Here is a 115,343-nt window from a genome sequence, read left to right as displayed (position 1 = left end):
CGGGGCGAGTTCCTGAAGGTCGGGCGGACCGTCAACAACCTGGTGGACCAGCTGTCGACCTTCACCGACGAGGTCACGCGCGTGGCCAGTGAGGTCGGCACCGAGGGCAAGCTGGGCGGTCAGGCGCGGGTGCGCGGGATGTCCGGTTCGTGGAAGGACCTCACGGACTCCGTCAACACGATGGCGGAGCGGCTCACGGCCCAGGTGCGGGACATCGCGCTGGTGACGACCGCGGTCGCCAGCGGTGATCTGTCGCGCAAGGTGACCGTGCATGTCGAAGGCGAGATGCTGGAGCTGAAGAACACCGTCAACACGATGGTGGACCAGCTCTCCGCGTTCTCGTCCGAGGTGACCCGCGTCGCTCGCGAGGTGGGCACCGAGGGGGCGCTGGGCGGGCAGGCGCAGGTGCCCGGTGTGGCCGGGGTGTGGAAGGAACTCACCGACTCGGTGAACACCATGGCCGGGAACCTCACGGCCCAGGTGCGCGGGATCGCCGAGGTGACCACGGCGGTGGCCAACGGTGATCTGTCGCGGAAGGTGACGGTGCCGGCGCGCGGTGAGGTCGCGCAGCTCGCCGAGACGATCAACCAGATGACCGAGACGCTGCGGATCTTCGCGGACGAGGTCACGCGTGTGGCGAACGAGGTCGGTGCCGAGGGGCGGCTCGGCGGGCAGGCGAACGTGCCGGGCGCCGCGGGCACCTGGAAGGACCTGACGGACTCCGTCAACACGGTGTTCCGGAACCTCACCACGCAGGTGCGGGACATCGCCGCGGTGACGACGGCGGTGGCCAACGGTGACCTGTCGCAGAAGGTCACCGTGGACGTGGCCGGCGAGATGCTGGAGCTGAAGAACACCGTCAACACGATGGTGGACCAGCTGTCCGCCTTCGGTGCCGAGGTCACGCGCGTGGCGCGCGAGATCGGCGTCGAGGGTGAGCTGGGCGGCCAGGCGCAGGTGCCGGGCGCGGCCGGTACGTGGAAGGACCTCACCGACTCCGTCAACACGGCGTTCCGGAACCTCACCGGTCAGGTGCGGAACATCGCCCAGGTGACGACGGCGGTGGCCAACGGTGACCTGTCGCAGAAGGTCACCGTGGACGTCTCCGGTGAGATGCTCCAGCTGAAGAACACCGTGAACACGATGGTGGATCAGCTGTCGAGCTTCGCCGACCAGGTGACCCGTATGGCCCGGGACGTGGGCACCGAGGGGCGGCTGGGTGGTCAGGCGCGCGTGGACGGCGTGTCCGGCACCTGGAAGGAGCTCACCGACTCCGTCAACTCGATGGCGGGCAACCTGACCTCTCAGGTGCGCAACATCGCGCAGGTCACCACCGCGGTCGCCCGGGGTGACCTGTCGCAGAAGATCGACGTCGACGCGCGCGGGGAGATCCTGGAGCTGAAGAACACCATCAACACGATGGTCGATCAGCTGTCGTCCTTCGCCGACCAGGTGACGCGGGTGGCCCGTGAGGTGGGCACCGAGGGGCGGCTGGGCGGTCAGGCGCAGGTGCCCGGTGTGGCCGGTGTGTGGCGGGATCTGACCGACTCGGTGAACGGCATGGCCGGGAACCTGACCGCGCAGGTGCGCAACATCGCCCAGGTGGCGACCGCGGTGGCCCGGGGTGATCTGTCGCAGAAGATCACCGTGGACGCGCGCGGGGAGATCCTGGAGCTGAAGAACACGCTGAACACGATGGTGGACCAGCTGTCGTCGTTCGCCCAGGAGGTCACGCGGGTGGCCCGTGAGGTGGGTACGGAGGGCATCCTCGGCGGTCAGGCCGAGGTGCAGGGGGTCTCCGGCACCTGGAAGGACCTCACGCAGTCCGTGAACGGCATGGCGAACAACCTGACCCTCCAGGTGCGCAACATCGCCGAGGTCACCACGGCGGTCGCCAAGGGCGACCTGTCGAAGAAGATCACCGTCGACGCCAAGGGCGAGATCCTCGAGCTGGTCACCACCGTCAACACGATGGTGGACCAGCTGTCGTCGTTCGCCGAGCAGGTCACGCGGGTGGCCCGTGAGGTGGGCACCGAGGGCATCCTGGGCGGTCAGGCGCATGTGCCGGGTGTGACGGGCATCTGGAAGGACCTGAGCGACAACGTCAACCTGATGGCGAAGAACCTGACCACTCAGGTGCGCAACATCTCCCAGGTCTCCGCCGCCGTCGCCAACGGCGACCTGACGCGGCAGGTCAGCATCGAGGCGCGCGGTGAGGTCGCGCAGCTCGCCGACACCATCAACACCATGGTGAAGACGCTGAGCGCGTTCGCCGAGCAGGTCACCAAGGTGGCCCGCGAGGTGGGCACGGACGGCATCCTCGGCGGTCAGGCGCACGTGCCCGGTGTCGCGGGCACGTGGAAGGACCTCACCGAGTCCGTGAACCAGATGGCGTCCAACCTGACCGGTCAGGTGCGCAACATCGCCATGGTGACGACGGCCATCGCCAAGGGTGATCTGACGAAGAAGATCGACATCGACGCGCGCGGGGAGATCCTCGAGCTGAAGACCACCATCAACACGATGGTGGACCAGCTGTCGTCCTTCGCCGAGGAGGTCACGCGCGTGGCCCGCGAGGTGGGCACGGAGGGCCAGCTGGGCGGCCAGGCACGCGTGCGTGACGTGGACGGCACCTGGCGGGACCTGACCGAGTCCGTGAACGAGATGGCCGGGAACCTGACCCGGCAGGTGCGGGCCATCGCGCGCGTGGCGACCGCGGTGACCCGTGGTGACCTGAACCTGAAGATCGACGTGGACGCGTCCGGGGAGATCCAGGAACTCCAGGACTACATCAACAAGATGATCGCGAACCTGCGCGACACCACGATCGCCAACAAGGAACAGGACTGGCTCAAGGGCAACCTGGCCCGTATCTCCGCGCTGATGCAGGGCCGCCGCGATCTGGAGGACGTGGCCTCCCTGATCATGAGCGAGCTGACGCCGGTGGTGTCCGCGCAGCACGGCGCGTTCTTCCTGGCGATGCCGCTGGTCGACGGCGAGGACCTGAGCGCCGCCGACGACGACCAGTTCGAGCTGCGGATGCTCGGTTCGTACGGCTACTCCATGGGCTCCATGCCGACGTCGTTCCGGCCCGGCGAGGGGCTGATCGGGACGGCCGCCGCGGAGAAGCGGACGATCCTGGTGGAGAAGGCGCCGAGCGGTTATCTGAAGATCTCCTCGGGGCTGGGGGAGGCGCCGCCCGCGCAGGTGATCGTGCTGCCAGTGCTGTTCGAGGGCAAGGTGCTCGGCGTCATCGAACTGGCCTCGTTCACGCCGTTCACGCACATCCAGAAGGACTTCCTCAACCAGATCGCCGAGATGATCGCGACCAGCGTCAACACCATCTCGGTCAACACCAAGACGGAGCGGCTGCTGGCGCAGTCCCAGGAGCTGACCGAGCAACTGCGTGAGCGCTCCGCCGAGTTGGAGCAGCGGCAGAAGGCGCTCCAGGCGTCCAACGCCGAACTGGAGGAGAAGGCCGAGCTGCTGGCCCGGCAGAACCGCGACATCGAGGTGAAGAACACCGAGATCGAGGAGGCGCGCCAGGTCCTGGAGGAGCGCGCCGAGCAGCTCGCGGTGTCGATGCGCTACAAGAGCGAGTTCCTGGCCAACATGTCGCACGAGCTGCGGACGCCGCTCAACTCGCTGCTGATTCTGGCCAAGTTGCTCGCCGACAACGCCGAGGGAAACCTCTCCCCGAAGCAGGTGGAGTTCGCCGAGACCATCCACGGCGCCGGCTCCGACCTGCTCCAGCTCATCAACGACATCCTCGACCTGTCGAAGGTCGAGGCGGGCAAGATGGACGTCTCCCCGACGCGCATCGCGCTGGTGCAGCTCGTCGACTACGTGGAGGCCACCTTCCGGCCGCTGACCGCGGAGAAGGGCTTGGATCTTTCGGTGCGGGTCTCGCCGGAGCTGCCCGCCACGCTGCACACCGACGAGCAGCGGCTGCTGCAGGTGCTGCGCAATCTGCTGTCCAACGCGGTGAAGTTCACCGACTCCGGATCGGTCGAGCTGGTCATCCGGCCCGCCCGGGACGACGTGCCGCAGCAGATCCGCGAGCAGCTGCTGGAGGCCGGTTCGCTGACGGATCCGGACGCCGACCTGATCGCGTTCTCGGTGACCGACACGGGCATCGGCATCGCGGCCAGCAAGATGCGGGTGATCTTCGAGGCGTTCAAGCAGGCCGACGGCACCACCAGCCGCAAGTACGGCGGTACGGGGCTCGGGCTGTCCATCTCGCGGGAGATCGCCCAGCTGCTCGGCGGTGAGATCCACGCGCAGAGCGAGCCGGGCCGCGGCTCCACGTTCACGCTGTACCTGCCGCTGCACCCGAGCGAGCTGCCGCCGCACGGCTACCAGCAGCCCATGCCGGCGCTGGAGGCCGGTGACCTGGTGGCGTCGGCCGAGCAGGGTGCCGAGCTGTCCGAGACGCAGATCGAGACGCCGGCCGAGGTGAAGTCGTACCGCGAGACGCAGAACGGCCCGGCCGCGCTGTTCAGGCGCCGGCGCAGGCCCACGGCCGGGTCGCAGCCGCGGCCGGAGCTGGAGCAGCGGTCCGCGCCGCAGCCGGAGCAGTGGCAGGGCGTGGAGCAGGAACCGGCGCCCCGGTCGCAGCGCGGCATCCGCTTCGGCGGGCAGAAGGTGCTCATCGTCGACGACGACATCCGCAACGTCTTCGCGCTCACCAGCGTCCTGGAGCAGCACGGGCTGTCCGTGCTGTACGCGGAGAACGGCCGGGAGGGCATCGAGGTCCTGGAGCAGCACGACGACGTGGCGGTGGTGCTGATGGACATCATGATGCCGGAGATGGACGGTTACGCCACGACGACGGCGATCCGCCGGATGCCGCAGTTCGCGGGGCTGCCGATCATCGCGCTCACCGCGAAGGCGATGAAGGGCGACCGGGAGAAGGCGATCGAGTCGGGCGCCTCCGACTACGTGACCAAGCCCGTCGACCCCGATCATCTGCTGGCGGTCATGCAGCAGTGGATGCGGGGGGAGTGAGGGCGATACCGCAGGGGCGCGTGAACATGCGGGGAAGCTTCGGTGAGCGCGCCGAGTTGCCGACGCGGTGCTGGTGAAGTCGTGTAGAAGTACGGGATTCGGGGAACCTTCTGGTCTCCCGCCGCGTTTCTGCTATGTGCACAGTGACATCGCGGTGACAGGGTGTGGCGACGGGCGGGGTGCAGCTACGATGACCGGCACAAGGACGGGCGGCGCAAGGGAGTCGTCCCCCGGGTGGGCACCCGCCGGTGCCTCCCCGGGTACTGCGGACAGGGGAGGCCCCAAGCCGGGGCGAGGAGGGCGGGCCATGGTGCAGAAGGCCAAGATCCTCCTGGTCGATGACCGGCCGGAGAATCTGCTGGCGCTGGAGGCGATCCTCTCGGCGCTCGATCAGACGCTGGTGCGGGCATCGTCCGGGGAAGAAGCGCTCAAGGCACTGCTCACGGACGATTTCGCGGTCATCCTGCTGGACGTCCAGATGCCGGGCATGGACGGATTCGAGACCGCCGCGCACATCAAGCGGCGCGAGCGGACCCGGGACATCCCGATCATCTTCCTGACCGCGATCAACCACGGCCCGCACCACACCTTCCGGGGCTACGCGGCGGGTGCGGTCGACTACATCTCGAAGCCGTTCGACCCGTGGGTGCTGCGCGCCAAGGTCTCGGTGTTCGTCGAGCTGTACATGAAGAACTGCCAGCTCCGCGAGCAGGCGGCGCTGCTGCGCCTCCAGTTGGAGGGCGGCGAGAAGAACGAGGGCGAGCCGAAGGAGTCCGCGGGGCTGCTCGCCGAGCTGTCGGCGCGGCTCGCGGCCGTGGAGGAGCAGGCCGAGGCGCTGACCAAGCAGCTCAACGACGAGTCGACCGACGCGGCCGCGGTGGCCACGGCGGCTCATCTCGAGCGCAAGCTCACGGGGTTGCGGCGGGCGCTGGACGCGCTCGAGCCCGGAGCGGGCAACGCGTCGTCGGTGCCCTCGCAGAACTGACGCCCGGCACAAGGGCGTTGCCCGGTCTCCCGAGGCGTACCGCGCGGGAGGCCGCCTTCATGCGGCGTCAACTTCGCGCCCATGCAAGAGCGACACGAACGGGTGAAGCATCGGGCACGCGTGTCCCCTGCCGTCTCCCCCGGTAACCTCACACCTATGGCCTCACGTCCCTCCGCAGCCAAGAAGCCGCCCGCGAAGAAGGCGGCCGCTTCCGCGAAGGCTCCGGCGAAGAAGGCCGCCGCCAAGAAGGCACCCGCGAAGAAGGCTCCCGCCAGGAAGGCCGCGGCCAAGAAGCCCGCGCCCAAACCCGCACCGAACCCCACCGGGGGCGTCTACCGGCTCGTACGCGCCGTGTGGCTCGGTCTCGCGCACGCCGTCGGCGCGGTCTTCCGCGGCATAGGGCAGGGAGCCAAGAACCTCGACCCCGCGCACCGCAAGGACGGACTCGCGCTGCTGCTGCTCGCCATCGCCCTGATCGTCGCCGCGGGCACATGGGCCGACCTCAAGGGCCCGGTCGGCGACCTCGTCGAGATCCTGGTCACCGGCGCCTTCGGCCGGCTCGACCTGCTGGTGCCGATCCTGGTGGCCGTCATCGCGGTGCGCTTCATCCGGCACCCGGAGAAACCCGAGGCCAACGGCCGGATCGTCATCGGTCTGTCCGCGCTCGTCATCGGCGTGCTCGGCCAGGTCCACCTCGCGTGCGGCTCGCCCGCCCGCAGCGAGGGCATGCAGGCCATAAGGGACGCCGGCGGCCTCATCGGCTGGGCCGCGGCCACCCCGCTGTCGTACACCATGACCGACGTGCTCGCCGTGCCGCTGCTGGTGCTGCTCACGGTCTTCGGACTGCTGGTGGTCACGGCGACCCCCGTCAACGCCGTCCCGCAGCGCCTGCGGCTGCTCGCGGTGAAGCTCGGACTCGTCCACGACGGCACCGACGCCGAGGAGTTCGGCGAGGACGACGAGCGCTACGACGAGCAGTGGCGCGAGGCCCTGCCCGCGAGCCGCCGCAAGCGCGGCCGCCCGGCGCCCCAGGAGTACGACCCGGACGCCGCGGAGGAGGAGGCACTGTCCCGGCGCACCGGCCGCCCCCGCAGGTCCGCCGTGCCGCAGCCCGACATGAACCGGCCCATGGACGCCGTGGACGTGGCCGCCGCGGCTGCCGCCGCCCTCGACGGCGCCGTCCTGCACGGCATGCCGCCCTCCCCGGTCGTCGCCGACCTCACCCAGGGCGTCCGCACGGGCGACCGCGAGCCCACGACCCCGACCCCGGTCCCGGCCGCCCGCCCCCAGCAGGACCAGCCCGCCGCGAGCAAGCCGAAGCAGCACAAGCTCGACACCGGCGTCCCCGACCTCACCAAGACCCCGCCCGCCGAACCCCGCGACCTGCCCCCGCGCGCCGAGCAGCTCCAGCTGTCCGGCGACATCACCTACGCCCTGCCCTCCCTGGACCTGCTCACCCGCGGCGGCCCCGGCAAGGCGCGCAGCGCGGCCAACGACGCCATCGTCGAGTCGCTCACCACCGTCTTCACCGAGTTCAAGGTCGACGCCCGCGTCACCGGCTTCACCCGCGGGCCGACGGTCACGCGCTACGAGGTGGAACTCGGCCCGGCCGTGAAGGTCGAGCGGATCACCGCGCTCACCAAGAACATCGCGTACGCCGTCGCCAGCCCGGACGTGCGGATCATCAGCCCGATCCCCGGCAAGTCCGCGGTCGGCATCGAGATCCCCAACACCGACCGGGAGATGGTCAACCTCGGCGACGTGCTGCGGCTCGCCGAGTCCGCCGAGGACGACGACCCGATGCTGGTCGCCTTCGGCAAGGACGTCGAGGGCGGCTACGTCATGCACTCGCTGGCGAAGATGCCGCACATGCTGGTCGCCGGCGCCACCGGCTCCGGCAAGTCGTCCTGCATCAACTGCCTGATCACCTCGATCATGATGCGGGCGACCCCGGAGGACGTCCGGATGATCCTGGTCGACCCCAAGCGCGTCGAGCTCACCGCCTACGAGGGCATCCCGCACCTGATCACGCCGATCATCACCAACCCCAAGCGGGCCGCCGAGGCGCTCCAGTGGGTCGTCCGCGAGATGGACCTGCGCTACGACGACCTCGCCGCCTACGGCTACCGGCACATCGACGACTTCAACCGCGCCGTGCGCGAGGGCAAGGTCAAGCCGCCCGAGGGCAGCGAGCGTGAACTCCAGCCGTACCCCTATCTGCTGGTCATCGTCGACGAGTTGGCCGATCTGATGATGGTCGCCCCGCGCGACGTCGAGGACGCGATCGTGCGCATCACGCAGCTCGCGCGGGCGGCCGGCATCCACCTGGTGCTCGCCACCCAGCGGCCGTCGGTGGACGTCGTCACCGGTCTGATCAAGGCGAACGTGCCCTCCCGGCTCGCCTTCGCCACGTCCTCGCTCGCCGACTCCCGGGTCATCCTCGACCAGCCCGGCGCCGAGAAGCTGATCGGCAAGGGCGACGGGCTGTTCCTGCCGATGGGCGCGAACAAGCCGACCCGAATGCAGGGCGCGTTCGTGACCGAGGAGGAGGTCGCGCTCGTCGTCCAGCACTGCAAGGACCAGATGGCGCCCGTCTTCCGGGACGATGTGGTCGTCGGGACCAAGCAGAAGAAGGAGATCGACGAGGACATCGGCGACGACCTCGACCTGCTGTGCCAGGCGGCCGAGCTGGTCGTCTCCACCCAGTTCGGGTCGACCTCGATGCTCCAGCGCAAGCTGCGCGTCGGCTTCGCCAAGGCGGGCCGGCTGATGGACCTCATGGAGTCCCGCAACATCGTCGGACCGAGCGAGGGTTCGAAGGCTCGTGACGTTCTTGTGAAGCCTGACGAGCTGGATGGCGTGCTCGCCGTGATCCGCGGGGAGTCTGAAGGGTAGGCAGTCGGGACACGGTCGTCGCCTCGGGGCACCCAGGTGGACGATCGTGACTCACCCGTAAGGGATCATTGAGCAACCGTTTCCCTGTGACGTACGTCAAGTTGAGGGAAGCGACAAACAGCAGGTCCATCATCGGGATGTCGGGCCATTCCGATGGCGTACAAAGTCCGACCGCCCGGTTGCCCCACCCTTTTGTACCCCCCCTAGACTGAACCTCCAGCACAGGTGGCTACACGCTCGAAAGGCGCCCCCGTGTCCATCGGCAACTCCCCTGAAGACGAGCGTCCGTTCGAAGACGCGTCCGAGGAAGCCCGCCCCTCCGTCGGCCGTGCGCTGCAGCAGGCGCGCATTGCCGCCGGGCTCACCGTCGACGACGTCAGTACCGCCACCCGGGTCCGTATCGCCATCGTGCACGCCATCGAGGCGGACGACTTCGCCCCCTGCGGCGGCGACGTCTACGCCCGCGGGCACATCCGGACCCTGGCCAAAGCCGTCCACCTCGATCCGGCCCCGCTGATCGCCCAGTACGACGCCGACCACGGCGGCCGTCCCGCGCCCACCCCGGCCGCGCCCCTGTTCGAAGCGGAACGCATCCGCCCCGAGCGCCGCGGACCGAACTGGACCGCGGCCATGGTCGCCGCGATCGTCGTCGTGATCGGCTTCGTCGGCTTCACCATGTTCAAGGGCGACGACGGCAGCGGCAACAACGTCGCCGACGGCGCCGCGACCGACACGTCCGCCACTCCCACCCCGAAGTCCAAGAAGCCCGCCGACCCCAAGCCCGAGCCGTCGGACAGCGCCATCGCCGCCGCGCCGCAGGACAAGGTGACCGTCAAGGTCAGCGCCGCCGACGGACGCAGCTGGATCTCCGCCAAGGACCACAACGGCCGGCAGCTCTTCGACGGACTGCTCAAGCAGGGCGAGTCCAAGACCTTTCAGGACAGCTCCAAGATCAACCTGATCCTCGGTGACGCCGGCGCGATCGACCTGTTCGTGAACGGCAAGAAGATCGAGGACGACTGGCAGCCCGGCGCCGTCGAGCGCCTGACCTACACGAAGGGCGACCCGCAGGCCGGATGAGCGGTACCGGACAGCCGGCGCGAGGGGCGCTTTCACGACGGGGTTGGCCGAGTTCGGTCAACCCCGTCGACGTGGGGTGTCAGCGGGACGAAGTAGTCTTGAGCCCATGCCTGAACGCCGTACCGTCGCACTCGTCACCCTTGGCTGCGCCCGTAACGAGGTGGACTCGGAGGAGCTCGCAGGCCGTTTGGAGGCGGACGGCTGGCAGCTCGTGGAGGACGCCGCCGACGCGGACGTCGCCGTCGTCAACACCTGTGGATTCGTCGAGGCGGCCAAGAAGGACTCCGTCGACGCCCTCCTGGAGGCCAACGACCTCAAGGAGCACGGAAGAACGCAGGCCGTGGTGGCGGTGGGCTGCATGGCCGAGCGCTACGGCAAGGAGCTCGCCGAGGCGCTCCCCGAGGCCGACGGCGTGCTCGGCTTCGACGACTACACCGACATCTCCGACCGCCTCCAGACCATCCTGAGCGGTGGCATCCACGCGGCGCACACCCCGCGCGACCGGCGCAAGCTGCTGCCGATCAGCCCCGCCGAGCGACAGGATTCGGCCGCTTCCGTCGCGCTCCCCGGACACGCGCCGGTGGAGGTGCCCGAGCAGGGCCCCGGCGACCTGCCGGAGGGCGTCGCGCCCGCCTCCGGCCCCCGCGCGCCCCTGCGCCGCCGGCTGGACGGCTCCCCGGTCGCCTCCGTGAAGCTCGCCTCCGGCTGCGACCGGCGCTGCACGTTCTGCGCCATCCCCTCCTTCCGCGGCTCCTTCATCTCACGCCGCCCCAGCGACGTGCTGAACGAGACGCGCTGGCTCGCCGAACAGGGCGTGAAGGAGATCATGCTGGTCTCCGAGAACAACACCTCCTACGGCAAGGACCTCGGCGACATCCGCCTGCTGGAGTCCCTGCTGCCCGAGCTCGCCGAGGTCGACGGCATCGAGCGGGTGCGGGTCAGTTACCTCCAGCCCGCCGAGATGCGGCCCGGCCTGATCGACGTGCTGACCTCGACGCCGAAGGTCGCCCCCTACTTCGACCTGTCCTTCCAGCACTCCGCTCCCGACGTGCTGCGCGCCATGCGCCGCTTCGGCGACACCGACCGCTTCCTGGAGCTCCTCGACACCATCCGGAGCAAGGCGCCCCAGGCCGGTGTCCGCTCCAACTTCATCGTCGGCTTCCCCGGCGAGTCCGAGGCCGACCTCGCCGAGCTGGAGCGGTTCCTGAACCACGCCCGGCTGGACGCCATCGGCGTCTTCGGCTACTCCGACGAGGAGGGCACGGAGGCGGCGACCTACGAGCACAAGCTGCCGGAGGACCTGGTCGCCGAGCGGCTGGCCCGTGTCTCCCGGCTCGCCGAGGAACTGGTCTCGCAGCGCGCCGAGGAGCGGGTCGGTGAGACGGTGCACGTGCTGGTGGAATCCGTCGACGAGGAGGAGGGCGTGTACGGCCGTGCCGCCCACCAGGCCCCGGAGACGGACGGCCAGGTGCTGCTGACGAGCGGCGAGGGGCTGAGCGTCGGCCGTATGGTCGAGGCGAAGGTGGTGGGCACCGAAGGTGTCGACCTGGTGGCGGAGCCGCTGTTCGAGGGTTCGCTCGCGTGTAGTGAGGAGGCGGGCAGATGACGGGGATCCCGGCATCCGCGGCAGGAGGCCCCTCCGGCGCGCGCAGGGCGGCGGCGAGCACGGCACCCGGAGGCGGTCCAGGGGCCGGTGGCCGGGTTCCGGGGGCGAGCGCAGGGCGCGCCTCCGCGTCGGGCGGCGGTCGCGTTCCCGGGGCGGGCACCGGTGGTCATGCGTCCGCGTCGGGCGCCGGTGGTCATGCGTCCGCGTCGGGCGCCGGTCAGGTGTCCGGTTCCGCGGGTGGTGGTGCGGCCCGTGAGGGCGATGCAGCGGGTGAGGCCACTGGTGAGGCACCCGGGACGGCCCGGGGTGGCTCGGGTGGCGGTGGGCTCTTCGGCGCCGGGGCCCGTGCCTCGGCCGGTTCCGGGGGTGTTCAGGGGAGCGTGTCCGACGGGGTGGCCGGTGCCGAGGGCAACGGGAAGCCGGCGCGGGGCGGGAAGATCGCCGCTGCGGCCGTGAACCAGGCCAGCGTCTGGAACATCGCCAACCTGCTGACCATGCTCCGGCTGCTCCTCGTGCCGGCCTTCGTCATGCTGATGCTCGCCGACGGCGGCTACGACCCGGCCTGGCGCTCGCTCGCCTGGGCCGCGTTCGCCATCGCCATGATCACCGACCTGTTCGACGGTCATCTGGCGCGCACCTACAACCTCGTCACCGACTTCGGGAAGATCGCCGACCCGATCGCCGACAAGGCGATCATGGGAGCGGCGCTGATCTGTCTCTCCGCGCTGGGAGACCTTCCCTGGTGGGTCACCGGAGTGATCCTCGGCCGGGAACTCGGCATCACGCTCCTGCGTTTTCTGGTCATTCGCTACGGCGTGATCCCGGCCAGCCGCGGCGGGAAACTCAAGACGCTCACCCAGGGCGTCGCCGTCGGCATGTACGTGCTGGCGCTGACGGGGTGGCTGGCCACCCTCCGCTTCTGGGTGATGGCCGCGGCGGTCGTGCTGACCGTCGTGACCGGACTCGACTATGTGAGACAGGCCATTGTGCTGCGCCGGCAGGGAATCGCCGAGCGCAAGGCGGCGTTGGAGGAGACGGAAGAGTGAGTTCCACGGCCACCGAGGTGGTGCGACTACTCACCGTGCACGGCGGGACGCTGGCCGTGGCCGAGTCGCTGACCGGTGGCCTGGTCGCCGCGGAGATCACCTCGGTCCCCGGGGCGTCGAAGGTCTTCCGGGGTTCGGTGACCGCCTACGCCACCGACCTGAAGCGGGAGCTGCTCGGCGTGGACGCCGGACTGCTGGCGCGGAGCGGAGCGGTGGATCCCCAGGTCGCGGCGCAGATGGCCACGGGTGTACGCAAGGTTCTGGGCGCCGACTGGGGCATCGCGACCACCGGAGTCGCCGGTCCTGACCCCCAGGACGGGCAGGCCGTGGGGACGGTTTTCGTGGCCGTGGACGGGCCCTTCGCGGAAGGTTCCGGTTCCGCCCGCGGCGGAAAAGTGAGGCACCTGCGGTTGAACGGCGACCGCGCGGAAATTCGTATGGAGAGTGTACGGAGCGTACTCGCACTGCTCCTCGAGGAGCTTGCGGGCGAACAGACCGGGAATGAGCGGGCACAGGATACGGAACGGAACGGGGGGTTTTGATGTTTGCAGCCCTGAGTGAACACGACATCGCTCCCCGCACGGCCGCGGCGCGAGGCGGTACGGTGGGGCGAGAAGGATGCGGCTATGCGGTCCGAGGAGGGAGCCACCGATGATTCTGCTCCGTCGCCTGCTGGGTGACGTGCTGCGTCGGCAGCGCCAGCGCCAGGGCCGTACTCTGCGCGAAGTCTCCTCGTCCGCCCGAGTCTCACTCGGCTATCTCTCCGAGGTGGAGCGGGGGCAGAAGGAGGCTTCCTCCGAGCTGCTCTCCGCCATCTGCGACGCGCTGGACGTACGGATGTCCGAGCTCATGCGGGAAGTGAGTGACGAACTCGCTCTCGCCGAGCTGGCCCAGTCTGCTGCAGCGACCCCCAGCGAGCCCGTGCCCACGCCGGTTCGCCCGATGCTGGGTTCCGTATCGGTGACCGGAGTGCCACCGGAACGGGTCACCATCAAGGCGCCTGCCGAAGCGGTGGACGTGGTCGCCGCCTGAGCGGCGGCGTGAAGGTGTGACAGGCCCCGGAGGGGCCCTTCCGGGAGGACCGGGAGGGTACCGCCGGGGTTTTCGCATGTCCGGGGCCGGCTGGGCGGGTGGGGCGGCGGGTGTGTCGTGTGCCGGTGGGGGCATGGGTGCGTTTGCCGGTGAGGCGCGGGGCGCGTTCGGGCGTTGACCGGTGGGGCGGTCCGTGCGTTTGCCGGTGCGGCGCCGGGCGGTCATCGTTGAGGGACCACGGGGGTGAGCCACGGAGGTGCGGATGTACGTCGTGAAGAGCCCGTTGTCCGATGCGAATCTCAAGACCGTGTCCGAGGCGTTGCAGGGTGCCCTGGTCGACCTGGTCGATCTCGCTCTGGTGGCGAAACAGATCCACTGGAACGTGGTCGGCCAGCGCTTCCGCTCGGTCCATCTCCAGCTCGACGAGGTGGTGACCCTCGCGCGGAAGCACTCGGACACCGTGGCCGAGCGCGCCGCGGCGCTGGGTGTCTCCCCCGACGGGCGTGCGGCGACGGTGGCCGTGGGCAGCGGTATCGGGGTGACACCGGAGGGCTGGGTCGACGACACCACGGCCGTGGGGACGCTCGTGGAAGCTCTGGGCGCGGTGATCGCCCGGATGCGGGAACGGGTCGCGGCGACCGCGGACCCGGATCCGGTCAGCCAGGACATCCTCATCGGGATCACGGCCGATCTCGAGAAGCAGCACTGGATGTTCCAGGCCGAGAACGGGTGACGTGGCGGGGCGCATAGCGCGCTGGGGTGCCGTTCTGGGGCTCGGGGCACTGTGGTGGTGGGCGGTGGCGCGACTGGTGCTGGCGTCCGGCGCCGGGGTTCTGGAAGGGACGGTCGCGGCAGGAGGGTGGGGGCTGAGCCTGCTGCCGGTGCACTGTGTGCCCAAGGCGCGGGCGGAGGGGACCCTGGCGGCGGGGCGTTGGCGGCAGGCGTGGCGGGTGTGGCTTCGGGGCTGAGCTGACGTGAGATGTGACCTGGGGTGCGCGGTCAGCCGGCGGTGCGGGGGCGGTCGCGGTGTGGCGCGGTGGGTGCGGGGGCCGGTCCGCGCTGGCAGGTGGGGCACCAGTAGGTGGGGCGTTCTCGGGAACCGTCACCCTGGTCGGCGATGCGGATGGGAGTGCCGCAGCGCAGGCAGGGGCGGGGTGCGCGGCCGTAGACGAAAAGGTCGGGGACGCGGCGGTTGGTCGTGCGTGGGGTGCTCGGCGTGCGTGAGGCGCCGGTGGTGCTGGAGGTGCTGGTGGTGCCTGTCGTTCTGCGGATCGGGCGGTCGCGGTTGTACTCGAGGAGCCGTTTGGCGAGCTCGGGCAGCTTCGCCGCGCGGTCGGCGGGCAGATGGCCCACCGGGAGCCAAGGAGTGACGCCGAGCAGGTAGCAGAGCTCGCTCTTGAACACATTGCCGATGCCGGCGAGGTTCCGCTGGTCCAGCAGGGCCTCACCGAGCGGGCGGTCCGGGTCCTTGAGGAGGTTGGCCAGCGCCAGGTCGGGATCCCAGTCCGGGCCCAGGAGATCGGGTCCGAGGTGGCCGACGGCGCGGTCCTCGTCGGTGGTGCGCAGCAGTTCCAGCACGGGCAGGCGGTAGCCGACCGCCGTGCGCTCGGCGTTGCCGAGGATCGCGCGGATCTGGTGGGCGGGCCCGCCGGTCCAGCGCTGCCCGTTCGCGAACACCTTCCACGACCCGTCCATCCGCAGGTGCGAGTGCAGGGTCAGACCGCCCTCGACGCGGGTCAGGAGGTGCTTCCCGCGCGGGATCACCTCCAGGACGGCACGGCCGGTGAGGTCGGTCGTCGCGAGCCTGGGGACCCGGAGGTCGCTGCGGAGCAGCACCTTGCCCGCGAGGGCGCTGTGCAGCCGACGCGCGGCCTGCCAGACGGTGTCTCCTTCGGGCATGGGTCAAGGGTGGCACGCCGGCCGCGGAGCGACCGGTTGCGGGTGCGGTCGGTCAGGCGCGCAGGCGCAGCCCGCGGGGTGTGGCGACGAACCCCGCGGCCTCCAGGAGCGCCCCGAGAGGGGAGGTCAGGGCGGAGGCGCCGTTGACGCGCTCCACCGTGACCGTACCGAGGGAGCCGGCGCGGGCGGCTGCGGCGAGGGCCTCCGCGGCGGCGGGCAGCCGGGTGTCGTCGGCGGGCTCGGTGTCCTGGTCGGCGGGCCAGGCCAGCAAGGTCTTGCCGCCGCGCTCCATGTAGAGCGTCAACTCGCCGTCCACGAGCACCACCAGGGAGCCCGCCTTGCGGCCCGGCTTGTGCCCCGCGCCGGTCGGGGGCTCCGGCCAGCCCAGTGCGGCGCCGTACGCGTTCGCCGGATCGGCGGCGGCCAGGACGACGGCGCGCAAGGAGCGGTCCGGGCCTGTGCGACGGCCCGAGAACGGGTCGTACGACGTCCGCCCGCCGTTCTGCCAGGGAGGCGGGCCCTGGGAGGCGTGGTCGCGGGGCGACACCCACTCGCTCGGCGTCAGGCGGGGATGCGAGGGGCTCGTGGGAGCGTCGCCGCCGAGGTCGGGGAAGCCCGGGTCGGGGAAGCCGGGGCCGCCCGGGAAGCCGTCGTGGCCCGGGGCGGGCTCAGGGGCATCGTCGGCCGGTGCGGCGAAGCCGTGCGCGGAGAAGGGGTCGAAGTCGGCGTAGGGATTCTCGGCGGAGGAGCCTGCCGTGGCCGGCCCCGGGCCCGGGAGGCTGTCGCCGCGCTCGCGGGCGTTGGCCACGGCCCGGAGCCGGTCGACCGCACCGTCCATCGCGAACTGGGCGGCGCCCAGACCCTCCACCACATAGCCACGGCGGGCCTGTCCCGTCTCCTCGAAGGCGGACAGGACGCGGTATGTCGCCGAGAAGCCGCCCTCGACGCCTTCCGCCGAGACGGCGCCCCGAGTCACCACGCCGTGCCGGTCGAGGAGCGTGCGGGCCAGCGCGTGGGCGCGGACCGTGGTGTCGGACTCCCGGTCCGGGAGCAGCGACCAGCGGCCGGCGACGGTCGGCGGACCGGTGCGGGAGGCGCTGCGGGCGGCCGCGGTGAGCGAGCCGTAGCGCCCGCGCGGCACCGGTCGCTTCGCTCGGTGGGCCGTGGAGCCCGCGGTTCGGCCGGAGCCGAGCAGCGAGCGCATCGGGCTGAGCGTGTCGTTGGTCAGCCGCCCCGACCAGGCCAGGTCCCACACGGCGTCGGCCAGCTGCGGATCGGTGACCTCCGGGTGGGTCGTGGCGCGGACCCGGTCGGCGATCTGGCGGAAGAACAGGCCGTAACCGCCGGAGAGGGCGTCCAGGACGGACTGGTGGAGGGCGGTCAGCTCCAGGGGGTGCGGCGGGGGCAGGAGCAGCGGGGCCGCGTCCGCCAGATACAGCGAGACCCAGCCGTCCTTCCCGGGCAGGGAACCGGCGCCCGCCCACACCACCTCACCGGACGCGGTGAGCTCGTCCAGCATCGCGGGGGTGTAGTTCACCACCCGGGACGGCAGGACCAGCTTCTCCAGGGCGGAGGCGGGCACGGACGCGCCCTGCAACTGCTCGATGGCGCGCACCAGGCCGTCCGTACCGCGCAGCGCGTGGCCCTTGCCGATGTGCTGCCACTGCGGGAGGAACTGTGCGAGCGCGGCCGGCGGCACCGGTTCCAGCTCGTGCCGAAGGGCGGCAAGCGAGCGGCGGCGCAGCCTGCGCAGCACGGCGGCGTCGCACCACTCCTGGCCGATCCCGGCCGGGTGGAACTCGCCCTGGACGATCCGGCCCGCCGCCGAGAGCCGCTGGAGAGCACCCTCGGTCACGGCCACGCCCAGCCCGAAACGGGCCGCGGCCGTGGCCGACGTGAAGGGGCCGTGAGTGCGCGCGTACCGCGCGAGGAGGTCGCCGAGAGGGTCCTTCACCGGCTCGGTGAACGCCTCCGGCACACCGACCGGCAGGGCCGTGCCCAGCGCGTCCCGCAGCCGTCCCGCGTCCTCGACGGCCGCCCAGTGGTCGGCGCCCGCGATGCGGACCCGGATGGCGCGCCGCGCCGAGGCGAGCTCCCCGGCCCACTGCGGCTCCGCGCCCCGCTCGTTGAGCTCGGCCTCGGTGAGCGGGCCGAGCATCCGCAGCAGGTCGGCGACACCCTCGGCGTCCTTGACCCGCCGGTCCTCGGTCAGCCACTGCAGCTCGCGCTCCAGCTCGGTCAGCACCTCCGCGTCGAGCAGTTCGCGCAGCTCGGCCTGCCCGAGCAGCTCGGCGAGCAGCCGCGAGTCCAGGGACAGCGCGGCGGCCCGGCGCTCGGCGAGCGGGGAGTCGCCCTCGTACAGGAACTGGGCGACGTAGCCGAAGAGGAGGGAGCGGGCGAAGGGTGACGGCTCCGGAGTGGTGACCTCGACCAGCCGCACCTTGCGGGACTCCAGGTCGCCCATCAGCTCGACGAGGCCGGGCACGTCGAACACGTCCTGGAGGCATTCGCGCACCGCTTCCAGCACGATCGGGAACGACCCGAACTCGCCCGCGACCTGAAGGAGCTGGGACGCGCGCTGACGCTGCTGCCACAGCGGGGTGCGCTTGCCCGGATTGCGGCGCGGCAGCAGCAGCGCACGGGCGGCGCACTCGCGGAACCGGGAGGCGAACAGGGCAGAGCCGCCCACCTGGTCGGTGACGACCTGATCGACCTCGCCCTTGTCGAAGACGACGTCCGCCGCGCCCACCGGCGCCTGATCGGCGTCGTACTCCGTGCCGGTCTTCACCGGCTCCTGGTCGAGCAGGTCCAGGCCCATCAGATCGGCGTCCGGCAGGCGCAGCACGATGCCGTCGTCGGCGTGCATCACCTGGGCGTCCATGCCGTACCGCTCGGAGAGGCGGGCGCCGAGCGCCAGCGCCCACGGGGCGTGAACCTGAGCGCCGAACGGGGAGTGCACGACGACCCGCCAGTCGCCGAGCTCGTCGCGGAAGCGCTCCACGACGATCGTGCGATCGTCCGGGACGTGGCCGCACGCCTCCCGCTGCTCGTCGAGGTACGACAGGACGTTGTCCGCGGCCCAGGCGTCCAGCCCGGCCGCGAGCAGCCGCAGCCGGGCGTCCTCCTTGGACAGCGAGCCGACCTCACGCAGGAACGCGCCCACCGCGCGGCCCAGCTCCAGCGGGCGGCCCAGCTGGTCGCCCTTCCAGAACGGCAGCCTCCCGGGCACCCCGGGCGCCGGGGAGACCAGGACCCGGTCGCGCGTGATGTCCTCGATGCGCCAGGAACTCGTGCCGAGGGTGAAGACATCGCCCACGCGGGACTCGTAGACCATCTCCTCGTCGAGCTCGCCGACCCGCCCGCCGCCCTTCTTGGGGTCGGCGCCCGCCAGGAACACCCCGAACAGCCCCCGGTCGGGGATCGTGCCGCCGGAGGTGACGGCGAGGCGCTGCGCGCCCGGGCGGCCGGTGATCTCGCCCGTGATCCGGTCCCACACCACACGCGGGCGCAGCTCCGCGAAGGCGTCGGACGGATAGCGGCCCGCCAGCATGTCGAGGACGCCCGTGAACGCGGACTCGGGGAGCGAGGCGAACGGCGCCGCCCGGCGCACCATGGCGAGCAGATCGTCGTACTGCCAGGTGTCCATGGCCGTCATGGCGACGAGCTGCTGGGCGAGCACGTCCAGCGGATTGGCGGGCACCCTCAGGGACTCGATGGCGCCCGTGCGCATCCGCTCGGTGACGACCGCCGCCTGCACCAGATCGCCGCGGTACTTGGGGAACACCACGCCGGTGGAGACCGCGCCCACCTGGTGCCCCGCACGGCCCACGCGCTGGAGCCCGGAGGCGACGGACGGCGGCGACTCCACCTGGACCACCAGGTCGACGGCGCCCATGTCGATGCCCAGCTCGAGGCTGGAGGTCGCGACCACCGCGGGCAGCCGGCCCGCCTTGAGGTCCTCCTCGACCAGCGCCCGCTGCTCCTTGGACACCGAGCCGTGATGGGCCCGGGCGATCACGGCCGGCGCGCCGTGGGCGGCTCCGGAGCCTCCCATGAGCTCCGCCGGGGAGTGGTGCTCGTCCAGGGACTCCCCGGTGGCCCGCTCGTAGGCGATCTCGTTGAGCCGGTTGCACAGGCGCTCCGCGAGCCGGCGGGAATTGGCGAACACGATCGTCGAGCGATGGGACTGGACGAGATCGGTGATCCGCTCCTCGACGTGCGGCCAGATCGACGGGCGCTCGTTGCCCTCCGAGCCGTCGGCCACCGGGGAGCCGCCCAGCTCGCCCAGGTCCTCCACCGGGACCACCACGGACAGGTCGAACTCCTTGCCGGACTCCGGCTGGACGATCTCCACCTTGCGGCGCGGGGACAGGAAGCGTGCGACCTCGTCGACCGGGCGGACCGTCGCCGACAGGCCGATACGGCGGGCGGGCTTCGGCAGGAGTTCGTCCAGCCGCTCCAGGGAGAGCGCGAGGTGGGCGCCGCGCTTGGTGCCCGCGACCGCGTGCACCTCGTCCAGGATCACCGTCTCCACGCCGGTGAGCGCATCGCGCGTGGCCGACGTCAGCATCAGGAACAGGGACTCCGGGGTGGTGATCAGGATGTCCGGAGGACGGGTGGACAGGGCTCGGCGCTCGGCCGCCGGAGTGTCCCCGGAGCGGATCCCGACCTTGACCTCGGGCTCGGGCAGGCCGAGGCGCACGGACTCCTGGCGGATGCCGGTCAGCGGGCTGCGGAGATTGCGCTCGACGTCGACGGCGAGCGCCTTGAGCGGTGAGACGTACAGGACGCGGCAGCGCTTCTTCGGGTCGGCGGGCGGGGGAGTGGAGGCCAGCTGGTCCAGCGCCGCGAGGAAGGCGGCCAGGGTCTTGCCGGAGCCGGTGGGCGCGACCACCAGCACGTCCGAGCCCTCGCCGATGGCCTGCCACGCGCCGGCCTGAGCGGCGGTGGGCGCGGAGAACGCCCCCGTGAACCAGCCGCGGGTCGCGGGGGAGAAGCCGTCCAGGGCTCGGCGCGGATTGCTGACCATGCGTCCATCCTGCACCCGGCCACTGACAATGGGCCTGAGCTGGGCGGATGGTGGCGCGGGACGGAGTGCGGGTGGCCGCTCCGTTGCTGGAGGGGCGGGGCGCCGGGAGGGGCAGGCTGCTGGGTGCTGGGTGCTGGTTGCTGGGTGACCGGTGAGATGCGGACGGTCCGGTTCCGGCAGGGGCGCTGCCCGCGGCCGAGATCGCGGACAATGGCCGTATGGCGGGATCGGGCCGCGGGGCGGAGTCGGGCAGGGAGCGTGCGCGGCACTGGCAGTACGCCGAGCTGCCCGGTGTCGACCTGCTGCGCGCCCGGTACATCCGCAAGACGTTCGTGCGGCACACGCACGAGCACTTCGTGATCGCCGCGATCGCGGACGGCGTCGAGGTCTTCCACCACGGCGGTGGCGATCAGTACGCGGGCGCCGGTGCGCTCGCGCTGGTCAATCCGGACACACCGCACACCGGGCGGGCCGGGGTCCCCGAAGGGTGGCGCTACGGCGCGGTCTATCCGTCGCCCGAGGTGGTGGCCGCCATCGCCGCCGAGACCACGACCCTGCGCGGCACGCCCGGGTTCGTGACACCGGTGCTCGACGACCCCTACACCGTCCATCTGGTGCACCAGGTGCTGCGGGCCACCGACGAGGGCAACGCGCTCGCCGCCGACACCCTGCTGCGGGTCGCCGTGACCCGGCTGCTGCGGCTCAACGGCGGCACACTGCCGCGGCGGGAGGTCAGGACGGCGGGCACGCGGATCGCGGCACGCGCGCGTGCCGTACTGGAGGAGCGGATGGCCGGGCCGCCGACGCTGGAGCAGCTGGCCGCCGAGCTGGGCACCAGCCCGTTCGCCCTGCTGCGCGCGTTCCGCGACGCCTATGGGATGCCGCCGCACACCTGGCTCACCGACGCGCGCGTACGGCAGGCCAGGAAGCTGCTGGACGCGGGAACGGCTCCGTCCGAGGCCGCCGTCGCGGTCGGCTTCACCGACCAGCCGCATCTGAACCGGCACTTCAGCCGGATCGTCGGCGTCCCTCCGGGCGCCTACCAGCGCGAGCGCAAGAACGTACAAGACACACGGCGCGCCCTGCTCGTACCGTCCGGTGCGTGGCAACAGAACAGACAGCAGCACGCGCCGGCATACGGGACGCCGGAGCCGGAGGAGAAAAGCCCGACCGTGCCGTCGTACGGGACGCCCTCGGAGTCGGAGTCGCGGTCGGACTCTCCGGGTTCGCCTTCGGTGTGACCTCGGCCGGCAGCGGGCTCACACTGCTCCAGACCTGCGCGCTGAGCCTGTTGGTGTTCACCGGCGCGTCCCAGTTCGCACTGGTGGGGGCGCTGGCGGCCGGTGGCGGTCCGTTCACGGCGGCCGCGGGGGCGTTCTTCCTCGGGGTGCGCAACGCGTTCTACGGGCTGCGCCTGTCGCAGTTGCTGGCCCTCCCGCGCGCGGTGCGGCCGTTCGCCGCCCAGTGGGTCATCGACGAGACGGCCGCCGTCTCCCTCGCCCAGCCCACGCGCCGCAGCGCTCGGGTCGGCTTCGTGGTGACCGGGCTCAGCCTGTACGTCCTGTGGAATCTCACCACGCTGCTCGGGGCAGCCGGCGCCGAGGCCATCGGGGACACCGACGCGTGGGGGCTCGACGCGGCCGGACCTGCGGTCTTCCTGGCGCTGCTCGCGCCGATGCTGAGGACCATCACCGAGCGGGCCGTCGCGGGGCTGGCCGTACTGCTCGGTCTCGGCCTGCTGCCCGTCCTGCCCGCGGGCGTGCCCGTTCTGGTGGCCGCACTCGCGGCCCCGGCGGTGCTGTGGGCACAGGGCCGCCGGGACGGCTTCGAGCGCGGAGACGCATCCGGCGCTTCCGATGTTTCCGAGGCGTCCCAGGCACTCGGGGCATCCAAGGCAGCCGAGGCGTCCGAGGCATCCAAGTCACCGGAGGAGGACCGTTGAACATCTGGATCGCGATCGGTGTGACGGCCGTCGGCTGCTACGCCGTCAAGCTGGCCGGCCTCCTGGTGCCCGCGGGTGTCCTCGAGCGGCCCGTCGTCCGGCGGCTCGCCGCGCTGCTGCCGGTCGCCCTGCTCGCCGCCCTCACCGCCCAGCAGACCTTCGCCGACGGACAGGCGCTCGTGCTGGACGCGCGTGCGGCGGGCCTCGCGGCCGCCGCGGTGGCCCTGGTCCTGCGTGCGCCGTTCCTGGTCGTCGTCGGGGCGGCCGTGGTGGTGACGGCGGGCGTGCGGGCGCTGGGCGGTTGAGGCGGCCCGTCCGCCCGGCCGGCCACCCCGGGGGCCCCCGCCGGCCACCCGGGGGGCGGGAGCGCGGGTCAGCCGACGGAACGGCCGTACGCCTGGAGTGTGCGCAGGGCCGCGATCGTCACCATGGGGCGGGCCTCCAGCGCGGGAGCAGGCGCCCACTGGCGCCACCGGATCGGCCAGCCGCCGTCCTCCCGCTGCTCGGCGGCGAGGTGGTCCAGGGAGCGCTCCATCTCCTCGTCCGTGAACCACGCGCGCGCGAGGGAGTGCGGGGTTCTGGCGTAGTCGTGCGGGAAGTGGTGCTCACCCGGCGCGTAGCCGGGTGCGACCGGGTACGCGTCGAGGTCGGCGGGGTCGAGGGCCGCGAGGCGCTGCCCGCGCACCACGCGGCCCAGCCGCTCCGCGGCGGCCTGCGCACGGGGGCGGTCCGGGGCGGAGTCCAGGAAGGCGACGGCGGCCTCGATCTCGTACGGGTGGGACTTCTCCAGCGACTCCACGGCCTGCCAGCAGAACTCCGTGGCCCGGAACAGCCAGGCGTGCCACACCTCGTTGCGGTGCAGCAGGCCCACGACCGGACCGGTGGCCAGGAGCTCGCTCGGCGGGTCGTCCACGACCGGCACGAAGGGTGCCGTGGGGTAGCCGCGCTGACTCGGATGGATCGCCGGAAGGGCACCGTCCGCGGTCGAGACGGACGTCAGATAGCGGCACACCTGCTCCGCCCGCCGACCGGTGCAGCGGCCCAGGGAGTCCAGCACGTGCAGGGCGTGGGCGGTGTGCAGAGGCTGGCTGACCGGGCCCCGCAGATCGGGCTCCAGTCCGTGACCGTAGCCGCCGTCCTCGTTGCGGTAGGCGTCCAGTGCCGTCTCCACCGGGTCGGCGTCACCTCCCCGGAAGTGGTGGGCGAACAGGCGCTGCTCGAGCACCCGCGCGGTGAGCCAGACGAACCGCTCCGCGCGCGCGAGGGGTGAGTGGGCCTGGGGGGTCGGGTCGAGGGGGGAAGCTCCGGTTTCGGCCATGGGGCAGACCGTAGGGCGGAAAGCGGTGTCGGCAGGCGGTCCCGGCGGGGCCCACCCCCGCAGGCGGGATACTGGAGGCATGCGGTTGACGGTCTTCTGGCAGCGGATGGCGGAGCACTTCGGTCCTGGATATGCCGACACCTTCGCGCGTGACCATGTCATGTCGGAGCTCGGCGGGCGCACCGTCCACCAGGCGCTGGAGGCCGGATGGGACGCCAAGGACGTCTGGCAGGTGGTCTGCGCGGTGATGGACGTTCCTCGGGAGAAGCGCTGATCCCCCGGAAGAAGCGCTGATCGTCACAAAGATCGCCCGAGCGCAGACGGCTGTCAGAGCCGTGGGCGAGACTTGGGTCCGTGGCATCCACTGACGAGACCGGGCAGGCAGCGCCGCCCCCCTCCACCCCCGGCCCGCCCCCGCCTGCCGGGCCTCCGGTGGACCCCGCGGCCGGACAGGGGGCCCGCATGCCCCGCTGGCTGCCGCGCGCCATGGTGCTCGCGCTCACCCTGTACGGCCTGTTCCAGCTGGGCAGCTGGGCCTTCCACCAGCTCACCGGCCTGCTGATCAACATCGTGATCGCGTTCTTCCTGGCGCTCGCGGTGGAGCCCGCGGTGAGCTGGATGGCCGCGCGCGGGGTGCGCAGGGGGCTGGGTACCTTCGTGGTCTTCCTGGGCGTGCTCGTCGTGGCGGCGGGTTTCGTCACGTTGCTCGGGTCCATGCTGGCGGGACAGATCATCAAGATCGTCGAGGATTTCCCGGACTACCTCGACTCGGTCATCAACTGGATCAACACCCACTTCGACACCGACCTGCGCCGCGTCGACATCCAGGAGGGCCTGCTGCGCTCCGACTGGCTGCGCAACTACGTCCAGAACAGCGCCACCGGCGTGCTGGACGTCTCCGCGCAGGTCCTCGGAGGGCTGTTCCAGCTGCTGACCGTCGCCCTGTTCTCGTTCTACTTCGCCGCCGACGGCCCCCGGCTGCGGCGCACCATCTGCTCCGTCCTGCCCCCGGCGCGGCAGGCCGAGGTGCTGCGCGCGTGGGAGATCGCCGTGAACAAGACCGGCGGCTACCTGTACTCGCGTGGACTGATGGCCCTGATCTCCGGCCTGGCGCACTACGTGCTCCTGGAGTTCCTCGACGTGCCCTACGCGCCCGTGCTGGCCGTGTGGGTGGGTCTGGTGTCGCAGTTCATCCCCACCATCGGCACGTATCTCGCGGGTGCCCTGCCCATGCTGATCGCCTTCACGGTCAACCCCTGGTACGCGCTGTGGGTGCTGATCTTCGTGGTCATCTACCAGCAGTTCGAGAACTACGTGCTGCAGCCCAAGCTGACCTCGAAGACCGTCGACATCCACCCGGCGGTCGCCTTCGGCTCGGTCGTCGCGGGCACCGCCCTGCTCGGCGCGGTCGGTGCGCTGATCGCCATTCCGGCCGTCGCCACGCTCCAGGCGTTCCTGGGCGCCTATGTGAAGCGTTACGACGTCACCGACGACCCCCGCGTGCACGGCCACCGCGGCAACGACAACGGCCCTGGCCTCCTCACCCGCGCCCGCCGGCTGTGGGGCCGCGGACCGGGCGCGACGCGTCCACGGGGCGGGGACAGCGGGACCTCCTGACATCCGTCGAGGTCGGGACTTGGCGACCTTGTCTCAAGGCTGGGAAGTGGCGACCTTGATCCCGAAACCGATCAGGACGACGCCCGTGACGCGGTCCATGGCGCGTCGCACGGCAGGCTGCTCGAAGAAGGCACGGGCCCTGGCGAGGACCAGTACGTAGCTGCCGAGCCAGACGAGGGTGAGCGCCGCGTGGACGAGAACCAGCAGCGTCATCCCCAGGTGCGGTGACAGGCCGGAGGGAGCGAGCGTGGGCAGCAGGCCCGTGTAGAAGACGGCGATCTTCGGATTGAGGACATTGCTGAGCAGCCCGGTGCGCCACGGGTTGCCGGACGGGGCGGACGCGCCGGTCGCGCCGGCCGCCGGGGTCGCGGAACCACGGCGCCGGCTCTGCATCAGCGCCTGGATGCCCAGAACGGCGAGGTAGACGGCACCGGCGAGCTTGACGACCGTGTAGGCCGTGGCGGACGCCGCCAGGACGGCCGCCAGCCCCACGACGGTGAGCGTGCCCCAGACGAGCAGGCCCGCCGTGATGCCCCCGACCGTGCGCAAGCCGTCCTTCCAGCCGGACGTGATGGCCCGCTTCGTCACGACCGCCATGTCCGGGCCGGGAACCATGGTCAGGACTGCGAGCACACCCGTGGCCGCGAGGAACTGGACAAGCATGGGCTCAGTCTCGCACCGCCCCACGGGTCTCCTGTGTGCCGCGTGGTGCGCTTGACACGAAAATCGAACATCCATTCTTATGGAGGCGCCGGTGAGGCTCAACGACGGGTGTTCTGACCCAGTTCGGGTAAGGAAGTCCCTGAGTTATCCACAGGCCGGACGGGCGTCGGGGCGCATTGTCAGTGGCAGGCGTTAGCGTCTTTGACGTGAAGCGATCGACTCAAGCAAATCGGGTGGAACCCATGGCAGGAACCGACCGCGAGAAGGCGCTCGACGCCGCGCTCGCACAGATTGAACGGCAATTCGGCAAGGGCGCGGTCATGCGCATGGGTGAGCGGTCGAAGGAGCCCATCGAGGTCATCCCGACCGGGTCGACCGCGCTCGACGTCGCCCTCGGCGTCGGCGGCCTGCCGCGCGGCCGTGTGGTGGAGATCTACGGCCCGGAGTCCTCCGGTAAGACGACCCTGACGCTGCACGCCGTCGCGAACGCCCAGAAGGCCGGCGGCCAGGTCGCCTTCGTGGACGCGGAGCACGCCCTCGACCCCGAGTACGCCAAGAAGCTCGGCGTCGACATCGACAACCTGATCCTGTCCCAGCCGGACAACGGCGAGCAGGCCCTGGAGATCGTGGACATGCTGGTCCGCTCCGGCGCCCTCGACCTCATCGTCATCGACTCCGTCGCAGCGCTCGTCCCGCGTGCGGAGATCGAGGGCGAGATGGGCGACAGCCACGTGGGTCTGCAGGCCCGCCTGATGAGCCAGGCCCTGCGGAAGATCACCAGCGCGCTCAACCAGTCCAAGACCACCGCCATCTTCATCAACCAGCTCCGCGAGAAGATCGGCGTCATGTTCGGCTCCCCGGAGACCACGACCGGTGGCCGCGCGCTGAAGTTCTACGCCTCCGTGCGCATCGACATCCGCCGCATCGAGACCCTCAAGGACGGCACGGAGGCGGTCGGCAACCGCACCCGCTGCAAGGTCGTCAAGAACAAGGTCGCTCCGCCCTTCAAGCAGGCCGAGTTCGACATCCTCTACGGCCAGGGCATCAGCCGCGAGGGCGGCCTGATCGACATGGGCGTGGAGCACGGCTTCGTCCGCAAGGCCGGCGCCTGGTACACGTACGAGGGCGACCAGCTCGGCCAGGGCAAGGAGAACGCCCGCAACTTCCTGAAGGACAACCCCGACCTCGCCAACGAGATCGAGAAGAAGATCAAGGAGAAGCTGGGCGTCGGCGTGCGGCCCGAGGAGCCCGCGACGGAGCCCGGCACGGACGCCGCGGCCTCCACCACCCCGGCCGAGGCCCCCGCGGTGCCGGCCCCGGCGGCCAAGGCCGCCAAGTCCAAGGCCGCGGCGGCCAAGAGCTGACCCGTGACCCGACGAACCGACTGGGCCGAGTACGAGTTCGCCGGCCCCGGTGCCCCACGGGGGAGGGGCACCGGAGCCGGCGAGGGCTCAGCCACGGGCACGGACGAGACGTACGGGGACACCGGCCAGGCAGCCGCAGGAGTGGACGGCTTCTCGAGCGAGGAGCCGGGCGGCGTCCCGCGCCGGGGCACCCGGGGCTCGCGCCGCGCGGGCGGAACACGGGGAGGCGGCTCGCGTGACGGCGGGCCGCGCAGTGGACGCGGGCGCGGACGCCGGACCTTCGGCGACGCGACCGCCGAGGACGGGGGCACCTCGACCTCGTCGAGGGCCGAGCGGGAGGAGCCCCCGGGGGACCCGGTCGAGCGGGCGCGGGCGATCTGTCTGCGCCTGCTCACCGGGACCCCGCGCACGCGGAAACAGCTCGCCGACGCCCTGCGCAAGCGGGAGATCCCGGACGAGGCCGCCGAAGAGGTGCTGTCCAGGTTCGAAGAGGTCGGGCTGATCAACGACAGTGCCTTCGCGGACGCCTGGGTGGAGTCCCGGCACCACGGCCGCGGACTGGCCCGGCGCGCGCTCGCCCAGGAGCTGCGGACCAAGGGGGTGGACGCCTCGCTGATCGACGCGGCCGTCTCCCAGCTCGACTCCGAGCAGGAGGAGACGACCGCCCGTGAGCTCGTCGCCCGCAAACTGCGGGCCACTCGCGGCCTCGACCGCGACAAGCGCATACGCCGCCTCGCCGGCATGCTCGCCCGCAAGGGCTACTCCGAGGGCCTCGCCCTGCGCGTGGTCCGCCAGGCGCTGGAGGAGGAGGGCGAGGACACGGAGTTCCTGGAGGGCGACGGGTTCTGAGACGTCCGGCGCGGGCCGTGGATCGGCTACGGCGACACCGGCAGCCGGGCCGCCCGCCAGGCCTGGAAGCCGCCGATCAGGTCGGTGGCCCGATGCAGCCCCAGCCGGTGCAGGGACTCCGCCGCCAGGCTGGAGGCGTATCCCTCGTTGCAGATCACGACGACACGCAGGTCGTGGCTCGTGGCCTCCGGGAGACGATGGCTGCCGAACGGGTCGAGACGCCACTCGAGCTCGTTGCGCTCGACGACCAGAGCGCCGGGGATGAGTCCGTCCCGCTCGCGCAGGGCGGCGTAACGGATGTCGACCAGCAGTGCCTCGCCGGTGCGGGCGGCCTCGTAGGCGTCCCGGGGCTCGATGCGCTCGTAGCCGGACCGCACCTCCTCCAGGAGCGCGTCGATGCCCACAGCAGGGGCGGCCTGTTCGTGAATCTCGCTCACTGCCAGTCCTCCGGGCGCTCGACCTGCTCCAGACGGAGAACCGGGCCGCTGCGGCTGTAGCGGCGGATCTGCGGCAGGGGCGGATAGTAGGCATGCACGGAGACCGCGTGCAGATCAGCGGACTCGTTGAGCACCTCGTGCACGTGATGCCGGCCGAAGGAGCGGCCCTGCCCGGCGGGCAGTCGGCGTACGCGGTCCACACCGTCGGTGAGCTCCAGAGTCTTCCAGCCGTCGGTGGGCAGCCGCGCGGCGAGCGAGTTCTCCTTCAGCTCGCCCGAGGCGATCACGAAGGCGCCGACGGACTCGGCGTGGTCGTGCCAGCCGGTGCCAGTGCCGGGCGGCCAGCCGATCAGCCACGCCTCGCTGCCACCGGGCCCGTCGAGCCGCACCCAGGTGCGGCCCTCGGGGTCGAGTGGGAGCGAGGCGATGAGTTCGGCGTCGGCTGCGGCCCGCCGTGCGAAGTCGAGAAGGTCGGCCTGCGTCGGCGCGGAAGGCGGAAGCGTCGGAGAGGCGGGCGCGGAGCCCGGGGTGGAGGAGGAGGGAGGGGCGGAGGGGGTGGGGGCAGGGGAGGAGGAGACAGACACGTGAACCGTCCTGAGAAACGTTCGCGAGGGCGCGCGCCCGGCGACGGCATCGCATCGGCGTGCGAGACGGCGGGGCAGCGCGCGGGAGGGCGTGAGAGAAGCGCGAATTCAGAAGGACGGGCGACACACGCAGCCCGCATAGCGGACGAGGTCCATATGGACCCTCCGCCACAGGCGCACACAGGTGTCGGTCACGGACCGGAGTACACCACGAGGCCGCACACCGCTTCAACTCACCGTCACCATGTGGACCACACGGTCACGGCCACGTCCGAGGAAACCCCGGATCAGCCGGACGCAGCCCCGCGACACGGTCACGGCCACTTCGAGGGAACCCGGGATTGTCAGCCGGACACGGCCCCCGCGCCGGCTCCCGCCTCCGCGCCCGCTTCCGTCCCTGCTGTCGCGGGCCCGCCGAGCACCGCCTCCGCCGCCGCGTACAGGTCCGCCGGGCGGACGCCGCTCAGCGCGGTGACCAGATGCCCGTCGGGGCGCACGAGCAGCACGCTGTGGGCGGCCGCGCCCGGGTAGCTCTCCGCGACCAGCAGCTCCGCCGGATGCGGCAGCGCCGCCACGGCCGCCGCGAGCCGGGGCATGATCCCGGCGGACACCCAGTGCCGGCGCTCCCACACGCCCGTACCCGGCGCGATCAGCACCACCAGCAGTGACCCCCGGCCGAGCCGGTCCCGCAGCCGCACGAAGGTGCCGTCCTCCGCGGTGACGCGTACATCGGTGACCGGCGCCCCGGGCGGGGTCTCGACCGGCACCTCGCCCTCGAGGCGCCCGGGCGCGAGCGGCGAGTCGGCGTACGCCCCCGGCGCGCCCAGTGCGCCCTGCCCCAGATGACCGTCGGCCAGCAGCGCGTCGTGACCGCGGGCGGAGCCGGGGACGTACGACCGCAGCCCGCCGCCGCCCCGCAGTATGGGCAGCGCCTGGTCGGCGGCGCGCAGCCGGGCGGCGACGATCGCCCGCCGCTCCGTCTGATAGCTGTCGAGCAGCGCCTCGTGCGGGCCGTGATGCCAGGCCAGCGCCAGCTTCCAGGCGAGGTTGTCGGCGTCGCGCAGCCCCTCGTCCAGCCCGTGCGTGCCCAGCGAGCCGAGCAGATGCGCCGCGTCCCCGGCGAGGAACACCCGGTCCGCCCGCCAGCGCCGGGCCAGCCGGTGGTGCACGGTGTGGACACCGGTGTCCAGGAGCTCGTACGGCGGTGTGGTGCCGCCCGACCAGCCGCCCAGCGTCTCCCGGACACGGGCCAGCAGCAGTTCGGGCGTGACCAGTTCCTTGCCCGGGGGCAGCAGCCAGTCCAACCGCCATACGCCGTCCGGCAGTGGACGCGCGGTGACCTCACCCGCCGAGGGTCCCGACGTACGCCACGGCGGCAGCCGGTGCAGCAACGCCTCGTCCTCCCAGGGGAGTTCCGTGCGCAGCGCGGCGACGGCGTGACGTTCCACCGCTGTACGCCCCGGGAAGCGGATGTCCTGGAGCTTGCGCACGGTCGAGCGGGGGCCGTCGCAGCCGACCAGGTAACTGCCGCGCCACCAGGTGCCTTTGGGGCCGCGGGTGTGGGCGGTGACGCCCGAGGGTTCCTGTTCGAGGGAGTCGAGACGACTGTCCGCGGCGATCTCGACGAGCGGTTCGCCGGCGAGTGCCGCACGCAGGGCGCCGGTCAGTACGTGCTGGGCGATGTGCAGGGGGGCGGAGTGGTCGTCGAAAGCGACCTCGCGCATCACCTGCCTGCGCCGCATCGACCGCCATCCGGCCCAACGTGCACCGAGCTGCGCGAGCGGGGCGCCGGTCAATCGTTCCATCAGCGCGGCGGTGTCCTCGCGCAGCACGACCGTCCGCGCCGGACGGGGCTCGTCCTTGCCCGGCCCTTCGTCCAGGACCACGCAGGGCACTTCCTGACGTGCCAGAGCCAGGGCGAGCGTCAACCCCACAGGCCCCGCACCGACGACGATCACCGGATCCATTGCGCGGCGCCCCCTGCTCGAAGCGACGTCCAGGGGGACGTGAAGGAACAGGAAGATGGAGCAGGGTGCACGATCACAGAACGTATGCAACCTATTGCCGGTGCTTGCGTCAAGTGACCGATGGACGTGGCGATCATGCGGCGCCGTGGGGGTTCGTCACAGCACATGACTGTGGCCCGCCGGGTGTCGGCGGGCCACAGTCATGGAGGCTGATCGTTCGTCATTGCTTGTCGGTACCGGCGACCGGACCGCCGATCTCGGCCGCATTGAGTTCGTCGACCTCGCCCGCACCCACGACCGCACCCGTGCTGCGCTTGCTGCGGCGCAGCCGTCCCTCCAGCCAGGAGGCGAAGGAGGTGAGGATGAAGTTCAGGATGATGAAGATGACCGCCACCACGATGAAGCTGGGGATGACGTTCGCATAGTTGGCCGCGAGCGTGCCACGCGAGTTCAGCAGCTCGGTGAAGCCGAGCATCACGCCGCCCAGCGCGGTGTCCTTCACGATGACGACCAGCTGGCTGACGATGGCCGGGAGCATCGCCGTGACCGCCTGCGGCAGCAGGATGCTGGTCATCGTCTGGCTCTTGCGCAGGCCGATCGCCTGGGCCGCCTCGGACTGCCCCCTGGGGAGGGACAGGATGCCGGCGCGTACGACCTCGGCGAGGACCGAGGCGTTGTAGAGCACCAGGCCGGTGACGACCGCGTACAGGGGACGGTCGTCGCTGGAGATGTCCGTGGAGCGGACGTAGAACTCGTTCGCGAACAGCATCAGGAGCAGGACCGGGATGGCGCGGAAGAACTCCACCACCGCGCCCGCCGGGATGCGCACCCAGCGGTGGTCGGACATGCGCGCGATGCCGAGGACGGCGCCCAGCGGCAGGGCAATGACCATCGAGAGGGCCGCGGCCTTCAGCGTGTCGGCCAGGCCCGGCAGCAGGTACGTCGTCCAGGCCTCGGATGTCGTGAAGGGCTCCCACAGGGACCACTTCAGCTGGCCCTTCTCGTCCATCACCTGCCAGATCCACCACAGCAGCAGGGCGAGCAGGACGAAGAAGACCACCGAGAAGATCAGGTTGCGCCGCTTGGCCTTCGGGCCGGGGGCGTCGTAGAGAACGGACGTCATCGCTTCACCGCCAGGCGCTTGCTCAGCCAACCGAGGAACAGGCCGGTGGGCAGGGTCAGTACCACGAACCCGAAGGCGAAGATCGCGCCGATGAGCAGCGTCTGTGCCTCGTTCTCGATCATTTCCTTCATCAGGAGAGCGGCCTCCGCCACACCGATCGTGGCCGCCACGGTCGTGTTCTTGGTGAGTGCGATCAGTACGTTCGCCAGCGGGCCGATCACCGAGCGGAATGCCTGCGGGAGCACGATCAGCCTCAGCACCTGGCTGAAGCTCAGGCCGATGGCCCGGGCCGCCTCCGCCTGCCCGACCGGCACCGTGTTGATACCGGAGCGGATCGCCTCGCAGACGAAGGCAGCGGTGTAGGCGACCAGACCGAGCACCGCGAGGCGGAAGCCCTGGAGCGCGAAGTCGTCGCGCGCACCCATCGTCACGCCGAAGATGTCGGCGAGGCCGAGCGAGGTGAAGACGATGATGACAGTGAGCGGGATGTTCCGGACGATGTTCACGTAGGCGGTGCCGAACCCACGCATCAGCGGGACGGGGCTGACCCGCATCGCCGCCAGCAAGGTGCCCCAGACCAGGGAGCCGATGCCCGAGAACACGGTGAGCTTCACCGTCATCCAGAAGGCACCCAACAAGGTTGGATCGTCATAGTCAGAAATAAAGTCGAACACGATCTCCCGCGCTTCCGGGTGTGTGGCGTATGTGGCGGACGCGGCGCGCCGCCGCCCTGATCGCAACGGACGGCGGCACGCCTCTAAGACCCCGCGTTACCGGACGGTCCTGGCCTTACTGGACGATCTGACCGATCTTCGGGGCAGGCTCGTTCTTGTAGTTCGCCGGGCCGAAGTTCTCCTGAACTGCCTTCTCCCAGGCCTTGTCCTGGACCATCTTCTCGAGCGCAGCGTTGATCTTGTTGACGGTCTCGGTGTCGCCCTTCTTGACGCCGATGCCGTAGTTCTCGTTGCTGAGCTTCAGACCGGCCAGCTTGAACTGACCCTTGTACTGGTCCTGCGCGGCGTAGCCGGCGAGGATCGAGTCGTCGGTGGTCAGCGCGTCCACGGCGCCGCTCTGCAGTGCGGAGAGGCACTCGGAGTAAGTGCCGACCTGCTTGAGCTGCGCGTCCGGAGCGAAGTCCTTCTTGACGTTCTGCGCGGACGTGGACCCGACTACGGAGCAGAGCTTCTTGTTGTTGAGGTCCGTAGCCTCGGTGATGTCCGAGTCCTTCTTCACCAGCAGGTCCTGGTGGGCCAGCAGGTACGGACCCGCGAAGTCGACCTTCTCCTTGCGCTCGTCGGTGATGGAGTAGGTCGCCGCGATGAACTTCACGTCACCGCGCGCGAGGGCGTTCTCGCGGTCGGCGCTCTTCGTCTCGACCCACTCGATCTCGTTCTCGTCGTAACCGAGCTCCTTCGCGACGTACGTGGCCACGTCCACGTCGAAGCCGGAGAAGGAACCGTCCGGCTCCTTCAGACCCAGACCGGGCTGGTCGTACTTGATGCCGATCTTGATCTTCTCGCCGCCACCCGAACCCGAGCCGTTGGAGTCGCCGCCGTCGTCACCACCACACGCGGTGGCGGTGAACGCGAGGGCGATGACAGCGGCCGAGGCGGCGGTGACCTTGCGGAGCTTCATGGTGCACATCCTTTGACTGGTAAGTGATGCGGCCCGGTCAGTGTGTCCGGTGACGCAAGTCGGCGGGCGCGAAATGCGCGGTCAGTGGTGAAGGATCTTCGACAGGAAGTCCTTGGCCCGGTCGCTGCGGGGATTGCTGAAGAACTGGTCCGGCGCAGCCTGTTCGACGATGCGGCCGTCCGCCATGAACACCACGCGATTTGCGGCCGAACGGGCGAAGCCCATTTCGTGGGTCACGACGATCATGGTCATGCCGTCGCGGGCGAGCTGCTGCATGACCTCCAGAACCTCGTTGATCATCTCCGGGTCGAGAGCCGACGTGGGCTCGTCGAAGAGCATGACCTTGGGTTCCATCGCCAGGGCCCGCGCGATGGCGACACGCTGCTGCTGGCCTCCGGAGAGCTGAGCGGGGTACTTCTCGGCCTGTGCCGCCACGCCGACCCGGTCGAGCAGGGCGCGGGCCCGCTCCTCGGCTGCCTTCTTGTCCTTCTTGCGGACCTTGACCTGGCCCAGCGTCACGTTCTCGAGCACGGTCTTGTGCGCGAAGAGGTTGAAGGACTGGAAGACCATCCCGACGTCGGCGCGCAGCCGGGCGAGCTCCTTGCCCTCGTGCGGCAGGGGCTTGCCGTCGATCGAGATCGACCCGGAGTCGATCGTCTCCAGACGGTTGATGGTGCGGCACAGGGTGGACTTCCCGGACCCGGAGGGTCCGATGACCACGACGACTTCGCCACGCGCGATCGTCAGGTCGATGTCCTGGAGTACGTGCAACGCGCCGAAGTGCTTGTTGACGCTCTTCAGGACGACCAGGTCGCCGGTCGCGGCCACATCTTCCTTGGCCACCGATACTTCGGTCATCGCTCTCAGGCTCCGTCCTCCTCGGTTTCGGAGGACAGTAGTAATCCTCCAGACCTGCGTCATTACATCTGAGGGGAATCTGAGCATCACGATCCGATAGCAATCGGACACGTGTCGTAGCACTTGTGAGCAGGGCTCATATCGGCCGGGTAACGGTACCGAAGCGCAACCGGAACCCTCTTGACGCCGTCCTCATCCATCGGCGTCACTGCAAGGTGCACGCGCGCGTGCACGCGTTTTTGTACACAGACAGATCGTACGGCCGATGAACGGAAGGGAGCCCTGGTGAGACTGCTGCTCGTCGAGGACGACAACCACGTCGCCGCCGCCCTGTCGGCCGTGCTGGCGCGGCACGGGTTCGACGTCACCCACGCGCGCAGCGGCGAGGAGGCTCTCCAGGCACTCGTCCCCGAGGGCAACGGCTTCGGGGTCGTCCTGCTCGACCTGGGGCTGCCCGACCAGGACGGATACGAGGTGTGCGGCAAGATCCGCAAGCGCACCAGCACACCTGTGATCATGGTCACCGCCCGCTCCGACGTGCGCTCCCGCATCCACGGGCTCAACCTCGGCGCCGACGACTACGTGGTCAAGCCGTACGACACGGGCGAACTGCTCGCCCGGATCCACGCCGTCAGCCGGCGCACCGCCCAGGACGAGGCCACGACCGGCGGCACGGCGGACAGCGAGCTGCGTCTCGGCTCGGTCCACATCGAGCTGCCGACCCGCCAGGTCAGCGTCAACGGCTCGCTCGTCCAGCTCACCCGCAAGGAGTTCGACCTGCTCGCCCTGCTCGCGCAGCGGCCCGGTGTCGTCTTCCGCCGCGAGCAGATCATCAGCGAGGTCTGGCGGACCAGCTGGGAGGGCACCGGGCGCACCCTGGAGGTGCACGTCGCCTCCCTGCGTGCCAAGCTGCGCATGCCCGCCCTCATCGAGACCGTCCGCGGAGTCGGCTACCGGCTCGTCGCGCCCGCGGCATAGCGGGGCCGGGTGCGCACACGTCTGCTTCCGCTGCTCATCGTCCTGATGGCGGCGGTCCTGCTCGCCCTCGGGGTGCCGCTCGCCGTCAGTCTGGCCGGCGCGCAGCAGCAGAAGGTCGTCGTCGACCGGATCGACGACACCGCGCGGTTCGCGGCCCTCGCTCAGTTCGTCACCGAGCCCTCCGACCCCGCCGGCGGCGACATCAACGAGCGCCGCGAGACCCTCAGCAGCGAGCTGCGCAGCTATCACGACGTGTACGGCATCCGCGCGGGCGTCTTCTACCGCAACGGCTCCTCCATGGCGCACGCGCCGGGCGACTGGTCCCTGCCCGGGGCCGGCGAGGTGCGCGACGCCTTCGCGGAGGCGCTGCTCAGCCGCCGCAGCCACGACCCCGAGCAGGTGTGGCCCTGGCAGCGACGCAGCCTGGTGGTGGCCTCGCCGGTCATCCGGGACGGTGACGTGGTCGCCGTCGTCGTCACCGACTCGCCGACCGGGCAGATGCGCTGGCGGATCCTGCAGGGCTGGCTGGTCATCGCCGCGGGCGAGGCCGCCGCGATGCTGCTGGCCGTCGGCGCGGCCCTGCGGCTGACCGGCTGGGTGCTCAGGCCCGTACGGATCCTGGACGCCACGACCCACGACATCGCCACCGGGCGGCTGAAGTCCCGGGTCGCGGCGGCGGGCGGCCCGCCGGAACTCAGACGGCTCGCCCGGTCGTTCAACGAGATGGCCGACAACGTCGAGAGCGTGCTGGAGCAGCAGCGCGCCTTCGTCGCCGACGCCTCCCACCAACTGCGCAACCCCCTCTCCGCGCTGCTGCTGCGCATCGAGCTGCTCGCCCTGGAGCTGCCCGAGGGCAACGAGGAGATCGCCTCGGTCCAGGCCGAGGGCAAGCGGCTCGCGCAGGTCCTGGACGATCTGCTGGACCTGGCGCTCGCCGAGCACAGCGAGGCCCAGCTCCAGGTCACCGACATCGGCGCGCTGGCCGCCGAGCGGGTCGCGGCCTGGTCACCGACGGCCGAGGCCAAGGGCGTCCGGCTGGTCGGTGACTGCCCGCCGACCACGGCGTGGGCGGACCCGGTGGCGCTCTCCAGCGCCCTGGACGCGGTCATCGACAACGCGGTCAAGTTCACGCCCGGCGACGAGACGGTCGAGGTGACCGTCTCCTCCAACGGCGACACCTCCACCGTCGTCGTCACGGACAACGGCCCCGGCCTGACCGACGAGGAGCTCGCCCGTGTCGGCGACCGCTTCTGGCGCAGCGGACGGCACCAGAACATCAAGGGCTCCGGCCTCGGCCTGTCCATCTCCCGGGCACTGCTCGCGGCAGGCGGCGGCTCCATCGCGTACGACCACCACGAACCCCACGGCCTGAAGGTCACGGTGACGGTGCCGCGCAACGCGTCCGCTGGGTGAGAAGCCGCGCCGTCGGTCCGGCGACGGCTTCACGGTCCACGGCTGCCACGGTCTACGACGTCACGGGCGTACGGCGTCATGGGTCACGGCCGCACCGGCTTACCGCTGCGCCGGCTCACCGCTGCGCCGGCCTACGGCTTCACCGACCGGTAGTAGCTGCGCGCCCCCTCGTGCAGCTGCAGCGGATCGGTGTAGATCGCCGTGCGGACGTCGACGAGCTGGGCGGAGTGGACATGCGCGCCGATGTTGTCCCGGCTCTTGAGCACGATCCGGGTCAGCCACTCGGTGAGCCGGGGATCCGCGTCCGTGCGCGTGATCAGCAGGTTGGACACGGCCATCGTCGGCACGGTCGCGCCGTGCTGGCTGCCCGGATAGGCCGACTCCGGCATGTTGGTCGCCCGGTAGTAGCGCGTCGCGCCGCCCTGGTCGTGCAGCTTCGACACGAGGTCGGCCGGTATCGGGACGAAGCGCAGCGAGGAGTCCTCGGTGAACTTCTTCAGCCCGTCCGTCGGCAGCCCGCCCGACCAGAAGAACGCGTCCAGACCGTGACCGAGCCGCTGGGGCCCCACGTCGATGCCGTCGGAGGACGGTTCGATGTCCTTCTCGGGGTCGATGCCGGCCGCCTGAAGCACCCGGTCCGCGATGAGCCGCACGCCCGACTTCGGCTGCCCTATGGCGACCCGCTTGCCCCGCAGATCGGCCACCGAGCGGATGTCCGAGCCGGTGGGGACCACCAGTTGCACATAGTCGTCGTAGAGCCGGGCCACCCCGCGCAGCCGGTCGGCGCCCGGCCGGCCGCTCAGCCGGTACGTCTGTACCGCGTCGGCCGCCGCGATCGCGAAGTCGGCCTGTCCGGTCGCCACGCGCCGCACGTTCTCCTGCGAGCCGTCGCTCGTCAGCAGCCGCACCTCGAGGTCGGGCATGTGCCGGCCGAGGGACGAGCGCAGAAGCTCGCCGTACTTCTGGTAGACGCCCGCGCGGGTGCCCGTGCTCAGCGTGACCGTCCCGCCGGGCGGCCCCTCGCTCCAGGGGGCGATCCACCACAGCAGCAGCCCGAGCGCGACGACGACGGCGGCCGAGCCCCGCAGGGCGCGGCGCCGGCCGATCCGGGACAGCGCGTTGGACATGGGCGTGATCCTGCCAGCCCGCGCACCCCCTGACCAGGGCGGAGCTCACAGCCGACGCGGACCGGAGCGCTCACGGCAGGGGCGGACTCGGGCGGCGGGGGAGTGTCGGTGGCGGCGGTTACAGTCGGCCGCATGAGCTCATCGCCCGCCGACCTGGTCCGTGAATTCCACCGCGCCTTCGGGCTGGACGCCCGTGACATACCGTGCGAGGTCGCGCCCGAACTCGCCGCCCACCGGGGCGAACTGCTCGCCGAGGAGGCCGCGGAGGTCGCCGAGGTCTCGGTGAAGGGCCCGCTCGACCGGCTCGCCCACGAACTGGCCGACGTCGTCTACGTCGCGTACGGCACGGCCCTCGTCCACGGGATCGACCTGGACGAGGTGATCGCCGAGATCCACCGCTCGAACATGACCAAGCTGGGCCCCGACGGCACAGTCAGCCGCCGCGCGGACGGCAAGGTGCTCAAAGGCGACCACTACGAGGCGCCGGACGTGTCGGGGGTGCTGCGACGGCAGGGGTGGGCGCCGGAGGCCGGTGGAGCCGGTGACTGAGGCCGCCGCCGGCGGGACCGAGGGCACTGTGTGGACCGCCTACCCTGTATGGCATGAGCAGCATCGACCGGAGCCAGTCAGTGGGCGGCACGCGCACCTATGAAGTACGCACCTACGGGTGTCAGATGAACGTCCACGACTCCGAGCGCCTGGCCGGGCTGCTGGAGGACGCGGGCTACGTCCGCGCCCCCGAGGGCTCCGACGGCGACGCCGACGTGGTGGTCTTCAACACGTGCGCGGTGCGGGAGAACGCCGACAACAAGCTCTACGGCAACCTCGGTCACCTCGCCCCGAAGAAGGCGAGCCGTCCGGGGATGCAGATCGCGGTCGGCGGCTGCCTGGCGCAGAAGGACCGCGACACCATCGTGAAGCGGGCGCCCTGGGTCGACGTGGTCTTCGGCACGCACAACATCGGCAAGCTGCCGGTCCTCCTGGAGCGCGCCCGCGTCCAGGAGGAGGCGCAGGTCGAGATCGCCGAGTCGCTGGAGGCGTTCCCCTCCACGCTGCCGACCCGCCGCGAGAGCGCGTACGCGGCCTGGGTGTCGATCTCCGTCGGCTGCAACAACACCTGCACGTTCTGCATCGTCCCCGCGCTGCGCGGCAAGGAGAAGGACCGCCGCCCCGGCGACATCCTCGCCGAGATCGAGGCCCTGGTCGCCGAGGGCGTCTCGGAGATCACCCTGCTCGGCCAGAACGTCAACGCCTACGGCTCCGACATCGGCGACCGTGAGGCGTTCAGCAAGCTGCTGCGCGCCTGCGGGAAGATCGAGGGCCTGGAGCGGGTCCGCTTCACCTCCCCGCACCCGCGTGACTTCACCGACGACGTCATCGCCGCCATGGCCGAGACGCCGAACGTGATGCCCCAGCTGCACATGCCCCTCCAGTCCGGTTCGGACACGGTCCTGAAGGCGATGCGCCGCTCCTACCGGCAGGAGCGCTACCTGGGGATCATCGAGAAGGTCCGCGCCGCCATCCCGCACGCGGCGATCAGCACCGACATCATCGTGGGCTTCCCCGGCGAGACCGAGGAGGACTTCGAGCAGACGCTGCACGTGGTGCGTGAGGCCCGCTTCGCCCAGGCGTTCACCTTCCAGTATTCCAAGAGGCCGGGGACGCCGGCGGCCGAGATGGACGGCCAGATCCCCAAGAAGGTCGTCCAGGAGCGCTACGAGCGGCTCGTCGCCCTCCAGGAGGAGATCTCCTGGGAGGAGAACAAGAAGCAGGTCGGGCGCACCCTGGAGCTGATGGTCGCCGAGGGCGAGGGCCGCAAGGACGACACCACCCACCGCCTCTCCGGCCGCGCCCCCGACAACCGCCTGGTGCACTTCACCAAGCCGGAGCAGGAGGTGCGCCCCGGCGACGTGGTCACCGTCGAGATCACCTACGCCGCCCCGCACCACCTCCTCGCCGAGGGCGCCGTCCTGAACGTGCGCCGCACCCGCGCGGGCGACGCCTGGGAGAAGCGGAACGCCGAGAAGGCGGCGCAGCCGACGGGCGTGATGCTGGGCCTGCCGAAGATCGGCGCCCCGGAGCCCCTTCCCGCGGTGGCGAGCGGCTGCGGCTGCGACTGACGGCTGCTGACGCGGGTGGCCGCGTCGGGGGGTGAGCTCAGCAGCCGCGCGGTGGCGGCCACGCTGGCGGTGAGCCCAGCAGCCGCGCGCTCACCGGCGTGACCTCGCAGCCGCGCTGTGGTGCGGCTCCGCCGGGGTGAGCTCGGCAGTCACGCGGTGGCAGCGCCTTGCCGGGGTGAGCTCGGCAGCCACGTGGTGGCACCGCCTCGCCGGGATGACCTCGGCAGCGTGCGGTGGCGCGGCCCCGCCGGTGGGGGGTTACCCTGCCGATCATGCTTGTCGCCGCCGCTGTCTGTCCTTGTCCGCCGTTGCTCGTGCCCGAGGTCGCCGCGGGTGCGGCGTCCGAGCTGGACGCCGCGCGTGCCGCCTGCACGGATGCGCTGGGTGTGCTCGCCGCCGCACGGCCCGACCGGCTGGTGGTCGTCGGCCCGTCGCAGAGCGGTGGGGTCGAGGTCTATCCGGAGGGCACCGCCGGCTCCTTCCGGGGCTTCGGCGTCGACCTCGACGTGCGCCTGGGCGGCGCCGGCGGGGACTCGGCGGGCGCGCGGGAACTGCCGTACGCGCTCGCCGTGGGTGCCTGGCTGCTGGGGCGCACCGGATGGTCGGATGCTCCGATCGAGGGACTGGGTGTGGCGGAACCGCTCGAGGCCGAGCGGTGTATCGAAGAGGGCAGGGACATCGCCGCGCGTGCGGAGCGGGTGGCGCTGCTGGTGATGGGCGACGCCAGCGCGTGCCGGACGCTCAAGGCGCCGGGGTACCTCGACGAGCGGGCGGCGCCGTTCGACGCGGAGGCCGCCCGGGCGTTGGGCGCGGCCGACGTGGAGGCTCTCCGTGCGCTGGACACCGAGCTGGCGCGTGAGCTGAAGGTGTCCGGCCGGGCCCCCTGGCAGGTGCTCGCGGGTGCGGCCGAACACGCCGTGCTGGAGGGCGCGTTGCTGTACGAGGGCGCCCCGTACGGTGTGGGCTACATCGTCGCCACCTGGTCGTAGACCCCGGGACGACCATCGCCGGCCGCGAGACGGCGGGACCTGCACCGGCCCGGCACCGGCCGCGAAACGGCGGACGGCCGGGAGCCGTTGTCGCGCTCCGCGGCCGTCCGCCGTCGTGCTGTCGTGCTTTCGTGCCGGTGTGCCCTTGTGCGGCCGTCGTGAGGTGCCGCCACTCAGGAGGCGGGCGGGGGTCCGGCCGGCGGTGTGCCGCCGGCCGCGTCCGGACCGTCGTCCTTCTTGTGCGCGAGCCGGTCCATGGCCTCCTTGGCCTTGCCCGTACCCGACTGGATCCTGTCGCTGTACTTGCCCTTGGTCCGCTGGTCGACCGTTTGGGCGGCCTTGTCCAAGCCGTGCTGGATCTTGTCCCCGTGCTGCTGTGCGAGGTCCGAGACCTTGCCTTTCGCCGGGCCCAGCTTGTCCTTCATACGGTCCAGGAAACCCATGGTCCACCTTCCTCGCGGCAGCTACGTGCGGGCGCCCTCACCGGTCTCGGTGCCGGCCGCCTCGGAGGACTGCTGCTTGGGGATCTCGACGCTCTCCGTGCCCTGCGAGCCGGTGGCCTCGCCGGTCTCCGCCGCCGGCTCAGCCGCCTCCGGCGCGTCGGACGACCCCTTCGCTGCGACGGCCTCGGTCTCGGCCGCGTTCTCCTTCTTCGGCTCGGCTGCCGCCTCGCCCGCCTGAGTCTCGGCGGTCCGCGCCTCCTCCGTGGCCTTCGACCTCCGGAAAAGCCGTGCAAAAACGCCCATATCCACTCCATACGTTACTCGTGCGGGCGAAATCCCGCGTAGCCCGGTGCGTCCGTTTGCGCGACGCGGGCCGCCGCCTCTGCGATCCGGCGGCAGGAACCTCGCAACGGGCAACGACCCCGGGCCGGTCGCGTCACGTAACTCGTTCGAGAGCGGCGCCGGAGGTTTGGGAGACTGGATCGGTGAGCAGCGCATCCCCCGCCCCCCGCGTCATCGCCGTCGTCGGACCGACCGCGGCCGGAAAGTCCGATCTGGGTGTATTCCTGGCCCAACAGCTCGGCGGCGAGGTGGTCAACGCCGACTCGATGCAGCTGTATCGGGGGATGGACATCGGCACCGCCAAGCTGACGCCGGAGGAGCGCGGTGGCATCCCGCATCACCTCCTGGACATCTGGGACGTGACCGAGACCGCCTCCGTCGCCGAGTACCAGCGCCTGGCGCGGGAGCGGATCGACGCGCTGCTCGCCGAGGGGCGCTGGCCCGTCCTGGTCGGCGGCTCCGGCCTCTACGTCCGCGGAGCGGTCGACAATCTGGAGTTCCCGGGCACCGACCCCGAGGTCAGGGCACGTCTGGAGGAGGAGCTCACTCTGCGCGGCTCCGGGGCCCTGCACGCCCGGCTCGCCGCCGCGGACCCCGAGGCCGCGCGGGCCATCCTGCCGAGCAACGGCCGCCGCATCGTCCGCGCACTCGAAGTGATCGAAATCACCGGGCGCCCGTTCACGGCCAACCTCCCCGGCCACGACTCGGTCTACGACACCGTCCAGATCGGTGTCGACGTCTCCCGCCCGGAACTCGACGAGCGCATCGCCCTTCGCGTCGACCGGATGTGGGAGGCGGGCCTCGTGGACGAGGTGCGCGCACTGGAGGCGCAAGGGTTGCGTCAGGGGCGTACGGCCTCGCGCGCGCTCGGCTACCAGCAGGTCCTCTCCGCCCTCGCCGGGGAGTGCACCCTGGAGGAGGCGCGGACCGAGACCGTGCGTGCCACCAAGCGCTTCGCGCGCCGTCAGGATTCGTGGTTCAGGCGCGACCCGCGCGTGCACTGGTTGAGTGGGGCCGCGGCGGACCGCGGGGAACTTCCGCAGCTCGCGCTGTCGTTGGTCGAACGACCGGTTACAGCCTGATCACGTCATGGCATCGGGACGCCCAGGCCGTCATCCGGGCCTGTGGCGCCGTGCCATCATCGAGCTTCGATCGACCAAGTGGAGTCCTAGTTGGGAGGGCGCGTGGCGATGGAGGCCGGCCCTCGCGACACCGCACAAGGAACCGAGCACCTCACCACCGAGCGAGGTGTGCCGGAGCAGGAGACCGACCGTCTCAGCCCCGACGGGCCCGAGGAGACGCAGGGCGGTGTGACCGACGACGGCCCCGAGCCCGACGAGATGTTCGCGGGTGGGGACGAGGTCGAGGTCGAGCTGCGCCCGCAGCGCCGGCTGCGCATCTGGCAGCTCGCCCCCATCGTGGGGCTGGCCGCGGTCGGCTCACTGATGTTCGCCTTCCCGCTCGCCTTCGACTTCGGCGACAGCGGCGCGGTGATCGCCATGCTGGGCCTGCTGATCTGCTCCTGCGCGGCCGGCTGGGGCATGATGGCCGCCCGCAGGGTGGGCTACACCTGGCCGGGCCTGCCGGCCCGCGGTTCCGGACGCAGACCCGACTGGCGGGTCGTGATCGCCTACGCCGTGATGGTCGCCGCCGTGGTGGCCCTGGCCGTCTGGCGGGTCGCCCGGCTGCGCTGATCCACCCGCGCGGTGATCCACCCGCGCGGTGATGCGGCGGCGAGGTGCTCCGGCGGCGCGGTGATCGGCCGCGGCGGGCGACGGGGACGGGTTGTCGTACCGACCCCGTACGATCGAGGAATGAGCACGCGGATCGCCTTCCTCAAGGGACACGGCACCGAGAACGACTTCGTGATCGTCCCGGACCCCGAGAACGCCATCGACCTGCCCCCAGCCGCCGTGGCCGCCCTGTGCGACCGCCGCGCGGGCATCGGCGGCGACGGGCTGCTGCACGTGGTCCGTTCCGCGGCGCACCCCGAGGCCCGGGCCATGGCGGCCGAGGCCGAGTGGTTCATGGACTACCGCAACGGCGACGGCTCGGTCGCGGAGATGTGCGGCAACGGAGTGCGTGTGTTCGCGCGCTACCTCCAGCGCGCCGGTCATGTGGCCGAAGGGGACCTCGCGGTGGCCACGCGCGGAGGCGTGAAGACCGTGCACATCGCCAAGAACGGAGACATCACCGTCGGCATGGGCAGGGCGCGGCTCCCCGAGGGCGAGGTCACGGTCGGCGTCGGCGAGCGCAGCTGGCCCGCGCGCAACGTGAACATGGGCAACCCGCACGCCGTCGCCTTCGTGGAGGACCTGACCCACGCCGGCGATCTGCTCGCCCCGCCCCGGTTCAGCCCCGCCTCCGCCTACCCGGACGGCGTCAATGTCGAGTTCGTCGTGGACCGGGGCCCAGGACACGTGGCGCTGCGCGTCCACGAGCGCGGCGCCGGCGAGACCCGCTCGTGCGGCACGGGCGCGTGCGCGGTCGCCGTGGCCACCGCCCGGCGGGACGGCGCCGACCCGGCCGTCACCGGCACCCCCGCCACGTACACCGTGGACGTCCCGGGCGGGACCCTGGTGATCACCGAACGGCCCGACGGCGAGATCGAGATGACCGGTCCGGCCGTGATCGTCGCCGAGGGCGAGATCGACGCGGAGTGGCTTGAGACGGCGGTTCGCTGAGCTCCGCGGCGAGGTCCTTCGCCGGACGCCGAGCCGGTTCTCCGAGCTCTGCGGCCGCGTCCCTCGCCGGACGGCGAGCCGGCTCGACCAGCGAAGTCGGCCGGTCCGTGCGTGACGCTCCGGGCCGGACCGGCCGTCGCTCGAATGGGTGATCCGTTTCACGCTCGGCGAGAGGCGGTCAGGCGCGCGTGCTGGGCTCGGTAGCATCAAGCACCGGCCCGGACGGGGGACGTACACCGTTCCCTGAGCCCGAGTCCGCCCTGGGGCACCCGTCCGCCGGTCCACGCAGCCGGAGGTGCCCATGAACGCGGAGACAGAGCATCCCCTCCCGCCCGCCATGAACCCTGCGAGCCCAGGCCCGGTGACGCCGGGTCACGTCACACCCCCCGGGACCCGCAGGAAGGCCCGCCCCCGCATCGACCTGCGCCGACTGGGCCGTGCCGCGCTGCTCGGCTCCGCCGCCCGCGACCGGCTCCCCGACGCCATCGGCCACGTCGTCGAGGCCCACCGCGCCCACCATCCCGACGCCGACCTCGAACCCCTGCGCCGCGCCTACCTCCTGGCCGAGTCGTCGCACCGCGGCCAGATGCGCAAGAGCGGCGAGCCGTACATCACGCACCCGCTTGCCGTGACCCTGATCCTCGCCGAACTGGGCGCCGAGACCACGACGTTGACGGCCTCGCTCCTCCACGACACCGTCGAGGACACGGATGTGACGCTGGACCAGGTGCGCGAGCAGTTCGGCGAGGAGGTCCGCTATCTCGTCGACGGCGTCACCAAGTTGGAGAAGGTCGACTACGGGGCCGCCGCCGAGCCCGAGACCTTCCGCAAGATGCTCGTCGCCACCGGCAACGACGTCCGCGTGATGTCGATCAAACTCGCCGACCGGCTGCACAACATGCGCACCCTGGGCGTGATGCGCCCCGAGAAGCAGGAACGCATCGCCAAGGTGACACGCGACGTCCTGATCCCGCTCGCCGAACGCCTCGGCGTCCAGGCGCTCAAGACGGAACTGGAGGACCTGGTCTTCGCGATCCTGCACCCCGAGGAGTACGAGCACACCCGGGAGCTGATCGTCCGCAACGCGGCCCGTGCCGACGACCCGCTCGCCGAAGTCGCCGACGACGTACGAAGAGTGCTGCGCGAGGCCGACATCACCGCCGAAGTCCTCATCCGTCCGCGCCACTTCGTCTCCGTTCACCGCGTGTCCCGCAAACGCGGCCGGCTGCGCGGCGCCGACTTCGGCCGGCTGCTGGTGCTGGTGAACGAGGACGCCGACTGCTACGGGGTGCTGGGCGAACTGCACACCTGCATGACGCCCGTCGTCTCCGAGTTCAAGGACTTCATCGCCGTACCGAAGTTCAACCTGTACCAGTCGCTGCACACCGCCGTGGCGCGCGAGGACGGCCAGGTGGTCGAGGTCCTCATCCGCACGCACCAGATGCACAAGGTCGCCGAGGCCGGCGTCGTCGCCCTCGGCAACCCCTACGCCGCACCACCGGAGGAACAGTCGGCGGGCGACGGCGAGCGCGTCGACCCGACCCGGCCCGGATGGCTCTCCCGGCTCCTGGAGTGGCAGCGGGCCGCGCCCGACCCCGACACCTTCTGGTCCACCCTGCGCGAGGACCTCGCCCAGGACCGCGAGATCACCGTCTTCCGCCCCGACGGCGGCACCCTCGGCCTGCCCGACGGGGCGACCTGCGTGGACGCCGCGTACGCCCAGTACGGCGAGGACGCGCACGCCTGCATCGGGGCCCGGGTCAACGGGCGGCTGGCGACGTTGAGCACCGTGCTGAAGGACGGCGACACCGTTCAGCTGCTCATGGGCCAGGACCCCGCCTCGGAGCCTTCGCGGGAGTGGCTGGAACACGCCCACACCCCTGCCGCCCGCATCGCCATCCAGCGGTGGCTCACCGCTCACCCCGCCCGGGACGACACGGCCGCGAGCGAGGACGCGGCGGACGCCGGGCGTCCTGCCGCAGACGAGGCCGCCGCGCCGCGGTCCGCCGAGCCCGTCGCCGACCGCGCCACCGCCGTCACACCGGCTGCGCGGCCGGACCTCGACCGTCCCGCCGCCGCCCAGGTTCTGGTCGACCGGCCCGACGCGACCGTGCGCCTGGCCGGGTGCTGTACGCCCGTGCCGCCCGACGAGGTGACCGGCTTCGCCGTGCGCGGGGGCGCCGTCACCGTGCACCGCGTCGAGTGCCCCGCGGTGGCGCGCATGAAGAGCGGAGGGCGCGAGGAGGTCGGCGCGCGCTGGGGCGAGGGCGCCGAGTGCCGGGTCACGCTGGTCGCGGAATCGTTCGTCCGGCCCCATCTGCTGGCGGACCTCACCGAGGCGATGGCCCTCGAAGGCGCCGAGATCGTCTCTGCGACGGTCGAGCCGCCGACCCAGCAGCAGGTGCGGCACACCTACACCGTGCAGCTGCCGGACGCCGCCGGGCTGCCCGCCCTCATGCGCGCCATGCGCAACGTGCCCGGCGTGTACGACGTGAGCCGGGCCCAGCCGCAGACGTCCGGCAGCTGATCGGAACGGACGTCCGGCAGATCACCGGACGGCGGCTTCGCGGCCTCGCCCGTTCGGCGGACGGCCGGCGGCGGCACTCGGCGCACCCGGCCGTTCATTCGCTTACCCGATCGGGTGGGCCGGGAGCGCGTCGTCGACGTCGGGCACGCGCGCGTTGATAGCCGTGAGGCCATGCTGCTCACTCCCCACAGCCAGGCCGCCCGCAGCCAGGCGGCCCGCAGGCTGGCGCCCCACACCCAGAACCCGCCCCGTCCCGCGTCCGGCGGCCCGGCGCCCCGCACCCGCCACCGGCGGACCGCCACGGCACTGCTCGCCTCGGCCGTCTCCGTCTGCCTCCTCGCCGCGAGCGCCCCCGCCGTCCCCCTCGGCATCGGCGACCGCCTCTTCCCGCACCTGGGAAACCCGGGCTACGACGTCGCCTCCTACGACGTCGCCCTGAGCTACCCCGGCACCAACGCCAAGCCCCTCCAGGCCGTCACCACTATCGAAGCCCGGACCACTGCCGAGCTGGAGCGGATCAACCTCGACTTCGCCCACGGCACCGTGCGCTCCGTCGAGGTCGACGGCGCCCCCGCGACCTTCACCAGCGCCGGCGAGGACCTCGTGATCACGCCCGAGGACGCGCCGGAGGAGGGCGAACGGACCCGCATCACCGTGCGGCACACCAGCGACCCCGTGGCCGCCGAGGGCCGCGACGGCGGCTGGGTGCGCACCGCGGACGGCCTCGCCATGGCCAACCAGGCCGACGCCGCACACCTGGTGTTTCCGTGCAACGACCACCCCTCCGACAAGGCGATGTTCACCTTCCGCATCACCGCCCCCGAGGGCCACACGGCCGTCGCCAACGGTCTGCGCGCCGGCGTCGAGCGCAAGCGCGGGACGGCGACCTGGACGTACCGGACCGCTCACCCCATGGCCACCGAGCTCGCCCAGGTGTCCATCGGCCGCTCCACCGTGCTGCACGGCACCGGTCCGCACGGGCTGCCGCTGCGCGACGTCGTCCCCACGAAGCACCGCGCGAAGCTCGAACCGTGGCTCGCGAAGACCCCCGGCCAGATCGCCTGGATGGAGGCCAGGATCGGCCGCTATCCCTTCGAGACCTACGGCCTGCTCATGGCCGACGCGACCACGGGCTTCCAGCTGGAGACCCAGACCCTGTCCCTCTTCGAGCGCGAACTGTTCACCGATCCCGCCTACCCGAAGTGGTACGTCGAGTCGATCATGGTGCACGAACTCGCCCACCAGTGGTTCGGCAACAGCGTCAGTCCCCGCACCTGGTCCGACCTGTGGCTCAACGAGGGGCACGCCACCTGGTACGAGGCCCTGTACGCCGAGGAGAAGGCCGGCAAATCCCTGGCGGCCCGCATGAAGGCTGCTTACGAAGCCTCCGACAGCTGGCGCGCCGCCGGGGGCCCGCCCGCCGCCCCCAAGGCCCCGGATCCCGGCCGGAAGATCAGCATCTTCCGGCCGAACGTCTACGGCGGTGCCGCACTCGTCCTCTACGCCTTGCGCCAGGAGATCGGCCGGTCCGCCTTCGACCGACTGGAACGCCGCTGGGTCACCGACCACCGGGACGGCACGGCGACCACGGCGGACTTCGTGCGGCTCGCCTCCGAGGTCGCCGGACGTGACCTGACCGGATTCATGAACGGCTGGCTCTACGGGGCCAAGACCCCGCCGATGCCGGGTCACCCCGACTGGAAGCCCACGCTGCGCACGGCACAGGCCACGCCGTCCGGGGCACCTGGGGCGGCGAAGGAGCGCGCCGCTCGGTGAGGGAGCGCCGCCGCTCGGTGCCGGAGCGTCCCACGCGGTGACCGGGTTGGGCTCGGGCGCGCACGGGGAATAACACGGTGACGAGACGGGTCGTACCGTGCGACCATCGTCAGGTCCGCGCGGTACGGGCCCCGGGGAATCTCCCGAGGCGCTCGTGCGTTGTGGACAGTGACGGATCCGGCCCACGGCCGGCTCCGGAGCGCCGCCCAGGCGTCCGAAGCTCCAGTCCGTCGCCGCAAAACGGTTTCCCATCGACGTAAGGACCCAATGACCTCCTCTTCATCCCCTTCCCAGGACACCCAGCGCTTCGCGCAGACCTATACCGAGGGCCTTCGGGCCGATGCCCTGATGGAAGAGGACGTCGCCTGGAGCTTCGAGATCGACGGAGAGAGGGACGGCGATCAGTTCGACCGCGCCGAGCGTGCGGCGCTGCGCCGCGTCGCGGGCCTCTCCACCGAGCTCGAGGACGTCACCGAGGTCGAGTACCGGCAGCTCCGCCTGGAGCGGGTCGTGCTCGTCGGCGTGTGGACCTCGGGAACCGTGCAGGACGCGGAGAACTCCCTCGCGGAGCTGGCCGCCCTCGCGGAGACGGCGGGCGCCCTCGTGCTCGACGGCGTGATCCAGCGCCGCGACAAGCCCGACGCGGCCACCTACATCGGCTCGGGCAAGGCCGAGGAGCTGCGCGACATCGTCCTCGAAACGGGCGCGGACACCGTCATCTGCGACGGTGAGCTCAGCCCCGGACAGCTCATCCACCTCGAGGACGTCGTCAAGGTCAAGGTCATCGACCGTACGGCCCTGATCCTGGACATCTTCGCCCAGCACGCCAAGTCCCGAGAGGGCAAGGCGCAGGTCTCCCTCGCGCAGATGCAGTACATGCTGCCGCGGCTGCGCGGCTGGGGTCAGTCGCTGTCCCGCCAGATGGGCGGCGGCAAGGGCGGCGGCCTCGCCACCCGTGGTCCCGGTGAGACCAAGATCGAGACGGACCGTCGCCGGATCCGCGAGAAGATGGCGAAGATGCGCCGGGAGATCGCGGAGATGAAGACCGGCCGCGACATCCAGCGTCAGGTGCGCCGGCGCAACAAGGTGCCGTCCGTCGCCATCGCGGGTTACACCAACGCCGGAAAGTCCTCGCTGCTCAACCGCCTCACCGGCGCGGGCGTGCTGGTCGAGAACGCCCTGTTCGCGACCCTCGACCCGACCGTGCGCCGGGCCGAGACCCCGAGCGGCCGGCTGTACACGCTGGCCGACACGGTCGGCTTTGTCCGGCACCTGCCGCACCACCTGGTCGAGGCGTTCCGCTCCACGATGGAGGAGGTCGGCGACTCCGACCTGATCCTGCACGTGGTGGACGGTTCGCACCCGAACCCGGAGGAGCAGCTGGCCGCCGTGCGCGAGGTGATCAGGGACGTCGGCGCCACCGACGTACCGGAGATCGTCGTGATCAACAAGGCCGACGCGGCCGACCCGCTCACGCTCCAGCGGCTGCTGCGCGTGGAGAAGCGCTCCCTCGCCGTCTCCGCCCGCACGGGCCGCGGCATCAAGGAGCTGCTCGCGCTCATCGACAACGAGCTGCCCCGCCCCGCGGTGGAGATCGAGGCGCTCGTGCCGTACACGCACGGCAAGCTCGTGGCACGCGCCCACGACGAGGGCGAGGTGATCTCCGAGGAGCACACCGCGGAGGGCACCCTGCTCAAGGTCCGGGTGCACGAGGAACTGGCGGCGGACCTCGCGCCGTACGTTCCGACGCCGGCCGGCTGACACCGCCGCGAGACAGTGTGAAGGCCCGCCCCCTGCCTGTGCAGGGGGCGGGCCTTCCGCATGCTCACGCGCGGGGCGCGGTGTCGCGAGTGGGGGTCACTGACCGCCGTAGCTCTTGCTCATGTTCTGGTACAGCGCCTCGGCGTCCCGGCCCAGCTGGGGTCCGGCCAGCCAGGTGTTGTCCGTCGGGCCGATCGAGGTGTTGGACACGAGCACCGTCTTGCCGTCCTGCACCCGGAACCAGCCGCCACCGGACGAGCCGCCGGTCATGGTGCAGCCGATCCGGTACATCGTCGGCAGGCTCGGGCTGAGGGAGAACCGGCCCGGCGTGTCCAGGCACTTGAACATCTGCAGGCCGTTGTACGGCGGGGCGGCAGGGTAGCCCCAGGCGCCCGTCTTGCCCGCCTCGGCCGCGGACGGAGCGGAGAAGTCCACGTCCAGCGCCGCGCCGACCGTCTCCTCCAGGGACTTGGTGCCCTGCTCCGGCTTCACATGCAGCACCGCGTAGTCGTACGCCGCTCCCGCGCCGCCCGTCTCCGAGCCGCCCTGGATCCAGCCGTTGGACGTCGACGCCCAGTCCGCCCACCAGTTGCCGTACGGGGCGATCTCCGTGGGGTTCGCGTTGGTCAGGTCGGCCTCGGACTTGCCGAGGTCGTTGTAGGCCGGGACGAAGACCAGGTTGCGGTACCAGCCGCCGTTGCCACCGGCGTGCACGCAGTGACCGGCGGTCCACACCAGGTTCGACTTGCCCGGGTGGTTCACGTCCTTGATGACCGTGCCGGAGCAGACGCTCGGGCCCTCGGGGGAGTCGAAGAACACCTTGCCCACGGGCGCCGCGTTCTCGTGGTACGGCGTCTTCTCGGCCACCGCGGTGACCGGGGCCGGCTCCGGGTCGCTGACGCCCTGGTCGGCGGAGGCGTCCTTGGTCGAGATCGTCTTGTCGGCCTCCTTCGCGGACTTCATCCGGTCCGGCTTCCACAGGCCCTCGATCACCGGATTGACGAAGTCCTTGGCCTCACTGAGCCACTTGTCCTTGTCCCAGTCCTTCCAGCCGCCCTCCTTCCACTTGTCCACGTCGATCCCGTGCTCCTCGAGCTTGTCCGCGATGTCGGACGGGATCCGGACCTTGCCGGCGTCGCCGTCGGCGGCCTGGGAGGTGGTGGCGTCGGGCTTGCCGCTCGCCTTGTCCTCACCGGAACCGCCGCACGCGGTCGCGGTGAGCGCCAGGGCGGCGACGAGTCCGGTGGCGGCGACGACGCCGCGACGTCCACGCCTGCGTGGAGCGGACGTACGTATGGAACGCATGGTGCGATGACCCCCGTTGAAGCGGATGAGTGTCTTGACTGCACATGATTGGCCTGCCGCGCCGGGCTACCGGATGCGCGCAGGCGGTGCGGTGGGCCCAGCCACCGCGAAAGCCCCTTCCGCCCCTCGGACGGCACGCGGAAGGGGCACGCCGGTCACTGGCCGGCGAACTTCTCGCTGACCGCCTCGTAGATGCCCTTGGCCTCGTCACCGAGCCGTGGACCCGCCAGCCAGCCCGATGTCACCGGGCCGATCGACGTGTTGGACACCAGCGCAGGCTTTCCGTCCGCACCCGTGGCGACCCAGCCGCCACCGGACGAACCCGCTGTCATGCTGCACCCGATGCGGTACATCGTCGGGTCCGCCGCGTTGATCGACAGCCGGCCCGGGCGGTCCTGGCAGCGGTACAGCGTCTGACCGTCGTACGGCGGCCCGGCCGGGTAGCCGATCGCCGTCACGCTCTTCACCTTCGGCACCGCCGGGGCCTCGAAGTCCACCGGCAGCGCCGAACCGACCGTCTCCTCCAGCGACTTGCCGCCGCTGCCCTCCTCCGGCGTCACATGAATGACGGCGAAGTCGTAGGAGGCACCGTCACCGCCCGTCGCGCCGCCCTGCTCGATCCACTGGTCCGAGGTCTGCGCCCAGTCACCCCACCAGACGCCGTACGGAGCGACCTCCTCCTTGGTGGCGCCCTCCAGCTCCTTGGCCGACCTGCCCGCGTCGTTGTACGACGGCACGAACGCGATGTTGCGGTACCAGCCGCCCTTCTTGCCCGCGTGCACACAGTGGCCGGCCGTCCACACCATGTTGGACTTGCCCGGGTTCGCAGGGTCCTGCACAACCGTCGCGGAGCAGACCATCGTGCCCTCGGGGGAGTCGAAGAACACCTTCCCGGCCGTGGGGGCGCTGTCGTGGTACTTCGGCGGCACGGCCTGCGCCTGCACCGGTTCCGGCGTCGGGTCCGTCACCCCCTGGTCACCCGAGATGTCGCCCTCGTCGACCTCCTGGTCCGGCTCCTCGGCGTCCCGCATACGGTCCGGGTCCCACAGGTCCTCGATGATCGGGTTGACGAAGTCGTTCGCCTCGCGCAGCCAGTCGTCCTTGCTCCAGTCCTTCCAGGCGCCGTCCTTCCACTTGTCGATGTCGATCCCGTGCTCCTTGAGCCGGTCTCTGATGTCGTCCGGAATCCTGAGCTTGTCGTCGCCGGACGCGGCGGTCGCGGAGGCGTCACCGCCCGCGGCCTCGTCACCCGACTCACAGGCCGTGGCGGTGAGCGCGAGGGCCGAGGCCAGCGCGACCGCGGCCAGTACGGGGGAGGTTCTGCGGCGCTGCCTTCCCCCTCTGCGCGTGGTGGAAGACGGCCGTATGAGTCGCATGATCTGAATCCCCCTGATGTGGACGAACTAGGCGCTTCGACCGTGCTCTCGCCTGAACTCACGCGGAGTTCGGACCGGCCCACGGCCTTCTGGAACGGCACCACACACTATGCGGTCGCTGTGGGGGACATCCGACGGAACGGCAACGGTTCCGTCACGGCAAGGATCTTGAGGCAACCCGTAACCCGGTGAAAGGCCACCGGTTGGTAGCGGTGGGCGGGATCGCTGTCCGCAGGCAGGAACCCCCTTCCCCTAGCCGGCGGGAGACGCGTGGAGGACGGAGCGATGGCGGAATCCACAGACGTGAGGCCCGGGTTCGTGGGTCCGGCGGAGAACGCACCACCGTGCAAGGCGGGTTGTGTACCACCTGCCCGGTCACATGCCGGACCGTCACGGCCGAGAGGATGCCCGCGGCCCGCGACGGCTCGGGCCAGGGAACCTGCGCGACGAGTCGGGCCGGAACCTCGGGTGCATCGGTGTCCTCCACGTGAGCACCGTTTGCGCCGTCCTCGGAGCGGTCCCTCCTCACGCGCCGCAAGCCTGGTCCTCCCGATGCCAGCGGCGCGCACGCACCGGGTGACGGGCGGCCGACGCTGAGGACCGGCCGGCACGCCCCCGGCCCACCGGGCGGACCGTCGGCCTGTATCGCACTCAGCCTGTGCCGCACCCGGCCCGTCCCCGCACCTGACCGACCGACCCCATGAGGAGCCGTCTTGTACACCATGCCCACCCCGGACGACCGCACCTCGCACCAGGCGAGGAGCTCGGACTCCGACGTCACCACCGGCGGTGCCGGGTCGGCGAACCCCTCGCTGCCGCACCAGGCGAGCGAGGCGCTGGATCCCGAATGGTCCCGGACCCCGGTCCTGGATCCCTTGCAGCACCCCGATCCGCACACGGCGGCCCAGGCCGCGGGCGTGGAGAACCTGCTGCGCTGCTGGGTCCGCGAAGCCGGCCTGCCCGCTCCCGACGGTCCCACCCTGCGCGTCCCCCTGCCGGCCAGCGGTACGACCCTGCTCGTCCCCGTTCTGTACTGGTCCCCGACCGGATGGCACCGCTTCGGCCTCCCGTACCTGGCCAGTGCCCCGCACACGGCCGCACCGGCCGACGCCACCCTGGTCGCCGCCCTGCTCAGCAGGGAGAACACCCGCAGGCCCGGCCTGCCGCCGGCGGCCTCCGACCGTTGCGCCGATGCGGCAGGCGACCACCCCACCGCCGACGGCACCGACCTCGTGGCGCGCGTCGCCGATTCCGTCCGGCGGGTCACCACCTTCCTCACCGACCGCCGGAAGAACCCCGAAGACGGCCCCGACCTCTTCCTCTCCGCCGAGCAGGCACTCGTCCTCGGACACCCCCTGCATCCCGCCCCCAAGAGCCGGGAGGGCCTGTCCGCGGCCGAAGCGGCTCCGTACTCACCCGAGCTGCGCGGTTCCTTCCCCTTGCACTGGATGGCTGTCGCCCCCTCCGTCCTCGTCACCGACTCCGCCTGGACCGAACGCGGACGCCGAGTCCCGGCGGCCCACATCACCGCTCGTCTCGCCGGTCCCGGACTGCCGTTGCCGGACGGGTACACAGCCCTTCCCGTGCACCCCTGGCAAGGGCGCGAGCTCCAGCACCGCTCCGAGACCGTCGACCTGCTTGACGCCGGACTGCTGCGCCCACTCGGCAGTCACGGCAGCCCCTGGCATCCCACCTCCTCCCTGCGCACCGTCCATCGGACCGGTGCTCCCGCCATGCTCAAACTGTCGCTCGGCCTGCACATCACCAACTCCCGCAGGGAGAACCTCCGCAAGGAACTCCGTCGTGGTGTCGAGGTGCACCGCCTGCTGCGCACCGGCCTGTCCCAGCAGTGGCGGGCCGCGCACCCCGGCTTCGATCTCGTCCGCGACCCCGCCTGGCTCGCGGTGGACACACCGACCGGTGATCCCGTCCCCGGACTCGACGTCGTGATCCGGCACAACCCGTTCCAGCCTCAGGACGATGTGGCCTGCGTCGCCGGGCTGCTCTCACCGCGCCCCCGCCTCGGCCCGCGCACCGACACGGCCGTCGCGGCCCACGTCGGCGTGGCCGGGAACGCCGGCGAGAACCCTGCCGTGGGCCCTGCCGAGCGCCCCGGAGCGCACCCTTCCGTCATGTCGTCGCGCCTGGCCGATGTCGTCACCCGCATCGCCTCCCGAACGGGCCGTCCCCGAGCGGCCGTCGCCACCCAGTGGTTCGTGCGGTATCTCCACCACGTGGTGCTGCCCGTGCTGTGGCTGGACGGGGAGGCCGGCATCGCCCTGGAGGCGCATCAGCAGAACACCCTGCTCCTGCTGGACACCGACGGCTGGCCCGCGGGAGGCCGTTACCGGGACAACCAGGGCTACTACTTCCGCGCCTCCCGGCGTGCCGAACTCGACGCCCGGCTGCCCGGCATCGGCGAGGAGAGCGACACCTTCGTCTCCGACGACGTCACCGACGAACGGTTCGCCTACTACCTCGCCGTCAACAACGTGTTCGGCCTGATCGGTGCCTTCGGCTCCCAGCGCCTCGCCGACGAACGGCTGCTGCTCGCCGCCTTCCGCCGGTTCCTCGTCGAGGCGTCCTGCGGCCCGGCCCGGATGCGCAGCACCCTGCCCGCTCGACTGCTCGACTCACCGGTCCTGCGCTGCAAGGCCAATCTGCTGACCCGGCTGCACGGCCTCGACGAGCTCATCGGCCCGGTCGACACCCAGTCCGTCTACGTCACCATCGCCAACCCCCTGCATTCCTGATGTCCGCTTCCCAGCTCCCGAGGCCTTCCTGAATTCCCGCTTCCCACCCCCCGAGAGGAGCGTCCTCGTGGCCCTCACCGATGCGACCGCCGGCATCGGGACCGACACGCCTCACGGCGACCTGCTCGACCGCGTCGGCGACTGGGGCCCGGTGAGCACTCCCGCCGGCTGTTTCCGCCTCGTGCCTGTCCGCCTCGGACGAGACCTCGCCCTCCTGTCGCGCTGGATGAACGACCGCGCGGTCTCCGCATACTGGGAGCTGTCCGGGCCGCCGTCCGTGACCGCCGACCACCTACGGGCCCAACTCTCCGGCGACGGACGGAGCGTGCCGTGCCTCGGCACGCTGGACGGTGTGCCGATGAGCTACTGGGAGGTCTACCGCGCGGACCTCGATCCGCTGGCCCGCCACTGTCCGGTCCGGCCGCACGACACCGGCATTCACCTTCTGATCGGCTCCGCCGCCGACCGCGGGCGGCGTCTGGGCGGCGTGCTCCTCAGAGCCGTCGCCGACCTGATCCTCGACCGCCGGCCGGCCTGCATGCGTGTAATCGCGGAACCCGACCTTCGCAACATCCCCTCCATCGCCGCCTTCCTCACCGCCGGTTTCCGGTTCTCCACCGAGGTCGACCTGCCCGACAAGCGGGCGGCCCTCATGGTCCGGGACCGATCTCTCCGTCATCTGATGTAGCGCTGTGCCACTGCGCTGTCACATGTGGTACACCGCTGCGCCCGGATCGGTTCCACCTTCCGCCGAATCAATTTCTGCCGAATCAATGTCTGCGGCCCACGCGACCCGCCGGGCCCTCACCCAGGCCCGCCGCAGCCTCCGACCCGAGGAGCGTGCTCTTGATCGCACCCCCTGCCCTCGCCGTGATCGCCCGATTGTCAGTGCCGGGTCGTAGGGTGGTCGCGCTATGACAAAGCCCTCACTCCCCGAACTCCTGCATGCTGCCGTCACTGCCGTCGGCGGTACGGAGCGTCCCGGCCAGGTGGCCATGGCGGAAGCCGTCGCGGAGGCGATCGACGACGGCTCCCATCTGCTGATCCAGGCCGGCACCGGCACCGGTAAGTCGCTGGGCTACCTCGTGCCCGCGCTCGCGCACGGTGAGCGAGTGGTCGTGGCGACGGCCACCCTCGCCCTCCAGCGCCAGCTCGTGGAGCGCGACCTCCCACGCACAGTGGACGCCTTGCACCCGCTGCTCCGCCGCCGCCCGGAGTTCGCGATGCTCAAGGGCCGGTCCAACTACCTGTGTCTGCACCGGCTCCACGAGGGCATGCCGCAGGACGAGGAAGAGGGCCTTTTCGACCAGTTCGAGGCCGCCGCCCCCACCAGCAAGCTGGGCCAGGACCTGCTGCGCCTGCGTGACTGGGCGGACGAGACGGACACCGGCGACCGGGACAATCTCACACCGGGCGTGTCCGACCGCGCCTGGGCCCAGGTGTCGGTGTCCTCGAGGGAGTGCCTCGGTGCCACCAAGTGCGCCTACGGCGCCGAATGCTTCGCCGAGATGGCCCGCGAGCGCGCCAAGCTGGCCGACGTCGTCGTCACCAATCACGCACTGCTCGCCATCGACGCCATCGAGGGCGCGCCGGTGCTCCCGCAGCACGAGGTGCTGATCGTCGACGAGGCCCACGAGCTGGTCTCCCGGGTCACCGGAGTCGCCACCGGGGAGCTCACCCCGGGACAGGTCAACCGTGCGGTGCGCCGCGCCGCGAAGCTGGTCAACGAGAAGGCCGCCGACCAGCTCCAGACCGCGGCCGAGGGCTTCGAGCGGTTGATGGAGCTGGCGCTCCCCGGCCGCCTCGAGGAGATCCCGGAGGATCTGGGATACGCGCTCATGGCGCTGCGCGACGCCTGCCGGACGGTGATCTCGGCCATCGGCGGCACCCGCGACAAGTCCGTGCAGGACGAGGACGCGGTCCGCAAGCAGGCGCTGGCCTCCGTCGAGAGCGTGCACGACGTGGCGGAGCGGATCACCAACGGCTCCGAGTGGGACGTCGTCTGGTACGAGCGGCACGACCGGTTCGGGGCCTCGTTGCGTGTCGCCCCCATGTCCGTCTCCGGCCTGCTGAGAGAGAAGCTCTTCGCCGATCGCTCGGTCGTGCTGACGTCCGCGACGCTGAAGCTGGGCGGCGATTTCAACGGCGTAGGAGCGTCGCTTGGGCTGGCGCCCGAGGGCACCGAGGGCGAGGACCTGCCGCAGTGGAAGGGCGTCGATGTCGGATCGCCGTTCGACTACCCCCGGCAGGGCATCCTCTATGTCGCCAAGCATCTGGCCCGGCCCGCCCGTGACGGCGATCGCGGCGACATGCTCGACGAGCTCACCGAGCTGATCCAGGCGGCGGGCGGCCGCACCCTCGGCCTGTTCTCCTCGATGCGCGCGGCCCAGCTCGCGGCCGAGGAGCTGCGCACCCGGATCCCCGAGTTCCCGATCCTGCTGCAGGGGGAGGAGACACTCGGCGAACTGATCAAGAACTTCGCGGCCGACCCCAGAACCTGCCTCTTCGGCACGCTGTCGCTCTGGCAGGGCGTCGACGTTCCGGGACCGAGCTGCCAGCTGGTCGTGATGGACAAGATCCCGTTCCCCCGCCCGGACGACCCGCTGATGAGCGCCCGCCAGAAGGCCGTGGAAGAAGCAGGGGGCAACGGCTTCATGGCGGTCGCAGCCACGCACGCCGCGCTGCTCATGGCGCAGGGCGCCGGCCGTCTCGTACGGGCCTCGGGTGACCGAGGGGTGGTGGCCGTACTGGACCAGCGGCTGGCGACGGCTCGCTACGGGAGTTATCTCAAGGCGTCGCTGCCCGACTTCTGGTACACCACGGACCGTAACCAGGTGAGGAAGTCGCTGGCCGCGATCGACGCGGCGGCGAAGCAGGCGGAGGCCGAGGCGGAGGCCCAGACGCAAGCGCAATGATCGCGGGGTAGCCTGCCGCGGCTCGCGGCAGGCTACCCCGCGATCGAACACGGTCCGTCACCGGGGTCGGGGAAGCACCCGAGCCCGGACAACGCAGGACCCCGGAACCGGCGCAGGGGTCCCGGGGCCCGGTCATTGGGCGGGTCGGCCGTGACCGATCCCGCTGCCGTGCTCAGACGCGGCGCAGAACGGCCACCACCTTGCCGAGGATGGTCGCGTCGTCGCCGGGGATGGGCTCGTAGGCCGAGTTGTGCGGGAGAAGCCAGACATGGCCGTCCTCGCGCTTGAAGCGCTTGACGGTGGCCTCGCCGTCGAGCATCGCGGCCACGATGTCGCCGTTCTCCGCGACGGGCTGACGGCGGACCGTGACCCAGTCGCCGTCACAGATCGCGGCCTCGATCATCGAGTCACCGACGACCTTGAGGACGAACAGCTCACCGTCACCCACGAGCTGCCGGGGGAGCGGGAAGACGTCCTCCACGGACTCCTCGGCGAGGATCGGGCCACCGGCGGCGATACGGCCGACCAGCGGGACGTACGACGCGGCCGGCTTGCCGGTGGTGTCCGTGGGCTGCACCGAGGCGGCCTGGTCGGAGCCGCGCACCTCGTAGGCCCGCGGACGGTGCGGGTCGCGGCGCAGGAAGCCCTTGCGCTCCAGCGCCATCAGCTGGTGCGCCACCGAGGAGGTGCTGGAGAGGCCCACCGCCTGGCCGATCTCGCGCATCGACGGCGGGTAGCCGCGCCGCTGGACCGAATCCCGGATGACTTCGATCACCCGGCGCTGGCGGTCGGTGAGTCCGGAGCTGTCCGCCCGGATGCCGGGAGGTCGGCCCGGCAGGGAGCGCTTGTGCCCCTCGGGGTTCGTGGCTTCGTTCATGGCGTGCACCGGCTCGAGTCGGCCCTGGGAGCGGTCCTGGGCAGTGATGGTGGCACTGTCTGCGGTGGTGGTCACGTCGGCCCCTCTCGATGGTCTCCCTGCAGCACAACGGTAGTTGCTTTCGAAAGGTTGCGCCAAACACACGTTCGAGTGAAAAATCGCGGATTGGTGTACGTGATCTTGCGCTGAGGTGTATTGGCTGCCGGGTTTCCTGCCGGACAAACGGGCCATTTTGGTGTTGTACTCTTCACCGCCGAGGCGATGGCCTCGACGGTGGCCCCAGTCTGCCATCACGCCTCCCTCCGCGCGGTCAGCGCCCCGCAGTCTCTCCGGGAGCCGCACGTCCCCTCCTCGGGGTGCGCACGCCGTCTCCCCATGTGCATGGCCGCTGTGGAGGCCGATCGCGTCCCTGCCCGCCCCTTTCCTGCGACACGCGTGCAGGGCGTGTATGTATGAGCCAATCCCCACATCTAGTGGTTGGATTGCAGCAGCAGCCCAGAAGTTGTGGTCCCCCGGGTCTTCGTGCCCGCCGAGATCGCCTATGCTGGTGCTGCTTCGTGGGGCCCAAGAGGTCCGGCGAGGCTATTGAGTCTGCTGTGAGGAGGGTTGGAGTTCATGCACTGCCCCTTCTGCAGGCACCCCGACAGCCGAGTGGTGGACAGTCGTACGACCGACGACGGCACGTCGATCCGCAGGCGCCGCCAGTGTCCTGACTGCTCCCGTCGCTTCACCACCGTGGAGACGTGCTCGCTCATGGTGGTCAAGCGGTCCGGGGTCACCGAGCCCTTCAGCCGCACCAAGATCATCAACGGTGTGCGCAAGGCATGCCAGGGGCGGCCCGTCACGGAGGACGCGCTCGCCCAGCTCGGCCAGCGCGTCGAGGAAGCGGTACGGGCCACCGGAAGCGCCGAGCTGACCACCCACGACGTGGGTCTGGCCATACTCGGCCCATTGCAGGAGCTCGACCTCGTCGCCTATCTGCGGTTCGCCTCCGTCTACCGGGCGTTCGACTCGCTCGAGGACTTCGAGGCGGCGATCGCGGAACTCAGGCAGGCGGAACACCCCGTCGCGGACGACGAGGACCGCGCGGGAGCTGTCGCGGGGAGCCAGGAAGACGACAGCGGGTCCCCAGGGGCTGCGCAGGTCCCCGAGCCCGCCCACACCGCCGGCTGACCGGCAAGGCCGCTCGGAGCCGGTTCCGTGGACCGGCCGGGCGGCGGCGAGAAGACCTGTTGCGGGCGATGCGCGAGGGTGCCCGCAACACCAGACAGAACACGTGCCACGGGAACAACGGGGCACTTCAGGGCGTTTTTGCCCGTACAGGGAGGCGGCATGACAGAGACGGCGAGCGGTCCGGCACGGAGTTCCCGAGCCAAGAGCAACAAGGCCGGCAAGGGACTGCGTGTGGAGCGCATCCACACCACCCCGGGAGTCCACCCTTACGACGAGGTGGCCTGGGAGCGCCGTGACGTCGTCATGACCAACTGGCGCGACGGCTCGGTCAACTTCGAGCAGCGCGGCGTCGAGTTCCCCGACTTCTGGTCGGTGAACGCGGTCAACATCGTCACCAGCAAGTACTTCCGCGGTGCCGTCGGCACCCCGCAGCGCGAGACCAGCCTCAAGCAGCTGATCGACCGCATCGTGAAGACGTACCGGAAGGCCGGCGAGGACCACAAGTACTTCGCCTCGCCCGCCGACGCCGAGATCTTCGAGCACGAGCTGGCCTACGCCCTCCTGCACCAGATCTTCAGCTTCAACAGCCCTGTCTGGTTCAACGTCGGCACGCAGCAGCCGCAGCAGGTCTCCGCCTGCTTCATCCTCTCCGTCGACGACTCCATGGAGTCGATCCTCGACTGGTACAAGGAAGAGGGGATGATCTTCAAGGGCGGCTCGGGCGCCGGCCTGAACCTCTCCCGGATCCGCTCCTCCAAGGAGCTGCTGTCCTCCGGTGGCAACGCCTCCGGCCCGGTCTCCTTCATGCGCGGCGCCGACGCCTCCGCCGGCACCATCAAGTCCGGTGGCGCGACCCGCCGCGCCGCCAAGATGGTCGTCCTCGACGTGGACCACCCGGACATCGAGGACTTCATCGAGACCAAGGTCAAGGAAGAGGAGAAGATCCGCGTCCTGCGCGACGCGGGCTTCGACATGGATCTGGGCGGCGACGACATCACGTCCGTCCAGTACCAGAACGCCAACAACTCGGTCCGTGTGAACGACGAGTTCATGAAGGCGGTCGAGGACGGCGGCCAGTTCGGCCTGCGTGCCCGCATGACCGGCGAGGTCATCGAGGAGGTCGACGCCAAGGCGCTCTTCCGCAAGATCGCAGAGGCCGCCTGGGCGTGCGCCGACCCCGGCATCCAGTACGACGACACCATCAACAACTGGCACACCTGCCCCGAGTCCGGCCGGATCACCGCGTCGAACCCGTGCAGCGAGTACATGCACCTGGACAACACGTCCTGCAACCTGGCCTCGCTGAACCTGATGAAGTTCCTCAAGGACGACGGCAAGGGCAACCAGTCCTTCGAGACCGAGCGCTTCCAGAAGGTCGTCGAGCTGGTCATCACCGCGATGGACATCTCCATCTGCTTCGCGGACTTCCCGACGCAGAAGATCGGCGAGAACACCCGCGCCTTCCGCCAGCTCGGCATCGGCTACGCCAACCTCGGCGCCCTGCTGATGGCCACCGGCCACGCCTACGACTCCGACGGCGGCCGCGCCCTCGCCGGCGCCATCACCTCCCTGATGACGGGTACGGCCTACCGGCGCTCCGCCGAACTTGCCGCGGTCGTGGGCCCGTACGACGGCTACGCCCGCAACGCCGACGCCCACAAGCGCGTCATGAAGCAGCACGCCGACGCCAACGGCACGGCCGTGCGCATGGACGACCTGGACACCCCGGTGTGGGCCGCCGCCACCGAGGCCTGGCAGGACGTGCTGCGCCTCGGCGAGAAGAACGGTTTCCGTAACTCCCAGGCCTCCGTCCTCGCGCCGACCGGCACCATCGGCCTCGCGATGTCCTGCGACACCACCGGTGTCGAGCCCGACCTCGCGCTGGTCAAGTTCAAGAAGCTGGTCGGCGGCGGCTCGATGCAGATCGTCAACGGCACCGTCCCGCAGGCCCTGCGCCGCCTGGGCTACCAGGAGGAGCAGATCGAGGCGATCGTCGCCCACATCGCCGAGCACGGCAATGTGATCGACGCTCCGGGCCTCAAGCACGAGCACTACGAGGTGTTCGACTGCGCCATGGGCGAGCGCGCCATCTCCCCGATGGGCCACGTCCGCATGATGGCCGCGATCCAGCCGTGGATCTCCGGCGCCATCTCCAAGACGGTCAACATGCCGGAGACGGCGACCGTCGAGGAGGTCGAGGAGATCTACTTCGAGGCCTGGAAGCTGGGCGTCAAGGCGCTCGCCATCTACCGCGACAACTGCAAGGTCGGCCAGCCGCTCTCCGCCAAGAAGAAGGACGCCAAGGAGGAGAAGGCCGAGGAGCCCGTCCAGGCCAAGGTCGAGAAGGTCGTCGAGTACCGCCCGGTCCGCAAGCGGCTCCCCAAGGGCCGTCCCGGCATCACCACGTCCTTCACGGTCGGCGGCGCCGAGGGCTACATGACCGCCAACTCCTACCCGGACGACGGTCTCGGCGAGGTCTTCCTGAAGATGTCCAAGCAGGGCTCGACCCTCGCGGGCATGATGGACGCCTTCTCCATCGCGGTCTCGGTCGGCCTGCAGTACGGCGTGCCGCTGGAGACGTACGTCTCGAAGTTCACGAACATGCGCTTCGAGCCGGCCGGCATGACGGACGACCCGGACGTGCGGATGGCGCAGTCGATCGTCGACTACATCTTCCGCCGCCTGGCGCTGGACTTCCTGCCCTTCGAGACGCGCTCCGCGCTCGGCATCCACTCGGCCGAGGAGCGCCAGCGTCACCTGGAGACGGGTTCGTACGAGCCGTCGGACGACGAGGTCGACGTCGAGGGCCTGGCCCAGTCGGCGCCGCGCGCCCAGGAGCTGAAGGCGGTCTCCACGCCGAGGGCCGAGGTCGAGGCGGCCAAGCCCGCTCCGCAGCAGGCCCACACCAGCGCCGAGCTGGTCGAGATGCAGCTGGGCATCCAGGCCGACGCCCCGCTGTGCTTCTCCTGCGGCACGAAGATGCAGCGCGCAGGTTCCTGCTACATCTGCGAGGGCTGCGGCTCGACGAGCGGTTGCAGCTGACGCGTAGGTCTCCATGAGTAAGGGGCGCCAACCAATGGCCGGCGCCCCTTACTCATGTCGGCTACTCATGTCGGCTACTCGTGCCGGGCGACTGTTGCTGGGCGAGTGGTGGTGGCTCGGGGGCTCAAGGGCGGCGTGTCACGCCCATCGTGCGTGTGAAGGTGGCCGGATCGCCGTCGAAGCCCTGGACGCCAGGGTGGAACTCCCAAGGGCCGGAACCGTCCCTGACGAACTCGGCGACCGTCGCCGCCGTGGCGCCCAGGACTCCGCCGAAGTCGTCCTCGGCCAGGACGTCGTAGCCCTCACGGATCCGCAGGCCGGGATGGGCCACGCCGGAGAACGTCCGCCGCCCCTGGTGCTGCTGGATGATCACGCCGACCACCACGCGCGCGTACCGCTCGGCCAGCCGGTCCAGCTCCAGCGTCATGACCTCGTCGTAGCCGAAGCCCTTGCCGTCCTTGCTGTCCCGGTTGAGCGTGATGGTGCCGTCGGGGGAGCGGCTGTCGAAGTGCACCACGTAGTCGGGATCACCGTGGGGGTCGCTCGCCAGGTAGGGCGCTGCCACCAGATCGAGGTCGGTGGACGGCTGCCCCGACGGGCTCGGGTCCCACCTCAGCGCGATCTCGACCTTGCGGATGCCCTTGTTGAGGCCGTTCACCAGACTTCCCCTTCCCGTGACCGTCCTGCGCGCTCACCCCAACTGCCGGGGCTTTCCGGCAGGTTGCCCATCCTGCCACGCCCGCGCGAGCACGTGCCGGGAAGCAGTGCACGCGAGCGTGACCGGCGCCACGCTCCGTGGCCTTACGATGGCGCGGTGCTGGTCAAGTGGATTCGCTGCACCGTGGTGGACCGCCGCGGTTTTGAACGGGGACAGCGAAAGTGGGCGGGGCTTCTGGGGGAGCCGGGGTTTCGCGCGCAGGGCGGTGGCTGGAGCCGCGGGCGGCCGGACGTGGCGCACATCTTCTCCTTCTGGGAGAGCCGTGCCTTCTACGACTCCTTCATGGCGCGCTCCCACGACCGGCTCGCCTCGGCCCAGTCGGGCACCTTCAAGGACCCGCAGGTCAGGCTCTTCGATCATCGCTTCGACGTGAAGACCGGGTTCGAGCCCCGTTTCACGGACGCCGACCTGCTGAGGGTGGCCCTGTGCCGTGTCCATGAGGAGCGGGCCGAGCACTTCGTCCTGATGCAGGAGAAGGTGTGGAACCCGGCGATGGCCGGCTCGCCCGGCATGGTCCGCGGCCTGTTCGGCGAGGCGCCCGGTCACGAGTTCCTGGTGCTGTCGATGTGGCACTCCGCCGCCGAGCACGGCAAGTACCGCACCGAGCGCGTGGAACGCCTCGCGCTCAGGGCCCAGACGGAGGCCGACATCGCTGCGCTCACGGGGGACATCGTGGACATGGAACCGGCCTGGACGGTTTGAACTCCGGACGGGCGTCGAGAGGGCGGGGACGCCTACCACTAGGGTTTTGGCATGGCACGACCACGGCGCATCGTTCTTGTCCGGCACGGCGAGTCAACGGGCAATGTTGATGACTCCGTGTACGAACGCGAACCCGATCACGCGCTGGCCCTCACCGAGCGGGGCAGGCGACAGGCCGAGGAGACGGGCAGGCGTCTGCGCGACCTCTTCGGCCGCGAGCGCGTCAGCGTGTACGTCTCCCCCTACCGCCGTACGCTCCAGACCCTGAGCGCCTTCCGGCTCGACCCGGAGCTCATACGTGTGCGTGAGGAGCCGCGGCTGCGCGAGCAGGACTGGGGCAACTGGCAGGACCGCGAGGACGTGCGCCTGCAGAAGGCCTACCGGGACGCGTACGGGCACTTCTTCTACCGCTTCGCCCAGGGCGAGTCCGGAGCCGACGTCTACGACCGGGTCGGCGGTTTCCTGGAGAGTCTGTTCCGCAGCTTCGAGGCCCCCGATCACCCGCCGAACGTGCTCATCGTGACCCATGGTCTGGCCATGCGGCTGTTCTGCATGCGGTGGTTCCACTGGACGGTGGCGGAGTTCGAGTCGCTGTCGAACCCGGGGAACGCGGAGATGCGGATGCTCGTTCTGGGGGAGGACGGCAAGTACACGCTTGACCGGCCTTTCGAACGGTGGCGTGATCCGGAGCCGTACGGGATCACCGGATAGAGTGGCAGGGCGATGACCGCTGACTCCTCTCCCGTCGGGCGCCTGGACCGCGCCCTGGCCAGCCTGCGCGGACTGTCGGTGGGGGACGCGCTCGGCTCCCAGTTCTTCGTTCCGGTGAACTACCCGCTGCTCAAGCGCCGCGAGCTGCCCCCCGCCCCGTGGCAGTGGACCGACGACACGGAGATGGCCTGCTCCGTGGTCGCCGTCCTCGTCGCCCATCACCGGATCGACCAGGACGCCCTCGCGCGGTCCTTCGCCGAGCACCAGGACTTCGACCGCGGCTACGGCCCCGCGGTCGGCCGGCTGCTGCGGCAGGTCCGCGAAGGCGGCGACTGGCGTGAGCTCGCCGCCGCGCTGTTCAACGGACAGGGCTCGTGGGGCAACGGTGCCGCGATGCGCATCGCCCCGCTGGGCGCCTGGTACGCCGACGATCCCGAGCAGGCCACCCACCAGGCCGAGATCTCGGCCTATCCCACGCATCAGCACCGCGAGGCCGTGGTCGGGGCCATGGCGGTCGCCGCGGCGGCCGCGCTGGCCGCCGCGCCCGGTGGACCGCCCGGCGCGGAAGCCCTCCTCGACGGGGTCATCGACCTGGTGCCCAAGCGGAGCGCGGTCGGCGCGGGGCTGCGCCGCGCCCGGGACATGCTCGACTACGGCGACGCGGCCACGGTTGCCGCCGTGCTCGGCTGCGGACGGCGTACGACGGCTCATGACACCGTGCCCTTCGCGCTGTGGTCGGCCGCCCGCGGCCTCGGCGACTACGAGCAGGCGTTCTGGACGACCGCACAGGCGGGCGGTGACGTCGACACGACGTGCGCCATCGTGGGCGGAGTGATCGCCGCAGGCAAGGCCGGGGCGCCGCCCGCCGAGTGGGCCGACCGGGTCGAGGCCTTGCCCGCGTGGTTGCCGGTCTCGATGTAGTTCGAAACTCTCCGTGCGCGCTGGGAACTCTGCGTGACTGCCCGGGCGTTGTCGTGACATCCGCTGTGTGAGCCATGGGGGCTCACGGTGAGCCAGTGGGGCTCACGGACGCGGTGGTCACTGGGAAGTCATGGGGGTGGTCGTGGACGTGGTGCTTGTCGTCCTGCTCGTCCTGCCCGTCCTACCCGTCCTGCTTGTCGTACCCGTCCTGCTCGTTCTGCCGGCTCGGAGGGGTGTCGTGACACGGGAGCGGCCCGGCGCTCGCCGACCTGCCCCCGTGACGCGGGTCGGTGAGCTGCCGGGCCGTGCCCGTCGTCCTCCGTCGTCAGCCGATACCGGGGCCGGCCGAGCCGGAGAGTGCCTCGAGGTCGCTCTTGCGGACCCTGATCACCAGCCACGCGGTGACCAGAGCCAGGACTGCCATGGCGGCAGCCGGGATGAAGGCCGTCGAGATGCCCTGCGCCAGCACTTCGTGGCCCCAGGGCGCGGGCAGCTGGTGCGTCTGGGCGAACTCGGCCTTCTGCTCCGGTGTCGCCTCGGCCATGAAGCTCGCCATCTGTTGCTCCGCCTCGTCCCTGCTGGCCGTGCCGAACACCGTGGTGAGGAGGGCCAGCCCGACCGAGCCGCCCACCTGCTGGGTCGCGTTGAGCAGCCCGGACGCGGCACCCGCCTCGTGCTGGGCCACACCGGAGACGGCGGTGAGCGTCAGCGTCACGAAGTTCAGACCCATGCCGAAGCCGAAGATCAGCATCGGGCCGAGGATGCCGCCGACGTAGGAGCTGTCGGAGCTGATCAGGGTCTGCCAGGCGAGGCCGATCGCCGCGAGCGCCGATCCGACCAGCATGAACGGCTTGGGGCCGAACACCGGGAGGAACCGCTGAGAGAGCCCCGCTCCCAGTGCGATCACGACGGTCACGGGCAGGAAGGCGAGACCCGCCTCGATCGGGGTGTAGCCGAGGACGTTCTGTACGAAGAGAACGATGTAGAAGAACATGCCGAACATCGCCGCGGCCAGGCTCAGCATGATCAGATACGTGCCCGAGCGGTTGCGGTCGGCGAACATCCGCAGTGGCGTGATCGGCTCCTTGGCGCGGGACTCGATGAGCGCGAAGGCCGCCAGGAGCACCACCGCCGCGGCGAAGGAACCGATGGTCAGGCTGTCTCGCCAGCCCTCGTCGGCCGCTCGGATGAAGCCGTAGACGAGCGATGCCATACCGGCCGTCGAGGTCACCGCGCCCGCGACGTCGAAGCGGCCGGAGTGCCGTTCGGACTCGCTGATGTAGAGCGGGGTGAGTACGGCGATCAGTACACCGATCGGCACATTGACGAAGAGCACCCACCGCCAGTCGAGCCACTCGGTGAGCATGCCGCCCGCGAGCAGACCGATGGCGCCACCGCCGGCCGACACCGCGGCGAAGACGCCGAAGGCCCGGTTGCGCTCGGGCCCCTCGGGGAACGTGGTGGTGATGAGCGCCAGCGACGTGGGCGACGCGATCGCACCGCCGACACCCTGCAGGACGCGCGCGGCCAGCAGCTGCCAGGGCTCCTGGGCGAGTCCGCCGAGCAGCGAGGCGAGGGTGAACAGCAGGATGCCGCTCATGAAGACGCGGCGGCGGCCGAGGATGTCACCGGCTCGGCCACCGAGGAGGAGCAGGCCGCCGAACGTCAGGGTGTAGGAGCTGACCACCCAGGTGAGGTCCGTGGTGCTGAACTCGAGAGCGTTCTGGATGTGCGGCAGCGCGATGTTCACAATCGTCGCGTCGAGCACCACCATGAGTTGGCAGGCAGCGATGACGGTGAGCGCGATGCCGGGATGCCCGTCCCGGCGAGCCGCACCGGGCTTCTGGTCCTGAATCAACGGAGAGGTTGTCACTATGGGTCCCCCATGAGTGCGTCAGTGAACGCTCGCGTTCACTGTTGCGTCAACGGTAGGAGTCCCGGACAGTGAACGCAAGCGTTCACTGAACGTGGGTCCGTCCGGCACATCCCCCGTAGGTGCCGGACGGTCCGTCCCCGATCCCCGGAATGCCCGCTTCCTCTGCTCGTTGGAGAGAGTCAGATGGTTACTTCGAGCTGGGCGGCCGCACACGCTCAGACGGCCGCTTCCCGTCGCCGCGGTGCCGTGCTGGAACGCGCGATCCTCGACGCCGCACTGGAACAGCTCAGCACGGTCGGCTGGAACGGCCTGACGATGGAGGGCGTCGCCGCCGGCGCTCAGACCGGAAAGGCCGCCGTCTACCGCCGTTGGCCCTCCAAGGAGGACCTCGTCGCCGACGCCCTGCGGGCCGGGCTGCCGCAACTGGCGGCCGCGCCGGACCTGGGCAGTGTGCGCGAAGAGCTGCTGGAGCTCTGCCGGCGAGCGCGCGACGCGATGTTCTCGCCGCCGGGAGTCGCGCTGCGTTCCGTGATTCACGAATGTGACACCACGCAGGCCGAGCGCTTCCACGGTGTGATCTTCGAAGGGGTGGTGGAGCCGACCATCAGGATGCTGCGCGGCGTGATCGAGCGGGGGATCGAGCGGGGTGAGGTGCGGCCGGACGCGGCGAACGGCTACGTCTTCGACGCGATCCCGGCGATGATGATGTACCGATCGAAGATGTGCGCCAGCGAATGGCCGGACGCGGATCTGGAGGAGATGATCGACCAGTTGATGGTTCCGCTGCTCCGGCCGAACGGGTCCTGAGCCGGTGTCGCGGAGCCTGTGATGTCCCACGGGGAACCGGCCTGTCGCACGCCGTTCCCGGCGGCGTACGCTAAGGGCGCCATGCCGTACGAACCACCCACTCACACCGTCGAGCGCTCGTTGCGCGCCACGACCGGGGCGAAGATCATTGCAGGTGTCGACGAGGTGGGCCGCGGTGCGTGGGCCGGGCCGGTCACCGTCTGCGCGGCGATCACCGGACTGCGCCGGCCGCCCGAAGGGCTCACCGACTCCAAGCTCCTCACGGTCAAGCGGCGCACCGAACTCGCCGAGACCCTGCGGACATGGGTGACCTCCTACGCCCTCGGGCACGCTTCCCCGGAGGAGATCGACGACCTGGGGATGACGGCCGCGCTGCGGCTGGCGGCGGTCCGTGCGCTGGAAGGACTGCCGGTCCGCCCCGACGCCGTGATACTCGACGGCAAGCACAACTACCTCGGTGCCCCCTGGCAGGTCCGTACGGTGATCAAGGGTGACCAGTCGTGCGTGGCGGTCGCGGCGGCCTCGGTGATCGCCAAGGTTCAGCGCGACAAAATGATGGCCGAACTGGGCATCGACCATGCAGACTTCGGTTTTGCGGACAACGCCGGGTATCCGTCGCCCGTGCACAAGGCCGCGCTGGAGGTTCGGGGACCCACCCCGCACCACCGCTTGTCGTGGGCGTATCTTGATGCGCTGCCCCAATGGCGGCACCTCAAGAAGGTCCGCACCTTGGCGGACGGAAGCGTTCCGGAGATCGAGGGTCAGCTCGGCTTCGATTTCTGACGGTTCCGCTCGCACTCAAGTGCCACCCGGCGGCGCGAGCCGTACCAACGTTTGATAAAAATCAGCTCATGCCTCTCATTCCCGAGGAGCCTCAGATTCACGAGAGTGCCCAGGGTCCCCGCGCCACTCCGGCCAGCGGCCGCACCGCGCCGACCCCCCGACCCGTACCCGGCCCCCGCCCCGCGGCTCCGTCGCGTCCCGGACGTCCCGGCCCCGTCCGGCCGACGCCGCCCGCCCAACGCACCCCGCGTGACGGGGCCGCCGCGGCCAAGCCCGGTCCCTCGGCTCCGGCCGCCGCGGCCGCTCCGCAGATCCAGCTGATCCCCGCTTCGGTCCAGGGGGCGCTCGACGCCGCCGAGGAAGCCGTGGACCTGCTCCTGGACTCGGGCCGTGCGCCTGGGGACGTGCTGGTCATCACCACCGGTGAGCAGCACCCGTGGGCCACCCACGAACTGTCCTTCGGTGAATCCTCCTACTGGGCCCAGCACGACGCCGGGGACGACGTCTTCTACACGGACGCCGCCGTCGCCGACCGCGCCGGCAAGCGGCCTGTCGTCGTGGTCGCCGTCAACGGCGGTGCCGAGTCTGTGGCCGCTTCCGCCCTGTCCGTCGCGCACTCCAAGGCGGGCGCCCTGCTGATCGTCTGCGGCGACCCGCAGCGCATCAACTCGGTGCTGGGCGCGGGCGTCTGAGCCGAACGCCCTTCGCGTCCGGACGGGCGCGGTGGGCCGAGCACTGCCGCCGGTCCGGCTCGCCGCGGAGCGTCCGTCTGCCGGTGAGCTGTTCCCGCGCATCAGGAGGGCGGAGAGTGTTCGGTCCCGGCCCAGCGAGGGGTCGTTCGGGACGCACTCCCAGCCTTCGACGGTCCCAGCCTCCGACGGCCGGGGCACACGGCACCGGCCGGGCGGGCGGCCTGGGCCCTCAGCGGGCCGCCGCGCGGCGGAGAACCTCTGATGCCACACCGCCGGTGCGGGGTATTCGGGGCGGTGCCTCGGACGTGGCGAACGGCTCCGGTGCCGAGTCGGCGCTGGGGCGGCGTCCGCCGCGGCCCTCGCCGAGCACCTGCCAGCCGTCACGGGTCAGCGTGATGTACGCCCCGCACCGCAGCCCGTGCAGCGTGCAGGCGTCCCGCAGTCCCCACATCCACGCGCCGTCCTCCTCCGTCCAACGCGCGTCCCCGTCACGGCAGTAGAGCAGGACCGCCGTGCGCACGGGGGTGCGGCGGCGCAGGTCGTGCGGGATGACCCGGCGCAACTGGGCCAGCAGCGCATTGCGGAACATCCAGCCGTCCGCCGGTGCGGGGCGACGGGTGAACGACGCACTCGCCCGCAGGCGCTCGTCCGGATCGAGCACGGCGACGACCGCCGTCGCCGGACCGGGACGGTGCCGGGCGTGCAGTCCGCTGACGACCTCACGCGGGTTGCGCAGCAGCGGAATCCCCGCGGCGGCCCACTCCGCGGGTTCGAGCACACGGGTGGCGGAAGCGGCGGGCGTCGACAGTGAGGCCGCCGAGGACGGAGCGAATCCGAAGGTCACGATCCTCCCTTCGGCTACGCCCACACTGCGGGCGGGTCGGATTCGGGGGAGCGCGCACGCAACAGAGCCCTACCGGAGCGGCAGACGAGCCGTGCGGGTGCGGACTTCAATTCTTCCTGTCGAACTTGGATGCGGCAACGAGCAATTGAGGCAGCCGCCCACTATGTGACACTGCGTGGCTTATATCCCCAGGAAGTGTATGAACGGGCCACGCATGGGGCGTTCGATCACGACACGTTCGTACGGCATGCGGATGCGTGGCGTCCAGGGGTGTGGGGCCCGACGCTCTGTCAGCCCTGCACGGCGAGCACCAGGGGCAACACCCCCTCGGCGCCGGCTCGCCTGAGCAGCCGAGCCGCGACCGCGAGGGTCCAGCCGGTCTCCGTGTAGTCGTCCACGAGGAGAACCGGGCCGTGCGCGGCGGCGAGCGTGGCCGCGAGCGCGGGGGGCACCGTCAGCGCCCCGTCGAGGGCCTTCAGTCGCTGGGCGCTGTTGCTGCGGGACGCCTGGCCCGGCTGCGCCTCACCGGTGTACTCCACCGAACCGAGCAGCGGCAGTCGTCCGATCTCCGCGATGCGCGCACCCAGCGTGTGGATCAGTCGCGGGCGGCTGTGCGAGGCGACGGTGACCACCCCGACCGGCCGGGGCGGGGCATCCGGCGCTCCGGAAGCCCAGCCGCCGGGGCCGCGGGCCCAGTCGGCCAGCACACTCACCACGGCGCGGGCCACGTCGTCGGGCACCGGGCCGTCCGGCGCCTGGGGCGCCAACATGGGGCGCAGCCGGTTGCCCCAGCCGATGTCCGACAGACGGCCCAACGCCCTGCCCCGCGCCGCCTGTTCCGCCGCCGGAATGCGGCCCTTGAGGTCCATGCCGATCGCCGGAAGGCCGGTGGGCCACATGCGCCGGGGTTCCACCTCGACGCCCGCCCTGCCGAGGTCGTCACGCGCCGCCTCCAGCGCGGCCGTGGACGTCTGAGCGGTGTGCCGCGGGCCAGCGCAGTTGTCGCAGCGGCCGCAGGGCCTGGCCGCCTCGTCGTCCAACTGGCGCTGCAGGAACTCCATCCGGCAGCCCGTGGTCTCCGCGTACTCGCGCATCGCCTGCTGTTCGGCCTTGCGCTGGCGCGCCACCCACGCGTACCGCTCGGCGTCGTACGTCCACGGCTGCCCGGTGGCGATCCAGCCGCCCTTCACCCGTCGCACCGCCCCGTCCACGTCCAGGACCTTGAGCATCGTCTCCAGCCGGGAACGGCGCAGCTCCACCAGGGGTTCGAGGGCAGGCAGCGACAGGGGCCGGTCGGCGCCCGCGAGGATGTCGAGCGTGCGGCGCACCAACTCCTCTGAGGGGAAGGCGAGCGAGGCGAAGTACTCCCAGATCGCCTCGTCCTCCTTGCCCGGAAGGAGCAGCACCTCGGCATGCCGGACACCGCGACCCGCGCGGCCGACCTGCTGGTAGTACGAGATGGGGGAGGACGGCGAGCCGAGGTGCACGACGAAGCCCAGATCGGGCTTGTCGAAGCCCATGCCGAGTGCCGAGGTGGCGACCAGGGCCTTCACCTTGTTGGCGAGCAGGTCCTCCTCGGCCTGCTGCCGGTCGGCGTTCTCCGTCTTGCCGGTGTAGGAGGCGACGGTGTGACCGCGCTGCCGCAGAAACGCCGTGACCTCCTCGGCCGCGGCCACGGTGAGGGTGTAGATGATCCCCGAGCCCGGCAGTTCGTCCAGGTGATCGGCGAGCCAGGCCATCCGGTGTGCGGCGTCCGGCAGGCGCAGCACGCTCAGGCTCAGGCTCTCCCGGTCGAGGGGGCCCCGCAGCACCAGGGCGTCCGAGGTGCCTCCGGTGCCGAGCTGCTCGGCGACGTCCGCGGTCACGCGCGCGTTGGCGGTGGCGGTGGTGGCGAGCACGGGCACGCCGGGCGGGAGATCGGTGAGCATGGTGCGCAGTCGGCGGTAGTCCGGGCGGAAGTCATGGCCCCAGTCGGAGATGCAGTGGGCCTCGTCCACCACGAGGAGCCCGGTCGCGGCGGCCAGCTTGGGCAGCACCTCGTCGCGGAAGTCCGGGTTGTTCAGCCGCTCGGGACTCACCAGCAGCACGTCGACGTCGCCGGCGGCGATCTCGCTCTGGACGGTGTCCCACTCCTCGCTGTTCGACGAGTTGATCGTCCGGGCGTGGATGCCGGCTCTGGCGGCGGCCTCGACCTGGTTGCGCATGAGCGCCAGCAGCGGGGAGACGATCACGGTGGGGCCGCTGCCCTGCGCCCGCAGCAGCGACGTGGCCACGAAATAGACCGCGGACTTGCCCCAGCCGGTGCGCTGGACGACCAGGGCCCGTCGCTTGTCGGCGACCAGTGCCTCGATCGCCCGCCACTGGTCCTCGCGCAGCCGGGCCTCGCCAGAGGCGTCCCCGACGAGACGGGCGAGAACGGCGTCGGCGGCCGCCCGCAGATCCGCGTTGCTGGTGTGCTCCATACGCCCCATACAACAGGACGGCGCTGACAGCCGGGTCGGTGAGCGCGGAAGGCCAGGTCAGAGCCGTTGTGACGTGTCCCTGATTGAAGTTGTCCACAGGGGAAACCGGAAGATTGCATTCCGCGAGATCGTCTTCGCATGACGAATCACAGCGAAACGACTGGATCCTCCGAAAACGGCGACATCACCGACCGTGACACTCATGGAGACGACCACGGCCCTCGCGAAGACGACCACGGCCCTCGCGAAGATGAACACGACCGTCCCGGAGCCGACCACGACCGTCCAGGAGCCGACCCCGGCTGCACCGCCTACGTCGCCCACGGCGACCAGCAACAGGTGACCCTGCGCACCCCGGCCGAACTCGCCGACGCGCTGCCCTACCTGCTCGGGTACCGCCCCGAGGACAGCATCGTCCTGGTGGCCCTGCACGACAAGGACGGGCGGGGCCGGTTCGGTGGCCGCGCGCGGCTCGGCATCCCGCCGAACGCGGGCGACTGGCCGGCCGCCGCCCGGCAGCTGGCTCACGGGCTGGTCAAGGGCAGCGAACGCCGGGGCGGCCGACCCGAGCAGATGGTTCTCTTCCTCTGCCAGGAACCGGTGAAGGGCGAAACCGGGCGCCAGGTCAAGGAGCGGCTGGGCCCGCTCGCGCACACCCTGCGCCTTGAGTGCGGGGGACTCGACGTGCCGGTGGTGGAAGCCCTGTGCATCTCCGACGGCCGGTTCTGGTCGTACTGCTGCGACAACCAGGGCTGCTGTCCGGCCGAGGGCACACCGATGGGCCTGCCGGGTACGTCGGTGCTGGCCGCCGCGGCGACCTACGCGGGGCTTCAGGTGCGTGGCACACTGCGTGAGCTGCGCGCGAGGCTGCTCCCGTGGGACAGGCCGGCCGCCCTCGAGCAGGAAGTCGCCCTGGACACCGCAGGGCTGACGACGGTCCCCCGGATCCTCGACGCAGCGGGTCGCCACGAGGTCGCCGAGGAGACGCTGCGCCTCGCCGAGCGGGTCATGGGTCGGCTCGCCGACGCCCCGCTCGTGACCGGCATGCTCGCGGCGGATCTGCGCGACGACGAGCTGATCACGCACGACGAGGCGGCGACGTTGATCCTCGGCCTGCAGGACCGCACGACCCGCGATCGCGCGGCCGAGTGGATGGAGGGCGAGGCGGCGGGCCCCGCCCTCCGGCTGTGGCGGGCCCTGGCGCGGCGCTGCGTCGGACCCTACGCCGAACACGCCGCGGCACCCCTCACCCTCGCCGGCTGGGTCGCCTGGTCCACCGGCGACGAACTCGAGGCGAGGGAGGCACTCGCCATGGCCCTGGGCGCCGATCCCGACTACCTGTTCGCCCGGCTCCTGCACCAGGCCTGCAACGAGGGCCTCGACCCGGAGTCCATCCGCCGCTGCCTGCGCGCGGAACGCGAGAACCGGGAACGGCCGGAACCCGAGCCCGCCGTGTCCGCCCCGCAGGAGACCCCCTCGCACCGCCGAGTCCGGACGCGAGCCCGCGGTGCCACTGGTGGTCGCTCCCCGCGCAGGTCGCGTGCGGAGGCCGGCGGAGCGAGCGCGCGCCTTCCGCGTCCGCGCGGGTCGGCGCGGCGTACGCACCCCGGCGGTGCGGCAGAGATCAGCAGGCGTCCGGACGGCGTGCGCGGGATGCAGGCCCGGCAGGAAGGCACGCGACAGGCCGGTGCCGAGAGCGGCAACGGGGAGGACTGAGTGAGCGGGCGGACAGGAGTAGGCGCGCTGAGCCGGGCGCGAGTGTGCGTTGAGCGGGGTGCGGCGCGGGCGCCGGCGCTCGACGGCCGCAGGGAAGGAAGTGGCTTCTGGGGTCGGCGGCGGTCGGACCTCATGCGGTGGCTGAAGCGAACGGCCAGGGGCCCGCGCGGATCGGGAGGCGGTGGCGGGCGGACGGCGCGGTCACTCGGCTGCGGGCGTGACCTGGCGGAGGCCGGTGCCGTTCGCCCCAGTGGCAGAACGCCTGCACGAGGCGGGACGCCGTGCAGCCCCTGCCCGCCCGGATGCCCCCGGCACCGGACGCGGTCAGGGCCCCCGGAGCGCACAGAAAGCCTGTCCATGCACCAGCCGAGTCCGCCCTGGCCCACGGCCGACGACGACCACTCCACCGAGGCCGGACAGCCTTCGCGGCTCACGACGCCTGCCGGGTCCTCATCCGGCACGGGCGGCACCCCAGGCCCCTCCGTCCCGCCGCCGGGCCGGACGCGCCCAGCCGGCGAACCACCCACCGCGCGACCGGCCGTCGCCTCACCCGCCGGGGCCGAGGCGCACCGGCCCCGCACGCCTCCTCACGGTGGCACGGGCGCCGCTCCCCGGCGGACCGCCGAGTTGCCGCCCGCTCATACGGCTCTGATCTGCGTCGCACTTCCCGGGCTCGTCATCTCGACGGAGGGCGGGCAGTTGACCGGTCACGGGCTTGAGGGCTTCTACCGGGCCGGGCGGCGGCTTCTCTCCCGGTGCCAGGTCCGCGTCGGCGGGCGGGAGCCGCTCGCGGTGCAGGCCCGGATGGTCGCCGCCGATCGTGCCCGCTTCGTGGGAACACTGCGCACGGCCCCGCACGGCGGCCCGGATCCCGATGTTCTCGTCGAACGCACCCGATGCGCGGACGGTACGGAGCGGATCACGCTGCACAGCGCGGCGCAGCGTCCGCTGCGCCTGTCCGTCGAGGCGGCCCTCGGCACGGACCTCGCCGACCTCGGAGAGATCGCGTCGGGCGGGGCGGGTCCGGAGCTGCCCGCCGCAGTGAGCGACTCCGGCCTGCGCTGGGCGTGCGCCGCGGCAACCGCGTCGGTCACGGCCGAGCCCGCGCCCGCCGACGCGCTCGCCTCGGCCGGACTGCTGCGCTGGGAACTCGACCTGCCCCCGGGCGGCAGCGTGAGCGTGGAATTGCGCGTACGGCTGGAGGGGACCCCGCCTCTGCGCACCGCGGGCCGTGCGGCCACGAGCCCGCTGGCCCCGGCCCGTGCTGTGGGGGACGACGCCCGGGTGTCCGCGCTGCTGCGGACGAGCATCGAGGATCTGCGGGCGCTGCTGCTGCGTGACCCCGCGCACCCCACTGCCGTCTACGCGGCCGCCGGCGCACCGTGGCGATGCGGTCTGGCGCCGGCCGACGCGCTCGCCGCGGCGCGCATGGCGCTGCCCCTCGGTACCACCCTCGCCGCAGGCACCCTGCGTACGCTCGCCCGTACCCAACTCACCGGCCCCGGACCGCAGTCGGGCCGCATCCCTGGCCCTCGCCGGGACGCGGGACCCTGTCTCCCCCCGAGTTGCACGGGCACGGAGGCCACCCTGCTGTTCCCCGTGCTCCTGGCCGAGGCCCGCCGCTGGGGGCTGCCCGAGCGTGAGACGCAGGAGCTGCTGCCCGCCGCCGAACGCTGTCTGACCTGGCTGCGCAACACCGTGGGCGACGGCGTCTGCCTGCCCGACCCGCACCCGGGCGGTCCCGTCCGCTGCGAGACGCAGGCCCACGCCCATCGTGCCGCGCTGCTCGGAGCCGATCTGCTCGACGCCTGTGGCAGACCGGGCGCCGACGGACTCCGGCAGTGGGCGGACGCACTGCGCACGGCGTTCCAGGACGACTTCTGGATCGACGACCGCGGCGGCGGACGGCCGGCCGCGGCCCGCACGCCGGACGGCCGCCTCGTGCCGCACCTGGGCGCATGGACAGTGCACCTGCTCGACACCGGCCTGCTGGGCGGAGGCGAACTCGCCCCCGGCCTCCTGGACAAGGCGCGCACCGAGCAACTGGCCCGGCTGCTCGGCGCCCCCGGGATGGATGCGGGGTGGGGGCTGCGCGGGCTGGCCGCGAACGAGCCGGGACACAACCCGTTCGGCCACCGCGCCGGTGCCGTACGCGTCCACGAGACGGCACTCGCCGTCACGGGTCTGGCCGCGGCCGGCTACGAGCGAGAGGCGGCCTCGCTGCTGCGGGGGATCCTCGGGGCGGCGGAGGCGTTCGGGCATCGGCTGCCTGAGATGTACGCCGGTCTGCAGCGGACGGAGGGCAGCGCGCCGCTCCCGCACCCGACCGCCTGCCGCCCCGCGGCGACGGCCGCGGCCGCAGGCGTCCTGCTGATCACCGCCCTCGCGGGAATCCGCCCGGACGCCCCGGCCGGGACGGTCACCCTGCGCCCGATGCGCAGCGCACCACTGGGCGAGATCGGCCTCACCGGACTGCGAGTCGCCGGCGCGCCCTTCGCCGTACGGGTCAGCCGCCTCGGAATGGCCATGGTCGAGGAAGCCACGGACGGACTGCAACTGGGAGTGTGACCTGGCCGGACGTGTGATCGCGGGGATACCGGACGAGAACGGCGCGGGCCGTGGCGGACCGAAGTGGATCAGCCATGGATGCGACCGGCGAAGGGAGTGTTTATCGTCAGGCAGACGACTATGATCGCGGCATGCCCTACGACCCGTCAGCGTTTCCGCCCTTCGCCGTCACCGTGGACCTGGTCGTGCTGACCGTGCGCCGCCATTCCCTGTGCGCGCTGGCGGTGCGCAGGGGTGAGCCGCCGTTTCAGGGGCGCTGGGCACTGCCGGGCGGTTTCGTACGGGCCGACGAGGACCTCGCGCAGGCGGCGGCGCGCGAGCTGGCCGAGGAGACCGGGCTGCGGGTCCACGACCCGGCCGTTCCCGCCCAGGACAACGGCGCTCACCTGGAACAGCTCGCCACGTACGGCGACCCCAAGCGTGATCCGCGGATGCGCGTCGTCAGCGTCGCGCATCTGGCTCTCGCCCCGGACCTGCCCGCACCGCGCGCCGGCGGCGACGCCAGCAACGCACGCTGGGCGCCGGTCGAGGAACTGCTGCAGCAGGGCGGTTACGGCCGGGACGGGGAGCCGGTGGCACCCCTCGCGTTCGACCACGCCCAGATCCTCGCGGACGGTGTCGAGCGCGCCCGTTCCAAGATCGAGTACTCGTCGCTGGCCACCGCCTTCTGCCCGCCCGAGTTCACCGTCGGAGAGCTGCGCCGCGTCTATGAGGCGGTCTGGGGGGTGGCGCTTGACCCGCGCAACTTCCACCGCAAGGTGACCGGGACACCGGGCTTCCTCGTACCCACCGGTGGTACGACCACACGGCAGGGCGGTCGCCCAGCCCAGCTCTTCCGGGCCGGCGGAGCCACCCTGCTCAATCCGCCGATGCTGCGCCCCGAGGTGTGACGGAGGCGCCCCGCAGGGGCGCCGGCCGGGTGCGCGCCCGCAGCCCAGGCCCGAGGCTGTCCGCAGCATGCCCGGGGATTCCCGAAAAATCCGATATGGCGCGCTATCTTGCTTCGGATGATCCAGGCCATCGGATTGACCAGCAACCCCCGCAAAGAGCTTCCGCCCGCCGTCGACGACGTCTCCTTCGAGGCGCCCGCGGGGTGCGTGACCGTGCTGCTCGGAGCACCGGGCGCGGGCAAGACGACGGCACTCAGACTCATGCTCGAGCTGCAACAGGGCCGTGGCATCACCTACTTCAGAGGTCGTCCGCTGCACCGCGTCGCCCACCCCGCACGCGAAGTCGGCGTGCTGCTCGGCGATGTACCGGGGCACCCGGCCCGTACGGTGCGGGGGCATCTTCGTATGTTGTGCGCCGCCACAGGCGTCCCGGTTCGCCGGGCCGACGAAGTCCTGGAGGCCATCGGCCTCGTGAGCCTGCGCGACGAACGGCTCGGCACACTCTCGCGCGGCCTGAACCGCCGCCTCGGCCTGGCCTGCGCGCTGCTGGCCGACCCGCACACACTCGTGCTCGACAACCCCGCGCACGGGCTCTCCGTCCGCGAGAACCGCTGGCTGTACGGCCTGCTGCGGACCTACGCGGCCCAGGGCGGCACCGTTCTGTGCACGACGGCGGACCCCAAGGAGGCCGCACGGATCTCGGACCGGGTGGTCACGCTGGACCAGGGGAGGGTCGTCGCCGATCAGGACACCGCGGACTTCGCACGCACCCGGCTGCGTCCCCGCGTCGCCGTCCGCAGCCCGCACGCAACCCGCCTCTCGGTGCTGCTCACCAAGGAGGCCCGCGCAGCACAGCGTTCCGTGGAGGTCGTGCTGGAGGGTGGCAACCGCCTCTCCGTCTACGGCAGCAGCTGCGCGTCCATCGGTGAGACGGCGTTCCGCCACGGCATCGTGGTGCACCAACTCGCCGACGAGATCGGCGACATGGGTCCGGGGGCAGCAGGCCCCTCCGGAGCCGCGGCGGAGCCGCAGCCGGACGCCGGTGCGGATGCAGATGCCGAGGGTGACAGCGCGGCTGACGAAGCTGGGGAGACGGCGGGGACGCAGGGGACTGTGGAGACAGGGGAGACCGAGAAGCCCGAGGAGACCGGGGAGCCTGAGGAGGCGGCGAGGACCACCGGGCAAAGGCCGTCGGCGACGACCACCGGGCAAAGGCCGTCGGCGACGACCGCCGTCCAAACGCCTCCCTGTCCAGCACAACCAGAGGGTGCGGCCGCGAACGAGCAGTCACCCCAAGACGGCACCAACCCCAACCCACACCACCCCGATCGTCTCGACGACCCAGACGACCGCGGCGAACTCGAAGTCCGCGGCCATCCGCCCCGCCCCCCGCTCGCCCCTCTCTCCGATCTGCCGCCTCCCATCACCGTCCGCCCCGCGCCCAGCCCCCTTCGCCCCCTGCGCTACGAGATCCGGCGCGCGCTGGGGATCGGCACCGGGTTCGGCATCGGGGCCGCGGTGCTCGTGGTGTCCGTGATCACCGCCGTACTGCTGGCTCGCCTCGGACACACCCCGCAGCCGCGGCTGCTGGCGGCCTGGCCGAGGGAGCTGCCCTTGCCGCCGGCGGCGCTCGGAGCGGGCCTGCTCGGTGCGCTGGCCTTCGGTGACGAGTTCCGCCACCCCGCCCTGGCGGCCGATCGCGGCACCGTGCCCCGGCGGCTCGGGCTGCTCACCGCCAAACTCCTCGTCGCCTCGCTGACCGCGCTGCTGCTCGCCGTCCTGACCGTCGGATGCGACGCCGAGGTGCTCTATCTCGTCTACGGACGGGAGCTCGTCGAGGTTCCCGCCGACTGGCTCGCACTGAGTGCGAGTTGGCTCGGACTCGTGATCGGCTGCGCCTGGGCCGGTGTGCTCGCCGCGGGTGTCTTCCGGTCCACCACAGCCGGGCTCGCCGCGGTCGTCGCCGTGCCGCTCCTCGTCGTACCGCTCATGCACTGGGTGACGCGGGGATCGTCGGTGCGCGCCGCGGCCGGGTTTCCCGCGCGGATGCGGGAGCTGTTCCCGCTCGGGTGGCCCTTCGGAGGGGAGCGCTACCTGGAGGCCGTGCTGCGCATGATCGCTCAACCCGTGGGTGGGGCAATGGCGTTGTCCGTGGCCACGCTGCTCTGCGCGTATCTGTTCACGAACCTGCGCAGCAGGGTCCGATGACGACCGTCGGTGCCGCTTTCGGCCCGTCCGTGCCCACAACTCCCCGAGGAAAGCCCATTTCTTTCCGATAAGGCGTCAATTGCGACGGCGTGAGCGATCACCCTTTCGTGTGCTTTTCACCAAAGACCTCAAGGGAGTTGGAAGCGACGCCGACAAAGGATGCGTGAGTACCCTTGCGCACACCATGATGACCGCCGCCCGCTCCGCAGACTCCGGCCTCGCGAGCCCGGGCGAACTCGACCGCTACCCCTTTGAGGAGGCGCCCGCAGTCGACCGAGGCGGGGCACCCGTCTGGGACGGCGCGGACCCGGAGCTGGGCCGGGTGAGCCGGCGCGCCGCGGGCAGCCGCGGACGCGGGCTGCACGGCCAACTCGTCCAGCAGCTGGGGCAGATGATCGTTTCGGGTGATCTGGGCGCCGACCGTCCACTGGTGCCCGAGGAGATCGGCCAGCGCTTCGAGGTCTCCCGCACCGTCGTCCGCGAGTCGCTCCGCGTCCTGGAGGCCAAGGGCCTGGTCAGCGCCCGCCCGAACGTCGGCACGCGCGTGCGCCCGGTCAGCGACTGGAACCTCCTCGACCCGGACATCATCGAGTGGCGGGCCTTCGGGCCGCAGCGCGACGACCAGCGCCGTGAGCTCAGCGAGCTGCGCTGGACGATCGAGCCCCTGGCCGCCCGCCTGGCGGCCGGGCACGGGCGCGAGGACGTCCAGCAGCGCCTGTCCGCGATGGTCGACATCATGGGGCACGCCATCGGTCAGGGCGACGCGCTCACCTTCGCGCGTGCCGACTCCGAGTTCCACTCCCTGCTGATCCAGGTCGCCGGCAACCGCATGCTCGAGCACCTCTCCGGAATCGTCTCCGCCGCGCTCCAGGTCTCGGGCGGTCCGGTCGCGGGCTGTGAGAGGCCGAACGAGGCCTCGGTGGCCCACCACGCCCGGATCGTCGACGCCCTCGCGGCCGGCGACGGCCCGGCGGCCGAGGCGGCCATGCGCCAGCTCCTCACGGTCCACCCTGACGTAGAACGCGTGGTGCCCGCTCCCCGCGAGCACTGACCGCGTTCCGCGGGCGGCCCGGCCCGGCGTGCCATCCCCCTCCTGTGGCAGCGCCCGGCCGATGAGCCGTCCCCCCTGTCGGGCCCCGCGGGATCACCAGTGATCCGGCGGGGTCCGACAGCGAGGGCAAGGCGCTCAGTGGGTACACGGTGCGTGGACAATGACCGCAGAGTGAGTGCCGGCAAGGCGCGGAGAGGCAGCCGCGCGGTCCGGCGAGGGCCCGGTCACCACGGTGAGGCCCGGCGCACCCCGACGGAGTGGCGACCTCGACCACCGGTGACCGTTTTTGTCCTCGTCTGACCGCTTTTGAGTGCTTACGGGGTGTGACTCGGGCCACGCGGATTGGGCGTAACGCTCCCGGAAAGAACGCGATGACCTAAGAGGTGACAGCCGCGGAGGGAATACGGACGCCGTACATGGCGCTGTGCATCTCCCCGGCCCCCGCCCGCGCCGTCGGCCCATCCCCAAGCCGGCGGTCGGCTCCTGTCCACTGTGGACGGGGCCGGAAGCCGTTTTCCAACGTTCCGAGAGGTTGTTCGTGTCGGCCAGCACATCCCGTACGCTCCCGCCGGAGATCGCCGAGTCCGTCTCTGTCATGGCGCTCATTGAGCGGGGAAAGGCTGAGGGGCAGATCGCCGGCGATGACGTGCGTCGGGCCTTCGAAGCTGACCAGATTCCGGCCACTCAGTGGAAGAACGTACTGCGCAGCCTCAACCAGATCCTCGAGGAAGAGGGTGTGACGCTGATGGTCAGTGCCGCAGAGCCAAAGCGGACCCGAAAGAGCGTCGCAGCGAAGAGTCCTGCCAAGCGCACCGCCACCAAGACGGTCGCGGCGAAGGCGTCGCCCACCCGTAAGGCCACCGCCACCGCCACCCCGGCGGAGCCCGCCGCCGAACCGGCCGTCGAGGAGGAGGCACCCGCCAAGAAGGCGGCTGCCAAGAAGACCACCGCCAAGAAGGCGACCGCCAAGAAGGCCACGGCCAAGAAGACGGCTGCCAAGAAGACCACCGCCAAGAAGGACGACGTCGAGCTGGCGGACGAGGAGGTCCTCGAGGACACCAAGGTCGCCGAGGGGGAGCCCGAGGGCACCGAGAGCGCCGGTTTCGTGCTCTCCGACGAGGACGAGGACGACGCGCCGGCCCAGCAGGTCGCCGCCGCCGGTGCCACCGCCGACCCGGTCAAGGACTACCTCAAGCAGATCGGCAAGGTCCCCCTGCTCAACGCCGAGCAGGAGGTCGAGCTCGCCAAGCGCATCGAGGCGGGCCTGTTCGCCGAGGACAAGCTGGCCAACTCCGACAAGCTGGCGCCGAAGCTCAAGCGCGAGCTGGAGATCATCGCCGAGGACGGCCGCCGCGCCAAGAACCACCTCCTGGAGGCCAACCTCCGTCTGGTGGTCTCCCTGGCCAAGCGCTACACCGGTCGCGGCATGCTCTTCCTGGACCTGATCCAGGAGGGCAACCTCGGTCTGATCCGCGCGGTCGAGAAGTTCGACTACACCAAGGGCTACAAGTTCTCCACGTACGCCACCTGGTGGATCCGTCAGGCGATCACCCGCGCCATGGCCGACCAGGCCCGCACCATCCGTATCCCGGTGCACATGGTCGAGGTCATCAACAAGCTCGCGCGCGTGCAGCGCCAGATGCTCCAGGACCTGGGCCGCGAGCCCACCCCGGAGGAGCTGGCCAAGGAGCTCGACATGACCCCGGAGAAGGTCATCGAGGTCCAGAAGTACGGCCGTGAGCCCATCTCGCTGCACACCCCGCTGGGCGAGGACGGCGACAGCGAGTTCGGTGACCTCATCGAGGACTCCGAGGCGGTCGTCCCGGCCGACGCGGTCAGCTTCACGCTGCTGCAGGAGCAGCTGCACTCGGTGCTCGACACCCTGTCCGAGCGCGAGGCGGGCGTCGTCTCCATGCGCTTCGGTCTCACCGACGGTCAGCCGAAGACCCTCGACGAGATCGGCAAGGTGTACGGCGTGACGCGCGAGCGCATCCGCCAGATCGAGTCGAAGACGATGTCGAAGCTGCGCCACCCGTCGCGCTCGCAGGTGCTGCGCGACTACCTCGACTAGTCCACCGGCGCCCGTACGGTCCCGAAGGCCCGGCACATCCCCGTCCGCGGGGGTGTGTCGGGCCTTCGAGCCGTCCGGGGGCCGGTGTGCCGTCGCGGCTGCCCGAGCGCCCTGTCGCGGGTGCGTGGTGCGGCGTCGTGGATCACGCTGGGTGTCCAACGACCACCCCAGTGTGAGGAGTGTGCATGCGACGTCGTCTTGCCCGGGCCCTGGTCCGGCCCTTGGTCCTCGCGGCCGCCGCAACCGCCATGCCGCTGGCCTCGGCCTCTTCGGCGGCGGCCGACAGCATCGTCGTCGGCGGGTTCCCGGTCGATGTCTCGGCGAGTCCCTGGACGGTGGCGCTGTCCAGCCGTGACCTGTTCGGAGGTACGCGCGCGGGACAGTTCTGCGGGGGAGTGGCGGTCGGCCGGACCACCGTGCTCACCGCGGCCCACTGCATGGACGAGGAGATCCTGGGGGCGAAGCCGCAGCAGGTCCGTGACCTCAGGGTCATAGCCGGGCGTACGGAGCTGCTGTCGGACAAGGGCCAGGAGATAGCCGTCCGCTCGGTGTGGGTGAATCCGGCCTACGACGGCGTCGGCAACGCGGGTGACTTCGCGGTGCTCACGCTGGCCGAGGCGCTCCCCTCGGGCTCGGTCATCGGCATGGCCGCCGCGGGCGATCCCGCGTACCGGGCGCACACGCCCGCCACCGTCTACGGCTGGGGGGACACCACGGGCGGCGGCAGCTACGCCGGCAGTCTGCACGCGGCACGGATGCACGTACTGCCGGACTCCCTGTGCGAGAAGGCCTATCCCGGCGGTTCCGCCGGCACCTACCGCGCCGAGACGATGCTGTGCGCCGGGGAGGAGGAAGGGGGCCGGGACGCCTGCCAGGGGGACAGCGGAGGGCCGCTGGTGGCGCAGGGGCGGCTGATAGGACTGGTGTCCTGGGGGAGCGGCTGCGGCTGGGCCGGCAGCCCGGGGGTCTACACGCGCATCTCCGACGTCCTGCGGACGCTCGGCTGGGGGTGAGCCTCACGAGCCTCACAGGGAGGTGAGGCCCCCGGTGACGCCCCCAGAGGGGCCCGGAGAGCCTCCGGTGGGACGAGAGCATGACACGGGCGGCCGCCTCCGAGAACGGAGGCGGCCGCCCGCTCGCCGGCCTGTGCCGGGCTGCTCGTCGTCGTACGCGAGATGTCAGCGCTCTTCTTCGGAGGCGTTGCCCGGAGCGGAGGTCAGCCGCTCCGTCTCGTCCTGTATCTCAGCGGCGATCTTCTTGAGTTCCGGCTCGAACTTGCGGCCGTGGTGGGCGCAGAAGAGCAGTTCTCCGCCGCTCAGCAGGACGACGCGCAGGTATGCCTGGGCGCCGCAGCGGTCGCAGCGATCGGCGGCCGTCAGCGGGCTCGCGGGGGTCAGAACAGTAGTCACGTCGCCTCTTCTCTAGCTCGACGAGCTGTCGTACCAGGGTCAACATCCAACCAGCCCCAAAACGTTCCCGCTCGTGGCTTTCTCTCGAAAAAAATCTCTCCGAGATGGCTGGCTGTTGCCGGTTGGCGGCGAATGTGCCGTATTGCGTGTCTGGTGTGTCGTACGGATTCGCGTCGTATCGGTGGTCGGCCCTCCCGGCTGGGTTGCCGGTTGTTCATGAGGACGTGCCCGGAGCCTAAATGGTTCATGCCTCGAAGGGAACGTGATGTGTGCTTCACTCCATCGAGGGATCGAACAAGTTTACGACTCTCGACTAGGCTGAGGTCAGACGAGGGTGGCGTTACAACGGCTCTACCAGGCCTCGGTACCCTCTCACCGGTGACTGAAGCGGTGCCCTTACCCACGAGGGCCCCATCTGAAATTCAGCGAGGAGCGAACCGCGTGACCGCCGAGACGTCCGTGCCGTCCACAGCGCTGCTGGCAGGAGCAGACCGCGACGGTTCCAACTACACCGCGCGGCACCTGCTCGTCCTCGAGGGGCTCGAGGCCGTGCGGAAGCGCCCCGGCATGTACATCGGATCGACCGACAGCCGCGGTCTGATGCACTGCCTGTGGGAGATCATCGACAACTCCGTCGACGAGGCTCTCGGTGGCTACTGCGACCACATCGAGGTGATCCTTCACGACGACGGCTCGGTGGAGGTCCGGGACAACGGCCGCGGCATCCCCGTGGACGTCGAACCCAAGACCGGCCTGTCCGGCGTCGAGGTCGTCATGACCAAGCTGCACGCCGGCGGCAAGTTCGGCGGCGGCTCGTACGCCGCCTCCGGCGGTCTGCACGGCGTCGGCGCGTCCGTCGTCAACGCTCTCTCCGCGCGCCTGGACGTCGAGGTGGACCGCGGCGGGCACACGCACGCGATCAGCTTCCGGCGCGGCGTCCCCGGCGCCTTCGCAGCCCTCGGACCGGACGCGAAGTTCGAGGCCAGGAGCGGACTGCGCAAGACCAAGAAGATCCCGAAGACCCGCAGCGGCACCCGCGTGCGCTACTGGGCCGACCGGCAGATCTTCCTCAAGGACGCCAAGCTCTCCCTCGAGAACCTGCACGCGCGTGCCCGCCAGACCGCGTTCCTGGTGCCCGGCCTGACCATCGTCGTCCGTGACGAGTACGGGCTCGGCGAGGGCGGCAGCAAGGGTGAGGAGTCCTTCCGCTTCGACGGCGGCATCAGCGAGTTCTGCGAGTACCTCGCCTCCGACAAGCCCGTCTGCGACATCCTCCGCTTCACCGGGCAGGGCACCTTCAAGGAGACGGTCCCCGTGCTGGACGAGCACGGCCAGATGACTCCGACGGAGGTGACCCGCGAGCTCGGTGTCGACGTGGCGCTGCGCTGGGGCACCGGCTACGACACGACCGTCAAGTCCTTCGTCAACATCATCGCCACCCCCAAGGGCGGCACCCATGTCGCCGGCTTCGAGCAGGCCGTCGCCAAGACGATGAACGAGGTGCTGCGCGCCAAGAAGCTGCTGCGCGTGGCCGAGGACGACATCGTCAAGGACGACGCCCTGGAGGGCCTCACCGCGGTCGTCACCGTGCGTCTCGCCGAGCCGCAGTTCGAGGGCCAGACCAAGGAGGTCCTCGGCACCTCCGCGGCCCGCCGCATCGTGAACAACGTGGTCTCCAAGGAGCTCAAGGCGTTCCTCACCTCCACCAAGCGCGACGCCGCCCAGCAGGCCCGGGTCGTCCTGGAGAAGGCCGTCGCCGCGGCCCGTACGCGCATCGCCGCCCGTCAGCACAAGGACGCGCAGCGTCGCAAGACGGCGCTGGAGTCCTCCTCGCTGCCCGCCAAGCTGGCCGACTGCCGCAGTGACGACGTGGACCGCAGCGAGCTGTTCATCGTCGAGGGCGACTCCGCGCTCGGTACGGCGAAGCTCGCCCGGAACTCCGAGTTCCAGGCGCTGCTGCCGATCCGCGGCAAGATCCTCAACGTCCAGAAGTCGTCCGTCACGGACATGCTCAAGAACGCCGAGTGCGGCGCGATCATCCAGGTCATAGGGGCCGGCTCCGGACGGACCTTCGACATCGACGCCGCCCGCTACGGCAAGATCATCATGATGACCGACGCCGATGTGGACGGCTCCCACATCCGCACCCTGCTGCTGACGCTGTTCCACCGCTACATGCGGCCCATGGTCGAGGCCGGCCGGGTGTTCGCCGCGGTGCCGCCGCTGCACCGGATCGAGATCGTCCAGCCCAAGAAGGGCCAGGACAAGTACGTGTACACGTATTCGGACCGGGAGCTGCGCGACAAGCTCATGGAGTTCCAGAGCAAGGGGATCCGCTACAAGGACTCGATCCAGCGCTACAAGGGCCTCGGCGAGATGGACGCCGACCAGCTGGCCGAGACCACCATGGATCCGCGCCACCGCACCCTGCGCCGGATCAACCTCACCGACCTGGAGGCCGCCGAACAGGTCTTCGACCTCCTCATGGGCAACGACGTCGCCCCCCGCAAGGAGTTCATCTCCAGCTCGGCCGCGACGCTGGACCGGTCGCGCATCGACGCCTAGGGGGTGTCCGCAAAGTCCCGCCTGCCCCGCGACGCCCGGCGCGCCCTCTCGCCGCACCGGGCGGACACCCGAGTACAACCAGTACGCGGATGTCCGCCCGGCACTCCCCAGCCTCCGGCCGGGGGGACCCAGAGCACGCACCGGACGCCGCAGGGCCCGCCCTTCGGGCGGACGACGCGACGTTGCGGACACCCCCTAGCCGCTGCGCGGGGCCGGTGCCGGCACCGAGCCGGAAACGGCCCCGCGACCAGCACTGCTGTCACCTGATGGGGTGAAGGGGCAGGGGAAGAAGAGTCGGGGATCTTCCCGTTCTGTCCATCCTTGGGCATGCAGCCAAGCAATGGTCGTCCCGGCGGGGAGCCGCGTGACATCGGGTACGACGACCCGTGGTACGACGCCCTCGCCGCGGGCTGGGGCGAGTCGGCCGAGCAGCCCGCGGCGGTTCCAGCACCGCGACCCGGGGACGCGGCCGCGGACCCGGCCGACGTGTATCTGGAGATCCAGCGCAGCGCGGCCTTCCAGGAGGTCCGCAGCCGGTACCGCAGGTTCGTCGTCCCCGGAGTCGTCGCCTTCCTCGCCTGGTACGTGGCGTACGTCGTGACCGCCACGACCGCGCCGGAGCTGATGGCACGGCCGGTCGCCGGCGCCGTGAACGTGGCCATGCTGGCCGGGCTCGGACAGTTCCTCACCACCTTCCTGCTCACCTGGGCCTACGCACGCCACGCCCGGCTGCGCCGGGACCGGGCCGCGCTGGAGCTGCGCTGGGACGCACAGGAGCTGTCGCGCGGGAGAGGCGGTGCGGTGTGACGGGTGATCATCAGACCCTGGCCCTGCTGCTGTTCAGCGCGTTCGTCGCGATCACGCTGGCGATCACCACCTGGGTGAGCCGGCACCGGCAGGGCTCGGCGGAGGAGTTCTACGCGGGCGGACGGCTCTTCTCCCCGATGGAAAATGGTTTTGCCATCGCGGGCGACTACATGTCAGCGGCCTCCTTCCTCGGCATCTCCGGGCTCATCGCCCTCTTCGGCTACGACGGCATGCTCTACTCGGTGGGCTTCCTGGTGGCCTGGCTGGTCGTCCTGTTCCTGGTCGCCGAACTCGTGCGCAACTGCGGCCGGTTCACCCTCGCCGACGTCGTCGCGGCCCGCATGCGCGAGCGCCCGGTGCGGATCGCGGCGGGAACGTCCTCCGTCACCGTGTCCGTGCTGTACCTGGTGGCGCAGATGGTGGGCGCGGGCAGCCTGGTCGCCCTGCTGCTCGGAGGCACGAGCGAGGCGGCGCAGGCCTGGACGGTCATCGGCGTCGGCGCGCTCATGGTGATCTACGTGTCGCTGGGCGGGATGCGGGCCACCACCTGGATCCAGATCGTCAAGGCGGTCCTGCTGCTCGGCGGCACCGTCGCGCTGACCGTGCTGGTCCTGCTGCGCTTCCACGGCGACTTCGACCGGCTGCTGCTCACCGCCGCCGAACGCAGCGGCCACGGCGAGGCGTTCCTGGCGCCCGGCCTCTCCTACGGCGGGGACTGGACCGCCCGCTTCGACTTCATCAGCCTCGGTCTCGCCCTGGTGCTGGGCACGGCCGGGCTGCCGCACATCCTGTCCCGCTTCTACACCGTGCCCACCGCGCGGGCGGCGCGCCGGTCGGTGGTCTGGGCGATCGGGCTCATCGGCGGGTTCTACCTGATGACGATCGTCCTCGGCTTCGGCGCCGCCGCCATCGTCGGCACGGACGCGGTCCGCGGCTCGCACGCGTCCGGGAACACGGCGGTCCCGCTGCTGGCCCTCGACCTGGGCGGCGGCGCCGGCTCCACGGGCGGAACGGTTCTCTTCGCGATCGTCGCCGCGATCGCCTTCGCCACCATCCTCGCCGTCGTCGCCGGGATCACCCTCGCCTCGTCGGCGTCCGTCGCCCACGACCTGTACGCCTCGCTGCGCCGCCCGCGCGGCAAGCCGCGCAGCGAGGTCGCCGTGGCACGGGCCGCCGCCGTCGGCATCGGCGCCGTCGCGATCGCCCTCGGCCTGCTGGCGCGCGACCTCAACGTCGCCTTCCTGGTGGGGCTCGCCTTCGCCGTCGCCGCGTCCGCGAACCTGCCCGTGCTGCTGTACTCCCTGTTCTGGCGCCGGTTCACCACACGCGGTGCCGTCTGGGCCGTCTACGGCGGCCTGATCCCCGCCGTGGTGCTGGTCCTGCTCTCGCCGGTGGTCTCCGGCAGCCCCGAATCCCTCTTCCCCGGCGCCGACTTCCAGCTGTTCCCGCTGCAGAACCCGGGCTTGTTCTCCATCCCCCTGGGCTTCCTCGCCGGCTGGCTCGGCACCGTCACCTCCGGTGAGGTGCCGGACGAGGCCCGGCACGCGGAGACCGAGGTGCGTGCGCTGACAGGGGCGGGGGCCGTGTAACCCGGGAGTCGTGCAGCGCCGTGGGGAGGGCGTGCAGAAAGATCGGCGTGCACCGGAGACGGTCGGCGCCCGCATCCGTATGTAGGGAGGGCACGGTTCCTTCCCCCGCCCCTATGGGCCGTGCTCTCAGGCGCGGGTCGCCCACACGTAACGGTGTTCCGGGCGACCCGCGTCCCCGTACTTCAGAGTCAGCGTGGCCCGTCCCGTGCGCTCCAGGAGCTTCAGATAGCGCTGCGCGGTCTGCCGGCTCACGCCGGTGCGCTCGGCGATCTCCTGGGCGGACAGCGGGCCCTCTGCGTTCATCAGGGACTGCCGCACCAGCTCGGCGGTGGTGGGCGAGTGCCCCTTGGGCAGCTGCGGCTCCGCCGAGGCCGACAGGGCGCCGAAGATGCGGTCCACCTCCGCCTGCTCCGCCTCGCCGCCGCCGTCGAGGGTGCGCCGCAGCTCCGCGTACGCCTCCAGCTTGGCGCGCAGCCCCGCGAAGGCGAACGGCTTGACCAGGTACTGCAGCGCGCCCTGGCGCATCGCGGCCTGCACGGTGGACACGTCCCGTGCCGCCGTCACCATGATCACGTCGGTCTGGTGGCCGCGCCGGCGCATCTCCTGCACCACCGCGAGCCCCGTGTCGTCCGGCAGATAGTGGTCCATGAGCACGAGATCCGGGCGGGGCCGTGTCTCCAGCCTGCCGAGCGCCTCGGCAGCGGTGTGCGCGAGACCGGCGACATGGAAGCCGGGCACCTTCTCGACGTAGGCGGCGTTGACCTGTGCCACCCGGACGTCGTCGTCCACGACCAGGACCTCGATCATCGCGACTCCTCCTCGGTGGCCTGCGGGCCGGCCGCTGCGGTCAGGGCGGGCTGCGGGTCCGTGTCGGTCAGCGCCTCGGGCAGGACGACGGTGAACTCCGCGCCGCCGCCGGGCGCCTCGCCCACCGTCGCGCTGCCGCCCTGGCGCTCGGCGAGCCTGCGCACCAGGGAGAGCCCGATACCGCGCTGGCGGTGCGCCGGCGGCTGCTTGGTGGACCAGCCCTCGGTGAAGATCAACTCACGTTGCTCGGGGGCGATTCCCGGCCCCGTGTCCCGCACCACGAGCACCGCCGTACGGCCCTCGGCACGCAATTCGACCTCCACGCGTGCGTGCGGGGTGCCCGCGACGGCGTCCAGGGCGTTGTCCACCAGGTTGCCGACCACGGTGACGAGCCCCCTGGGGTCGATCAGCCGGTCCGGCAGCCGCGTGCCGTCCGAGACCTTCAGGGCCACCCCGCGCTCGGCGGCGACGGTCGCCTTGCCCACGAGGAGCGCGGCGAGCAGCGGATCCCGGATCTTCTCGGTGAACTGCTCCGCGGTCGCCCGGTGATCACCGACGACCTCGCCGACGAACTCCACCGCTTCGTCGTACATCTCGAGTTCGAGCAGCCCCAGCAGGGTGTGCATGCGGTTGGCGTGTTCGTGGTCCTGGGCGCGCAGCGCGTCGATCAGACCACGCGTGGAGTCCAGCTCCCGGCCCAGCCGGTCCAGCTCCGTGCGGTCGCGGAGGGTGGCGACGGCACCGCCGTCGTCGGTCGGCATGCGGTTCGCGACCAGGACGCGCCGGCCCCGCACGGTCAGCAGGTCGGTGCCCGTCACGCGGCCGGCCAGGACGTCGGAGGTACGGCCCTCGCCGAGCGCCTCGTCGGGGGAGCGGCCCACGGCCTCGTCGTCGAGGTCCAGCAGACGCTGCGCCTCGTCGTTGAGCAGGCGGATGCGTCCGGCGCGGTCCAGGGCGACGACGCCCTCCCGGATGCCGTGCAGCATGGCCTCGCGTTCGGCGAGCAGCGCGGCGATGTCCGAGAAGGCGAGGTCCCGGGTCTGCCGGTGCACCCGCCGGGAGATCAGCCAGGCCGCCAGGGCGCCGACGGCCAGTGCTCCGCCCGCGTAGGCGAGGAGGCCGGGGATCGCCTGGATGAGCCGGGCCCGGACACTGTCGTAGGCGATGCCGACCGAGACGGCCCCGATGATCTCGCCGTTCTCGTCGCGCAGCGGCACCTTGCCCCGCGCGGAGCGCCCCAGCGTGCCGTCGTCGATCTCCATGACCTCCTGTCCGGCCAGCGCCTGGCCGGGGTCGGTCGAGACATGCCCGCCGATCCGCCGCGGATCGGTGTGCGACCAGCGCACGCCCCGCCGGTCCATCACCACGATGTACTCGGCTCCCGTCGTCTCACGGATCCGCTCCGCCTCCCGCTGCACGGGCCCGTCCGGCGACGGCGACGTCCTGCGGAGATCCTCGGCGATCCGGGACTGCTCGGCCGTGGTCTGAGCGATCGCGAGTGCGCGCCGCATCGCCTGGTCGTCCAGCTGATCGCCGAGCGGCGCGAGGAACAGCCCGGTCGCGAGCACCGCGACTCCCGCGGCGATCGCCAGCTGCATCAACAGCACCTGCGAGAACACCCGCCGCGGCAGTCCCAGGCGCAGGCGGCGGACGGGGGGAGTGGAGCTCATACCCACGACGGTACGTGGGGGCGCGGGCGGTGCCGTAGGGGTGTGGCGGGGATCTCGCGGGCACGGCGGGACCGAGCCGGAGGGAACCCTGCCGCCGACCACCCGCGGAGGGCCGGGGGGCTCAGCCTGCGAGGGCTGCCATCGTCAGCTCGTGCAGGGCGACCACGTCCATGCGTGCGGGCGAGCCCAGCACCGATCCGCAGCTCTCCGGACGGGGAGGCAGGGACGCGCCCTGGGCCACCTCGACCACCCACCGGCGCCCGTCGGCGTGGGTGACGGTCACCTCCCAGCGGGGTGCGGCGCCGTCCGTCCGTACGACGGTCAGCGCCTCCGCGGCGTACTCGCCCGCCGCTTCGCGCACGGCCAGCTCTGCCGCCTGACCTGGGCGTTCCCAGGCGGAGCTCCCGCGGCAGCCGTCCACGACGATCCTGCCCTCGTGGGCCGCGTGCAGGACTTCCTTGACGGCGTGCGCCTGCGCCCTGCCGTACGCGTAGCCGTACGGCAGAACCAGCACCGTCGGCGAGAAGCGGTGCCCGCCGAGGTGCGTCACCTCCCAGACGCCCTCCACGCCCGATGTGGCGAGCTCGGCCGCCAGCGGGCGCCCGAGGAGGGCACAGCAGCGGTCGCGCTTGCCGTTGGTGCAGACCAGGGCGAGGGGATCACCCTCGTGGGGCCGGCCGCCGAGCACCGAGTCGAAACCGGTGTGCTCGCCCCTGCCCAGCGCGGCGAAGTCCAGGCCGAGGAGCCGCTCGGGGTCCGTGGTCGTGGCGGAATGCAGCCACACGTTTCCCGGAGCGGTGTGGGCGGCGTACACCTGGCGCACGGCGGGCATGTGGCAGTCCGCGTGTCGCCCGGGACGCCGTATCAGCGCGATGCGCACCCCGGTGTCCCGCGTGGCCGCCTCCAGGGCACGGCCGAGCGCCGGATCGAGGTGGCTCGACGTGAGCGCCTTGGCACCCCAAGGGCCGGGCTGCTCCAGCAGCAGCCAGGTCCTCGCGGTGGCCGCGGTTCCCGCGACGGGCTCGTCGAGCTCGCGGGAGACGGTTGAGCACGTACTCACAGAGGTGAGCCTAACCTGACTTTCTCCGGAGTGACGTGCCGCCCCGCCCGTGTCCTGTTCCGGCACCGGCCGGAGGCGGCTTCGGCCCCGCGTACTGCTCGCTGGGGCGCCTGCGCGGCGGAGGTTCGCCGTGCTCCCGGAAGGAGGCTGGTCAGCACGGCGACCGCCAGGTCGGGCGATGTCGCCCTGCCGCAGGCCTGAGATGCGCACGTGCCCGCTATGCAGCGGGTGGAGGGTTTCCGTCGCGGCTGTCGAGGTCTGCCATCGCCTGCTCGAAGACGCGATAGACGCGGCCTTCCGAGCTCTCCGGAGGGAGACCGCTCTTACTGGGGCGGGTGGCTTCCCAGTACTGCCGAAAGACGGGGCTGCGCAGCAGATTGTTGGCGTACACCACCAACTCGGTCTCGGAAAGGTGGCCCCAACTGTGCATGAGGACATAGTGGCTGAACGCGAGATTGGCGAAGAGGTATTGACGCAAGGTGCCCGCCGGCGCCCTGGGCAGGTCGTTCCAGACTTCCGCCAGCGAGGGGTCGGCCATCGCCATCTCGGTGAGCTGCACGTGGAGACCGCGCAGATCTGCCTCCGCGCTCCTGCGCAGTTCGTCCCGTGAGGCGGCCAGTTCCTCGCGCTGGAGAGCCAGTTCCTCCCGCTGGGAGCGCAGCTCACGCTGCTGGAAGAACAGCGCTACGACCAGCATGAGGAGCGCGAGACCCGAGAAGACGGCGTTCACGCCGCCGAAGTAGTCGCCCAACGCGCTGCGCTCGGTCGCGGACGGCAGATCCCCGTTGGCCCGCTCCACTCCGTTCACGAGCCATCCGCTGGCCACCACGGACGCCAAGCCGACCAGCGCGATGCAGACGGCTGCGGCAGCACTCCACCCGACCAGTGCGATGGCCGAACGCCGTATGCCTCGATCTGCCATGGACCGGATCCCCCCTCGTCATGTGCAGGGCGATGCTTCCCGGTCCATGGGTCATGAAACAGGCGTTCCCCTGTCACAGAACCCGCATGGGACGGCCCGGCATCGAGGATGCCGGGCCCGAACGCTGATGACCGTGCCGCCCTGCCTGCACTGGTGCCGGGTCAGGCCTCTGGGATGGTGTCCCTTGCACTGATCAGGGTCGCGCGGTCGACGATCACGATGCGTTCGTAGTCGGCTCTGGAGGCGTCGGCAGGGAGATGGCTTTCGAGCTCTGAGGTGGCGTCCGCGCCGATGAAGGCGAAATTCCCGTCGCTCAACTCGAAGACCTCCGGGTGCGACGCCGGGTTCAGGCTCGATTGCGCCGTCCCTTCCGTTGCGGAGGGAGGAGAGGTGACAGGGCGGGGAATGTCGGCCTTGGCGTGAACCAGTGTTTCGCGCGTGACCACCACGATGCGGTCGTCCGCCGTCCGGGCCGACGGGGTGGAGCGCTCGGCCTTCAGTGCGGCGGTGGCGTCCGTCCCGATGACGGCGTAGTTCCCGTCGGCCAGCTCGAAGATGTCCGGGCAATTCTGCCCCGACAGGCTCCCGCGCTTGGTGGGAGGAGTGCCAAGCCGACGGATGATCAGACTCACTGTTCAATTCCCCTTGATGTCAAGGCCTGAGCGCCTGCGCGCTGTGCGGCGCGATGCTGCCCTGTGGGGCTGCTACGTCGACGGCCGAGCGGCATGGAGCGAGGGTTCAGCGGGGTGACCCTTGGCGCGATCGCGGCAGCAGTCAACCCTGTTCGCATGAGGGGAAACGTGTGTGTTTGCAGGTTCGTTATGGGCCGACCGTGTGATCCACTCGGAAAGTCCAGCAATGGGGGAAATCGCAGGGGTGCGGCTCGGGTGTGCGCTAGTCGGCCGGCGGCTCGCCCACGACCCACCAGTGGTCGAACTCCGTCTCCTCGAGCTGACGCAGGAGGTCGTCTACCAGACGCCCGAGTTCCGCCTCCTCCGAGGTGTCGACGAGGGTGGCCCGATGAGGCTGCGTGGCGTGCCAGTACTCCCTGAAGACAGGATTCTGCAGGATGCCTCGGACGAACCCGAAGAACTCCTCACGGCTGACATTGCCGACTCGATAGGCGCAGAGCGCGTTGGTGTAGAGAGCATTGGCGAACAGGAACTGGCGCTGCCTGCGAGGGTCGACGGGCTCGTCGTAGGTGTCCAGCACTTCGGCGAGTTCGGGGTCGTCCATGGCCTTGCTGAGCAGTTCCCAGTGCAGGCGCTGCTGCTGCATGAGGCTGGTGGCGCGCAGCGTCCGGGTGGCCCGCTCCAGGTCCTCCAGGCGCAGGCGGAGCGCGTCGACGGTTCGCCGCTGTCTGGCCATCGTCGCGAAGGCTCCCGTCGCCAGAATCGTTCCTGCTGTGGCGATCGCGCCCAACCTGCGCTTCACACCCTTCTTTGTGGCCATGTCAAATCCCCCGATCAGGCAGCCGTCGTTGCCGGTCGTCGGTGCTGGCTCGTTGGGACGGACCGGCGAGCGGTGGGCGGCGCTTGCCGCCTTCCAGGGTGCCGAGCGGCTCTGATCGGCGGGAAGGCGGAGAGGAGGCGCACGGAGGGAAGCGAGGGTCGCACAAACCGGCGCCTTGCCCAACGTCTGCCCCGCAAATGCTGCTAACAATCGTTCACTTCGCGGTCGTTCTTACGGCTCGTATCCTGGGGCGTCAGTCACCGACTGGAACGTACGCCGGGACGCGAGCCGGTGTGCGCGTGCGTGGAGAGGGGTCGCGTCTTGGAGCGGAGCAGCGGTCGGCAGATTCCGGTCGTCGTCCTGGCCGGATTTCTCGGCTCCGGGAAGACCACCCTGCTCAACCATCTTCTCCACCACAGCGGCGGCAGCCGCATCGGAGCCCTCGTCAACGATTTCGGGGCGATCGAGATCGACGCCATGGCGGTGGCCGGAGCGCTCGGGGACTCGACCGTCTCGCTCGGCAACGGATGCCTGTGCTGTGCCGTCGACGGCAGCGAACTGGACACCTACCTCGAGCGGCTCGCCCGGCCCTCCGCCGGCATCGACGTGATCGTCATCGAGGCCAGCGGTCTGGCCGAACCGCAGGAGCTGGTGAGGATGGTGCTCGCCAGTGAGCACCCCGGGATCGTCTACGGCGGGCTCGTCGAGGTCGTGGACGCCGCCGAGTTCGACGAGACCCGCGCCAGGCACCCCGGGATCGACCGGCACCTCGCCCTCGCCGACCTCGTCGTGGTGAACAAGCTCGACCGGGCGGCGGACGCGGACCGCGTGCTCGGACTCGTCCACTCGCTCGTCGACCGCGCCGCCGTGGTGCCCGCCACCTACGGCCGGGTCGATCCCGAGTTCCTCTTCGACTGCCGGCCCGCCACCGAGCGAGTCGGGCAGTTGTCCTTCGACGACCTGCACCGGCACGAGGACGGCGAGGACGAGCACGCCGGGCATCTGCACACCGGGTACGACAGCCTGTCGTTCGTCTCCGAGAAGCCGCTGGATCCACGGCGGTTGATGGGCTTCCTCGACAGCCGGCCCGACGGGCTGTACCGGATCAAGGGGTACGTCGACTTCGGGCCGTACGACACCCGTAACCGCTACGCGGTCCATGCCGTCGGGCGCTTCCTGCGGTTCTACCCGGAGCCGTGGCCGGCCGGCGCGGAGCGGCTCACCCAGCTCGTGCTCATCGGGGCCGGCATCGACGCCGCCGCGCTGCGCAAGGAGCTTCAGGCGTCCACGAGCGACGCCCCACACGCCGACGAACACGGCATGTGGGGCGTGCTGCGCTATGTGCAGGAGCCGGAAGACATCCAGGAGCCGTTGGACCCGGCCGACGCGGCCGACCCGGTCGATCCGGCCGACGCGCCCTACTAGACCGGCCCCGCCACCACCGACACCGTCTTCTGCAGGGACACGCCCGAACCGTCCCTGCGCGGGTCCGGTTCCGGCAGTGCCACCGGCGTGCCGTTCTTCTGCGCGGCCAGCGCCGGTGCGGCGCCCGCCCAGGCCAGCGACAGGCAGTCCTCGCCCTTCAGGAACCGCTGGCAGCGCACACCGCCGGTCGCGCGACCCTTGCGCGGGAACTGGTCGAACGGGGTCAGCTTGGCCGTCGTCTGCACCGAGTCGTCCAGCGTGCCGCGCGAGCCCGCCACCGTGAACACCACCGCGTCCACCGCCGGGTCGACGGCCGTGAAGCTGATGACCCGGGCCCCCTCGGCGAGCTTGATGCCCGCCACACCGCCCGCCGGGCGGCCCTGGGGACGCACCTGCGAGGCCTGGAAGCGCAGCAGCTGCGCGTCGTCCGTGATGAAGACCAGGTCCTCCTCGCCCGTGCGCAGCTCGACCGCGCCGACGATCCGGTCGCCCTCCTTGAGGGTGATGACCTCCAGCTCCTCCTTGTTGGAGGGGTAGTCCGGCACCACACGCTTGACGACGCCCTGCTCCGTGCCGAGCGCCAGACCCGGCGAGGACTCGTCGAGCGTCGTCAGGCACACCACCTGCTCGTCGTCCTCCAGGGAGACGAACTCGGCCAGCGGCGCCCCGCCCGAGAGGTTCGGCGTCGGCATCGACTCCGGGAGCTGCGGGAGGTCGACCACGTTCAGCCGCAGCAGGCGGCCCGCCGAGGTGACCACACCCACCTCGCCGCGCGCCGTGGCCGGCACCGCCGAGACGATCACGTCGTGCTTGACCCGCTTGGCACCGGCGTCCGCCGCGAACGGCTCGTCGTTCGCCGTGCGGGCCAGCAGACCCGTCGAGGACAGCAGCACCCGGCACGGATCGTCCGCCACCTGCAGCGGCACCGCGGCGGACGGTGTGGCGGCCGACTCCAGCAGCAGCGTGCGCCGGTCGTCGCCGAACTTCTTCGCCACCGCCGCCAGTTCGGCCGAGACCAGCTTGCGCAGCTCCGCGTCCGACTCCAGGATCCGGGTCAGCTCCTCGATCTCCGCGTTCAGCCGCTCCTTCTCCGCCTCCAGCTCGATGCGGTCGTACTTGGTCAGACGGCGCAGCGGCGTGTCCAGGATGTACTGGGTCTGGACGTCGCTCAGCGAGAAGCGCTCGATCAGGCGCTCCTTGGCCTGCGCGGAGTTCTCGCTGGAGCGGATGAGGCGGATGACCTCGTCGATGTCCACCAGAGCCGTGAGCAGGCCCTCGACCAGGTGCAGCCGGTCGCGCTTCTTGCCGCGGCGGAACTCCGAACGGCGCCGCACCACGTCGAAGCGGTGGTCGAGATAGACCTCCAGCAGCTCCTTGAGCCCCAGGGTGAGCGGCTGACCGTCCACCAGGGCGACGTTGTTGATGCCGAAGGACTCCTCCATCGGCGTCAGCTTGTAGAGCTGCTCCAGGACCGCCTCCGGCACGAAGCCGTTCTTGATCTCGATGACCAGCCGCAGCCCGTGCTGGCGGTCGGTGAGGTCCTTGACGTCCGCGATGCCCTGGAGCTTCTTGGCGCCGACCAGATCCTTGATCTTGGCGATCACCTTCTCCGGGCCGACCGTGAACGGCAGCTCCGTGACGACCAGGCCCTTGCGGCGCGCCGTCACGTTCTCCACGGTGACCGTCGCGCGGATCTTGAAGGAGCCCCGGCCCGTCTCGTACGCGTCGCGGATGCCGGACAGGCCGACGATCCGGCCGCCCGTCGGCAGGTCGGGGCCCGGGACGTGCTTCATCAGGGCGTCGAGGTCGGCGTTCGGGTGCCTGATCAGATGGCGGGCCGCCGCGATCACCTCGCGCAGGTTGTGCGGCGGCATGTTGGTGGCCATGCCGACCGCGATGCCCGACGCGCCGTTCACCAGGAGGTTCGGGAAGGCGGCGGGCAGCGCCACCGGCTCGCGCTCCTGGCCGTCGTAGTTCGGCGCGAAGTCGACGGTGTCCTCGTCGATCGACTCCGTCATCAGGCCGGTGGCCTCGGCCATCCGGCACTCGGTGTACCGCATGGCGGCCGGCGGGTCGTCGTTGCCCAGCGAGCCGAAGTTGCCGTGGCCGTCGACCAGCGGGACCCGCATGGAGAACGGCTGGGCCATGCGCACCAGGGCGTCGTAGATCGACGCGTCACCGTGGGGGTGCAGCTTTCCCATGACCTCGCCGACGACACGGGCGCACTTCACATAGCCGCGCTCGGGGCGCAGCCCCATCTCGTTCATCTGGTAGACGATGCGGCGGTGCACCGGCTTGAGGCCGTCGCGTGCGTCCGGCAGGGCGCGTGAGTAGATGACCGAGTACGCGTACTCGAGGAAGGAGCCCTGCATCTCGTCGACGACGTCGATGTCGAGGATCTTCTCCTCGTACGGGTCGTCGGGCGGCGGGGTCTTCGTGCTGCGGCGGGCCATCGCTGCCGGCTCCTCTTTTTCTGGTCACTCGAGCGTTTGACGGATCTGACGCGGACCATTGTGGACCGCCGCACTGACAACCGGGACCCAGGACCTGGCTCCGGCCGTTCGGCCCCGGGCGGGGACGGCGGCGCGAGCAGGGTACGCGCACGTGCCGCACGCGCGTCGGACCGGGGCTCGCTCACCGGCCCCGTCACCCCCGCGCGTCACACCGGCACCACGTTCACCGACGGCTGCTCGCTCTGGGCGTAGCCGTCCCCCTCCGGGAACTTCGCCGGGGCTGCGCACGCTTGCATACAGTGGCAGGACCGGCACAAACGGCGGTCCGGCACGCACCGCCTCCGCGATCGAAGGGACGTACATGCCCATGGGTCACACGGCCACAGCCCAGGCAGGCTCCGGCGGCCTGACAGCGACCGAGCACCGCCTGGCCAACGGTCTGCGCGTGGTGCTCTCCGAGGACCACCTGACCCCGGTGGCGGCGGTGTGCCTCTGGTACGACGTCGGTTCACGCCACGAAGTCAAGGGGCGTACCGGCCTGGCTCACCTTTTCGAGCACCTGATGTTCCAGGGTTCCGCCCAGGTGAAGGGCAACGGGCACTTCGAGCTGATCCAGGGGGCCGGCGGCTCCCTCAACGGAACCACCAGCTTCGAGCGCACCAATTACTTCGAGACCATGCCCGCCCACCAGCTGGAGCTCGCCCTCTGGCTCGAGGCCGACCGCATGGGTTCCCTGCTGGCCGCCCTGGACGAGGAGTCCATGGAGAACCAGCGGGACGTCGTCAAGAACGAGCGCCGCCAGCGCTACGACAACGTCCCCTACGGCACGGCCTTCGAGAAGCTGACCGCCCTCGCCTATCCGGAGGGCCACCCGTACCACCACACGCCCATCGGCTCGATGGCCGACCTGGACGCGGCCACCCTCGAGGACGCCCGCCAGTTCTTCCGCACGTACTACGCGCCGAACAACGCGGTGCTGTCCGTCGTCGGTGACATCGACCCCGAGCAGACGCTCGCCTGGATCGAGAAGTACTTCGGCTCCATCCCGGCGCACGACGGCAAGCCCGAGCCCCGCGACGGCGCCCTGCCCGACGTCATCGGAGGGCAGCTGCGCGAGGTCGTCGAGGAGGAGGTCCCGGCGCGTGCGCTGATGGCCGCCTACCGGCTGCCCGAGGACGGCACCCGCGCGTGCGACGCGGCCGACCTGGCGCTCACCGTCCTCGGCGGCGGCGAGTCCTCGCGCCTGTACAACCGGCTCGTACGCCGGGACCGCACGGCCGTGGCGGCAGGGTTCGGCCTGCTGCGGCTGGCCGGGGCGCCCTCGCTGGGCTGGCTGGACGTGAAGGCGTCCGGCGACGTGGAGGTGCCGGTGATCGAGGCCGCCATCGACGAGGAGCTGGCCCGGTTCGCCGAGCAGGGGCCCACCCCCGAGGAGATGGAGCGCGCCCAGGCCCAGTTGGAGCGCGAGTGGCTGGACCGGCTCGGCACGGTCGCGGGCCGCGCCGACGAACTGTGCCGGTACGCCGTCCTGTTCGGCGACCCGCAGCTCGCGCTGACCGCCGTCCAGCGCGTCCTGGACGTGACGGCCGAGGAGGTCCAGGAGGTCGCCAAGGCCCGCCTGCGGCCCGACAACCGGGCGGTGCTCGTGTACGAGCCCGTCGCCGCGGAGGACAGCGCCGCGGAGGAAGCCGCCGCATTCGCCGGCACCGACGAGAACGAGGAGGCGGCGAAGTGACCGAGCTCGCCACGATGGACTTCCACCCCCAGCCGCAGGCGGGCGAGGCCAGGCCCTGGGCCTTCCCGGCCCCCGACCGCGGCACGCTCGGCAACGGTCTGACCGTGCTGCGCTGTCACCGCCCCGGTCAGCAGGTCGTCGCCGTGGAGGTGCTGCTCGACGCCCCCCTTGAGGCGGAGCCGACCGGTCTCGACGGCGTCGCCACGATCATGGCGCGCGCCTTCTCCGAGGGCACCGACAAGCACTCCGCCGAGGAGTTCGCCGCCGAACTGGAGCGTTGCGGCGCCACCCTGGACGCACACGCCGACCACCCCGGCGTCCGCCTGAGCCTGGAGGTCCCGGCCTCGCGGCTCGCCAAGGGCCTCGGGCTGATCGCCGACGCCCTCAGGGCACCCGCGTTCGCCGACAGCGAGGTCGAACGCCTCGTCCGCAACCGCCTCGACGAGATCCCGCACGAGCTGGCCAACCCCTCCCGGCGCGCGGCCAAGGAGCTCTCCAAGGAGCTGTTCCCGGCGAACTCCCGCATGTCGCGCCCCCGCCAGGGCACCGAGGAGACGGTCGCCGGCATCGACGCCACGGCCGTACGCGCCTTCTACGACCGGTACGTCCGCCCGGCCACCGCGACCGCGGTGGTCGTCGGCGACCTCACCGGCATCGACCTGGACGCGCTGCTCGGCGACACGCTCGGCACCTGGACCGGCTCGACGGCCGAGCCGCGGCCCGTCCCGCCGGTGATCGCGGACGACACCGGCCGCGTCGTGATCGTGGACCGTCCGGGCGCCGTCCAGACGCAGCTGCTGATCGGCCGGATCGGCCCGGACCGGCACGACCGCGTGTGGCCCGCGCAGGTGCTCGGCACGTACTGCCTCGGCGGCACCCTCACCTCCCGCCTGGACCGCGTGCTGCGCGAGGAGAAGGGCTACACCTACGGCGTACGGGCGTTCACGCAGGTGCTCAGGTCCGCACCGGACGGCACGGGTGCGGCCATGCTCGCCATCAGCGGCTCCGTGGACACCCCGAACACCGGACCCGCCCTGCAGGACCTGTGGACGGTGCTGCGCACGCTCGCCGCGGAGGGGCTCACCGACGCCGAGCGGGACGTCGCCGTGCAGAATCTGGTCGGCGTGGCGCCGCTCAAGTACGAGACCGCGGCGGCCGTCGCGAGCACCCTGGCCGACCAGGTCGAACAGCACCTGCCCGACGACTACCAGGCCGAGCTGTACCGGCAGTTGGCCGCGACCGGCACGGTGGAGGCCACCGCGGCGGTCGTCAACGCCTTCCCGGTGGACCGCCTGGTGACCGTCCTCGTCGGTGACGCGGCGCAGATCAAGGCCCCGGTGGAGGCCCTCGGCATCGGTGAAGTCACCGTCGTGGCGGCCGAGTAGACGACGGGACCGGACCCGGCTCGGCACACCCGCGTGTGAGGCCCTGGTGACGCGAAAGTCACCAGGGCCTGCTTATGTCCGAATTGGGGCGGAGGTTGCCTGTCTGCCCTGTGGGATGCGCTACAAAAACCGGTATCCGTTTGGGAATTGAAAGACGCCCCGTTTAGCGTCGTCCGGGCTGTTCGTCAGGCAGTGCGCCGCACCCGCGGCACCGGACAGTCATCGCCGAGTCCCCGTACGGCGCGAGCCAGGGGAGCCGGGGACCCATACGCAGTCCCTGGGGTGAATCGGGCGCCCGCGCGCACCGCGAGGGGGTCCGTAGGAGACCTTCCTGCTCCGAACCCGTCAGCTAACCCGGTAGGCGAGAGGGAAGGAAAGGACCAGCCTGTACATGGCGTTCACCCGCGCCACGGGGAAGCACCGTCGTCCCAGCCGGATCCAGCGCGGCACCGCGCGTGCGGCGGGCGTAGCGGCCCTCACCACCACCGGCGTCGTCGGCTCTCTCGCCGCCCCCGCGCTCGCCGCCGAGCCCGCCGCCGCACAGACCGGCCTCACCCCCGTCATCACCATGGGCGACGCGGTCGCCGACCGGATCGACGCCCAGGCGGCCGCCCAGCACGAGGCCGCGCGTGAGGCCGCGGAGGCGGCCGCGCGGAAGGCCGCCGAGGAGGCGGCCCGCGAGAAGGCGGCCGAGGAGGCCGCGAAGGCCCGCGCCGAGAAGGAGCGCGCCGCGCGTGAGGCCGAGCGCAAGCGCCTGAACACCTTCGTCTCCCCGATACCCGGCTCCTACGTCTCGACCGGCTACAAGGCCGGCGGCGCCGTCTGGTCGTCCGGCAGCCACACCGGTGTCGACTTCCACGCCGCGAGCGGCACGCCCGTCCAGTCGGTCGGCACGGGCACCGTCGTGGAGGCCGGCTGGGGCGGGGCGTACGGCAACCAGGTCGTCATCAAGATGAACGACGGCACCTACACCCAGTACGGCCACCTGTCCTCCATCGGCGTCTCGGTCGGCCAGCAGGTCACCCCGGGCCAGCAGATCGGCCACTCCGGCGCCACCGGCAACGTCACCGGCGCGCATCTGCACTTCGAGGCCCGGACGAGCGCCGAGTACGGCTCCGACATCGACCCCGTCGCCTACCTCCGCGCGCACGGCGTGAACCTCTGAGGCGCGCAACGGCGTGATCCTCTGAGGACGCGCCGACCTCCCCCCCGTGGCCCCGGCTCCCCGAGCCGGGGCTTTCGGCGTCCGAAGGGGCCGGTTGTCCAAAAAACAAGTATGGATTCCGGCCCGCCGTCGGAAATTCCTCCGGATTGCAATAGAGTCACGGAACAACACGTCCATCGTCGACGTTTCACGGGGATTAAGCCGGAGGTCGGTCATGCGTATTCCCGCGCACTCGGTGTGCACGGCGATCCGGGACGACATCGTCGCCGGTGTCTACGAGCGCGGCAGCCGGCTCACCGAGGAACTCCTCGCCCGGCGCTACGGCGTCTCCCGCGTCCCCGTCCGCGAGGCGCTGCGCACCCTGGAGGCCGAGGGCTTCGTGGTGACGCGGCGGCACGCGGGCGCGTGCGTGGCGGAGCCCACCGAGCAGGAGGCCGCCGATCTGCTGGAGATGCGCCTGCTCCTGGAGCCGCTGGGCGCCGCCCGCGCCGCCCAGCGCCGCACGGACGCCCATCTGAAGGTGCTGCGCGGGCTGGTCCGCCTCGGACAGGAGCGCGCACGCCGCGGCAACAGCGACGACCTGCGCTCTCTCGGCGGCTGGTTCCACGAGACGCTCGCCCAGGCCGCCGGCAGTCCGGCCCTGACCTCGATGCTGACCCAGCTCCGGCACAAGATCGCCTGGATGTACGCGCTGGACGTGCCCTCCGACCCGATGGAGTACTGGGCGGAGCACGGCGCGATCGTGGACGCCGTGGCGCGCGGTGACGGCGAGCGCGCCCGCGCGGTCACGGCCCAGCACACCGAGCGCGCGACCGCGGCGCACCGCCTGCGATTCACCTCCGGCGCGGTCCGCGCGGAGCGTGTGAGGAACTCGCAACCTGCCGTAAACACGCCGAGCCTGCGGCATTAACACAAAGGCCGTATACAAAGAGCGGGGTAATTCTCGGGGGATTATTTCTGCTGCCAGGACGCGGGAAAAGCGAAGGGCCCGCCCGGTAATTCGGGCGAGCCCCTCACTCAGTTATGTGCAGGCGGTTTCAGACGGTCTCGGGGAGTTCCTCGAGGCCCTCGGAGACCAGCTTCGCGAGACGGTCCAGAGCGGCGTCCGCGCCCTCGGCGTCGGAGGCGAGGACGATCTCCTCGCCGCCCTGGGCACCCAGACCCAGAACGGCCAGCATGGAGGCCGCGTTGACGGGGTTGCCCCCGGCCTTGGCGATCGTCACCGGGACGCCTGCGGCCGTGGCGGCTCGGACGAAGATGGAGGCGGGACGGGCGTGGAGACCCTCGGCCCAGCCGACGTTGACGCGGCGCTCAGCCATGTGTTGCTGCCCTTCGGTGTTCAGGGTTGTCTAGACCAGTTTCCCATATCGTGAAGCATGCCGGGAGCGGCACCCGCCTCCCGGTGGTGGTCTCCGGACCGCGGCCTCGGTCCGGTGTCCCGTCCTCCACAGACTGCCTCGCGCCGTTGTCGGACGCGAGCCGTACTCTGGGGCCCATGCAGACCTCGTCGGACCGGCACGAGTACCCCGCCCACTGGGAAGCCGACGTGGTGCTGCGCGACGGCGGCACCGCGCGCATCCGCCCCATCACCGTTGATGACGCCGAGCGCCTGGTCAGCTTCTACGAGCAGGTGTCGGACGAGTCCAAGTACTTCCGCTTCTTCGCGCCGTACCCGCGCCTGTCCGCCAAGGACGTCCACCGCTTCACGCACCACGACTTTGTGGACCGGGTGGGACTCGCGGCCACGATCGGCGGCGAGTTCATCGCCACCGTACGCTACGACCGCATCGGCGCCGACGGAACACCCGCGTCCGCACCGGCCGACGAGGCCGAGGTCGCCTTCCTCGTGCAGGACGCCCACCAGGGGCGCGGTGTGGCCTCCGCCCTGCTCGAACACATCGCGGCCGTCGCGCGGGAGCGCGGCATCCGCCGGTTCGCCGCCGAGGTGCTGCCCGCGAACACCAAGATGATCAAGGTGTTCACGGACGCCGGGTACACCCAGAAGCGCAGCTTCGAGGACGGCGTCGTCCGCCTGGAGTTCGACCTCGAACCCACCGACCGCTCCCTGGCCGTGCAGTACGCGCGTGAACAGCGCGCCGAGGCCCGCTCCGTGCAGCGGCTGCTCGCACCCGGCTCGGTCGCCGTCATCGGCGCCGGCCGCACCCCCGGCGGTGTGGGGCGCGGCATCCTCGGCAACATCCGGGACGCCGGCTACACCGGCCGCCTGTACGCCGTGAACCGGGCGCTGCCCGAGGACCACAAGGAGCTGGACGGGGTCCCCGCGTATCGCTCCGTGCGGGAGATCGACGGGCATGTGGACCTCGCGGTCGTCGCCGTGCCCGCCGAGCACGTCCCCGAGGTCGTCACCGAGTGCGGTGAGCACGGCGTACAGGGCCTGGTCGTGGTCTCCGCCGGGTACGCCGAGTCCGGTCCCGAAGGCCGCGAGCGGCAGCGCGCCCTCGTACGGCAGGCCCGCAGCCACGGCATGCGGATCATCGGGCCGAACGCCTTCGGCGTCATCAACACCTCCGCGGAGGTGCGGCTCAACGCCTCGCTCGCCCCGGAGATGCCCCGCCCCGGCCGGATCGGGCTGTTCGCCCAGTCCGGCGCCATCGGCATCGCCCTCCTGTCCCGTCTGCACCGGCGCGGCGGCGGGGTCACCGGTGTGACCGGCGTCTCGACCTTCGTCTCCTCCGGCAACCGTGCGGACGTCTCCGGCAACGACGTCCTGCAGTACTGGTACGAGGACCCCGACACCGATGTCGCCCTGATGTACCTGGAGTCCATCGGCAACCCCCGCAAGTTCACCCGCCTCGCCCGCCGGACGGCGGCGGCGAAGCCGCTGGTCGTGGTCCAGGGCGCACGCCACGGCGCCGGGCCCCGGGGGCACGCCGTACGCGCGACGCGGCTGCCGCACGCCACGGTGTCCGCGCTGCTGCGGCAGGCCGGGGTGATCCGGGTCGACACCATCACGGAACTCGTCGACACGGGCCTGCTGCTCGCCCGCCAGCCCCTCCCGGCCGGCCCCCGCGTGGCGATCCTGGGCAACTCCGAGTCACTGGGCCTGCTCACCTACGACGCCTGCCTCGCCGAAGGGCTGCGCCCGCACCCCCCGCTGGACCTCACCACGGAGGCCACGGCGGCGGACTTCCACGCGGCCCTCTCCCGCGCGCTGGCCGACGACACGAGTGACGCGGTGGTCGTCACCGCGATCCCCTCGGTCGGGGAGGCCTCCGTCGGCGACGCGGCCCTGGCCGAGGCCCTCCGCTCGGCCGCCACCGCGACCCCGTCCAAGCCGGTCCTGGTGGTCCACGTGGAACTCGGCGGCCTCGCGGAAGCCCTGTCGGCAGCCGCCAGCACGGCCAGACAACGCCAGCAGGACGCCGCCGCCCCGGACCCGGCCGGCCAGAGCCCGTCGGGCACACCCGCGCAGCCGACGCCGAGTGCGCCCCACCAGCCGGGCCCCGCGACGGGCACGCCCCCGCACGGGCACCGGGCCACACCCCAGCCGACCGGACCCGGGCCCGGCGCCTCCACCGCCCCGCCTCCGCCCCCTGCCGCGCCGTCCGTACCCGGCGCGCCTGCCGGCCCGCCGCGCGTGCAGGGCGCCTCCACCGCCCCGCCTCCGCCCGCGGTCCCGCCGTCCGTACCCGGCCCGCCGCCTGCGCCGGGCGCGCCCAGCGCCCCTCCCGGGGCCGTCGTGTCCCCGTCATCTGGTGGAGTCCACACTCCGGCTGGGCCGGCGTCTCAGGGCGGCGCCCTCCTCATCCCCGCCTACCCCGCCGCCGAGCGGGCCGTGCGGGCGCTCGGGCAGGCCGTCGCGTACGCGCAGTGGCGGCGCGATGCAGCCGAGCCGGGCAAGGTGCCCGAGTACGACGACATCGACGAGCGGCGGGCCGCATCGCTCATCGACGGGATGCTCGCGCGCGGCCAGGGCCTCACGCTCGGCACCGAGGACACCTGCGAGCTGCTCGGCAGCTACGGCATCGACGTCCACCGCGCGCTTCCCGCCCCGACCCCCGGCACCGCCGCCGAGGCCGCCCGCACCCTCGGCTATCCCGTCGCCCTGAAGGCCACCGCCCCGCACCTGCGTCACCGCGCGGACCTCGGCGGTGTACGCCTGGACCTCGCCGACGAAGAGCAACTGCGCCGGGCGTACGCCGAGTTGACCGAACTGTTCGGGACACCCGAGGAGCTGCGCCCCGTCGTGCAGCGGATGGCACCGCGCGGTGTCGACACGGTCGTACGCGCGGTCATCGACCCCGCCGCCGGAGCCGTCCTCTCGTTCGGGCTGGCCGGGGCCGTCTCCCAGCTGCTGGACGACACGGCGCACCGGCTGATCCCGGTGACCGACCGGGAGGCGACCTCACTGGTGCGGTCGATCCGGACGGCACCCCTGCTGTTCGGCTGGCGCGGCTCCGCCCCCGTCGACACCCCCGCGCTGGAGGAACTGCTGCTGCGGGTGTCGCGACTGGTCGACGACCACCCGGAGGTGGTCGCGGTCACCCTGGAGCCGGTCGTCGTCGCCCCGCACGGCCTGAGCGTGCTCGGCGCGTCCGTCCGCCTGGCGCCCCCGCCCGCCCGCGACGACCTCGGCCCGAGGACCCTCCCCGCGTACTGACCCGCGGCGAGCGGTGCCTCGCAGTCAGTGGTCCCCCGTAGGATGGGCGTCATGGCCAAGACCAGTACGACGACCCAGGGGCTGCGGGCGGCGATCGAGCGCAGCGGCTACTACCCGGCCCTCGTGGCCGAGGCGGTGGAGGCCGCCGTGGGCGGCGAGCCCATCCGGTCGTACCTGGTCCACCAGGAGACGACGTTCGACCAGAACGAGGTGCGGCGGCATGTGACCGTCCTCGTCCTCACCGGCAACCGCTTCATCGTCAGCCACACCGACGAGCAGGCCGCGGACAACACCTCCCCGACGCCGTACGCCACCACCTCCACCGAGTCGGTCAAGCTCGGCCGGATCTCGTCGATCGTGGTCAGCCGCGTGGTCGCCAACCCGGAGTCGTACACGCCGGGCACGCTGCCGCGCGAGATCGTGCTCACCATCGGCTGGGGCGCCGTCTCCCGCATCGACCTGGAGCCGGCCGCCTGCGGCGACCCGAACTGCGAGGCGGACCACGGCTACACGGGCAACTCCACGGCGGACGACCTGAGCCTCAGAGTCAGCGAGGCCGGCGACGGCCCGGAGACGGTGCGCCAGGCGCTCGCCTTCGCGCAGGCCCTCTCCGAGGCGACCGCGGACCAGACGCGCTGATGGCGCAGCCCACCCGCCCCACGCCGCCGTCGCACACGTCCGCCTGGGACCCGCACCCCGAGCCGCTCCCCCTGGACTCCGCGCCCCTGCCCGAGTACGGCAGCGGCTCGCTCGCCGACCTGCTGCCCACGCTCGCCGCCGGCATGGGCGTCCCCGGCATGTCCACGGCGATCCCGGAGCTGACCCCCACCGACCGGAACTGCGTGTTCCTGATCGACGGTCTCGGCTGGGAGCAACTGCGGGCGCACCCCGACGAGGCCCCCTTCATGACGTCCCTGCTGGCCTCCTCGCGCGGCGGCACCGGACGCCCCCTCACCGCCGGATACCCGGCGACCACCGCCACGTCCCTGGCCTCCGTCGGCACCGGACTCCCGCCGGGGGCCCACGGTCTGCCCGGCTACACCGTGCGCAACCCGGACACCGGCGAGCTGATGAACCAGCTGCGCTGGCAGCCCTGGACCCCGCCCGGCGCCTGGCAGCCGTACCCCACCGTCTTCGAGCTCGCCCACCGCGCGGGCGTGTACGCCGCCCAGGTGTCCTCCCCGGCCTTCGCGAGCACCCCGCTGACCAAGGTCGCCCTCAGCGGCGGCACCTTCCACGGGCGGCTGTCCGGGGAGGAGCGCGTGGACTTCGCCGCGGAGCAACTGGCCGCCGGCGACCGGTCCCTTGTCTACACGTACTACGCCGAGGTCGACGGCTCCGGGCACCGCTACGGCGTCGACTCCGACACCTGGCGCGGCCAGCTGATGTACGTCGACCGCCTGGTCCAGCGCCTGGCCGAACAGCTCCCGCCGCGCAGCGCGCTCTACGTCACCGCCGACCACGGCATGGTCGACGTGCCGTTCGACGAGGAGCACCGCATCGACTTCGACGAGGACTGGGAACTGAAGGCCGGCGTCGCCCTGCTCGGCGGCGAGGGCCGCGCCCGGCACGTCTACGCCGTCCCCGGCGCCGCGAACGACGTGCTCACCTGCTGGCGCGAGGTGCTCGGCGAGCAGTTCTGGGTGGCGTCGAGAGACGAGGCGATCGCCGCGGGCTGGTTCGGGCCCCGGATCGACGAGCGCGTGTACGACCGCATCGGTGACGTGGTCGCCGCCGCGCGGGACGACGTCCTGCTCATCGCCTCCCAGCGGGAGCCGAACGAGTCGCAGATGGTCGGCAACCACGGGTCGATGACCCCAGCCGAACAGCTGGTCCCGCTGCTCGAAGTACGCTCCTGAGGCCCGCCCGTACGCCTTCCGTCCACCCTCCGCCCGCCCGGACCCGTCCCGACCGACCTCACCGAAAGGTGCCCCGCCCACCATGCCCGAGCTGGTGTTCTTCTCCGGAACGATGGACTGCGGGAAGTCGACGCTGGCGCTCCAGATCGAGCACAACCGCTCGGCACGCGGCCTGGTGGGCATGATCTTCACCCGCAACGACCGCGCCGGCGAGGGCAAACTCTCCTCCCGCCTCGGCCTCGTCACCGACGCGGTGGAGGTCGCCGACGGCACGGACCTGTACGCCTACCTGGTCGACCACCTCTCGCAGGGCGGGCGCGCGGACTACGTGATCGCGGACGAGGCGCAGTTCCTGGCACCGGAGCAGATCGACCAACTCGCGCGTGTGGTGGACGACCTGGAGCTCGACGTCTACGCCTTCGGCATCACGACCGATTTCCGCACCAAGCTGTTCCCCGGTTCCCAGCGCCTGGTGGAGCTGGCCGACCGGGTCGAGGTGCTCCAGGTCGAGGCCCTGTGCTGGTGCGGCGCCCGCGCCACGCACAACGCCCGCACGGTGGGCGGCGTGATGGTCGTCGAGGGCGCCCAGGTGGTCGTCGGCGACGTCACCGGCTCCGCGGACGAGATCGGCTACGAGGTGCTGTGCCGCCGCCATCACCGCCGCCGCATGACCGCGGCGACGGCCCGCGCGGCGGCGCTGTCACCGGATGTGCTGCCCGTGTCGGCCACCTGACGGCGGGGCGCGTATCAGCTCGGTTGCTGCAGCAGCGAGAAGCGCGCCCCCTCCGGGTCCGCCACGGCGGCCGTGCGGCCGTGGCTGCCGTCGCGGGGCGGCTTGAGGACCTGGCCGCCCAGATGGACGACGTGCTCCACCGCGTCGTCCAGATCGGCCACCGTGAAGTACGTCGTCCAGTGCGGCCCCCGGTCCCGGGGGACGGCGCTGCCCGCGCCGTACACGCCGGCCACCGGGCGGCCGTCCAGGTGCAGGGTGACGTAGTCGAGGTCGGCGGAGATCACCGGCTCCTCGTCGTAGCCGAACACCGTCTCGTAGAACTTCGCAACGCTCGCCGACTCGAAGGTCGTCAGCTCGTTCCACGCGGGTGTGCCGGGCACCCCGGTGACGGCCGTGCCGGTGTGCTCGGCCGCCTGCCAGATGCCGAAGACGGCGCCCGAGGGGTCCGAGCCGATCGCCAGCCGGCCGGCCGCGGAGGCGTCCAGCGGGCCGACGCCGATCGTGCCGCCGCACGAGCGGACCGTCTCGGCCGTCTGATCCACGTGGGAGGAGGCGAAGTAGGGCGTCCATGCGATGGGCAGATGCCGGTCCGGCGGCAGCAGGCCGATTCCGGCCACCTCGTGGCCGTCCAGGAGGGCGCGCACATACGGGCCGAGCTGCTGGGGGCCCGGGCGGAACTCCCAGCCGAACAGCGCCTGGTAGAACTCCTGCGTCGCGTCCAGGCCGTGCACCATCAGGCTCACCCAGCAGGGTGTGCCGGGCGCGTGCCGAGCGGGCCACTCGCCGTTGTGGCGGGCGGACCCCCGTGCGTCGGTCATCGTCACTCTCTTCTCGGCCGCCCTCGTGGTGGCCGTGCTCTTCTCGACCCTGGCGAGGGTCGCGTCGCGTCAGCGGTGCGGATCATCCCCGTGCCGATCCGGCACCGGTCGTGGCGCCGCGCCCTTTCGGGTATGCCCCGTGTGCCGGCTCCTGTCCCCGGAGGATGCCCGATGTCCGGCTCCTCGCCCTTTTCGGCGCGCTTGCGGCAGGGTGTCGATCGCTTGTACAGCATGTGGCCGATCCCGTACGCCTCGTGATCGTGCCTGCCCGGCCGAGCAGAGTAGCCGGACATGGACGAGACGGCCACCCTGTGCGCGAGGATGGTGGCCATGAACGCCATCATCTCCGCATCCGAACTCGCGAGCGAACTGGCGGGCGGGAATCCGCCGGTCCTGCTCGACGTCCGTTGGCAGCTCAGCGTGGCCAAGGCGGCCGGTGAGCCGCCGTTCGACGGCCGGGCCGCGTATCTGGCCGGGCACCTTCCGGGGGCCGTGTTCGTCGATCTGGACAGGGAGTTGGCCTCGGCGCCGGGTGAGCGCGGGCGTCATCCGCTGCCCGATCTCGGGGTGTTCGGTGCGGCGATGCGGCGGGCGGGCGTGTCGCGGGGGCGGGCCGTGGTCGTGTACGACGGGGGTCTGGGGTGGGGTGCGGCTCGGGCGTGGTGGCTGCTGCGGTGGACGGGTCACCCGGATGTGCGGGTCCTCGACGGTGGGTTGCCGTCGTGGGAGGGGGCGTTGGAGACGTCGGTGCCGCGTCCGGTCGAGGGTGATTTCGAGCCGGTTCCGGCGGCGAGTGGGTTGCTCGACGCCGACGGGGCGGGTGCGTTGGGGCGTTCGGGGGTGCTGCTGGATGCGCGGGCGGGGGAGCGGTATCGCGGTGAGGTGGAGCCGATCGACCGGGTCGGCGGGCACATTCCGGGGGCGGTCTCGGCGCCCACCACGGAGAATGTGGGGGCGGACGGCCGGTTCCGGCCTGCGGAGGAACTGGCGGCGCGCTTCAAGGAGCTGGGGGTGTCCGAGGGGACGCGGGTCGGCGTGTACTGCGGGTCGGGTGTCTCCGGTGCGCACGAGGTGCTGGCGCTGGCGGTGGCGGGGATTCCTGCGGAGTTGTACGTCGGGTCGTGGTCGGAGTGGTCGTCGGATCCGGAGCGGCCCGTTGCTGTGGGACCTGATCCGCAGTAGTGCCGGGGGTGCCGGGCACGCAGTGGGGCGGGGGCGCGGCGGCGCGGCGGAGGCCGCCGCAGTCGCGCCCCTCCGTGTGATTTCAGGGTGGAACTGCGTGGGGACCAGCTAAGCGGCGGCCTCCGCCGC

The 115,343-nt window shown here is 71.3% G+C and carries 92 protein-coding genes, 1 pseudogene and 1 riboswitch (1 of these 94 running past the window's edge); of the genes and pseudogenes, 60 read left to right on the top strand and 33 right to left on the bottom strand.

Annotation, left to right across the window (positions count from 1 at the left end; genetic code table 11):
* From AB0412_RS29430 to AB0412_RS29385, 10 genes are all read left to right on the top strand, one after another.
* Positions 1 to 5,007, top strand: the 3' portion of a protein-coding gene (locus tag AB0412_RS29430; RefSeq protein ID WP_366405627.1) for a HAMP domain-containing protein. Its footprint begins 489 nt before the window's first position; the window shows 5,007 of its 5,496 coding nt (coding positions 490-5,496); its start codon lies off the left edge, out of view; the stop codon is at positions 5,005 to 5,007.
* A 307-nt stretch (positions 5,008 to 5,314) separates the two neighbouring features.
* Entirely contained in the window at positions 5,315 to 5,992 is a 678-nt protein-coding gene (locus AB0412_RS29425) for a response regulator (RefSeq protein ID WP_366405626.1), read from the top strand.
* Positions 5,993 to 6,148: 156 nt separating this feature from the next.
* Entirely contained in the window at positions 6,149 to 8,887 is a 2,739-nt protein-coding gene (locus tag AB0412_RS29420) for a DNA translocase FtsK (RefSeq protein ID WP_366405625.1), read from the top strand.
* A gap of 252 nt (positions 8,888 to 9,139) precedes the next feature.
* The gene (locus AB0412_RS29415; protein WP_366405624.1) at positions 9,140 to 9,967 is read left to right on the top strand and encodes a RodZ domain-containing protein; all 828 of its coding nucleotides are present in this window, start codon (positions 9,140 to 9,142) and stop codon (positions 9,965 to 9,967) included.
* 106 nt (positions 9,968 to 10,073) lie between these two features.
* Complete coding sequence (gene rimO, locus AB0412_RS29410) at positions 10,074 to 11,573, top strand: 30S ribosomal protein S12 methylthiotransferase RimO (RefSeq protein WP_366405623.1); 1,500 nt, start codon at positions 10,074 to 10,076, stop codon at positions 11,571 to 11,573.
* 380 nt (positions 11,574 to 11,953) lie between these two features.
* Positions 11,954 to 12,619 (top strand): CDP-diacylglycerol--glycerol-3-phosphate 3-phosphatidyltransferase, encoded by a 666-nt coding sequence (gene pgsA, locus AB0412_RS29405; RefSeq protein WP_366405622.1) that lies wholly within the window; start codon positions 11,954 to 11,956, stop codon positions 12,617 to 12,619.
* Positions 12,616 to 13,161 carry a CinA family protein gene (locus AB0412_RS29400; RefSeq protein WP_366405621.1) on the top strand — a complete coding sequence of 182 codons (546 nt, stop codon included), beginning with the start codon at positions 12,616 to 12,618 and terminating at the stop codon, positions 13,159 to 13,161. Before pgsA ends, AB0412_RS29400 begins: the two co-directional genes overlap by 4 nt.
* Before the next feature lie 109 nt (positions 13,162 to 13,270).
* Positions 13,271 to 13,651, top strand: a complete 381-nt coding sequence (locus AB0412_RS29395) for a helix-turn-helix transcriptional regulator (RefSeq protein WP_003993396.1) — start codon at positions 13,271 to 13,273, stop codon at positions 13,649 to 13,651.
* 262 nt (positions 13,652 to 13,913) lie between these two features.
* Positions 13,914 to 14,384 (top strand): DNA starvation/stationary phase protection protein, encoded by a 471-nt coding sequence (locus AB0412_RS29390; RefSeq protein ID WP_366405620.1) that lies wholly within the window; start codon positions 13,914 to 13,916, stop codon positions 14,382 to 14,384.
* 1 nt (position 14,385) lies between these two features.
* Entirely contained in the window at positions 14,386 to 14,619 is a 234-nt protein-coding gene (locus tag AB0412_RS29385; RefSeq protein WP_366405619.1) for a hypothetical protein, read from the top strand.
* Positions 14,620 to 14,650: 31 nt separating this feature from the next.
* Here the strand turns inward: AB0412_RS29385 and AB0412_RS29380 are convergent, their stop codons facing one another.
* Positions 14,651 to 15,550, bottom strand: a complete 900-nt coding sequence (locus tag AB0412_RS29380; protein WP_366405618.1) for a DNA-formamidopyrimidine glycosylase family protein — start codon at positions 15,548 to 15,550, stop codon at positions 14,651 to 14,653.
* Between the two features lie 52 nt (positions 15,551 to 15,602).
* Positions 15,603 to 20,579, bottom strand: a complete 4,977-nt coding sequence (locus AB0412_RS29375) for an ATP-dependent helicase (protein WP_366405617.1) — start codon at positions 20,577 to 20,579, stop codon at positions 15,603 to 15,605.
* A 218-nt stretch (positions 20,580 to 20,797) separates the two neighbouring features.
* Here AB0412_RS29375 and AB0412_RS29370 point away from each other — a divergent pair, with 218 nt between their 5' ends.
* From AB0412_RS29370 to AB0412_RS29360, 3 genes are read left to right on the top strand one after another with little or no spacing between them, the layout of a single operon-like run.
* Positions 20,798 to 21,820 carry an AraC family transcriptional regulator gene (locus tag AB0412_RS29370; RefSeq protein ID WP_366405616.1) on the top strand — a complete coding sequence of 341 codons (1,023 nt, stop codon included), beginning with the start codon at positions 20,798 to 20,800 and terminating at the stop codon, positions 21,818 to 21,820.
* Positions 21,715 to 22,521 carry an AzlC family ABC transporter permease gene (locus tag AB0412_RS29365; RefSeq protein ID WP_366405635.1) on the top strand — a complete coding sequence of 269 codons (807 nt, stop codon included), beginning with the start codon at positions 21,715 to 21,717 and terminating at the stop codon, positions 22,519 to 22,521. The genes AB0412_RS29370 and AB0412_RS29365 overlap by 106 nt, the downstream gene beginning before the upstream one ends.
* Positions 22,518 to 22,826, top strand: coding sequence for an AzlD domain-containing protein (locus AB0412_RS29360; protein WP_366405615.1), 309 nt, complete (start codon positions 22,518 to 22,520; stop codon positions 22,824 to 22,826). Before AB0412_RS29365 ends, AB0412_RS29360 begins: the two co-directional genes overlap by 4 nt.
* Positions 22,827 to 22,894: 68 nt before the next feature.
* Here the strand turns inward: AB0412_RS29360 and AB0412_RS29355 are convergent, their stop codons facing one another.
* Positions 22,895 to 23,839 (bottom strand): hypothetical protein, encoded by a 945-nt coding sequence (locus tag AB0412_RS29355; protein ID WP_366405614.1) that lies wholly within the window; start codon positions 23,837 to 23,839, stop codon positions 22,895 to 22,897.
* A gap of 79 nt (positions 23,840 to 23,918) precedes the next feature.
* Here AB0412_RS29355 and AB0412_RS29350 point away from each other — a divergent pair, with 79 nt between their 5' ends.
* Together AB0412_RS29350 and AB0412_RS29345 are read left to right on the top strand one after the other, a co-directional pair.
* Positions 23,919 to 24,113 (top strand): DUF3046 domain-containing protein, encoded by a 195-nt coding sequence (locus AB0412_RS29350; RefSeq protein WP_366405613.1) that lies wholly within the window; start codon positions 23,919 to 23,921, stop codon positions 24,111 to 24,113.
* A gap of 80 nt (positions 24,114 to 24,193) precedes the next feature.
* Positions 24,194 to 25,456 carry an AI-2E family transporter gene (locus AB0412_RS29345; protein WP_366405612.1) on the top strand — a complete coding sequence of 421 codons (1,263 nt, stop codon included), beginning with the start codon at positions 24,194 to 24,196 and terminating at the stop codon, positions 25,454 to 25,456.
* 33 nt (positions 25,457 to 25,489) lie between these two features.
* On the opposite strand, the gene AB0412_RS29340 is transcribed toward AB0412_RS29345, so the two are convergent.
* Positions 25,490 to 26,119, bottom strand: a complete 630-nt coding sequence (locus AB0412_RS29340; RefSeq protein ID WP_366405611.1) for a LysE family translocator — start codon at positions 26,117 to 26,119, stop codon at positions 25,490 to 25,492.
* Positions 26,120 to 26,361: 242 nt separating this feature from the next.
* Between AB0412_RS29340 and recA the strand changes: the two genes are divergently transcribed.
* Complete coding sequence (gene recA / locus AB0412_RS29335; protein WP_366405610.1) at positions 26,362 to 27,483, top strand: recombinase RecA; 1,122 nt, start codon at positions 26,362 to 26,364, stop codon at positions 27,481 to 27,483.
* Positions 27,484 to 27,486: 3 nt separating this feature from the next.
* A complete protein-coding gene (recX, locus tag AB0412_RS29330) occupies positions 27,487 to 28,332 on the top strand; it encodes a recombination regulator RecX (protein ID WP_366405609.1) in 846 nt (281 codons plus the stop codon).
* A 26-nt stretch (positions 28,333 to 28,358) separates the two neighbouring features.
* On the opposite strand, the gene AB0412_RS29325 is transcribed toward recX, so the two are convergent.
* The 8 genes from AB0412_RS29325 to AB0412_RS29290 all read right to left on the bottom strand — a co-directional run bounded on the left by AB0412_RS29325 (position 28,359) and on the right by AB0412_RS29290 (position 34,936).
* Complete coding sequence (locus AB0412_RS29325) at positions 28,359 to 28,769, bottom strand: rhodanese-like domain-containing protein (protein WP_366405608.1); 411 nt, start codon at positions 28,767 to 28,769, stop codon at positions 28,359 to 28,361.
* The gene (locus AB0412_RS29320) at positions 28,766 to 29,353 is read right to left on the bottom strand and encodes a cysteine dioxygenase (RefSeq protein ID WP_366405607.1); all 588 of its coding nucleotides are present in this window, start codon (positions 29,351 to 29,353) and stop codon (positions 28,766 to 28,768) included. The genes AB0412_RS29325 and AB0412_RS29320 overlap by 4 nt, the downstream gene beginning before the upstream one ends.
* A 108-nt stretch (positions 29,354 to 29,461) precedes the next feature.
* On the bottom strand, positions 29,462 to 29,533 hold the full coding sequence (locus tag AB0412_RS29315) for a putative leader peptide (protein ID WP_318658241.1): 72 nt from the start codon (positions 29,531 to 29,533) through the stop codon (positions 29,462 to 29,464).
* Between the two features lie 164 nt (positions 29,534 to 29,697).
* On the bottom strand, positions 29,698 to 31,320 hold the full coding sequence (locus AB0412_RS29310) for an FAD-dependent monooxygenase (RefSeq protein ID WP_366405606.1): 1,623 nt from the start codon (positions 31,318 to 31,320) through the stop codon (positions 29,698 to 29,700).
* A 220-nt stretch (positions 31,321 to 31,540) separates the two neighbouring features.
* The gene (locus AB0412_RS29305; RefSeq protein ID WP_366405605.1) at positions 31,541 to 32,443 is read right to left on the bottom strand and encodes an amino acid ABC transporter permease; all 903 of its coding nucleotides are present in this window, start codon (positions 32,441 to 32,443) and stop codon (positions 31,541 to 31,543) included.
* A complete protein-coding gene (locus tag AB0412_RS29300; RefSeq protein ID WP_366405604.1) occupies positions 32,440 to 33,117 on the bottom strand; it encodes an amino acid ABC transporter permease in 678 nt (225 codons plus the stop codon). Before AB0412_RS29300 ends, AB0412_RS29305 begins: the two co-directional genes overlap by 4 nt.
* A gap of 115 nt (positions 33,118 to 33,232) precedes the next feature.
* On the bottom strand, positions 33,233 to 34,078 hold the full coding sequence (locus AB0412_RS29295; protein WP_366405603.1) for a glutamate ABC transporter substrate-binding protein: 846 nt from the start codon (positions 34,076 to 34,078) through the stop codon (positions 33,233 to 33,235).
* A gap of 81 nt (positions 34,079 to 34,159) precedes the next feature.
* A complete protein-coding gene (locus AB0412_RS29290; RefSeq protein WP_260829158.1) occupies positions 34,160 to 34,936 on the bottom strand; it encodes an amino acid ABC transporter ATP-binding protein in 777 nt (258 codons plus the stop codon).
* 285 nt (positions 34,937 to 35,221) lie between these two features.
* Here AB0412_RS29290 and AB0412_RS29285 point away from each other — a divergent pair, with 285 nt between their 5' ends.
* Both AB0412_RS29285 and AB0412_RS29280 read left to right on the top strand, forming a co-directional pair.
* Positions 35,222 to 35,914, top strand: a complete 693-nt coding sequence (locus AB0412_RS29285; RefSeq protein WP_366405602.1) for a response regulator transcription factor — start codon at positions 35,222 to 35,224, stop codon at positions 35,912 to 35,914.
* Between the two features lie 9 nt (positions 35,915 to 35,923).
* The gene (locus AB0412_RS29280; RefSeq protein ID WP_366405601.1) at positions 35,924 to 37,327 is read left to right on the top strand and encodes a HAMP domain-containing sensor histidine kinase; all 1,404 of its coding nucleotides are present in this window, start codon (positions 35,924 to 35,926) and stop codon (positions 37,325 to 37,327) included.
* A gap of 131 nt (positions 37,328 to 37,458) precedes the next feature.
* Here the strand turns inward: AB0412_RS29280 and AB0412_RS29275 are convergent, their stop codons facing one another.
* A complete protein-coding gene (locus AB0412_RS29275; protein ID WP_366405600.1) occupies positions 37,459 to 38,454 on the bottom strand; it encodes a TAXI family TRAP transporter solute-binding subunit in 996 nt (331 codons plus the stop codon).
* A 132-nt stretch (positions 38,455 to 38,586) separates the two neighbouring features.
* On the opposite strand from AB0412_RS29275, the gene AB0412_RS29270 reads away from it, so the two are divergent.
* From AB0412_RS29270 to AB0412_RS29260, 3 genes are all read left to right on the top strand, one after another.
* Positions 38,587 to 39,003, top strand: coding sequence for a MazG nucleotide pyrophosphohydrolase domain-containing protein (locus tag AB0412_RS29270; RefSeq protein WP_366405599.1), 417 nt, complete (start codon positions 38,587 to 38,589; stop codon positions 39,001 to 39,003).
* Positions 39,004 to 39,056: 53 nt separating this feature from the next.
* On the top strand, positions 39,057 to 40,574 hold the full coding sequence (miaB, locus tag AB0412_RS29265; protein WP_366405598.1) for a tRNA (N6-isopentenyl adenosine(37)-C2)-methylthiotransferase MiaB: 1,518 nt from the start codon (positions 39,057 to 39,059) through the stop codon (positions 40,572 to 40,574).
* A gap of 272 nt (positions 40,575 to 40,846) precedes the next feature.
* Positions 40,847 to 41,563: a class III extradiol dioxygenase subunit B-like domain-containing protein gene (locus AB0412_RS29260; protein ID WP_366405597.1), complete on the top strand. Its 717-nt coding sequence runs from the start codon at positions 40,847 to 40,849 to the stop codon at positions 41,561 to 41,563.
* 173 nt (positions 41,564 to 41,736) lie between these two features.
* On the opposite strand, the gene AB0412_RS29255 is transcribed toward AB0412_RS29260, so the two are convergent.
* Positions 41,737 to 42,006: an antitoxin gene (locus AB0412_RS29255; protein WP_366405596.1), complete on the bottom strand. Its 270-nt coding sequence runs from the start codon at positions 42,004 to 42,006 to the stop codon at positions 41,737 to 41,739.
* 21 nt (positions 42,007 to 42,027) lie between these two features.
* Positions 42,028 to 42,309 (bottom strand): hypothetical protein, encoded by a 282-nt coding sequence (locus tag AB0412_RS29250; RefSeq protein ID WP_366405595.1) that lies wholly within the window; start codon positions 42,307 to 42,309, stop codon positions 42,028 to 42,030.
* A 182-nt stretch (positions 42,310 to 42,491) separates the two neighbouring features.
* Here AB0412_RS29250 and miaA point away from each other — a divergent pair, with 182 nt between their 5' ends.
* The 6 genes from miaA (at position 42,492) to hflX (ending at position 51,096) form a co-directional block, all read left to right on the top strand.
* Positions 42,492 to 43,430 (top strand): tRNA (adenosine(37)-N6)-dimethylallyltransferase MiaA, encoded by a 939-nt coding sequence (miaA, locus tag AB0412_RS29245; RefSeq protein ID WP_366405594.1) that lies wholly within the window; start codon positions 42,492 to 42,494, stop codon positions 43,428 to 43,430.
* A 108-nt stretch (positions 43,431 to 43,538) separates the two neighbouring features.
* Positions 43,539 to 44,042 (top strand): hypothetical protein, encoded by a 504-nt coding sequence (locus AB0412_RS29240; RefSeq protein WP_366405634.1) that lies wholly within the window; start codon positions 43,539 to 43,541, stop codon positions 44,040 to 44,042.
* Between the two features lie 120 nt (positions 44,043 to 44,162).
* Positions 44,163 to 45,032 (top strand): diaminopimelate epimerase, encoded by an 870-nt coding sequence (gene dapF / locus AB0412_RS29235; RefSeq protein WP_366405593.1) that lies wholly within the window; start codon positions 44,163 to 44,165, stop codon positions 45,030 to 45,032.
* Between the two features lie 337 nt (positions 45,033 to 45,369).
* Entirely contained in the window at positions 45,370 to 47,559 is a 2,190-nt protein-coding gene (locus AB0412_RS29230; RefSeq protein ID WP_366405633.1) for an HD domain-containing protein, read from the top strand.
* 171 nt (positions 47,560 to 47,730) lie between these two features.
* Entirely contained in the window at positions 47,731 to 49,335 is a 1,605-nt protein-coding gene (locus tag AB0412_RS29225; protein ID WP_366405592.1) for a M1 family metallopeptidase, read from the top strand.
* 267 nt (positions 49,336 to 49,602) lie between these two features.
* Positions 49,603 to 51,096, top strand: a complete 1,494-nt coding sequence (hflX, locus tag AB0412_RS29220; RefSeq protein ID WP_366405591.1) for a GTPase HflX — start codon at positions 49,603 to 49,605, stop codon at positions 51,094 to 51,096.
* A gap of 96 nt (positions 51,097 to 51,192) precedes the next feature.
* Here the strand turns inward: hflX and AB0412_RS29215 are convergent, their stop codons facing one another.
* Together AB0412_RS29215 and AB0412_RS29210 are read right to left on the bottom strand one after the other, a co-directional pair.
* Complete coding sequence (locus AB0412_RS29215) at positions 51,193 to 52,401, bottom strand: hypothetical protein (RefSeq protein WP_366405590.1); 1,209 nt, start codon at positions 52,399 to 52,401, stop codon at positions 51,193 to 51,195.
* Between the two features lie 155 nt (positions 52,402 to 52,556).
* The gene (locus AB0412_RS29210; protein WP_366405589.1) at positions 52,557 to 53,777 is read right to left on the bottom strand and encodes a hypothetical protein; all 1,221 of its coding nucleotides are present in this window, start codon (positions 53,775 to 53,777) and stop codon (positions 52,557 to 52,559) included.
* 722 nt (positions 53,778 to 54,499) lie between these two features.
* Between AB0412_RS29210 and AB0412_RS29205 the strand changes: the two genes are divergently transcribed.
* The 3 genes from AB0412_RS29205 to AB0412_RS29195 all read left to right on the top strand — a co-directional run bounded on the left by AB0412_RS29205 (position 54,500) and on the right by AB0412_RS29195 (position 59,445).
* Positions 54,500 to 56,530, top strand: coding sequence for an IucA/IucC family protein (locus AB0412_RS29205; protein ID WP_366405632.1), 2,031 nt, complete (start codon positions 54,500 to 54,502; stop codon positions 56,528 to 56,530).
* A 67-nt stretch (positions 56,531 to 56,597) separates the two neighbouring features.
* On the top strand, positions 56,598 to 57,218 hold the full coding sequence (locus AB0412_RS29200; RefSeq protein ID WP_366405588.1) for a GNAT family N-acetyltransferase: 621 nt from the start codon (positions 56,598 to 56,600) through the stop codon (positions 57,216 to 57,218).
* 226 nt (positions 57,219 to 57,444) lie between these two features.
* Positions 57,445 to 59,445, top strand: coding sequence for an ATP-dependent DNA helicase (locus tag AB0412_RS29195; RefSeq protein WP_366405587.1), 2,001 nt, complete (start codon positions 57,445 to 57,447; stop codon positions 59,443 to 59,445).
* Between the two features lie 172 nt (positions 59,446 to 59,617).
* Here the strand turns inward: AB0412_RS29195 and lexA are convergent, their stop codons facing one another.
* Positions 59,618 to 60,397: a transcriptional repressor LexA gene (gene lexA / locus AB0412_RS29190; RefSeq protein ID WP_365672793.1), complete on the bottom strand. Its 780-nt coding sequence runs from the start codon at positions 60,395 to 60,397 to the stop codon at positions 59,618 to 59,620.
* Positions 60,398 to 60,937: 540 nt separating this feature from the next.
* Here lexA and nrdR point away from each other — a divergent pair.
* Positions 60,938 to 61,495, top strand: a complete 558-nt coding sequence (gene nrdR / locus AB0412_RS29185) for a transcriptional regulator NrdR (RefSeq protein WP_366405586.1) — start codon at positions 60,938 to 60,940, stop codon at positions 61,493 to 61,495.
* Between the two features lie 159 nt (positions 61,496 to 61,654).
* Positions 61,655 to 64,537, top strand: coding sequence for a vitamin B12-dependent ribonucleotide reductase (locus AB0412_RS29180; protein WP_366405585.1), 2,883 nt, complete (start codon positions 61,655 to 61,657; stop codon positions 64,535 to 64,537).
* A 124-nt stretch (positions 64,538 to 64,661) separates the two neighbouring features.
* On the opposite strand, the gene AB0412_RS29175 is transcribed toward AB0412_RS29180, so the two are convergent.
* Complete coding sequence (locus AB0412_RS29175; protein WP_366405584.1) at positions 64,662 to 65,195, bottom strand: TerD family protein; 534 nt, start codon at positions 65,193 to 65,195, stop codon at positions 64,662 to 64,664.
* 156 nt (positions 65,196 to 65,351) lie between these two features.
* On the opposite strand from AB0412_RS29175, the gene AB0412_RS29170 reads away from it, so the two are divergent.
* The 3 genes from AB0412_RS29170 to AB0412_RS29160 are packed head-to-tail and all read left to right on the top strand — an operon-like array spanning position 65,352 to position 67,589.
* A complete protein-coding gene (locus tag AB0412_RS29170; protein ID WP_366405583.1) occupies positions 65,352 to 65,957 on the top strand; it encodes a YdbC family protein in 606 nt (201 codons plus the stop codon).
* A gap of 51 nt (positions 65,958 to 66,008) precedes the next feature.
* Positions 66,009 to 66,668: a histidine phosphatase family protein gene (locus AB0412_RS29165; RefSeq protein WP_366405582.1), complete on the top strand. Its 660-nt coding sequence runs from the start codon at positions 66,009 to 66,011 to the stop codon at positions 66,666 to 66,668.
* A gap of 12 nt (positions 66,669 to 66,680) precedes the next feature.
* Positions 66,681 to 67,589 carry an ADP-ribosylglycohydrolase family protein gene (locus AB0412_RS29160; RefSeq protein WP_366405581.1) on the top strand — a complete coding sequence of 303 codons (909 nt, stop codon included), beginning with the start codon at positions 66,681 to 66,683 and terminating at the stop codon, positions 67,587 to 67,589.
* A gap of 325 nt (positions 67,590 to 67,914) precedes the next feature.
* On the opposite strand, the gene AB0412_RS29155 is transcribed toward AB0412_RS29160, so the two are convergent.
* On the bottom strand, positions 67,915 to 69,462 hold the full coding sequence (locus tag AB0412_RS29155) for an MFS transporter (protein WP_366405580.1): 1,548 nt from the start codon (positions 69,460 to 69,462) through the stop codon (positions 67,915 to 67,917).
* A gap of 186 nt (positions 69,463 to 69,648) precedes the next feature.
* On the opposite strand from AB0412_RS29155, the gene AB0412_RS29150 reads away from it, so the two are divergent.
* The 3 genes from AB0412_RS29150 (at position 69,649) to AB0412_RS29140 (ending at position 71,747) form a co-directional block, all read left to right on the top strand.
* Positions 69,649 to 70,272 (top strand): TetR/AcrR family transcriptional regulator, encoded by a 624-nt coding sequence (locus tag AB0412_RS29150; RefSeq protein ID WP_366405579.1) that lies wholly within the window; start codon positions 69,649 to 69,651, stop codon positions 70,270 to 70,272.
* An 81-nt stretch (positions 70,273 to 70,353) separates the two neighbouring features.
* Complete coding sequence (locus tag AB0412_RS29145; protein ID WP_366405578.1) at positions 70,354 to 71,055, top strand: ribonuclease HII; 702 nt, start codon at positions 70,354 to 70,356, stop codon at positions 71,053 to 71,055.
* A 68-nt stretch (positions 71,056 to 71,123) separates the two neighbouring features.
* Positions 71,124 to 71,747 (top strand): hypothetical protein, encoded by a 624-nt coding sequence (locus AB0412_RS29140; RefSeq protein WP_366405577.1) that lies wholly within the window; start codon positions 71,124 to 71,126, stop codon positions 71,745 to 71,747.
* A 229-nt stretch (positions 71,748 to 71,976) separates the two neighbouring features.
* Here AB0412_RS29140 and AB0412_RS29135 read toward each other — a convergent pair whose 3' ends face one another.
* Positions 71,977 to 72,591: a hypothetical protein gene (locus AB0412_RS29135; RefSeq protein ID WP_366405576.1), complete on the bottom strand. Its 615-nt coding sequence runs from the start codon at positions 72,589 to 72,591 to the stop codon at positions 71,977 to 71,979.
* A 290-nt stretch (positions 72,592 to 72,881) separates the two neighbouring features.
* Positions 72,882 to 75,053: a RecQ family ATP-dependent DNA helicase gene (locus AB0412_RS29130; protein ID WP_366405575.1), complete on the bottom strand. Its 2,172-nt coding sequence runs from the start codon at positions 75,051 to 75,053 to the stop codon at positions 72,882 to 72,884.
* A 202-nt stretch (positions 75,054 to 75,255) separates the two neighbouring features.
* Between AB0412_RS29130 and AB0412_RS29125 the strand changes: the two genes are divergently transcribed.
* The 8 genes from AB0412_RS29125 (at position 75,256) to AB0412_RS29090 (ending at position 86,570) form a co-directional block, all read left to right on the top strand.
* Entirely contained in the window at positions 75,256 to 75,396 is a 141-nt protein-coding gene (locus tag AB0412_RS29125; RefSeq protein ID WP_366405574.1) for a hypothetical protein, read from the top strand.
* Positions 75,393 to 76,769 carry a DUF4192 domain-containing protein gene (locus AB0412_RS29120; RefSeq protein WP_366405573.1) on the top strand — a complete coding sequence of 459 codons (1,377 nt, stop codon included), beginning with the start codon at positions 75,393 to 75,395 and terminating at the stop codon, positions 76,767 to 76,769. The genes AB0412_RS29125 and AB0412_RS29120 overlap by 4 nt, the downstream gene beginning before the upstream one ends.
* A 651-nt stretch (positions 76,770 to 77,420) precedes the next feature.
* Positions 77,421 to 79,337: a glycogen debranching N-terminal domain-containing protein gene (locus AB0412_RS29115; protein WP_366405631.1), complete on the top strand. Its 1,917-nt coding sequence runs from the start codon at positions 77,421 to 77,423 to the stop codon at positions 79,335 to 79,337.
* A gap of 131 nt (positions 79,338 to 79,468) precedes the next feature.
* A complete protein-coding gene (locus AB0412_RS29110; protein WP_260826124.1) occupies positions 79,469 to 80,227 on the top strand; it encodes an NUDIX hydrolase in 759 nt (252 codons plus the stop codon).
* A 117-nt stretch (positions 80,228 to 80,344) separates the two neighbouring features.
* Complete coding sequence (locus tag AB0412_RS29105) at positions 80,345 to 82,435, top strand: ATP-binding cassette domain-containing protein (RefSeq protein WP_366405572.1); 2,091 nt, start codon at positions 80,345 to 80,347, stop codon at positions 82,433 to 82,435.
* Positions 82,436 to 82,598: 163 nt separating this feature from the next.
* The gene (locus AB0412_RS29100; protein ID WP_366405571.1) at positions 82,599 to 83,486 is read left to right on the top strand and encodes a FadR/GntR family transcriptional regulator; all 888 of its coding nucleotides are present in this window, start codon (positions 82,599 to 82,601) and stop codon (positions 83,484 to 83,486) included.
* Between the two features lie 538 nt (positions 83,487 to 84,024).
* Positions 84,025 to 85,557, top strand: a complete 1,533-nt coding sequence (locus AB0412_RS29095) for an RNA polymerase sigma factor (RefSeq protein ID WP_366405570.1) — start codon at positions 84,025 to 84,027, stop codon at positions 85,555 to 85,557.
* 185 nt (positions 85,558 to 85,742) lie between these two features.
* Complete coding sequence (locus tag AB0412_RS29090; protein ID WP_366405569.1) at positions 85,743 to 86,570, top strand: serine protease; 828 nt, start codon at positions 85,743 to 85,745, stop codon at positions 86,568 to 86,570.
* Between the two features lie 165 nt (positions 86,571 to 86,735).
* On the opposite strand, the gene AB0412_RS29085 is transcribed toward AB0412_RS29090, so the two are convergent.
* Positions 86,736 to 86,966 carry a hypothetical protein gene (locus AB0412_RS29085; protein ID WP_366405568.1) on the bottom strand — a complete coding sequence of 77 codons (231 nt, stop codon included), beginning with the start codon at positions 86,964 to 86,966 and terminating at the stop codon, positions 86,736 to 86,738.
* A gap of 441 nt (positions 86,967 to 87,407) precedes the next feature.
* Here AB0412_RS29085 and AB0412_RS29080 point away from each other — a divergent pair, with 441 nt between their 5' ends.
* The 3 genes from AB0412_RS29080 to AB0412_RS29070 all read left to right on the top strand — a co-directional run bounded on the left by AB0412_RS29080 (position 87,408) and on the right by AB0412_RS29070 (position 91,927).
* The gene (locus AB0412_RS29080; protein WP_366405567.1) at positions 87,408 to 89,531 is read left to right on the top strand and encodes a DNA topoisomerase IV subunit B; all 2,124 of its coding nucleotides are present in this window, start codon (positions 87,408 to 87,410) and stop codon (positions 89,529 to 89,531) included.
* A 327-nt stretch (positions 89,532 to 89,858) separates the two neighbouring features.
* Positions 89,859 to 90,338, top strand: a complete 480-nt coding sequence (locus tag AB0412_RS29075) for a DUF485 domain-containing protein (protein ID WP_366405566.1) — start codon at positions 89,859 to 89,861, stop codon at positions 90,336 to 90,338.
* On the top strand, positions 90,335 to 91,927 hold the full coding sequence (locus AB0412_RS29070) for a cation acetate symporter (RefSeq protein ID WP_366405565.1): 1,593 nt from the start codon (positions 90,335 to 90,337) through the stop codon (positions 91,925 to 91,927). The genes AB0412_RS29075 and AB0412_RS29070 overlap by 4 nt, the downstream gene beginning before the upstream one ends.
* Before the next feature lie 126 nt (positions 91,928 to 92,053).
* Here the strand turns inward: AB0412_RS29070 and AB0412_RS29065 are convergent, their stop codons facing one another.
* From AB0412_RS29065 to AB0412_RS29035, 7 genes and pseudogenes are all read right to left on the bottom strand, one after another.
* On the bottom strand, positions 92,054 to 92,734 hold the full coding sequence (locus AB0412_RS29065) for a response regulator (RefSeq protein WP_366405564.1): 681 nt from the start codon (positions 92,732 to 92,734) through the stop codon (positions 92,054 to 92,056).
* Entirely contained in the window at positions 92,731 to 94,404 is a 1,674-nt protein-coding gene (locus AB0412_RS29060) for a sensor histidine kinase (RefSeq protein ID WP_366405563.1), read from the bottom strand. The genes AB0412_RS29065 and AB0412_RS29060 overlap by 4 nt, the downstream gene beginning before the upstream one ends.
* 121 nt (positions 94,405 to 94,525) lie before the next feature.
* Positions 94,526 to 95,464 (bottom strand): sucrase ferredoxin, encoded by a 939-nt coding sequence (locus AB0412_RS29055; RefSeq protein ID WP_366405562.1) that lies wholly within the window; start codon positions 95,462 to 95,464, stop codon positions 94,526 to 94,528.
* A 217-nt stretch (positions 95,465 to 95,681) separates the two neighbouring features.
* A complete protein-coding gene (locus tag AB0412_RS29050) occupies positions 95,682 to 96,386 on the bottom strand; it encodes a DUF6082 family protein (RefSeq protein WP_366405561.1) in 705 nt (234 codons plus the stop codon).
* Positions 96,387 to 96,547: 161 nt separating this feature from the next.
* Positions 96,548 to 96,736 carry a hypothetical protein gene (locus AB0412_RS29045; RefSeq protein ID WP_366405630.1) on the bottom strand — a complete coding sequence of 63 codons (189 nt, stop codon included), beginning with the start codon at positions 96,734 to 96,736 and terminating at the stop codon, positions 96,548 to 96,550.
* A 51-nt stretch (positions 96,737 to 96,787) separates the two neighbouring features.
* Positions 96,788 to 97,006, bottom strand: a pseudogene (locus AB0412_RS29040) (hypothetical protein); the annotation flags it as partial.
* A 274-nt stretch (positions 97,007 to 97,280) separates the two neighbouring features.
* Complete coding sequence (locus tag AB0412_RS29035) at positions 97,281 to 97,838, bottom strand: DUF6082 family protein (RefSeq protein ID WP_366405560.1); 558 nt, start codon at positions 97,836 to 97,838, stop codon at positions 97,281 to 97,283.
* A gap of 321 nt (positions 97,839 to 98,159) precedes the next feature.
* On the opposite strand from AB0412_RS29035, the gene AB0412_RS29030 reads away from it, so the two are divergent.
* Entirely contained in the window at positions 98,160 to 99,263 is a 1,104-nt protein-coding gene (locus AB0412_RS29030; protein WP_366405559.1) for a GTP-binding protein, read from the top strand.
* Here AB0412_RS29030 and AB0412_RS29025 read toward each other — a convergent pair.
* Positions 99,260 to 101,716, bottom strand: a complete 2,457-nt coding sequence (locus AB0412_RS29025) for a DNA topoisomerase IV subunit A (protein WP_366405558.1) — start codon at positions 101,714 to 101,716, stop codon at positions 99,260 to 99,262. The genes AB0412_RS29030 and AB0412_RS29025 overlap by 4 nt on opposite strands.
* 361 nt (positions 101,717 to 102,077) lie before the next feature.
* On the opposite strand from AB0412_RS29025, the gene AB0412_RS29020 reads away from it, so the two are divergent.
* The 4 genes from AB0412_RS29020 (at position 102,078) to AB0412_RS29005 (ending at position 106,911) form a co-directional block, all read left to right on the top strand.
* Positions 102,078 to 103,451 (top strand): pitrilysin family protein, encoded by a 1,374-nt coding sequence (locus AB0412_RS29020; RefSeq protein ID WP_366405557.1) that lies wholly within the window; start codon positions 102,078 to 102,080, stop codon positions 103,449 to 103,451.
* Positions 103,448 to 104,836 (top strand): pitrilysin family protein, encoded by a 1,389-nt coding sequence (locus tag AB0412_RS29015; protein WP_366405556.1) that lies wholly within the window; start codon positions 103,448 to 103,450, stop codon positions 104,834 to 104,836. The genes AB0412_RS29020 and AB0412_RS29015 overlap by 4 nt, the downstream gene beginning before the upstream one ends.
* Positions 104,837 to 105,049: 213 nt before the next feature.
* Positions 105,050 to 105,215, top strand: a riboswitch (cyclic di-AMP (ydaO/yuaA leader).
* A gap of 12 nt (positions 105,216 to 105,227) precedes the next feature.
* Positions 105,228 to 106,001, top strand: a complete 774-nt coding sequence (locus tag AB0412_RS29010) for a M23 family metallopeptidase (RefSeq protein WP_366405555.1) — start codon at positions 105,228 to 105,230, stop codon at positions 105,999 to 106,001.
* A gap of 214 nt (positions 106,002 to 106,215) precedes the next feature.
* On the top strand, positions 106,216 to 106,911 hold the full coding sequence (locus AB0412_RS29005; RefSeq protein ID WP_366405554.1) for a GntR family transcriptional regulator: 696 nt from the start codon (positions 106,216 to 106,218) through the stop codon (positions 106,909 to 106,911).
* Positions 106,912 to 107,038: 127 nt separating this feature from the next.
* Here the strand turns inward: AB0412_RS29005 and AB0412_RS29000 are convergent, their stop codons facing one another.
* Complete coding sequence (locus AB0412_RS29000; RefSeq protein ID WP_014675499.1) at positions 107,039 to 107,320, bottom strand: HPr family phosphocarrier protein; 282 nt, start codon at positions 107,318 to 107,320, stop codon at positions 107,039 to 107,041.
* Positions 107,321 to 107,496: 176 nt separating this feature from the next.
* Between AB0412_RS29000 and AB0412_RS28995 the strand changes: the two genes are divergently transcribed.
* From AB0412_RS28995 to AB0412_RS28980, 4 genes are all read left to right on the top strand, one after another.
* Positions 107,497 to 110,622: a GNAT family N-acetyltransferase gene (locus AB0412_RS28995; RefSeq protein ID WP_366405553.1), complete on the top strand. Its 3,126-nt coding sequence runs from the start codon at positions 107,497 to 107,499 to the stop codon at positions 110,620 to 110,622.
* A 51-nt stretch (positions 110,623 to 110,673) separates the two neighbouring features.
* On the top strand, positions 110,674 to 111,261 hold the full coding sequence (locus AB0412_RS28990; RefSeq protein WP_366405552.1) for a DUF5998 family protein: 588 nt from the start codon (positions 110,674 to 110,676) through the stop codon (positions 111,259 to 111,261).
* Positions 111,261 to 112,481: a nucleotide pyrophosphatase/phosphodiesterase family protein gene (locus tag AB0412_RS28985; protein WP_366405551.1), complete on the top strand. Its 1,221-nt coding sequence runs from the start codon at positions 111,261 to 111,263 to the stop codon at positions 112,479 to 112,481. Before AB0412_RS28990 ends, AB0412_RS28985 begins: the two co-directional genes overlap by 1 nt.
* An 82-nt stretch (positions 112,482 to 112,563) precedes the next feature.
* A complete protein-coding gene (locus tag AB0412_RS28980; RefSeq protein ID WP_260830548.1) occupies positions 112,564 to 113,214 on the top strand; it encodes a thymidine kinase in 651 nt (216 codons plus the stop codon).
* Between the two features lie 14 nt (positions 113,215 to 113,228).
* Here AB0412_RS28980 and AB0412_RS28975 read toward each other — a convergent pair whose 3' ends face one another.
* On the bottom strand, positions 113,229 to 114,032 hold the full coding sequence (locus AB0412_RS28975; protein WP_366405550.1) for a VOC family protein: 804 nt from the start codon (positions 114,030 to 114,032) through the stop codon (positions 113,229 to 113,231).
* A gap of 330 nt (positions 114,033 to 114,362) precedes the next feature.
* Here AB0412_RS28975 and AB0412_RS28970 point away from each other — a divergent pair, with 330 nt between their 5' ends.
* Positions 114,363 to 115,214: a sulfurtransferase gene (locus AB0412_RS28970; RefSeq protein ID WP_366405629.1), complete on the top strand. Its 852-nt coding sequence runs from the start codon at positions 114,363 to 114,365 to the stop codon at positions 115,212 to 115,214.
* Positions 115,215 to 115,343 lie beyond the last annotated feature (129 nt).

Source organism: Streptomyces sp. NPDC052012 (assembly GCF_040689265.1).
Taxonomy (GTDB): Bacteria; Actinomycetota; Actinomycetes; order Streptomycetales; family Streptomycetaceae; genus Streptomyces.
This window is presented reverse-complemented; position numbering and strand designations above follow the sequence as displayed.

What these genes read in the sequence shown, in the direction of transcription:
- AB0412_RS29425 (WP_366405626.1), top strand. Translation starts at nt 5,315, where the DNA reads ATGGTGCAGAAGGCCAAGATCCTCCTGGTCGATGACCGGCCGGAGAAT.
- AB0412_RS29420 (WP_366405625.1), top strand. Translation starts at nt 6,149, where the DNA reads ATGGCCTCACGTCCCTCCGCAGCCAAGAAGCCGCCCGCGAAGAAGGCG.
- rimO (WP_366405623.1), top strand. Translation starts at nt 10,074, where the DNA reads ATGCCTGAACGCCGTACCGTCGCACTCGTCACCCTTGGCTGCGCCCGT.
- AB0412_RS29395 (WP_003993396.1), top strand. Translation starts at nt 13,271, where the DNA reads ATGATTCTGCTCCGTCGCCTGCTGGGTGACGTGCTGCGTCGGCAGCGC.
- AB0412_RS29390 (WP_366405620.1), top strand. Translation starts at nt 13,914, where the DNA reads ATGTACGTCGTGAAGAGCCCGTTGTCCGATGCGAATCTCAAGACCGTG.
- AB0412_RS29380 (WP_366405618.1), bottom strand. Translation starts at nt 15,550, where the DNA reads ATGCCCGAAGGAGACACCGTCTGGCAGGCCGCGCGTCGGCTGCACAGC.
- AB0412_RS29375 (WP_366405617.1), bottom strand. Translation starts at nt 20,579, where the DNA reads ATGGTCAGCAATCCGCGCCGAGCCCTGGACGGCTTCTCCCCCGCGACC.
- AB0412_RS29370 (WP_366405616.1), top strand. Translation starts at nt 20,798, where the DNA reads ATGGCGGGATCGGGCCGCGGGGCGGAGTCGGGCAGGGAGCGTGCGCGG.
- AB0412_RS29355 (WP_366405614.1), bottom strand. Translation starts at nt 23,839, where the DNA reads ATGGCCGAAACCGGAGCTTCCCCCCTCGACCCGACCCCCCAGGCCCAC.
- AB0412_RS29350 (WP_366405613.1), top strand. Translation starts at nt 23,919, where the DNA reads ATGCGGTTGACGGTCTTCTGGCAGCGGATGGCGGAGCACTTCGGTCCT.
- AB0412_RS29340 (WP_366405611.1), bottom strand. Translation starts at nt 26,119, where the DNA reads ATGCTTGTCCAGTTCCTCGCGGCCACGGGTGTGCTCGCAGTCCTGACC.
- recA (WP_366405610.1), top strand. Translation starts at nt 26,362, where the DNA reads ATGGCAGGAACCGACCGCGAGAAGGCGCTCGACGCCGCGCTCGCACAG.
- AB0412_RS29310 (WP_366405606.1), bottom strand. Translation starts at nt 31,320, where the DNA reads ATGGATCCGGTGATCGTCGTCGGTGCGGGGCCTGTGGGGTTGACGCTC.
- AB0412_RS29305 (WP_366405605.1), bottom strand. Translation starts at nt 32,443, where the DNA reads ATGACGTCCGTTCTCTACGACGCCCCCGGCCCGAAGGCCAAGCGGCGC.
- AB0412_RS29295 (WP_366405603.1), bottom strand. Translation starts at nt 34,078, where the DNA reads ATGAAGCTCCGCAAGGTCACCGCCGCCTCGGCCGCTGTCATCGCCCTC.
- AB0412_RS29290 (WP_260829158.1), bottom strand. Translation starts at nt 34,936, where the DNA reads ATGACCGAAGTATCGGTGGCCAAGGAAGATGTGGCCGCGACCGGCGAC.
- AB0412_RS29275 (WP_366405600.1), bottom strand. Translation starts at nt 38,454, where the DNA reads ATGTCCAACGCGCTGTCCCGGATCGGCCGGCGCCGCGCCCTGCGGGGC.
- AB0412_RS29270 (WP_366405599.1), top strand. Translation starts at nt 38,587, where the DNA reads ATGAGCTCATCGCCCGCCGACCTGGTCCGTGAATTCCACCGCGCCTTC.
- miaB (WP_366405598.1), top strand. Translation starts at nt 39,057, where the DNA reads ATGAGCAGCATCGACCGGAGCCAGTCAGTGGGCGGCACGCGCACCTAT.
- AB0412_RS29260 (WP_366405597.1), top strand. Translation starts at nt 40,847, where the DNA reads ATGCTTGTCGCCGCCGCTGTCTGTCCTTGTCCGCCGTTGCTCGTGCCC.
- AB0412_RS29255 (WP_366405596.1), bottom strand. Translation starts at nt 42,006, where the DNA reads ATGGGTTTCCTGGACCGTATGAAGGACAAGCTGGGCCCGGCGAAAGGC.
- AB0412_RS29250 (WP_366405595.1), bottom strand. Translation starts at nt 42,309, where the DNA reads ATGGGCGTTTTTGCACGGCTTTTCCGGAGGTCGAAGGCCACGGAGGAG.
- AB0412_RS29240 (WP_366405634.1), top strand. Translation starts at nt 43,539, where the DNA reads ATGGAGGCCGGCCCTCGCGACACCGCACAAGGAACCGAGCACCTCACC.
- dapF (WP_366405593.1), top strand. Translation starts at nt 44,163, where the DNA reads ATGAGCACGCGGATCGCCTTCCTCAAGGGACACGGCACCGAGAACGAC.
- AB0412_RS29230 (WP_366405633.1), top strand. Translation starts at nt 45,370, where the DNA reads ATGAACCCTGCGAGCCCAGGCCCGGTGACGCCGGGTCACGTCACACCC.
- AB0412_RS29225 (WP_366405592.1), top strand. Translation starts at nt 47,731, where the DNA reads ATGCTGCTCACTCCCCACAGCCAGGCCGCCCGCAGCCAGGCGGCCCGC.
- hflX (WP_366405591.1), top strand. Translation starts at nt 49,603, where the DNA reads ATGACCTCCTCTTCATCCCCTTCCCAGGACACCCAGCGCTTCGCGCAG.
- AB0412_RS29215 (WP_366405590.1), bottom strand. Translation starts at nt 52,401, where the DNA reads ATGCGTTCCATACGTACGTCCGCTCCACGCAGGCGTGGACGTCGCGGC.
- AB0412_RS29210 (WP_366405589.1), bottom strand. Translation starts at nt 53,777, where the DNA reads ATGCGACTCATACGGCCGTCTTCCACCACGCGCAGAGGGGGAAGGCAG.
- AB0412_RS29205 (WP_366405632.1), top strand. Translation starts at nt 54,500, where the DNA reads ATGCCCACCCCGGACGACCGCACCTCGCACCAGGCGAGGAGCTCGGAC.
- AB0412_RS29195 (WP_366405587.1), top strand. Translation starts at nt 57,445, where the DNA reads ATGACAAAGCCCTCACTCCCCGAACTCCTGCATGCTGCCGTCACTGCC.
- nrdR (WP_366405586.1), top strand. Translation starts at nt 60,938, where the DNA reads ATGCACTGCCCCTTCTGCAGGCACCCCGACAGCCGAGTGGTGGACAGT.
- AB0412_RS29180 (WP_366405585.1), top strand. Translation starts at nt 61,655, where the DNA reads ATGACAGAGACGGCGAGCGGTCCGGCACGGAGTTCCCGAGCCAAGAGC.
- AB0412_RS29165 (WP_366405582.1), top strand. Translation starts at nt 66,009, where the DNA reads ATGGCACGACCACGGCGCATCGTTCTTGTCCGGCACGGCGAGTCAACG.
- AB0412_RS29160 (WP_366405581.1), top strand. Translation starts at nt 66,681, where the DNA reads ATGACCGCTGACTCCTCTCCCGTCGGGCGCCTGGACCGCGCCCTGGCC.
- AB0412_RS29150 (WP_366405579.1), top strand. Translation starts at nt 69,649, where the DNA reads ATGGTTACTTCGAGCTGGGCGGCCGCACACGCTCAGACGGCCGCTTCC.
- AB0412_RS29145 (WP_366405578.1), top strand. Translation starts at nt 70,354, where the DNA reads ATGCCGTACGAACCACCCACTCACACCGTCGAGCGCTCGTTGCGCGCC.
- AB0412_RS29140 (WP_366405577.1), top strand. Translation starts at nt 71,124, where the DNA reads ATGCCTCTCATTCCCGAGGAGCCTCAGATTCACGAGAGTGCCCAGGGT.
- AB0412_RS29130 (WP_366405575.1), bottom strand. Translation starts at nt 75,053, where the DNA reads ATGGAGCACACCAGCAACGCGGATCTGCGGGCGGCCGCCGACGCCGTT.
- AB0412_RS29125 (WP_366405574.1), top strand. Translation starts at nt 75,256, where the DNA reads ATGGAGACGACCACGGCCCTCGCGAAGACGACCACGGCCCTCGCGAAG.
- AB0412_RS29110 (WP_260826124.1), top strand. Translation starts at nt 79,469, where the DNA reads ATGCCCTACGACCCGTCAGCGTTTCCGCCCTTCGCCGTCACCGTGGAC.
- AB0412_RS29105 (WP_366405572.1), top strand. Translation starts at nt 80,345, where the DNA reads ATGATCCAGGCCATCGGATTGACCAGCAACCCCCGCAAAGAGCTTCCG.
- AB0412_RS29090 (WP_366405569.1), top strand. Translation starts at nt 85,743, where the DNA reads ATGCGACGTCGTCTTGCCCGGGCCCTGGTCCGGCCCTTGGTCCTCGCG.
- AB0412_RS29075 (WP_366405566.1), top strand. Translation starts at nt 89,859, where the DNA reads ATGCAGCCAAGCAATGGTCGTCCCGGCGGGGAGCCGCGTGACATCGGG.
- AB0412_RS29065 (WP_366405564.1), bottom strand. Translation starts at nt 92,734, where the DNA reads ATGATCGAGGTCCTGGTCGTGGACGACGACGTCCGGGTGGCACAGGTC.
- AB0412_RS29060 (WP_366405563.1), bottom strand. Translation starts at nt 94,404, where the DNA reads ATGAGCTCCACTCCCCCCGTCCGCCGCCTGCGCCTGGGACTGCCGCGG.
- AB0412_RS29050 (WP_366405561.1), bottom strand. Translation starts at nt 96,386, where the DNA reads ATGGCAGATCGAGGCATACGGCGTTCGGCCATCGCACTGGTCGGGTGG.
- AB0412_RS29035 (WP_366405560.1), bottom strand. Translation starts at nt 97,838, where the DNA reads ATGGCCACAAAGAAGGGTGTGAAGCGCAGGTTGGGCGCGATCGCCACA.
- AB0412_RS29025 (WP_366405558.1), bottom strand. Translation starts at nt 101,716, where the DNA reads ATGGCCCGCCGCAGCACGAAGACCCCGCCGCCCGACGACCCGTACGAG.
- AB0412_RS29020 (WP_366405557.1), top strand. Translation starts at nt 102,078, where the DNA reads ATGCCCATGGGTCACACGGCCACAGCCCAGGCAGGCTCCGGCGGCCTG.
- AB0412_RS29010 (WP_366405555.1), top strand. Translation starts at nt 105,228, where the DNA reads ATGGCGTTCACCCGCGCCACGGGGAAGCACCGTCGTCCCAGCCGGATC.
- AB0412_RS29005 (WP_366405554.1), top strand. Translation starts at nt 106,216, where the DNA reads ATGCGTATTCCCGCGCACTCGGTGTGCACGGCGATCCGGGACGACATC.
- AB0412_RS29000 (WP_014675499.1), bottom strand. Translation starts at nt 107,320, where the DNA reads ATGGCTGAGCGCCGCGTCAACGTCGGCTGGGCCGAGGGTCTCCACGCC.
- AB0412_RS28995 (WP_366405553.1), top strand. Translation starts at nt 107,497, where the DNA reads ATGCAGACCTCGTCGGACCGGCACGAGTACCCCGCCCACTGGGAAGCC.
- AB0412_RS28990 (WP_366405552.1), top strand. Translation starts at nt 110,674, where the DNA reads ATGGCCAAGACCAGTACGACGACCCAGGGGCTGCGGGCGGCGATCGAG.
- AB0412_RS28985 (WP_366405551.1), top strand. Translation starts at nt 111,261, where the DNA reads ATGGCGCAGCCCACCCGCCCCACGCCGCCGTCGCACACGTCCGCCTGG.
- AB0412_RS28980 (WP_260830548.1), top strand. Translation starts at nt 112,564, where the DNA reads ATGCCCGAGCTGGTGTTCTTCTCCGGAACGATGGACTGCGGGAAGTCG.
- AB0412_RS28975 (WP_366405550.1), bottom strand. Translation starts at nt 114,032, where the DNA reads ATGACCGACGCACGGGGGTCCGCCCGCCACAACGGCGAGTGGCCCGCT.
- AB0412_RS28970 (WP_366405629.1), top strand. Translation starts at nt 114,363, where the DNA reads ATGAACGCCATCATCTCCGCATCCGAACTCGCGAGCGAACTGGCGGGC.